Consider the following 112,617-nt stretch of genomic DNA (forward strand, 5'->3'; position numbering starts at 1 on the left):
CTCGCCCCCGGCATGGTCACCCGCGCCTTCGACGAGGACGTGGCCCAGGGCAAGGTCCTCGCCACCGAGCCGGAGCGGGGCGCCACCCGCCGCGCGGGCTCGGCGATCGCGCTGACGGTCAGCCGGGGCGCCCCGGTCGAGGTGCCCGATGTCACCGGGGAGTCCGTGGCGGACGCCAAGGAGGAGCTGACCGAGGAGGGTCTCAAGGTCGAGATCGCCCCGAACCGCGTCAACTCCGCCTTCGACAAGGGCCAGGTCGCCGATCAGAATCCGCCCTCCGGCAAGGAGGCGGCCACCGGGGACACCATCACCCTGACCGTCTCCAGGGGCCCGGTGATGGTGCGGGTGCCGGACGTCGAGGGCATGAAGGTCGGTGCCGCCCGGGAGAAGCTCTCCGGCCTCGGCTTCGTGGTCCATGTCGACCGCGGCATCCTCGGCATCTTCAAGGACAAGGTCAGCGACCAGTCGGTGGACCCGGGCGAACAGGCCCCGAAGGGCAGCGAGATCACCATCGAGGTGGGCTGAGGGGTCCGGGCCGGAGCGGCCGAGGGGCTCGCTTCGCGAGGGCCGGTCGCACGGGGGAGGGCGGTGGCGCCACCCTCCCGGCCCGGAAGGCGCCCGTACGGAGGCTGGTCGTACGAAAGCCGTCGTACGGAAACCGGTCGCACGAGGCCCCGCGCAACCGGCGGCGGTTACCGCCCGCCGAGCCGCCCGTGCCACCCTGGACGCCGTGACCTCACCTCTTCCCAGCCGCCCGGTCGGCGGACACGTCCCCGTGGCGGGCGGGCTCGCCAAGCGGGGCCTCGGCTACGCGCGCGAGATCGGTGCCGAGACCGTGCAGGTCTTCGTCGCCAATCCGCGGGGGTGGGCGACGCCGCCGGGCGACCCGCGGCAGGACGCCCTCTTCCGGGAGACCTGTGCCGAGCAGGGGATCCCCGCCTATGTCCACGCGCCCTATCTGATCAACTTCGGCTCCGCGACGGCGGAGACGGCGGAGCGCTCCGTCGCCTCCCTGCGGCACTCGCTGCGCCGGGGCCGGGCGATCGGCGCCCGCGGGGTGGTCGTGCACACCGGCTCGGCGACCGGCGGCCGGGACCGGGCCACCGCGCTGCGCCAGGTACGCGAGCGGCTGCTGCCGCTGCTCGACGAGCTGGACCACGAGGACGACCCGTACCTCCTGATCGAGTCGACCGCGGGACAGGGCGCCTCGCTCTGCTCCCGCGCCGAGGACTTCGGCCCCTACTTCGCGGCGCTGGACGCCCACCCGAAGCTCGGGGTCTGCCTGGACACCTGCCACTTCTTCGCGGCGGGCCACGACCTCGCGAGCGCGCGGGGCGCCCGGGAGTCACTGGACGCGCTGCTCGCCGTGACCGGTGCGGACCGGCTGAAGCTGATCCACGCCAACGACTCCAAGGACGTGGTCGGCGCCCACAAGGACCGGCACGAGAACATCGGGCGCGGCCATATCGGCGAGGACGGCTTCCGCGCCCTGCTCGCCCACCCCGCCACCGCACGGGTCCCGCTGATCATCGAGACGCCGGGCGGCACCCAGGGCCACGCCGCCGACGTGGAACTCCTGAAGAAGCTCCGCGAGGGCTGAGCGGGCCGGGCGTCCCGCTTCCCTACAACTCCGGCCCGTCGCCCGGCTCTTCCTGGTACGAGTAGCGCTGCTCCCGCCAGGGGTCGCCGAGGTTGTGGTAGCCGCGCTCCTCCCAGAAGCCGCGGCGGTCGGCGGTCATGTACTCGATGCCGCGGACCCACTTGGGGCCCTTCCAGGCGTAGCGGTGCGGCACGATCAGGCGCAGCGGGAAACCGTGTTCCGCGGTGAGCAGTTCGCCGTCCTTGTGGGTGGCGAAGACGGTCCGCGCGGAGGCGAGGTCCGCGAGCCGCAGATTGGCGCTGTAGCCGTACTCGGCCCAGACCATCACATGGCTCACCTCGGGCGCGGGCGGCGCGAGGTCGTACAGCGTCCGCGCGAGCACCCCGCCCCATTCGGCGCCGAGCATGCTGAACTTCGTGACGCAGTGCAGATCCGCCTCGACGGTCGCGTACGGCAGGGCGGTGAACTCCTCGTGCGTCCAGCGGTACTTCTCGCCGCTCTCCGTGGCGCCGAAGACGCCGAACTCCCAGCGTTCCGGGCGGAACTTGGGGACGGGGCCGTAGTGGGTGACCGGCCAGCCGCGCTGGAGCCGCTGTCCCGGCGGGAGCTCCGGCTGCCCTGCCTGCCGAGATTCGCCCTGCGCCGGATGCCCCATGTCTTCCATCCTGACAGACCTGCCGGGGTCACCGTGACCAGGTCTGTGGCGATTCGGGCAACTCAGACTAAGCCTGCACTTACTGGACGGCCCTCCCGCGCCGGTGCGAGGATGCCGCCACATCCGCCGAGCCATGGGAGAAGGAGCCTCACCGATGCAGGGCGACCCCGAGGTCATCGAGTTCCTCAACGAGCAGCTGACCGCCGAGCTGACCGCGATCAACCAGTATTTCCTGCACGCCAAGATGCAGGAGAACTTCGGCTGGACGAAGCTCGCCAAGTACACGCGGGCCGAATCCTTCGACGAGATGAAGCACGCGGAGATCCTGACCGACCGCATCCTCTTCCTCGAGGGCCTGCCCAACTACCAGCGGCTCTTCCACGTCCGGGTCGGCCAGACGGTCACCGAGATGTTCCAGGCCGACCGCGAGGTCGAGGTGGAGGCGATCGACCGGCTGCGCCGCGGCATCGAGGTCATGCGCACCAAGGGCGACATCACCTCGGCCAATATCTTCGAGGACATCCTCAAGGACGAGGAACACCACATCGACTACCTCGACACCCAGCTCGAACTGATCGAGAAGCTCGGCGAGGCCCTCTACATCGCCCAGCTGATCGAGCAGCCGGACAGCTGAGGGATCGTTTCGGGGACTGCTCCCGGCGGATCGGAAGCGGGGTTCCCACGGCGGCCGTGGCGGCTCAGGCGGCCTCGTCCAAAGCCTTCGCGAGCACGGGCTCGGCGGCCAGGACGGCGGCGGTGTCCCTCCGCTCCCGCACCTCACCGCGCGGCTGGGCCGTCCGGCCGAGGAGTGCCTGGATGCGGCGGACGCAGGAACCGCAGTCGGTGCCGGCCTTGCAGGCGGAGGCGATCTGGCGGGGAGTGCAGGCGCCGTCCTGCGCGTGCTGCTTCACCTGCGCTTCGGTCACCCCGAAGCAGTTGCAGACGAACACGCGGCTCACCTCCCCGGGAACGCACGGGAACCCTCGGACCAATGGATACGCCGTCCCGACAGGTGCGGCTTATCGGTGAGGCTAACCTAACCTTACCCACGGGTCCACCGGGGCGAACAGTCCCCCCGACGACGATGGGGCGCGGATCACAGATCCGCGCCCCATCCGTCTGCCGACCGCCGTCTGCCGACCGCGGGAACCGGCGAGCGCCGGCCCCGCACCGCCCTCAGTGGTCCCGGTACATCTCCGCGACCAGGAAGGCCAGGTCCAGCGACTGGCGCCGGTTCAGGCGCGGGTCGCAGGCCGTCTCGTACCGCTGGTGGAGGTCGTCGACGAAGATCTCGTCGCCGCCGCCCACGCACTCGGTGACGTCGTCGCCGGTCAGCTCGACATGGATGCCGCCCGGGTGGGTGCCCAGCTCCTTGTGGACCTGGAAGAAGCCCTTGACCTCGTCGAGGACGTCGTCGAAGCGGCGGGTCTTGTGGCCGGAGGCCGCCTCGAAGGTGTTGCCGTGCATCGGGTCGGTCACCCAGGCGACGACCGCGCCGGAGGCGGTGACCTTCTCCACCAGCTCGGGCAGCCGGTCGCGCACCTTGTCGGCGCCCATCCGCACGATGAAGGTCAGCCGCCCCGGCTCGCGGTCCGGGTCGAGGCGCTCGACGTACTGCAGCGCCTCCTCGGTGGTGGTGGTCGGGCCGAGCTTGATGCCGATCGGGTTGCGGACCTTGGAGGCGAACTCGATGTGCGCCCCGTCCAGCTGGCGGGTGCGCTCGCCGATCCAGACCATGTGGCCGGAGACGTCGTAGAGCTGCCCGGTGCGGGAGTCGACACGGGTGAGGGCGGACTCGTAGTCGAGCAGCAGGGCCTCGTGGGAGGCGTAGAACTCGACCGTCTTGAACTCCTCTGGCTCCGCGCCGCAGGCCCGCATGAAGTTGAGCGCCTGGTCGATCTCCCGGGCCAGCTGCTCGTACCGCTGGCCGGAGGGCGAGGACTTCACGAAGTCCTGGTTCCAGGCGTGCACCTGGCGCAGGTCGGCGTACCCGCCGGTGGTGAAGGCGCGCACCAGGTTCAGCGTGGAGGCCGAGGCGTGGTACATCCGCTTGAGGCGCTCGGGGTCGGGGACCCGCGCCTGTTCGGTGAAGTCGAAGCCGTTGACCGAGTCGCCCCGGTAGGTGGGCAGGGTGACCCCGTCCCGGGTCTCGGTCGACTTTGAGCGCGGCTTCGAGTACTGGCCGGCGATACGGCCGACCTTCACGACCGGCACCGAGGCGGCGTACGTCAGCACGGCGCCCATCTGCAGCAGCGTCTTCAGCTTGTTGCGGATGTGGTCCGCCGAGACGGCGTTGAAGGCCTCGGCGCAGTCGCCGCCCTGGAGCAGGAACGCCTCGCCCCTGGCGACGGCCCCGAGCCGGGCGCGCAGCTGGTCGCACTCGCCCGCGAAGACGAGCGGCGGATACGATTCGAGGTCCGCGACGGCATCGCGCAGAGCCTCGGCATCGGGGTACTCGGGCTGCTGCGCCGCGGGCAGGTCACGCCAGGTGTTGCCACCGGTTGCGGTGGTCTTAGCATTCACGGTCACCTCCCCCACATTACGGGGTCGCGGGCCCGGGTCCGGCCGCTGCTCACCTGTTGAGAAATACGGCGGACACCTCCCCTTCACCGGCGCCCGCCACCACCCGCCGCCGCACGCGCTCCGCCGCCCCCGGAGCGGAGCGGGCCGTCCCGCGGTGTTCGCGGCGCGGCACGGTCCGGGCCAGGACGGGGCGGGCGCGCGAGAGCGGGGCCGGAGGCGAACCGTCCGGCGAGGCTCTCGCCCCGGACGACCGTGGCGAGGTTCACACGGCGTGCCTCGCGGTCCACGTACCGCGAGGCGCGGGCGGACAGGCCCCGGCGGCCGACCAGCTCGCCGCCGGTGCGGTCGAGGACCGGGAAGCGCCCGCGCGGCACCCACTGCCCCGCCGGGCCGATCCGTCGGGGCCCGGACCGGCAGGGCGGTACGCGGGGATCGGCCGGGCCGTCGCGAAGGAGCCGCCCCGCCTCCGCGCCCGTCGGGTAAGGTGCCGCCCATGTTCGCGCACTCGACCCGCTCCTGGTGGTGGACCGCTCATCCGGCGGCCCGCTGACTGCGCGTACCCAGCGAACGAAGGCCGCCCCGAGGGGCGGCCTTCGGTGTTTCCCGGGCCGTTCCCTCTCCCCGTGCGTACGCCGCGCACCGAACGGAAGAGACGACCGTGGAACCCTCCCGCACCCCCTTCGCCCTGTCCCGGCTCGCCCTCGGCGGCGAGCCCTTCGCGCTGCTGCACCGGCGCACCCCGGGCCGCCCCGCCGACACCGTGGAGGTGCTGCGCGGCCCGGTGCACGAGGCGGAACGCCTGGCCGAGCTGCCGGTGGGAGAGCTGCCCACGCTGGCCCTGGTCCCCTTCCGCCAGCTCCGCGAACGCGGCTTCGCGGTGCGCGACGACGGCACCCCGCTGGCCGTGCTCACCGCCGAGGAGTACACGCAACTGCCGCTCGACGAGGCGCTGCGGCAGCTGCCCGGGCATCAAGTGCGGCTTGAGGGCGGGGAGTTCGACGTACCGGACGAGGAGTACGCGCGCCTGGTCGGGGAAGTCCTGGAGCGGGAGATCGGCAGCGGCGAGGGCGCCGACTTCGTCATCCGGCGCACCTTCCGGGGGCAGATCCCCGGCTTCGGCCCGGCCGACGCACTCGCCCTCTTCCGGCGGCTCCTGGCGGGCGAGCGCGGCGCGTACTGGACATACGTGGTGTACACCGGCGCCCGGCACGGCGGGCGGACCCTGGTCGGCGCCAGCCCCGAGGCGCATGTGCGGATGTCCGGCGGCACCGTCACCATGAACCCGATCAGCGGCACCTACCGCTACCCGGCGGACGGCCCGAGCGCCGAGGGCCTGCTCGCCTTCCTCGCGGACGGCAAGGAGCGGGAGGAGCTGTCGATGGTGGTCGACGAGGAGCTGAAGATGATGTGCGCGGTCGGCGACCGCGGCGGCGTGGTGATCGGCCCCCGGCTCAAGGAGATGGCCCATCTCGCGCACACCGAGTACGAGTTGCGCGGGCGCAGCACGCTGGATGTGCGCGAGGTGCTGCGCGAGACGATGTTCGCGGCCACCGTCACCGGCTCCCCCGTGCAGAACGCCTGCCGGGTCATCGAGCGCTACGAGCCGCTGGACGCCGACGGCACCGGACGCGGCTACTACGCGGGCGCGCTCGCCCTGCTCGGCCGGGACGCGGGCGGCGCCCAGACCCTGGACTCCCCCATCCTGATCCGCACCGCCGACATCGACGCCGCGGGCCGGGTGCGGGTACCGGTCGGCGCCACCCTGGTACGGGGCTCCGATCCGCTGGGCGAGGCGGCCGAGACCCGGGCCAAAGCGGCCGGGGTGCTCGCCGCCCTCGGGGTGGGCCCGCGCCGGGCGGCGAGGCGCGGCGCCCCCGCGCTCGCCGAGGACCCGCGGGTGCGGGCCGCCCTGGACGCCCGCCGGGAGCAGCTCGCGCCGTTCTGGCTGCGGATGCAGGAGCCCGGCACCGCGCTCGGCGGCCACGCCCTGGTCGTCGACGCCGAGGACACCTTCACCGCGATGCTCGCCCACCTGCTGCGCTCCTCGGGCCTGCAGGTCACCGTGCGCCGCCACGACGAGCCGGGGCTGCGCGAGGCGGCGCTGGCCCACCCGGGGCCGCTGGTGCTCGGCCCGGGTCCCGGCGACCCCGCCGACCCGCGGGATCCGAGGATGCGCTTCCTGCGGGCGCTGACCGCCGAGGCGCTGGCGGAGCACCGGGGGCACGGGGTGCTCGGGGTCTGCCTCGGCCACGAGCTGATCGCGGCGGAACTCGGCCTGGACCTGGTCCGCAAGGAGGTGCCGTACCAGGGCGCGCAGACCGTGATCGGCCTCTTCGGGCGGCGGCGGACCGTCGGCTTCTACAACAGCTTCACCGCCCGCTGCGACGACGCCGCCGCGGCGGAGCTGGCCGCGCACGGCGTCGAGGTGAGCCGCGAGCCGGGCAGCGGCGAGGTGCACGCGCTGCGCGGCCCGGGCTTCGCCTCGGTGCAGTTCCATCCGGAGTCGGTGCTCACCCTGGAAGGACCGCTCCTGGTACGGGAGTTGCTCGCCGGTCTCGGCACTCAGCCGAAGAAGACCCCGGCCTCGGCGTAGCGGGCCGGGTCGACGGTCTTCAGGGTGGCGACCGCCTCCGCGAGGGGGACCCGCACGATGTCGGTGCCGCGCAGGGCGACCATCTTCCCGAAGTCGCCCTCGCGGACCGCGTCCACCGCGTGCAGCCCGAAGCGGGTGGCCAGCCAGCGGTCGAAGGCGCTCGGGGTGCCGCCGCGCTGGACGTGCCCGAGGACCGTGGTGCGGGCCTCGTGCCCGGTGCGCCGCTCGATCTCGTGCGCCAGCCAGTCGCCGACCCCGGAGAGCCGCACATGCCCGAAGGAGTCCCGCGAGGAGTCCTTGAGGACCACCTCGCCGTCCCTGGGCACCGCGCCCTCGGCGGTGACCACGATCGGCGCGTAGGAGGCCTCGAAGCGGGAGGTCACCCAGGCGCAGACCTGGTCGACGTCGAAGGGCTGCTCGGGGACGAGGATGACGTTGGCGCCGCCCGCGAGGCCCGAGTGCAGGGCGATCCAGCCCGCGTGGCGGCCCATCACCTCGACCACCAGGACCCGCATATGGGACTCGGCGGTGGTGTGCAGCCGGTCGATGGCCTCGGTGGCGATCTGCACCGCGGTGTCGAAGCCGAAGGTGTAGTCGGTGGCGGAGAGATCGTTGTCGATGGTCTTGGGCACGCCGACGCAGGGGATGCCGTACTCCTCGTGCAGCCGGGCCGCGACGCCGAGGGTGTCCTCGCCGCCGATCGCGATCAGCGGGCCCACCTCGTGCTCGGCGAGGGTCTCCTTGATCCGCCGGACGCCGTCGGGCTCCTTGAGGGGGTTGGTGCGCGAGGAGCCGAGGATGGTGCCGCCGCGCGGCAGGATGCCCCGGACCGCGGGGATGTCCAGCTTCACGGTGCGTCCGTCGAGGGTGCCCCGCCAGCCGTCGCGGAACCCCGTGAACTCGTAGCCGTGGCTCTGCACGCCCTTGCGGACGACGGCCCGGATGACGGCGTTGAGGCCGGGGCAGTCGCCGCCCCCGGTGAGCACTCCGATGCGTGTGACCGACATGGCCCACGTCCTTTCGCCCTGGTGGTCTCCCTGGTTGCGCCTGCGCGGTACCGGTCCTGACCGGTCCTGCTGTCTCGCTGCTCCTCGGTACGGGGCTGCTGTTCCCCGGTACGGGTCCGCTGTTCCCCGGCGCGGGTCCGGCCCGCCTGCCGGTGCCCGTCGAGCCGTGCGGCCCGGCGGCCGGCGGTCCGGACCGCCGCGTGTGTCTTCTTCCCCGTCCCGGGCCCGGTAGCGACACTCCGGGCGGGACCGGCATCACCCGTTCGGGCCAGCCCCGCGTGCCCCCGCCGCCGTCGCCCGTACCCCCGGGACAAGGGCGTGAGCGGCGCAAACGCACCGTGACCGGGGTGCCGCGGGCCGAATCCCGATTCGCTGGGAACCCCGAGGGGGCGCGCAATAGGAGTTGTGCGCGCCTCTCCTGCCGGCGCGTGCGGAAGGAGAGAGACGCCATGAATGCACCTCTGGGTGACAGCCCTCAGGATCTGGCCGGCCTGAACGTCGTCGACGCGGACGGCGGCAAGGTCGGATCTGTCCAGCAGGTCTACCGGGACGACGCCACCAATGCCCCGGAGTGGATCACCGTGCGCACCGGCCTGTTCGGGATGAAGGAGACCTTCGTGCCGCTGGCGGGCGCCCGCCGCGCGGACGACGCCCTCCAGGTCCCGTACACCAAGGACCAGATCAAGGACGCGCCGCGGATGGACGCCGACGGGCACCTCGACCCCGCCGAGGAGGAGGAGCTCTATGCCCACTACGGGCTGACCAGGCGCGGCAACGCGGGCATGGGCCGCGGGGAGAGCGCCGCCGCGGCCGGTGGCGCCGCGGGCGCGGCCGGTACGGCGGCCGCGGCGGGCGGTGGCCGGCACGCCCGCCATGAGGAGACCACGACGGAGAAGCCGATGGCCGGTACGGGCACCGGTCAGCGCGACATGGCCATGTCGCGTGGCGCCCAGGATCCCTCCCGCGAGAGCCGCACGCAGAGCGAGCAGGTGCCGGACATCGTCCTCAACGAGGAGCGGGTCAACATCGGCACCGAGGAGCACGAGAGCGGCCGCGCGCACCTGCGCAAGACCGTGGTCACCGAGAACGTCAGCCGCACCGTGCCGATCAGCCACGAGGAGGTGCGGATGACGCGCGAGAAGATCAGCGACGAGGACCGCGCCCGGATGGGCCGCGGCGAATCGCAGATCGGTGAGGCGGGCAAGGACTACGAGATCGTGCTGCACGAGGAGCGCGCCGTCGTCAGCAAGGAGACGGTGCCGGTGGAGCGCGTGCACCTGGAGACCCGGCGGGTGACCGAGCAGCAGGAGGTCAACGCCGAGGTCCGCAAGGAGCAGCTGGAGTTCGACGACGGCACCGGCGAGCGCAAGGGCCGTCGCAAGGGCGCACCCGGGCCGGACAGTGGCGCCGGGTCCGGTCGGTGAGCCGGGGGCCCGAGGCCCGTTGACGGAGCGCGACGTCTGCCCGCGGGGATTCCGCGGGCGGACGTCGCGCTCGTCTGCGGGGGGGGCATGGTCGCGGGTGGGGGCGGGGCGCGAGCGGGCGCGCAGTCCCGGGCGCGAGTGAGGGGCTGCGGGCGAGCGCACGGTCGCGGGCGCGGGCGGGTGCGCACCCGCCAGCGGCCGGGCAGACGGTCGCCGGGCCCTCAGGCCCTCAGTCCGTGTGCGTGAGCCCTGAGTCCCTGACCAGGCCCGGCTCAGTCCCTGTCGAGCCCCTGCTCGATCGCGTACCGCACGAGTTCCACCCGGTTGTGCAGCTGGAGCTTGCCGAGGGTGTTCTGGACGTGGTTCTGCACGGTGCGGTGCGAGATCACCAGGCGTTCGGCGATCTGCTTGTAGCCGAGGCCCTTGGCGACCAGGCGCAGCACCTCCGTCTCGCGCTCGGTCAGCCGGGGCGCGGCGGGCTCGTCCGGGGCGGCGGGCGCGGGCTCGGCGGCCAGCCTGCGGTACTCGCCGAGGACCAGGCCGGCGAGCCCGGGGGTGAAGACGGGATCGCCCACCGCCGTCCTGCGCACCGCGTCCACCAGTTCCTCGGTGGAGGCCGACTTCAGCAGATAGCCGGTGGCGCCGGACTTCACCGCCTCCAGTACGTCCGCGTGCTCCCCGCTGGCGGACAGCACCAGGACCCGCAGCCGGGGGTCCGCGCCGACCACCTCGCGGCAGACCTGGGCCCCGGGCTTGGCGGGCAGATTGAGGTCGAGGACGAGCACCTCGGGCCGCGCGGCACGGGCCCGGCGTACCGCCTGCTCCCCGTCGCCCGCGGTGGCGACCACCTCGAAACCGGCCTCCCCGAGGTCCCGGGCGACGGCGTCCCGCCACATCGGGTGGTCGTCCACCACCATCACCCGCACCGGCCCCCGGCCGCCCGCCTGCCCCTCGGCGGCCCCGGCCGCCTCCTGCTCGCTCATCTGCGTCCCTTCCCCCGGTCCGCGCGCGGGACCCGTAGTTCCACTTCCGTGCCCTGGCCGGGTACGGAGACCAGTTCGGCGGTGCCGCCGAGGTCCCGCAGCCGGCCCTTGATCGACTGCGCCACGCCGAGGCGCCCCTCGCCCTCTGCCTGGGCGAGGCGGCCCTCCGGGATGCCGGGGCCGTCGTCGCGGACGGTGACGAGCACCGCCTCGCCCTCGTCCTCGACCAGGATCCAGGCCCGGGCCTCCTCGCCCGCGTGCCGCCGCACATTGTCCAGGGCGGCGCCGACGGCCGCGGCGAGTTCCCGGGCGGCGACCGGGGGCAGCGGCACCGGGGCGCCGGGTTCCGAGAGGGTGACCCGGGCGCCGGCGTGCGGGGCGAGCAGCGGGCGCAGATCGCGCGGCTCCCCGGGGTCCGCGTCCCGGCCGGGCTCGTCCGGCTCCTCGACCAGGCGGACCAGGGCGCCCTCGGCGGCGTCCTCGCTGACCCGGGAGGCGGGCACCAGGCCGCCCGCGACCAGGGAGCGCAGCGCCACCTCCTGCTCGCCGGCCATCCGGCCGAGCTCCGCGGCCTCGCCGCCGAGCGCGTTGCCGCGCCGCTGCACCATCGCGAGGACCTGGAGCACACCGTCGTGGATGTCCCGGGCGAGGCGCTCCCGCTCCCGGGTGGCGGCCTCGATCTCCAGCGCCCTGGCGAGGGTGCGCTCGGAGGCGCGGGCGACCTCGACCACGTAGCCGATGGCGATCGCGGCCACGAAGACGAGCAGGACGTTGTGCAGGGTGTCCTGTTTGAGGGCGCCGCGCTGGATCACATTGGCGATGCCGACCAGGGCCGCGGCGCCCGCGGCCCAGCGCCAGCCGCCCTTGAGCGCGAAGGCGAGGACGGCGCCCGCGGTCCAGATCGAGGGCAGGGTGGGCCCGCCCTCGACGATGCGGTCGTGGGCGACGGCGAGCGGGGTCAGCAGGATGCCGGTGAGCGCGACGGCGAGGTCGCAGAGGAGGAAGCGGCCGGTGCAGGCGGCCGCGCCGGAGACCTTGCGCAGGGTGGCGAAGGTCCACAGGGCCAGCACCGCGTAGTAGGCGACGGCGACGCCGGGCCGGATGTACCGGTCGTAGTCGCTGACGAAGAGGCCGACGGCGTACGCCATGGTGAGCGGCCGGTAGAAGGTCAGGGCACGCCACAGCGGCAGCTCGACCGACATCCGCATGACTCTCTCGCGCCGCGCCATCCGCTCTCCCCGCTTCTCGCCCGTGGCCCGCCGGGCTCAGGAACCGCCCTTGCGCGCCTTGGCCTCCTCGGCAAGGCGGCGCTTCGCGGCGGTCGCGTACATGTCCACGTACTCCTGGCCGGAGAGCTTCATGATCTCGTACATCACCTCGTCGGTCACCGCGCGCAGGACGAAGCGGTCCTGCTCCATGCCCTGGTAGCGGCTGAAGTCGAGGGGCGTGCCGATCCGGATGCCCGGGCGCATCAGCTTGGGGACGACCTTGCCCGGGGGCTGGATCTTCTCCGTGTCGATCATCGCGACCGGGATCACCGGCACCCCGGCGGCCAGCGCGAGGCGGGCGAGGCCGCCGGTCTTGCCGCGGTAGAGGCGGCCGTCGGGCGAGCGGGTGCCCTCCGGGTAGATCCCGAACAGCTCCCCGCGCTCCAGTACGTCGAGTCCGCTGCGGATGGCGGCCTGGCCCGCGCCGCGCGCCCCGGAGCGGTCCACCGGCAGCTGGCCCGCGCCCTTGAAGAAGGCGGCCGTCATCCGGCCCTTGAGCCCGGGGGTGGTGAAGTACTCGGCCTTCGCGATGAAGGTGACCTTGCGGTCGAGCACCGCGGGCAGGAAGAAGGAGTCGGAGAAGGAGAGGTGGTTGCTGGCGAGGATCGCCGGGCCCGTCTCGGGGATGTGCTCCAAACCCTCGGCCCAGGGGCGGAAGGCAAGCTTCAGCGGACCTCCGACGGTGAACTTCATCGCGCCGTACATCAACGTCCGCTGCCTCCTGGTGTGTGGTCGCACCGACATTACTGACATTCGCTCCACCGTGTCGCGCGGGGTCCTCCCGGCCCGCCCCGCGGCGGCTCCGGGCCGCCCGCGGCCGCCGGGGGCTCTGCGGATCTGGTCGGGTGTCGGTCCGCTCGCGTACGGTGAAGTACGCCGTGTCCACGGGACCCGCCGCCGGACGCGAAAGCCGTGCCTCAGCAAGTGCCTTCCGACAGCCGGGCGCCCCGACCGCCCGCTCCCGACACTCCCGTACGCCCTGATCCCGCAGTCGACGATCACCTACACGAAGTGGAGAGCCGCCGTGCCGGTGCTTCCCGGAGCCGAGCCCTACCGCCACGACGGCGGCGAGACCGGAGTGCTGGTCTGCCACGGATTCACCGGCACCCCGCAGTCGATGCGCCCCTGGGCCGAGTATCTCGCGGCCCAGGGACTGACCGTCTCGCTGCCGCTGCTGCCCGGGCACGGCACCCGCTGGGAGGACATGGCGGTCACCGGCTGGCAGGACTGGTACGCCGAGGTGGACCGGGAGCTGACCGCCCTCACCGAGCGCTGTGCGCGGGTCTTCGTCTGCGGGCTCTCCATGGGCGGCGCGCTGGCGCTGCGGCTCGCCGCGCTGCACGGCGAGGCGGTCAGCGGCGTCGCGGTGGTCAACCCGCTGAACCGCATCCACGGGCTCGCCGCGCAGGCGCTGCCGGTGCTGCGGCATCTGGTGCCCACCACCAAGGGCCTGGTCGGCGACATCGTCAAACCGGGCGCCACCGAGGTCGGCTACGACCGGGTCCCGCTGCACGCCGCGTACTCCCTGCGCCGTTTCACCCAGCGCCTGGACGGGGAACTCCCGCAGGTGACCCAGCCGTTGCTGCTGATGCACAGCACCGTCGACCACGTGGTGTCACCCGCCGACTCGGCGCGCATCCTCAGCCGGGTCTCCTCCACCGATGTCACCGAGATCCTGCTGGAACACAGCTACCACGTGGCGACGTTGGACCATGACGCGGACCGGATCTTCGAGGAGAGCTACGCCTTCTTCGCCCGGCTCGCTCCCAGTCTCGGCAAGGAAGGGACGGCCACCGGTGGCTGAGCACGAGGCGGACCGCGGCGAGGGACGCGAGCCCGAGGACGGCGCGGAGCAGGCGGCGCCCGCCCCGGACGCGGTGCCCGCCTTCGACGAGGACGCCGTCTGGGCGCAGATCGTCGCGGGCTACGGGGAGGAGCCGCCGGACCCGCCGGGCACCAAGCCCTTCCGTTCGGTGGAGGACCTGGCCCTGCTCGAACCCCCGGGCGGCGAGGACGAGGACGGCGGCACCCGGACCGCGCCCCGCACCGCCGAGGGCGGCGAGCCGGGCGGCGCCGCGGAGGGCACCGGCGCGGCCGACGGCCCGGAGAAGCCGGACAAGTTCAGCAAGCCGCCGGGCGGCCAGGGCCCGGCGGACCGCCCGCTCGGCAGCTCGGTCGTCTTCCCCCCGGCCGCGGGCCCGCGCGACCACAGCCCCCCGGAGCCCGGCGGGAAGGAACTCGACGACGACGAGGGCCACTTCGTCCCGCCGGAGCCGCCGCCGCTGCCGGACGCCGACCCCACCGCCAAGTTCGCCTGGCTGGGCGCGCTCGGCGGACCGCTGCTCCTCCTGCTCGCGGTGCTGCTCGGCTGGGAGATGACCTGGTGGCTGACGGCCCTGTCCGTCGGCGGCTTCCTCGGCGGCATCGCCACCCTGGTCGTCCGGATGAAGGACGGCGACGAGGACGACGAGGACCCGGGGCGCGGGGCGGTCGTCTGAGCTCGGTGGTCGTGTGAGCTCGGTGGTCGTCTGAGCCGGACGGTCGCGTGATCCGGGCGGTCGTCCGAGCCGTCCGGCGCGCGAACCGAGCGGTCCGGCGTGAACCGAGCGGTCCGGCGCGAACCGAGCGCGCGCTCCGTCCGGCATGTGAACCGAGCGGTCCGCCGCGACCCGGGCGGCGCGTGAACCGACCGGCCCTCCGATCCAGGCGGCGCGCGAACCGGCCGGGCGCCGATCCGGCCGGGCGCGATCCTCAGATGCGCGCCCGGCGTCCGCCGCCCGGCCGCTCCGCCGGGATCCGGAGTGCCGCGAGCACCGGCAGATGGTCCGTCGCCGCGCGCAGATCCGCCTCGCTGACCCCGGGGTGCCCGAGCGGTACCCCGCAGCCGAGCACCTCGACGCCCTCGCTGACGAAGAGCGCGTCGATACGGCGCCGGGGCGCACCGGCGGAGAAGGTGTGCTCCCCGCCCCAGGGCCGTTCCGCCCGGCAGTCGCGCAGCGCGGAGGCGAGCAGGCCGAAAGTCCGGCCGTCGGGGCGGTCGTTGAGGTCACCGCCCGCGAGCAGGTGCGGGGCGCCGAGGCGGTCCAGCTGGGCGAGGAGCCGGCCGCCCTGGCGGTACCGCTCCTCCTCGTCCAGGGAGAGATGGCAGCTCAGCACGCCGAGGCGGGCGCCGCCGAAGCGCACCACCGCGGTGGCGAAGCCGCGCCGGTGCAGCCCGGGGGTGAGTTCGAGGAGGACGTCCTCGGTGCGTTCGACGGTCGCGCGCAGCGAGCAGAGCAGCGCGGGCCCGGCCGCGGGACCGCCGCCGCCGAGGATCACCAGGTCGGTGGCGGCGGCGAGCCGGGCCAGCTTCTTGCGCCAGCGGAAGAAGCGCGGGGACTCCTGGAGCAGTACCAGGTCCGGGGCGCAGGCCCGGATGACCCGGGTGAGCGCCTCGAAGTCGTCGTAGAGCGAACGGACGTTGTAGCTGAGCACCCGGACGACGGCCGAACCGTCCTTCTCGGTACGGGAGTCGGGCAGCGTACTGGTCGGCATGCCGATCAAGATAACGCCGCCGGGCGGGCGGTGGGCGGCGCCTCGCGCTCGGGGCCCGGGCTCCGCCCGCCGCCGGTGCTCAGCCCTGGCGCGCGAGGTCCGCGGCGCCCACCAGGCCCGCCTTGCCGCCGAGTTGGGCGGCGACGACCTTGGCGTGCGGGCGCCACTGGGCGCCGATCAGCCAGCGCCGGAAGGACTTGCGGATCGGGTCGAGCACCAGGTCGCCCTCGTCGGAGACGCCGCCGCCGATGATGAAGGCCGAGGGGTCGAAGAGCGAGGCGAGGTCGGCGAGTCCGGCCCCGGCCCAGCGGGCCAGCTCGCGGAAGGAGTCGACGGCGACCGGATCGCCCTCCCGGGCGGCGGCGCTGACGTGCTTGCCCTCGATGCCCTCGGCGGTGCCGTCGCCGAGGGCGAGCAGGACCTCGGCGTTCTCGGGGGTGGCCAGGGCACGCTGGCGGGCGTAGCGGACCAGGGCGCGCCCGGAGGCGTACTGCTCCCAGCAGCCCTGGCTGCCGCAGCCGCACAGGAGTCCGTCGGGGACGACCCGGATGTGGCCGAACTCGGCGGCGACCCCGAAGCGTCCGCGGCGGAGCTTGTTGCCGATGATGATGCCGCCGCCGAGGCCGGTGCCGAGGGTGATGCAGATGACGTCCTCGTGGCCCTGGCCCGCGCCGAAGCGGTACTCGCCCCAGGCGGCGGCGTTGGCGTCGTTCTCCACGACCACCGGCAGGCCCACCCGCTGCTCGATCTTGTCCTTGAGCGGTTCGTGCCGCCAGTGGATGTTCGGCGCGAAGAGGACGGTGGCCCGCTTGTCGTCCACGTATCCGGCGGCCCCGATGCCCACGGCCTCGATCTGGTGGCCCTTGCCCGCGCCGGTCACCGCGGCGCTGATCGCCTCGACGATGCCCTCGGCGGTGGGCGGGGTGGGAACCGTGTGCGTTTCGAGGATCTTCCCCGACTCGTCGACCACACCGGCCGCGATCTTCGTGCCGCCGATGTCCACGCCGATGGTGAGTCCCATGTGTCCCTCAGTCAGATTGAGCCGCGTGACCGCGCGCTCCCGATGGCCGTCCGGCGCTTCGGGGGAGGCGGCCGGCACGGGGAGAGCCTGCTCGCCCGCGCGCGCCCTGAGCCCGGTACGGCGTCGGACCGGTGTCGTCGGGGCAAACGCTACCCCACACCCGGCTCAGTCCAGATCGATGTGCTCGCCCGGTCCGGCATCCTCGGGCCCGGTGCCCTTGTCCCGGGGCGCTTCGCCCGTGTCCGGGGACGCTTCGCCCTCCTCGCCGAGCCCGGTGCTCTTCTCCCGGGTCCAGCGGCCCTCCTGCCCGACGACGGCGGAGCGGTAGGCGGCGAGCAGTTCGGAACCGGCGGCGGCGAGATGGTCGAAGACCTGCGGATTGCGCTCGACCACCGGCCGGGCGGCGGCCTTGGCCTGCTCCACCATCTGCCGCAGGGCCTGTCCGGCGGCCTGCTCGGCCGCGCCCTGGCCGACCGCGCCGAGCAGCGGCCCGCGCAGCTCGGACAGCTTCTCGCCCACCGCGTCGACCAGTTTGAAGAGCTCCTCGGAGGCCGAGCCGGGGGCCTGCCCCGCGCGGGTACGCCGACGGGCCTTCTCGGCGGCGAGGTCCTCGGCGCAGGCGGTGGCCCAGGCGTCCGTGTCGGTCGCCGTCGCCGGTTCCTCCGCGGACTCGGATGCGGGGCGTTCGGTGGGATCACTCATGGCGGGCAGGCTCTTCCCTCGTCCACCCGGACCCTCATGGCGGGCCCCGGGTTCGTACCTTCGACGGTACCTGACCGCGGGGCCCGGATCACCGGCCGGAACGGGCCGCGCACCGGGCGCGCACGGCCCTCGGCACCAGGAGCACCACCGGCATCGGCGACCGGGGCGCGGCTCCCGGAGTACGTCTCCGGTGGCGCGGGTCCCCGCCCGGCCGCCCCCGCGTACCCGGCTGCCTCACTGCTCCTGCGGCCACAGCGCCGGGTCGGGCGCGAAGCGCAGTTCGAGGACCGAGTCCCGCAGGGCCGCGCCCGCCACCCGGCAGCGCCGCAGGGCCGAGGGCAGCGGCACGATCCGCCGGAACGGGCCCGCGGTGAGCACGAGTTCGGCGCCCCGGCGCACCAGGTCCAGCTCCTCGCGGGCGGCGCCGGGCAGCGGGATGCGCCAGAGCAGCAGCCCGTCCGCGGCGAGGCGGTCCACCACCGGCCACTCCGGTACGGGGCCGCCCCCGGCGGGCGGTACCTGCCCGAGCGCGGCGAGGTCGTCGGTGCCCTGCGGATCCCGGCCCAGGTGCGGCACCTCGCTCAGCGGCACCTGCGCAGCCCCGGCCCCGGCGGAACGCGTACCGGCTCCGGGGGCTGCCGAGCCCGCCCCGGCTCCGGCGTCGGCGGAGGCCGGCCCGGCCTCGGCCGAGGCCGCCCCCAGCCCGGCGTCAGCGGAGCCCGCCCCGGTCCCCGCGGCCCCCACCTCGACACGGGCCGCGCGCAGCCCCCCGCCCCGCCACTCGGCGAGGGTCTTGCGCTGCTGTGCCGCCAGTTCCTGCGCCCAGTGCCCTTCGGCGTTCTCGGGCAGTACGCGGTTGGCGGCGAGGCCCGCGAGGTCGAGCCGGTGCAGGGCGAGTCCGGTCAGGGCGGTGCGCACCGCCTCGGCTCCGGCCGGACCGGGCTCCGCGACCAGCAGGACCCGGCTGTCGGCGCTCTCCACCAGGCCCTGGACGGCGGCGAGTTCGGCGTCCCAGCGGGCGGCGGCCTCGTACAGCGCCTCGGTCGGCACGGGCACCCCCGCGAGCCTGCCGAGCACCGGCCGCAGCGCCCGCGCCGCCTGCCGCTCGGGCGGCAGCAGCCTGGCCAGGTACCGGCGCAGCTGCCCCGGAAGCGCGAGCAGCCCGATCGCCTCGGTCACCGGAGGGAGGTCGACGACCAGGAGGTCGTACGGGAGGGCGGAACCCGTCACGGATTCGGATACGGGACCGGCCCCCTCACCGGGGGTCCCCGCCTCGGCGGGAGCCGTACCGGTGGGAGCCGTACCGCCGGGAGCCATGCCGGCCGGAGCCCCGCCCCGTGGCCGGGGGCCGACCGCCGCCGTGTGCAGGGCCCTGAGCAGGGAGAGTTCGCGGGCGCCGGGGAGCGGGAGGAGTTCCTCGGCCTCCAGTCGGCCCGCGCCGAGCAGGTCGAGGGCGCCGGTGAACCGGTCCTGGAGGGCGAGCAGTTCGCGGCGGAAGTCCTCGGCGGGGTCGGCCCGCAGCGCGCTGAGGTTCGCCTCGGCCTCGGTCGCCACGGCGCCGGTGCGGATGCCGAGCGCGGTGCCGAGGCTGTCCACCGGGTCCGCGGAGAGCACCAGGGTGCGGCTCCCCCGCCGGGCCGCGGCGAGGGCGGTGGCCGCGGCGAGGGTGGTCCGCCCGCTGCCGCCGGGGCCGGTGACGAAGAGGGTGCGCATGGGGCCAAACGGTACGTCAGGGGCGCCGGGCCCCGACGCCGGGAGCGGCTCGCCCCGGCCGCAAGGTGGCTCAACTCCCTTGCCGTACGCGGCGGATGAGCGACCGGCGGAGGCCGCGGAGCCAAGCGGGGGGCGGGCCGGCCATGCTTCCGGGGCCCCGGTGTCCCGGCCCGGGAGTGGCGCGAAGTGATCGCCGCCGTTCACCCGCGGATCGTCACCGCTCCGGCGCGGATCGTCATCGCCTCGGCGCGGAGCACCGGCGCGGATCGCCGCCGCCCCGCCGCGGATCCCGCCGCCGGGCAGCCGTCCGCCGCGAGGCAGCCTTCCGCCGCCGGCCGGCCGCGGACCGCGGCCGCCGTCCCGCGCGGGACCGCGGCTACTTGCCCGCGCCGGACTCCACGCGCTTCTTCAGCCCGGCGAGCGCGCGGTCGGTGATGACCTTCTCGGCCTTGCGCTTGATCATGCCGAGCATGGGGATCTTGACGTCCACGGTCAGCTGGTAGGTGACCTCGGTGCCGGATCCGGCGGGCTCCAGCAGGTAGGAGCCGTCCAGCGAGCGCAGCATCTGCGACTTGACCAGGGTCCAGCTGACCTGGTGCTCACCGGTCCAGGTGTAGGCGAGGGTCTGGTCGTCCTTGATGGCGCCGGCGTCCATGACGAGGCGGACCTGCTCCGCGCGGCCCGCGTCGTCGGTGGCGAGGACCTCGGCCTCCTTGACCTCGCCGGTCCAGTCCGGATAGCGGGCGAAGTCGGCGATCACTCCCATCACGTCGGCAGGTGCCGCCTCGATCGTGATGCTCGAGCTGGTGTGTTCCGCCATCTCCGTGGCTCCTTGGGGTGCTCCGCTGCGGGGTCATTGCATGCAGCCGAAGGCTACCCCCCGCGAGGAGCTCACCATTCCAGGGCCCAGGGCCTGCCGGAACGCGCGAAGTGCCCGACGTTCACGCACTCGGTGGCGCCGATGCGCATCCGCTGGGCGAGCGGCTGGTGGACATGGCCGAAGAGCGCGTACCGCGGGCGGGTGCGGTGGATGGCGTCGAGCAGGGCGCCGCTGCCCCGCTCGAAGCGGCGGGCGACCGTGTCGTAGAGGAGTTCGGGGACGTCCGGCGGGATGTGGGTGCAGAGCACGTCGACCTCGCCGACCGCCTCGATCTTGGCGGCGTACTCCTCGTCGCTGATCTCGTAGGGCGTACGCATCGGGCTGCGCAGTCCGCCGCCGACGAAGCCGAAGACCCGCCCGCCGATCTCGACCCGCTCGCCGTCCAGGACCCGGGTGCCCTCGCCCGCGTACTCGGGCCAGAGGCCGGGGATGTCGACATTGCCGTAGGTGGCGTACGTCGGATCGGGGAAGGCGGCGAAGAGTTCGGTGTACTGCTTGCGGACGGCCTCCTCGATGGCGGCGGCCCGGTCGGCGCCGAGCCGGCCCCAGAGCCCGGCGCCGAATTCGCGGGCCTCCGCGAAGCGGCGGGCGGTGCGCAGTTCGACGATGCGGTCGGCGTTCTCCTCGCCGAAGAGGTCGGGGAAGATGCCGCGCGAGTGGTCGGCGTAGTCGAGGAAGAGCACCAGGTCCCCGAGGCAGACCAGCGCGTCGGCGCCCTCTCCGGCGCGGGCGAGGTCGCGCGCGTTGCCGTGCACGTCGCTGACCACATGGACGCGTGTGCGTGCGGGGCGCGCGCGCTCGGCCGGTGCGCCCTGGGGATCCGCCGTGGTGCCTGCCATGCCGGTCAGCCTAAGCCGCCCGCCCGCCGACTGGGTAGGGGCGCCCGACCTGCGGTTCCTTCCTGCCTCACCACGCCGTGGACTACCCTTCCGATGGCACCGTCATGCCGTGTGATGCACCGAACATCTGGCCTGGGGCTCTACCCGCGGGTCCATACCGGTGGGTAACGTCCGGGCAGTCCAGCAGTGCCCGGTTTCCGCCGAGGATTCCGGGTGCGCCCGAGCCCATGGACGGCACCGTCGCATCACACAACGTCGTGGCGCCGGCGCTTGTGAGGAGCAGCAGTCTTGCGCGAGTTCAGCCTTCCGGCCCTGTACGAGGTCCCCTCGGACGGGAATCTGACCGACATCGTCCGCCGCAATGCGACGCGGCACCCGGATGTCGCCGTGATCGCGCGCAAGACCGCGGGGAACTGGCAGGACGTCACGGCCGCCGACTTCCTGCGCGAGGTCAACACCGCGGCCAAGGGCCTGATCGCGGCGGGCGTGCAGCCCGGCGACCGGGTGGGCCTGATGTCCCGCACCCGCTACGAGTGGACCCTCCTGGACTTCGCGATCTGGAGCGCGGGCGCGGTCACCGTGCCGGTGTACGAGACCAGTTCGCCGGAGCAGGTGCAGTGGGTGCTCGGCGACTCCGGGGTGGTGGCCTGCCTGGTCGAGCTGGAGGTGCACGCGGCGGCCGTGGAGTCGGTGCGCGAGCGGCTGCCGGAGCTCAAGCACGTCTGGGGGATCGAGAACGGCGCCCTGGAGGAGCTGGCCCGGCTCGGCGCGGACGTGGACGACTCCGTGGTCGAGGAGCGCGGCTCGCTCGCCAAGGCCGACGACCCGGCCACCCTCGTCTACACCTCGGGCACCACCGGGCGCCCGAAGGGCTGTGTGCTGACCCACCGCAACTTCTTCGCGGAGTGCGGCAACATCGTGGAGCGGCTGCGGCCCCTCTTCCGTACCGGCGAGTGCTCGGTGCTGCTCTTCCTGCCGCTGGCCCATGTCTTCGGCCGGATGGTGCAGATGGCGCCGATGATGGCGCCGATCAAGCTGGGCTGCGTACCGGACATCAAGAACCTCACCGAGGAACTGGCCGCCTTCCGGCCGACGTTGATCCTCGGGGTGCCGCGGGTCTTCGAGAAGGTCTACAACTCGGCCCGGGCCAAGGCGCAGGCCGAGGGCAAGGGCCGGATCTTCGACCGGGCCGCGGACACCGCGATCGCCTACTCCAGGGCGCTCGACACCCCCTCGGGGCCCGCCCTCGGGCTGCGCCTGAAGCACCGGCTCTTCGACCGGCTCGTCTACAGCAAGCTGCGGGCGGTGCTCGGCGGCCGCGGCGAGTACGCGATCTCCGGCGGCGCCCCGCTGGGCGAGCGGCTCGGGCACTTCTTCCGCGGCATCGGCTTCACCGTCCTGGAGGGCTACGGCCTGACCGAGTCCTGCGCCGCGACCGCCTTCAACCCCTGGGACCGGCAGAAGATCGGCACGGTCGGGCAGCCGCTGCCGGGCTCGGTGGTGCGGATCGCGGACGACGGCGAGGTGCTGCTGCACGGCGAGCACCTCTTCCGGGAGTACTGGAACAACGAGTCCGCGAGCGCCGAGGCGCTGGCCGATGGCTGGTTCCACACCGGAGACGTGGGCACCCTCGACGAGGACGGCTATCTGCGGATCACCGGCCGCAAGAAGGAGATCATCGTCACCGCGGGCGGCAAGAACGTCGCCCCCGCCGTGATCGAGGACCGCATCCGCGCCCACGCCCTGGTCGCCGAGTGCATGGTGGTCGGCGACGGCCGCCCCTTCGTGGGCGCGCTGGTCACCCTCGACGAGGAGTTCCTCGCCCGCTGGGCCGCCGACCACGGCAGACCCGCGGACGCGAGCCCCGCGTCGCTGCGCGAGGACCCGGAGCTGCTGCTCGCCGTGCAGAGCGCGATCGACGACGGCAACGCGGCGGTCTCCAAGGCCGAGTCGGTACGCAAATTCCGGATCCTCGGCGTGCAGTTCACCGAGGAGAGCGGCCATCTGACGCCCTCGCTCAAGCTCAAGCGCAATGTGGTGGCCAAGGACTACGCGGGCGAGATCGACGCGCTGTACGAGCGCTGAGGCGACTCCGTACGAGCGCTGAGCCGAAGCGGTACGGGGACTGAGCCGACCCGGTACGAACGCCGAGCCGACCCGGTACGGGCCCTGAGGGGAGCGGCGCCCGCCTCCGTACGCGGGGGCGGACCGGTCTCAGAGCAGCTGCCGGAGCCGGTCCGCGAGCAGGTCCCAGCGCCACTTCTCCTCGACCCACTCCCGGCCGCGGCGCCCCATCCGCTCCCGCAGCTCGGGATCGGCGAGCAGCATGCCCACCCGCTCGGCGGTCTCCTCGACGCTGCCGCCGCGGACCACCCAGCCGGTCTCCCCGTCGAGTACGGCGTCGGGGGCGCCGCCCGAGTCGCCCGCGACGACCGGCAGTCCGGTCGCGGAGGCCTCCAGGTAGACGATGCCGAGCCCCTCGACGTCGAGTCCGCCGCGGCGGGTGCGGCAGGGCATCGCGAAGACATCGCCCGCGCCGTAGTGGGCGGGCAGTTCGGCCCAGGGCACCGCGCCGGTGAAGTGCACCGAGGCAGCCACCCCCGTCCGCTCGGCGAGCCGCCGCAGCTCCTTCTCGTAGGGGCCGCCGCCGACCACGAGCAGCACGGCCCCGGGGTGTCCGGCCAGGACCCGGGGCATCGCGCGGATCAGGGTGTCCTGCCCCTTGCGGGGGACCAGGCGGGAGACGCAGACCACCACCGGACGCTCGCTGAGCCCGAGCCGGGCCCGCACCTCCGCGCCGCCGGAGCCCGGGTGGAAGGTCTTCTCGTCGACGCCCGGCGGCAGATGCGCCATCCGCGCCGCAGCCTCGGGGCCGAGGGCCCCCGCGATCCGGGAGCGGGTGTACTCGCCGAGGTAGGTGAGGGTGTCGGTGCCCGCCCCGATACGGCGCAGAAGGCCGCGGGAGACGGGGAGTTGGGCCCAGGCGGCCTCGTGCCCGTGGGTGGTGGCGACCAGCCGCCGGGCACCGGCCCGCCGCAGCGCGGGCGCCATCAGGCCGAGCGGTGCCGCCGCGCCGAACCAGACCGAGGTGCAGCCGTGCGCCCGCAGCAGCTCGGTGGCCCGCCGGGTCACCCGCGGGGTCGGCAGCAGCATGGTGGTGCGGTCCCGGATCACCTCGAAGGGCTGCTCGGCGTCGAAGGCGGCGGTGGCCTCGGCCCCCTGACGGCCGCGCTTCCAGGTCGAGGCGTAGACGACCAGCCGCTCCGGGTCCAGGCGCAGCGCCATGTTGTGCAGGAAGGCTTGGATTCCGCCAGGGCGGGGAGGGAAGTCGTTGGTCACGATCAGCGTCTTGTGCATCGCGGCCGACAGTACCGAAGAGTCCGCCACGCGGGCACCCGGTGGCCGTCGTCCCGCCGCGCCCTGCATGATGGCTGCTCAGAGCCGTGCGAGGGCTGACCTCCCGCCCGGCGCGGACCGTACGGCCGCACAGCACGGAACCGGGCGAGGGTGCCCGGCGGACGACGGCCGGTTGGCCGGAACGGAACGGGGAGGCACATGCGCGGCGCGCCGCCGAGCGGAATCCGCACCCACACGGCGATGGCCCTCTGCTGGGCGGGGACCCGGACCCTGCTCCTGCTCTGGGTGTTCAAGGTCGTGGTGATGCCGGGCCCCGATGTGACCAGCGATGTCTCGGTGATCTACCAGGGCTGGTACGAGACGCTGGGCGACGGGCGCTTCCCCGAGGGCGATGTGGCTTGGCAGTACCCCCCGGCCGCCGCCCTCGCCATCGTCTCCCCCGCGCTGCTGCCCTTCCTCGGCTACGCCGAGGCCTTCTTCGTCCTCGCCCTGCTGACCGACGCCGTGGTCACCGCGCTCCTGGTGCGCGCCGGCCGCGGGCCCGGCCGAAGCCCGCGCGGCGCCTGGGTCTGGATCGCCGGAGTACCGCTGCTCGGCCCGACCGCGTACGCCCGCTACGACCTGATGGTGACCGCGCTCGCGGTGGCGGCGCTGCTGGCGGGCGCCCGGCGTCCGGCCGCGCTCGGGGTCTTCGCCGCGCTCGGCGCCCTGGTGAAGGTCTGGCCCGCGCTGACGCTGCTCGGCACCGAGCGGGGCCGGGTGACCCGTACCTCCTGGCTGAGCGCCGCCGCCACCGGGCTCGGGCTGCTGCTGGCCTTCGCGCTCGCCATGCCCGGCTCTCTGGACTTCCTCGGCGCGCAGCGCGAGCGGGGCACCGAGGTGGAGTCGCTGGGCGCCCTGGTCTTCCATGTGGCCCGGCACCACGGCTGGTCCGGGCGGATCGAACTGCACTACGGGTCCATGGAGTTCCTCGGCCCGCACGTCGGCCTGGTCAGCACGCTGGCGCAGGTGCTCTCGCTGCTCGCCCTCGGCTGGCTGGTGCTGTGGCGGGTGCGGGCGCGGCACTGGTCGGCGACGACCCTGCCGGACGCGGCCTTCGTCGCCGTGCTGCTCTTCACCACCACGAGCCGGGTGATCAGCCCCCAGTACATGATCTGGCTGGTCGGCCTGGCCGCGGTCTGCCTGCTGCACCGGGCGAGCCGGATGGGGGTGCCCGCGCTGCTCGTGCTCGCGGCGACCCTGGTGACGATGCTGGAGTTCCCGATGTGGTTCGTCCACGTGGTGAGCAGCGACACCCGCGGGCTCACCCTGATGTTCCTCCGCAACGGCCTGCTCGTGCTCGCCTCGGTGCTCGCGGCCCGGGTGCTGTGGCGGCAGACGGTGACCGGACCCCGGGCCGGCGGGCACCGCGACCTGCCCCGGCAGCCGGCACACGGCACGGAACACACCGCGCGCTCCTGACCCGGGCACCGGCACCCGACATCCCGGATGCTTCACGAACCGGCGGACCACGAACCGCCGGACCTCGACTGAGCAGCGCGGGCCTGCGTCTCCGCGCACGACTCCACCGCCCGGCGGCCCACCGCGGTCGCCGCCCTCGCCCTCCACGACAGCGGCGCCCGCCCTACTCCCCGCCCAGCTCCGCACGCAGATAGCTCTGCCACTGCCGGGTGAACTCCCCCTCCCGGAGGCCGAGTACGGAGTCCAGGGCCGCGGCGACGGCCCCCTCGCGTCCGTCGTGGGCGCCCACCGCCCGGTAGAACTCCCGCAGTTGGGCCAGGCCCCAGCGTTCGGCGATCAGCCGGCAGGCGAGCCAGCCGCCCTCGTAGGCCTCGGCGAGCGCGCCCGCCTCCCGGCCGAAGCCGAAGTCCGCGTCGGCGGGCAGCGCCCGGGGCAGGCGGCCCTCGCGTACCGCGCGGGTGAGTTCGGGGGCGGCCTCCGGGGCGGAGCGGCCGGTGCCGCGGTAGCCCGCCCAGTCGGCGAAGCCCTCGGAGAGCCAGAGCGGGGTCGAGGCGGTGGTCCGGGTGCGGGTGGCCACATGGGTGGTCTCGTGCGTCATCACCACCTGCCTGCCCGTCTCGCCGAGCAGTCCGAAGGCCTCCGGATTGACGATCACCCGGTCCGCGGGCGCCCGCCCGGTGCCGCCGACCTCCCCGGTGGTCACCGCCGCGATGCCCCGGTACACCGAGGGTTCCGCGCCGAGCAGCCCGGCCATGTCCGCCGGCGAACGCGGCACCAGGACCACCACCCGCTGCCGCCAGTCGTCACCCCAGGCCCGGGTCGCCCGGGGCACCGCCGCGTCCGCGAGCCGGGCGAACTCCCGCAGCCGCGCCCCGGACTGGCCCACCCCGAGCACCAGCGAGCGCGCGCCCCGCACCGCGTCCACCGCGCCCTGCTCCCAGAACTGCCGGGCCGGACCGGCGGAGCGCTCCCCGGTGACGTACCAGCGTCCCCCGTGCCGCCGCAGGTCCAGGGTGCGGGTGGCGGTCAGCGGGGCCCGGTCGTAGCCGCGCAGCCGGTAGCCGAGCTCGGCGCGGGCGCGGGCCCGTCCCGAGCCGGTGCTCTCCAGGCGGGTGAGGCGGTACGTCCAGGAGGTCAGCGGGACCTCGGCGAGGTTGCCGAACTCGGGGTCCTCGCGGGCGGGGCCCTCCTCGGTGCCGCGGTAGGCCCGCTCGTCGCGGTCGAGCACCGCCCGGGCGCGTACGTCGAGCAGCCGCTGCACCGCGCGCTCCTCGGAGCCGCCCCGCGCCGGGCCCCCGCACCCCGCGAGCAGCGCCAGGCACAGCGCCGCGACGCCCGCACCGTACCGTCGACCAGCCATTCTCCAGATCGTACGGGGCAGTGGGGGCCGCCTCAGACCCGTGTGACCGAGGAGACGGGCATCATGCCGACCGGGTCGTAGCGGACCGGGGCGCCCGGGTACGGGGCGTGGATGACCCGGCCGCCGCCCGCGTAGAGGCCGATGTGGCTGGCGTCGGCGCGGTAGACGACGAGGTCGCCGGGGCGGGCCTCGGACAGCGGGATCCGGCGCCCGGCGCCCGCCTGGGCCTGGGAGGTGCGCGGCAGGCCCACCCCGGCGCGCGCGTAGGACCACTGGATCAGGCCCGAACAGTCGAAGCGGGAGGGGCCGTTGGCGCCCCAGACGTAGGGGCTGCCGAGCGCGGTGCGGGCGGTGGCGAGCGCGGCCGCCGCGTGCGGGGAGGCAGCGGCGCCGGTCGGCGGCAGTCCCGCGTCCGGGCGGCCGGAGCGGGAGGCCCGGGCGTCGAGGGCGCGTTCGCCCTCGGGCAGCGCGGCGAGCAGGGCCTTGGCACGGGCCAGCCGCTGCCGCACGGTGTCCTTGTGCCGGGCCAGGGTGCGGCGGCTGCGCTCCAGTTCGCCGAGGAGGGCGTCCGCCTCGCGCCGCTCCTGGTCGAGGGTGCGCCGGGCGTCGCGCAGTCCGCGCAGCCGCTGCTCGCCGACCACGCCCATCCGCTCCAGGGTGGTGGCCTGGTCGAGATAGCCGTCCGGGTCGGCGCTGAGCAGCAGCATCAGCGCGGGGTCGAGGCCGCCGGAGCGGTACTGGGCCCCGGCGACCGGGGCGAGCGCCTCGCGCAGCGCGTTGACCCGGTCCTGGGTGCGGGCCATCCGGTCCTGGGTGCGCGAGAGCGCGGTACGCAGCGTCCGGGCCTTCTCCCCGGCGCCGTTGTACGCCTGGGTGGCGCGCTCGGCCTCCGTGTAGAGCCGCCGCACCTCGGCCCGGGCCCGCTCGGGGCGCTCCGGCGGCGCGGCGCCCGCGGGCGCGGCGGCCAGCGTGGTGGCGGCCGTCGCGAAGGCGGCGGACAGGACGGTGACGCGGGCGCCCTGCCCGGTGAGGGCGCGGGGGGAAACGGGGGAACGGCGATGTGAGCCCATGGTGCCGGCTCTCCCTTCCGTGAGGTCCCCGGTGCTGCCGGGTGCGGTGCGGTGCGAGGAACGCGGCCGAACAGTAACCGCGGCACAGCGTGACGACCAACGCCCTTACCGGGTACGGAGGGTGAGATTCCGGCGCCGCCGCAGGTCACGGGAGGGGCGCCCGCGGCGGGCGGTCCGCGCGATTCGCTCATTCGGGCGCCCGGCGAGGGGGCGCGGCACCGGGGCGCGGACGCACGTACCCCGGAAAGCACGAAGTCCGGCCGCGGGGGCCGGACTCGGGCGGTCGCCCGGCGGGTACCCGCCGGGCGGTGGAGCGGAAATTCAGATGCGCACGCCGAACTGGTACGGCATGTTGTTGATCGACTCGTAGCGCACATTGGCGCCGGTGCGCGGGGCGTGCAGCACTTGGCCATTGCCCGCGTAGAAGCCGACGTGGTGCAGGTCGCTGTAGAAGATGACCAGGTCGCCGACCTGGAGATCGCTCTGCGAGGAGATCCGGGTGCCCGCGTTGGCCTGCGCCTGCGAGGTGCGCGGGATGGAGACACCGGCCTGGCTGAAGGCCCAGGAGGTGAGGCCCGAGCAGTCGAAGGAGCTGGGGCCGGTGGCGCCGTAGACGTACGGCGAGCCGATCTTGCTCTGCGCGGCGGAGAAGGCCTGGCCCGCGAAGCCGGACGGCGGCTTGCCGGGGTTGCCGATGACGTCGCGGGCGCTGTCGCGGTTGGCGCGCGCCTCCTCGGCGGCGAGGGACGCCTTCTCCTTCGCCGTCAGCGTGTTGAGCAGCTTCTGGGCGTCACCGAGCTTCTTCTGGACCTCTTTCTTCTTCTTGCCGAGCTGCTCACGCGTCTCGGCGAGGTCCTTGAGCTTGTCGGAGGCCTCCTTGCGCTGCTGGGCCAGCGAGCGCTGCTTCTCCTGGATCTTCTTCAGGGAGTCCACCTGCTGACCGCTGAGCTGGTCGAGGGTGGAGGCCTTGTCGAGGTAGCTGTCCGGGTCGGAGGCGAGGAACAGCTGCACGGAGGGGTCGATGCCGCCCGAGCGGTACTGGGCGCTGGCCATCGAACCGAGGCCGTCCCGCAGGTCGTTCAGCTCGTCCTGGCCGCGCGCGACCTTGTCCTGGAGATTGTCGATCTCCTTGTTGAGCTTCTGCTGCTTCTCCTTGGCACCGTTGTACTTCTCGGTGGCCTGCTCGGCCTCCTCGTACAACTTGTCGACCTTCTGCTTGACCTGGTCCTTATTGGACTTCGGCGCGGCCTGCGCGCCGCCCTGGGAGGTCAGCGCCACGGCTGCGGCGGCGGTCGCGGTGAGCACGGTCACACGGGTGCGGCTCGTCTGCTTCGGTCGACGGTGGGACGCCACGGAGGCGAGCTCCTTCTTCCTCGAGCCGCCTACCGGGGACGGTCGGCGGTGCCCCCTCGCCAAATCACCCCTTGTGAGTGATCACCCGAGCGAAGGTTCGGCCCGACCCTAGTGACCTTCCTGTGATCAGTTCAAATCCTCACGGGAAAAAAATCGGTCACAGACAGCATTCTTTGCCCACAACTCACCAGCAGTGAGGTCCGATTGACTTTACGTCGCGCCGAGAAGCCGCCAATCGGGGCATCAGGCCCAGAGGTTGCGCTTGGGACAGATGTTTCCTAGGGGCGTCGGAGGGTACGCGGCGCAGACCCTCCGCAAGGGGTGCGAACCGGGCGTGCGCCCCAGCCGCAACAGCGCGCGACGCGGTCCGGCGGAACGGCTCGGGGGCGGGAAGTCCGGCCGCGCGAAAGGGAGTTGCGGACGCCAACGGGGGGACGTTCGCGGCCGGGGGCCGAGGCGGCGCCCCGGGCCCGCCGCTCAGGCCCGTGAGAGGCGCTTCAGGAGCACCGCGGAGGCGACCGGCCGCGCCCCCGCCTTGGCCACCCCGTCGGCCACCTCGCGGTCGGTGGAGACCACCACCACGGGGCGGCCCGGCGGTTCGGCGCGCACCAGCTGGCGGATCAGCTCGTCGGCCGTGACCCCGGGCTTCGAGAAAAGGACGCGGACCCCGCGCGGCGGTGCGAGCAGGACCGGGGCGGCCAGTTCGGCCCCGTCGAAGACGCAGGTGACCTCGGCGCCGGTCTGGGCGGCGAGCTGCGAGAGGGTGCCGAGCAGGCGCAGCCGCTGCTTGTCGAGGGGCATCTGCGGATAGCCGGTCTTGGTGACGTTGTAGCCGTCGACCACCAGATGGGCCTGCGGCAGCGCCAGCAACTGGTCCAGGATCGCCGGGTCGTTCTCGGACAGGGCCCGGGCGGCGATGTCCTTCGGCGTCATCCGGCCGGGCTCGACGGCATCCACGGTCTCCGCGGGCCGCACCGACACCGGGGGCAGGGCGAGTTCACGCCGGAGGCCCTGCGCGGCGTCGAGCACGGTGTCCAGGAGCAGGCGCATCCGCATGTCCTCCATGCTGCGGCCCTCGCGCGCCGCCCGCCGCGCGGCCTCCAGGGCGGCCTCCGCCTCGCCGAGCCGGGACTTGAGCCGCCGGGACTCGCTCTCCGCGGCGGTCAGCTGGGCCTGCCCCTCGGCGCGCTCCGTCTCGAACTCCGCCTCGGCCTTGCGCAGCGCCGCCTCGCCCCGCTTCACATCGCTGAGCGCGGCCCGCAGCTTGCGGTGCAGCGACTCCGACTCCCGCCGGGCGCTGTCGAGTTCGGCGCGCAGCCGCTCGGTCTCGGCCTTGGTCTGGCCGCGGGCGGCGGCCAGCTCCGCGCGCAGCCGCTCGGCCTCGGCCCTGGACTGCTCGTCGGCGCGCTCGGCGTCCGCGCGCTGGGCCTCCTCGCCCGCGGCGGCGACCAGCTTGGCCCAGTCGTCGGGCCGCAGCACATAGGCGGCCGCCGCGACGTCGAGCGGATCGGCGGCGGGCGGCGGGGTCCCGGAGTCCAGGGCGGCGGCCAGCTCCGGTTCGGCGGCGCGCAGCCGCTCGGCGATCCGCTGCCGGAAGACGGTGTCGCCCTCCACGGCGGCGGCCATCGCGTTGCCCGCGAACCTGGCCCGCCGGTTCGGCGTGAAACGCGCGTACTGCCGCAGCTGCGCGGGCAGTTCGGCGGGCGTCAGGGCCCCGAAGCCGTCCGAGACGAGCTGCACCACCCGGCGCCGCACCCCTTCGGGCAGCGGGCGGTCGAGCATCTCAGCGGCGCCGTCGGCCGGCTCCCCGCCTGCGCTCTCCACCATGCGTCACCCCAAAGGTGCGGGGGCGCGGCCCCGTCAGGAGCCGGCGCCCGGCCTGTCCACGAGTTCGATCCGGTCCACCGCGTTGCACCAGCGGCAGCGGACCGACTCGATGGTCTCACTGACCACCTCGCGCTCCTCCACCGTGGGCTCACCGGCCAGGTCGAGATGCACGTACTCCACCACCTTCGAGGACCGCGTGACATCGAAGCGCGTGAGGTTGCCGCACATCGTGCAGCGCCAGCGGGTGGTGGCGGTGGCCAGGGGGACCGTCATCGTGCCTGTCGCTTCCTACGAGTCTTTCCGGACGGCGCGGTCTTCTCCATGGTGCCCCTGCCCGGTGGTGCGTGGCCCCCAAGCCTACGGCCTGCGGCTCCACCGGCGCCCTGCCGTCCACGGCGGCGAGGCGCTCCGCACGCTTCCCGCCCGGTACGTCATGATCTGTCCATGATCGATCGAGGCAGCGGCCGCGGAGACACGGACGACGGGAACAGGGGCCGAGGGGTGAGCCGCCTCCGCCGGGCCGTGCCGCACGGCGATGCCCCGGTGACCCACGGGCTCATCGCCCTGTGCTGCCTGGCCTTCCTGTGCAGCCCGATCGCGGGCCTGTACCCCGGCTACGGCACCGGCGAGCGCCTCGCCACCGCGCAGGAGTCCTTCTTCGCCCGCTGGGGCGTGATCCCCGCGGAGCTCTTCGCCCCCACCGCCCGGGCCCTGGTCACCCCCGTGACGGCGCTCTTCGTGCACGGCAGCTGGCTGCACCTGCTGGGCAACATGCTCTTCCTGTACGTCTTCGGCGCAATGACCGAGGCGCGGCTGGGCAGGCTGCACTTCCTCGGCTTCTACCTCGGCTCGGGCGCGCTCGCCCTCTTCGGCTACGCGCTCGCCCACTCGGGTTCCGGGCAGCCCCTGGTCGGCGCCTCCGGGGCGATCTCCGCCGTACTCGGCGCCTTCCTCTACCTCTTCCCCCGGGCCCGGGTCACCAGCCTCTTCCCCTTCCTCCTCTTCCTGCCGCTGCGCTTCCCGGCCTGGGTGGTGCTGCCCTTCTGGGTCACCCTCCAGTGGCTGGCGCTCGGCCGGGGCGGCCAGGGCCCCGGGGTCGCCTATCTGGCCCATCTGATCGGCTTCTCGGTCGGCTTCGCCTACGCCTGGCTGCGCTGCCACGGCCGCCCCGCACCCGAGGCGGAGGCAGCGGCGAAGGGGCGGCTGCCCGGTGCCGCTCCTCTAGAGTGAGAGCCGCCCCCGCCCGGTCACCCCAGGGAGAACTGCCACCGTGATCACCGCGATCGTGCTCATCAAGACCAGCGTGGACCGGATCCCGGAGATCGCCGAGTCGATCGCCGCGCTGGACAGCGTCAGCGAGGTCTTCTCGGTCACCGGCACCTACGACCTGATCGCCATGGTCCGCGTCAACTCGCACGACGACCTCGCGGACGTCATCCCCGGCCGGATCAGCAAGATCCCCGGCGTCGAGGGCACCGACACCCACGTCGCCTTCCGCACCTACTCCCAGCACGACCTGGAAGCGGCCTTCGCCATCGGCCTGGACTCCTGAGCCCGGCCTCCTGAGCCCGGCCGCCGCCGTACGGTTCCGCCCGCGCCCTCAGGCCTCCGCCGTCGCCGCCGCCGCCGCGTCCCGGTCCGGCACGCAACGGCCGTCCTCCGTGCGGTAGTTCCAGCGGGCGCCGTCGCGGACCAGTTCCCGTACCGCGGCCACGAAGCGGTCCACGTGCTCGTCGGGGGTGCCCGCGCCGAAGCTCACCCGGACCGCGTTCAGGGCGCGTTCGCCGGGGGCCGCCTCGGGGGCGCCGCACTCGCCGGGGGCCTCGTCCTCGGCGCCGAGCAGGGTGCGCAGCAGGGGGTGGGCGCAGAAGAGGCCGTCGCGTACGCCGATGCCGTACTCGGCGGAGAGCGCGGCGGCGAAGTGGGAGCTGTTCCAGCCCTCGACGACGAAGGAGAGCACGCCCACCCGGGGTGCCGCCTCGCCGAAGAGGGACAGCACCCGCACCTCGGGGACGTCCGCGAGGCCGGCGCGGACCTTGTCGATCAGATGGTTCTCGCGGGCCACCAGGGTCGCGAAGCCCGCCTCGGTGAGCGCCTTGCAGGCGGAGGCGATGGCGTAGGCGCCGATGACATTGGGCGAGCCCGCCTCGTGCCGGGCCGCGGTCCGGTGCCACTCCACCTCGACGCCGCCGTCGGCGCGGCGGGCGACCTTGCGGGAGGCGCCGCCGCCCGCGAGGTAGGGCTCGGCCTCGCGCAGCCAGTCGGCGCGGCCGGCGAGCACCCCGGAGCCGAGGGGGGCGTACAGTTTGTGCCCGGAGAAGGCCACCCAGTCGACGTCCAGGGCGGCCACGTCCACCGGGTGGTGCGGGGCGAGCTGGGCGGCGTCGAGGACGATGCGGGCGCCGGACTCGTGGGCGGCGGCGGCCAGTTCGCGTACCGGCCACAGCTCGCCGGTGACATTGGAGGCGCCGGTGACGCAGACCAGGGCCGGGGCCTGGGCGGGCCGGGCGGCGAGGGCCTCGCGCAGGGTGGCGACGGCCTGCTCCGGGGAGCGCGGGGCGTCGAGGTAGTGGACGGTGTGCGCGGTCCAGGGCAGCAGCGAGGCGTGGTGCTCGGTCTCGAAGACGTAGACGTGGCAGCCCTCGGGCAGGGCGGCGGCCAGCAGGTTGAGCGAGTCGGTGGTGGAGCGGGTGAAGACCAGCTGGTCGTCCGGGCGGCAGCCGAGGAACTCGGTGACGGTGGCCCGCGCCTGCTCGAAGAGCTCGGTGGACAGCTGGGAGAGGTACCCGGCACCGCGGTGCACGCTGCCGTAGTACGGGGCGTAGGCGGCCACATCGTCCCAGACGCGCTGGAGGGCGGGGGCGCTGGCGGCGTAGTCGAGGGCCGCGTAGCCGACGTTTCCGCCGGTGACCAGCGGGACGGTGACCTCGCTGCCGAGGACCGGCAGGGGCTCTCCGACGGAGGTGACCGGGGCGGCGGTGTCGGCGGCGTCGAAGGCGGGGCAGGCGGCGGTGGCGGTGTCGGCGGACATGGCGAACTCCCTTGTGAGGCAGGCGAGATCACCGCGCGGGCGAAGATCGCGGCGGCGCGGTGCGAAGGCAGAAGGAGGAGGGGCTGGCCGGGCCGCGGCGGGCACGGGGCCTGATTCCTGGATCTGGGAAAAGGGGGTGTGCACCCGGAGGGAATCCGGACGACCCCTAGATCATTCGCTTGCTCACGAGAAGCTCTCCTCGACGACCAGGACCCCTGGAAGCGAGGGGTCCGCGCTTGCCGCAGACCTTGCTGTCTGCTGCCTGGTCTTCACCCGGGGCACCCCGCCACGGACGGAGGGTTGCCGGACAGCGGGCCGGGGCCTGTTCGCTGTCACTCATGACCTGGCCAAAAGTATGGTCATCGCCCAGAAGGAACGCAAGTCCGTCCGGATCGCGGGCTCCTGAGACCTCGACCACACCGGTACGGGGCGGGCCCGCGCAGGCGCGGGCACGGGGGCGGGTCCCCGCGGGCGCGCGTGGGGGCAGGTGGAAGCGGGCGCGCGTACGGAAACGGGCGGAGGCAGGCGCGCGTACGGAAGCGGGCGCGACCCGGGGAGAACCCGTCCGCGCCCGCCGCCGTACCGTTCGCCGCTCAGGCGTTGCTGACCCGCACCCAGCGCTCCAGGACCCGGCGGGCCGCGCCGGAGTCGATGGACTCGGCGGCGCGGTCGAGGCCGCCGCGGATCTGCTCGGTCAGCGGCGCCGTGCTCGGTGAGAGGGCCGCGAGGGCCGCCGCCGAGTTGAGCAGGACGGCATCGCGGACCGGGCCGCGCTCGCCGTCCATCAGGCGCCGGGCCACCTCGGCGTTGTAGGAGGCGTCGGCCCCGCGCAGCGCCTCGACCGGCACCAGCGCGATACCGACCTCGCGCGGGTCGAAGGACTCCTCGGCGACCGCGCCGTCCCGGACCACCCAGACCCGGGAGGTCGCCGTGGTGGTGAGCTCGTCGAGGCCGTCGTCGCCGCGGAAGACCAGGGCGGAGGAGCCCCGCGCGGCCAGCACCCCGGCCATGATCGGCGCCATCCGCGCGTCCGCGACGCCGGTGGCCTGCGCCTTCACCCGGGCCGGATTGGTCAGCGGGCCGAGGAAGTTGAAGGTGGTGCGGATGCCGAGCTCCTTGCGGGCCGCGCCCGCGTGCCGCAGACCGGGGTGGAATCTGACCGCGAAACAGAAGGTGATCCCGGCCTCCTCGGCGACCTCGGCGACCCGCTCGGGGCTCAGCTCCAGATTGACCCCGAGCTTCTCCAGTACGTCGGAGGCGCCGCTCGCCGAGGAGGAGGCGCGGTTGCCGTGCTTGACGACCTTCGCCCCGGTGCCCGCCACCACGATCGAGGACATGGTGGAGATGTTGACGGTGTTGGAGCCGTCGCCGCCGGTGCCGACGATGTCCACGGTGGGCCCGGGCACCTCGATGGTCCTGGCGTGCTCGTACATGCCGCGGACCATGCCGGAGAGTTCCTCCACGGTCTCGCCCTTGGCCCGCAGCGCGACGGAGAAGCCGGCGATCTGCGCGTCACTGGCCTCGCCGCGCATGATCCGGTCCATCGCCCAGGCGGTGGCGTCCGCGCTCTGGTCCTGCCCGTAGAGCAGGGAGTTCAGTACCTCGGGCCAGGAGCGGCCCGCCGTGTCGGTGCCTCCAGCGGGGGTCACAGCGCTCATCTGCCGCTCCTGGGTGTGGGTGGGACCGCGAGATCCGGACGGAGAAGGTCCGGGTCCCACCCTATCCAGCCCCGGGTACGCCGAAGGGCCCCGTCCGTGTCCTGGACGGGGCCCTTCGGGCGTGGCGGGAGGGGATCAGTGGTGGCCGTGGCCGCTGGTGATCTCCTCGTACTCCTGCACGGTCGGCTTGGGGATCTGGTTGCCTTCCGCGTAGTAGCCGCGGGAGAGCTTGGCCCGCAGCTTCTCGCCCCGGGTGAGCTTCTTCGCGACGCCGTTGTCGTCGGTCGGCGGGGCGATCGCGGCCGGCTCGTACTGCTCGTGCGCCGTGAGCTTGTGCAGCGCCTCCTGGGCGAGGGGCTCGTGCACCTCGATGAACTCACCGTGCGGCAGGCGCTTGATGATGCCGGACTCGCGTCCGTGCAGCACCTTGTCCCGGTCCCGGCGCTGGAGGCCGAGGCAGATCCGCTTGGTGACCAGGAAGGCGATGACCGGGGCCGCGAAGAACCCGACCCGCACGAACCAGGTGATCGCGTTGATCGACAGATGCAGATGGGTGGCGAAGAGGTCGTTGCCGCCGCCCACGAGCAGCACCATGTAGAGCGTGATCCAGGCGACGCCGAGACCGGTACGGGTCGGGGCGTTGCGCGGGCGGTCCAGGATGTGGTGCTCGCGCTTGTCGCCGGTGATCCAGGCCTCGATGAAGGGATAGACACCGATCGAGACGAGGACCAGCGGGAAGATCAGCAGCGGGATCAGCACGCCCAGGACGAGCGTGTGGCCCCAGAAGTTGACCTCCCAGCCGGGCATCACCCGGATCAGTCCCTCGGAGAAGCCCATGTACCAGTCGGGCTGGGCACCGGTGGACACCTGGTCGGGGCGGTACGGGCCGATCGCCCAGATCGGGTTGATCGTGGCGATCGCGGCGACGACGGAGATGACGCCGAAGACCAGGAAGAAGAAGCCGCCCGCCTTGGCGGTGTACACCGGCAGGAACGGCATACCGACCACGTTCTTGTTGGTCCGTCCGGGACCGGCCCACTGGGTGTGCTTGTGGTAGAAGACCAGGAACAGGTGGGCCGCGAGCAGGCCCAGCATGATGCCCGGCAGCAGCAGGATGTGGACCGAGTAGAACCGCGCCACGAAGTCCCCGCCGGGGAACTCCCCGCCGAAGAGGAAGAACGACAGGTACGTGCCGACGACCGGCACGGCCAGGATCGCGCCCTCCATGAAGCGGACACCGGTACCCGAGAGCAGGTCGTCCGGCAGCGAGTAGCCGGTGAAGCCGGTGAACATGCCGAGGATGAACAGCAGCCAGCCGAACAGCCAGTTGACCTCGCGCGGCTTGCGGAAGGCGCCGGTGAAGAACACCCGCATCATGTGCACGAACATGCCCGCGAGGAAGACCAGGGCCGCCCAGTGGTGGATCTGCCGGATGAGCAGACCGCCGCGGACGTCGAAGCTGATGTGCATCGTCGAGTTGAAGGCCTCGGACATCAGCTGGCCCTGCATCGGGACGTAGCTGCCGGTGTACTCCACCTCGTTCATCGAGGGGTGGAAGAACAGCGTCAGGTACACACCCGTGAGGATGATGATGACGAAGCTGTACAGGACGATCTCGCCCAGCATGAAGGACCAGTGGTCCGGGAAGATCTTGCGCATATTGGCGCGGGCGAGGCTGTAGATGCCCAGCCGTCCGTCCGTCCAGTCGGCGAAGCGCTCGCCTCCGGAGGCCTTGCCGCGGCTCTTGCCGCCGCTCGGCTCCGGCTTCTCGGTCGTATCAATACTCATCCGCGCTCCCAGAATGCAGGACCGACAGGCTCCGCGAAGTCGCCAAGGGCCTCGAGGTACCCCTCATCATTCACGCCGATCCGCAGTTGCGGAAGAGCGTGTCCGGCCGGGCCGAAGATGACGCGGGCTCCGTCGGCAAGGTCGAAGGTGGACTGGTGGCACGGGCAGAGCGCGTGGTGCGTCTGCTGTTCGTACAGGGAGATCGGGCATCCCACGTGGGTGCAGATCTTCGAGTAGGCCACGATTCCCTCGTGTGACCAGTCCAGTTCGCGCTTGTCCTTGATGTTTTCCGGCTGGAGCCGGACGATCATCAGCGCCGCCTTGGCGATCTCCTTCTGGAAATCGTGGTCGTGCTCCTCCAGGCCCTCGGGCTTGGCGAAGGTCAGCGACCCGACGACGACGTCGGAGGGGCGCAGCGGCTCGTTGGTGTTCATGTTGACGAGCAGCTTGCCCTTTTTCCAGGCGGTGTGCCGGAGGCTGGTCCCGGGCAGCGGACCGAGGTCGCGCAGCAGGACGACGCCGCTCAGCGGCACCAGGGTCAGCGCGCCGAGCATGGTGTTCCGGATGAGCTTGCGGCGGCCGAGCCCCGACTCCTTGGCGCCCTGCACCCAGTCCGCCTTGACCTTGGCGGTGACCTCCGGGGAGGCGCCGATCTCATGGCGGTCGTCCGGGATCTCCACGTCCGACATCAGCGTCCGGGCCCAGTGCACGGCCCCGGCCCCGATGCAGAACAGCGCGATGCCGAGCGTCATGCCCAGCGAGAAGTTCATCGCGCTGATGTGGCCGAGCGGCCAGACGTAGATGCTCTTGTCCTGCGGCACGGACACATAGGCGGCGATGAAGCCGACCGTGGCGACCATGGAGAGGGCGAAGAGGAAGGCCACCGCGCGCTCGGACCGCTTGGCGGCGGCCTCGTCGATGTCCTGGACGCGGTGCTCGTGCGGCGGCAGGCCCGGGTCCGCGAACGGGTTCTCCGGGCGTTTGACCGCTTCCGCACCGTGCTCGCGCTGTTCGCTCGGCAGGTGCTCTTCTGGGGTCTCTTCGTGGGTACTCATGACTTCTTGGCCTTTGCGGTCCGGGCGGCGATCCAGACGGCGACGGCGATCAGGGTGCCGAGGCCGAAGACCCAGCCGAACAGTCCCTCGCTGACCGGCCCGAGGCCGCCCAGTTCCAGACCGCCGGGGTGCTCGGTGTCGTCACCGTTGACCGCGTTGACGTACGCGATGATGTCCTTCTTGTTCTTCTCCGGCATCGTCGAGTCCGGGAAGGACGGCATGTTCTGCGGGCCCGTCTGCATGGCCTCGTAGAGGTGCTTGGGCGAGACGCCGTTCAGGTCGGGGGCGTACTTGCCGTGGGTGAGGGCGCCACCCTTGCCGGTGAAGTTGTGGCACTGCGCGCAGTTGGTGCGGAACAGCTCACCGCCCTTGCCGATGTCGGCGCCGGACGGGTCGTACTGCTTCTTCGTCGGCACGGCCGGGCCGGCGCCGAGCGAGGACACGTAGGCCGCGAGCTGGTCGATCTCGGCCTGCGAGTAGATGTTCTTCTTCTTGGGCACCTGGGCGCCCGGCTGCTGGGCGGGCATCCGGCCGGTGCCGACCTGGAAGTCGACCGCCGCGGCGCCCACGCCGACCAGGCTCGGCCCGTCGGTGGTCCCCTGTCCGCCGGTGCCGTGGCAGCTTGCGCAGCCCACCGAGTAGAGCTTCTTGCCCTCCTCGATGGTCAGGGACTGCGCGGACTCTTCGGCCTTGGCCTTGTCCGCGGGCGCGAACGCGGCGTACAGCCCCCCGGTGGCCGCCAGCGCGAGAAGTAGGACGACGACCGCCGCCAGCGGATGGCGTCGTCGTGCGGAGAGCTTTTTCACGGATTACCCCGGTGTCAGGATCTTCTGCGTCGATGCTTCTGGAATGGGCCGGTTCGTCGGGAACGACCCGGTTACTTGATCAGGTAGATCGTGGCGAAGAGGCCGATCCAGACCACATCGACGAAGTGCCAGTAGTAGGACACGACAATGGCCGCGGTCGCCTGATCGTGGGTGAACCTCCTGGCCGCGTACGTCCGGCCCAGGACCAGCAGGAAGGCGATGAGTCCGCCCGTCACGTGCAGTCCGTGGAAGCCGGTGGTCAGGTAGAACACCGAGCCGTAGGCGTCGGAGGACAGCGAGATGCCGTCCTTCTTGACCAGCTCGGTGTACTCGAAGATCTGCCCGCCGATGAAGATCGCGCCCATCACGAAGGTGACGACGAACCACATCCGCAGCTTCTTCACGTCACCGCGCTCGGCGGCGAAGACGCCGAGCTGGCAGGTGAGCGAGGAGAGCACCAGGATGGTGGTGTTCGTCGCGGAGAACGGCACATTCAGTGCATGCGCCATCTCCTTCCAGTGATCCGGCCCGGTGACCGATCGGGAGGTGAAGTACATCGCGAAGAGGGCCGCGAAGAACATCAGCTCGGAACTCAGCCAGATGATGGTTCCGACGCTGGTGAGGTTCGGCCGGTTGACCGACGGGTGCGCGTGCCCGGTATCTACTGTCGTTGCTGTCGCCACGCCGACATTATGTCGGTCGCTTATCCCGCCCTCACCCCCGGGGGTGCCGTTCGGAGTGTTGGGGCCCCCTGCCGGGGCCGGACCGGTGCTCACGCGGTGTGCGGGACCGCTGTTGACGGGGTGTCGGAAGGGGTAGCATCCGCGCCAGCGGCTCTGACCGTCGCCGGCTCGACGGAGAGCAGGGCGCAGCCGAAACGCGTGGAGGAACACATGCAGCAGACCGCCACGGTGCTGGTCTACAGCGACAACTCGACCACCCGCGAGCAGATCCGCCTGGCGACCGGCCGCAGGCCCGCGGCGGACGTCCCGCAGGTCGAGTTCGTCGAGTGCGCCACCCTCCCCGCCGTCCTGGCCGAGCTGGAGCGCGGCGGCATCGACGTCTGCGTCCTGGACGGCGAGGCGGTGCCCGCCGGAGGCATGGGCGTCTGCCGCCAGATCAAGGACGAGGTGTACGACTGCCCGCCGGTGCTGCTGACCATCGGCCGCCCGCAGGACGCCTGGCTCGCCACCTGGAGCCGGGCCGAGGCCGCGGTGACGCTGCCGGTGGAGCCGGTGGAGTTCGCCGCCGCCCTCGCGGGCCTGCTGCGCACCCGGCTCTCCGTGGGCACCTGAGCCGCACCCCCGGGTACGCCGGTACGCCTTGAGGGCCCGCACACCGGTGCGGGCCCTCAAGCATGTCCGGGGGCGCCCCGGACGCCCCCGTACGGGCCGCTCAGACCTGCGGGCGCAGCCGGGAGGCGGCGACCCGCTCCGGTCCGGCCTGCTCGCCGCTGTCAGCCTTCAGGGCCGTTCCCTGCCGCCACTTGGCCCAGCTGAGGTTCCAGTCGCCGTAGCCGTTGTCGAAGGGCGCCATCATCTCGCCGCCGCTGTTGACCACCTTGACGAGGTCTCCCTCGCGCACGGTGTTGAAGAACCACTCGGCGTTCTCGGTGCTCATGCCGGTGCAGCCGTGGCTGACGTTGGCCGCGCCCTGCGAGCCGACCGACCAGGGGGCGGCGTGCACGTACTCGCCGCTGAGGGTGACCCGGGTCGCCCAGTGCACCGGCAGGTCGTAGGAGTCGGCGCTGCCCGCGGCTATGCCCACGGTGCTGCTGCGCATACGTACGAAGGCTTCCTTGGCGAGCACGACCTTGATCCCGTTGCGGGTGTCGAAGCCGGGCTTGCCGGTGGTGACCGGCAGCTCCTTGACGACCCGGCCGTTGCGGAGGACCTTCATGGTGTGCGTCGCGGCGTCCGTGATCGCCTCCACCCGGTCCCCGGTGGTGAGTTTGAGGCCCTTGGCCGCGCCGCCCCAGACGCCGTCCTGGATCTTCACCCCGGCCAGCGTGGAGTGCACATTCACGGTGGCGTGGGCGGGCCAGTAGTTCTGCGGCCGGTAGTGCAGGGTCTTGCTGTCGACCCAGTACCAGGAGCCGCTGACCGAGGGGCTGGAGTCCACCCGCAGCCCGCGTTCGACCTTGGCGCGGGCCTCGCGGCTCTTGACCGGGCGGCTGAGTTCGGCGGTGACCGGCTGCCCGACGCCGTACTGGCCGGACTTGGGGCCGAAGGCGACCTTCAGGCGCCCCCGGCTCTTGTCGGCCTTCGCGGCGCGGAAGCTGAGCACCTTGCGGCCGGGCTCGCCGTCGCCGTTCTCGGTGCGGACGTGGACGGTGTACCGGTCGCCGGGGCTGAGCGCCGCGGAGCTGTGCCAGCGGTGGCCGTCCTCGGACAGCTCCCCCGCGACCTGGCGGCCCCTCGCGTCGGTGGCGGTCACATCGGTGATCCGGCCGCCGTCCTTGGCGCTGATCTCCAGCGGCTTGTCGGGGTCCGCCTTCTCGCCCGTGGGACCGCCGAAGGAGATCTGGTCCCCGGCGTCGTAGGGGTTGCCCGAGAGCGCGGAGTCGTCGGTACCGCCGCAGGCGGTGAGGCCGGCGCCGAGGGCGGCCACCAGCAGGGTGCTGCTCAATACCGTGGGTATGTGCGCTGTGTGCCTCATGGCGGTCACGCTAGGCAGGACCGGGCCGCTCGGCGCGGCCGGTGATCCGTCCGGGTGGTCCTGCTGCGGCATACGAAGGAGCCCGGACCTCCTCGCGGAGTGTCCGGGCCCGTTCGCGTACCTCGGTGCTACTGCGTCTGGTTCTCGCCGCGGTAGTACTCGAACACCCAGCCCCAGATGCCGACCAGGATGATCGGGGCGGAGAAGTACATGATCCACCAGCCGACGGCCACGCCCATGAAGGCGAGGGCGCCGCCGATGCCGAGCGCCAGCGGCTGCCAGCTGTGCGGGCTGAAGAAGCCCACCTCGCCGGCCTCGTCCGCGACATCGGCCTCGTCGTTGTCCTGCGCCATCGCGTCCACCCGGCGGGCGGTGAAGGCCAGGTAGTACCCGACCATCACGCACAGGCCGAAGGCGAGGAAGAGCGCCGTGGTGCCGGCCGGCTCCTTCGACCACACGCCGTAGACCACGGCCATGATCAGGACGAAGAGGCTGAGCCAGAGGAACATCTTGCCCTGGATCTTCACTTGCCGGCCTCCTTGCCACCGGTGACCGCACCGGCGGCCACTCCGGCGTTCTCCAGCTGGTCCTGCGCGGCGACCTCCGGGTGGTGCAGGTCGAAGGCCGGGGATTCACTGCGGATCCGGGGCAGGGTGAGGAAGTTGTGCCGCGGGGGCGGGCACGAGGTGGCCCACTCCAGGGAGCGGCCGTAGCCCCAGGGGTCGTCGACCTCGATCTTCTTGCCGTACTTGGCGGTCTTCCAGACGTTGTAGAGGAACGGCAGGATCGACAGGCCGAGGACGAAGGAGCTGATCGTCGAGATCGTGTTGAGGGCGGTGAAGCCGTCGGCCGCGAGGTAGTCCGCGTACCGGCGGGGCATGCCCTCCGCGCCGAGCCAGTGCTGCACCAGGAAGGTGCCGTGGAAGCCCACGAACAGCGTCCAGAAGGTGATCTTGCCGAGGCGCTCGTCGAGCATCTTGCCGGTCCACTTGGGCCACCAGAAGTGGAAGCCGGAGAACATGGCGAAGACGACGGTTCCGAAGACCACGTAGTGGAAGTGCGCCACCACGAAGTACGAGTCGGAGACGTGGAAGTCCATCGGGGGCGAGGCCAGGATGACGCCGGTCAGACCACCGAAGGTGAAGGTGATCAGGAAGCCGACGGCCCAGAGCATCGGTGTCTCGAAGGACAGTGAGCCCTTCCACATGGTGCCGATCCAGTTGAAGAACTTCACACCGGTCGGTACCGCGATCAGGAAGGTCATGAAGGAGAAGAACGGCAGCAGCACACCGCCGGTGACGTACATGTGGTGCGCCCACACCGTCACGGACAGGCCCGCGATGGCGATGGTCGCGCCGATCAGGCCGCCGTAGCCGAACATCGGCTTGCGGCTGAAGACCGGGATCACCTCGGAGATGATCCCGAAGAACGGCAAGGCGATGATGTACACCTCTGGATGGCCGAAGAACCAGAAGAGGTGTTGCCAGAGCAGGGCCCCGCCGTTGGCCGCGTCGAAGACATGCGCCCCGAACTTGCGGTCCGCCTCCAGGGCGAAGAGCGCGGCGGCGAGCACCGGGAAGGCGAGCAGCACGAGCACACCGGTCAGCAGCACGTTCCACACGAAGATCGGCATGCGGAACATGGTCATGCCCGGGGCGCGCATGCAGATGATCGTGGTGATGAAGTTGACCGAGCCGAGGATGGTGCCGAAGCCGGAGAGGGCCAGGCCCATGATCCACATGTCGGCGCCCACACCCGGCGAGCGGACCGCGTCGGAGAGCGGCGAGTACGCGAACCAGCCGAAGTCGGCCGCGCCCTGCGGGGTGAGGAAGCCGCCCACCGCGATGAGCGAGCCGAAGAGGTAGAGCCAGTAGGCGAACATGTTCAGCCGCGGGAAGGCCACGTCGGGCGCGCCGATCTGCAGCGGCATGATCCAGTTGGCGAACCCGGCGAAGAGCGGCGTCGCGAACATCAGCAGCATGATCGTGCCGTGCATCGTGAACGCCTGGTTGAACTGCTCGTTCGACATGATCTGCGTACCCGGGCGGGCGAGTTCGGCGCGCATGAAGAGCGCCATGACGCCGCCGATGCAGAAGAAGGCGAACGAGGTGACCAGGTAGAGCGTACCGATGGTCTTGTGGTCCGTCGTGGTCAGCCACTTGATCACGACGTTGCCGGGCTGTTTGCGCCGGACGGGCAGCTCGTTCTCGTACGAGTCCTCGGCTGCGTCGGCACCCTGGGGTTCGTTGAGGATGCTCACAGGTTGTTCGTCTCCCGGTTCTTCTCATGACCCGTCTGCTCGATGCCGGCCGGGACGAACCCGCGCTTGCCCGACTCCTGCAGCTCCTTGAGGTGCTGCTGGTAGCGCTCGGGAGAGACGACCTTCACGTTGAAGAGCATGCGGGAGTGGTCGACGCCGCAGAGTTCGGCGCACTTGCCGAGGAAGGTGCCCTCCTTGTTGGGGGTCACCTCGAAGGAGTTGGTGTGGCCCGGGATGACGTCCTGCTTCATCAGGAAGGGCACCACCCAGAAGGAGTGGATGACGTCCCGCGAGGTGAGGACGAAGCGGACCTTCTCGCCCTTGGGGAGCCACAGCGTCGGACCCGGGTTGTTCGTCTGCGGGTTCCGGTCGCCGGGGACGCCGATGTCGTAGACGCCCTCCGCCCCGGCCGGGAAGTCCTCGGCGAAGCGGTCCGGCACGGCGGCGAGTTCGCCGGCCTTGCGGGCGTCGCCGGTGGCCTTGTTGCCGTCCACGTCCTCCACGTAGTTGAAGCCCCAGCTCCACTGGAAGCCGACCACGTTGACCGTGTGGGCGGGCTTGTCGTCCAGTTCGAGGAGCTTGGACTCGTCACGCGCGGTGAAGTAGAAGAGCACCGAGACGATGATGATGGGGACCACGGTGTACATCGCCTCGAGCGGCACGTTGTACCGGGTCTGCGGTGGCACCTCGACCTTGGTACGGCTGCGCCGGTGGAAGACGACGCTCCACAGGATCAGGCCCCACACCAGGACACCGGTGGCGAGCGCGGCCGCCCAGGAGCCCTGCCACAGGGACAGGATCCGCGGCGCCTCTTCGGTGACCGGGGTCGGCATACCGAGGCGAGGGAAGTCCTCCCAGTTGTACGAGCAACCGGAGGCTGTGGCCAGGATCAGCCCCGCAGTCAGGCCCTGCAGCAGCTTCCGCCGCATCGGGCGCCGCGACATGGGGGTACCGCCCACGCCCTTCAGGCGATGGGGGAGGTCGGAGCCGTTGGGACTCACGTAGCGCCTTCCCGAGAGTCTCGCCCGCGCGTGCTGCGGCCTTCGCTCTGGTCGGTCGCCGTCCCGCCGCGGGCAGGGGTTTGGATGTTTATGCGGACCAAACCCTACTGGACGCAATTTGGGGTCGCGCGGGGAGGGTGCCCAACGCGCCGCCGCACTCCCCGAAGGGGTGGAATGCCCCACTCCAGCCCCCATCTGACGGGCCCTCGGGGCCTCGCGCCCGCCCCGGGAGCCCTCGCGCGCCCGCCCGCGCACCCCCGGAGTTAGCGTGTGGGCGTGTCCTACTTCGACGCCGCCTCCTCGGCCCCGCTGCACCCCGTCGCCCGCCAGGCCCTGCACGCCTCCCTGGACGAGGGCTGGGCGGACCCGGCCCGCCTCTACCGGGAGGGCCGCCGGGCCCGGCTGCTGCTCGACGCGGCGCGCGAGGCGGCGGCCGAGGCGGTGGGCTGCCGCCCCGACGAGCTGTCCTTCACCACCTCGGGCACCCGGGCCGTGCACACCGGGATCGCGGGGGCGCTCGCCGGACGCAGGCGCACCGGAAGCCACCTGATCGTGTCGGCGGTCGAACACTCTTCGGTGCTGCACGGCGCCGAGGCGCACGAGCGCGCGGGCCACCCGGTGACCGAGGTCCCGGTCGGGCGCGGCGGCGCGGTCGACCCCGGGGAGTACGCCCGCACGCTGCGCCCGGACACCGCGCTCGCCTGCCTGCAGTCGGCCAACCACGAGGTGGGGACCGTCCAGCCGGTCGCCGAGGTGGCCGGGGTCTGCCATCAGGCCGGGGTGCCGCTCCTGGTGGACGCGGCCCAGTCGCTGCCCTGGGGTCCGCTGGTCCCCGAGGTGCCCGACTGGTCGCTCTTCACGGCCAGTTCGCACAAGTGGGGCGGGCCGGCCGGGGTCGGTCTGCTCGCGGTCCGCAAGGGGGTGCGCTTCGCGCCGCCGGGCCCGGTGGACGAGCGGGAGTCGGGGCGCGCCGCGGGCTTCGAGAACATCCCGGCGATCGTGGCGGCGGCGGCCTCGCTGCGGGCCGTGCACGCCGAGGCGGCGGCCGAGGCGGCCCGGCTGCGGGAGCTGACCGCGCTGATCCGGGCGCGGGTGCCGGAGCTGGTCCCGGATGTGGAGGTGACCGGCGACCCCGAGCTGCGGCTGCCGCACCTGGTCACCTTCTCCTGCCTCTACGCGGACGGCGAGAGCCTGCTGCACGCCCTGGACCGGGCGGGCTTCTCGGTCTCCTCCGGCTCCTCCTGTACGAGTTCGACGCTCACCCCGAGCCATGTGCTGACGGCGATGGGCGTACTGAGCGAGGGCAATGTCCGCGTCTCGCTCCCGGCGGGCACCGCGCGCGAGGAGGTGGAGTCCTTCCTCGGCGTGCTGCCCGGGGCGGTGGCCGGGGTCCGCCGGAAGCTGGACGCCCCCGCCGCCGGGGCACCCGCGGCGGCGCCTCCCGCCGAGGGCCTGGTGGTCGACTCCCTCGGCAAGCGCTGCCCGCTGCCGGTGATCGAGCTGGCCAAGGCGATCGGCGGGGTCCCGGTGGGCGGCACGGTCACGGTGCTCGCCGACGACGAGGCGGCCCGTCTGGACATCCCCGCCTGGTGCGCGATGCGCGGCCAGGAGTACGTGGGCGAGGAGCCGGCCGGGCGCGGCAGCGCGTACACGGTGCGCCGGCTCTCCTGAGGCGCGGTGCCGTACGCCTCCGGCCGCCGTCCCGTACGCGACGGGGCGGCGGCCGGAGGTGTGCGCGGCGGGGCTCAGACCAGGTGGGCCCGGACCTCGGCGGCGGCCTCGTGGCCGTAGGCCTTGGTGAAGCGGTCCATGAAGTGGGCGCGGCGCAGCTGGTACTCCTGGGTGCCCAGGGTCTCGATGACCAGGGTGGCCAGCATGCAGCCGATCTGGGCGGCGCGCTCCAGGCCGACGCCCCAGGAGAGGCCGGAGAGGAACCCGGCGCGGAAGGCGTCGCCGACGCCGGTGGGGTCGACCTTGGCCTCCTCCTCGGGGACGCCGATCTCCAGGGAGGGCTCGCCGACCCGGTCGATGCGCACGCCCGCCGCGCCGAGGGTGGTGACCCGGTGCCCGACGCGGCCGAGGATCTCCGCCTCGGTCCAGCCGGTCTTGTTCTCGATGAGGCCCTTCTCGTACTCGTTGGAGAAGAGGTAGGCGGCGCCGTCGAGGAGGGTGCGGATCTCCTCGCCGTTCATCCGGGCGATCTGCTGGGAGAAGTCGGCCGCGAAGGGGATGGCGCGGGTGCGGCACTCCTCGGTGTGCCGGAGCATCGCCTCCGGGTCGTCGGCGCCGATCAGGACGAGGTCGAGGCCGCCCACCCGGTCGGCGACGGCCTTCAGCTCGATCAGGCGGGCCTCGCTCATCGCCCCCGTGTAGAAGGAGCCGATCTGGTTGTGGTCGGTGTCCGTGGTGCACACGAAGCGGGCGGTGTGCAGCACCTCGGAGATCCGTACGGAAGCGGTGTCCACCCCGTGCCGGTCCAGCCACGCGCGGTACTCGTCGAAGTCGGAGCCGGCCGCGCCCACAAGAACCGGGGCGGTGCCGAGCTGGCCCATGCCGAAGGCGATGTTGGCGCCGACACCTCCCCGGCGCACCTCCAGGTTGTCGACGAGGAAGGAGAGGGAGACCGTGTGCAGCTGATCGGCGACGAGCTGGTCGCTGAATCGGCCGGGGAAGGTCATCAGGTGGTCGGTGGCGATGGAGCCGGTGACTGCAATACGCACGGCTGGAACGCTCCTGGGCGAAGAGGAAGGGTCCCCTTACGCTACCGGTTCCACCCCGCACCGGCCGACCAGCCGAAACTACCCGATAGTAGGGCTTTCTTCGCCTGTGATCCCACGCTTACCGTTCGGATATGACGAACCTCGATTCCCGTGAATCCGCCCCGCAGGACCTGGAGTGCGGCTTCGACGTCCTGCGCGGGGACTGCGCCAGCATGGCATCCCGCTGGTCCTCCCCCACCCTCGCGTACACCGAGCAGAAGCCGGGCCCGGAGGCGAAGGCGGGCATCCGCGCCATCGTGGTACCCGAGCGCTCCGCGCACCTGGTCGACGGCATGTCCCAGTACGGCGACTGAGGGACCGGGGCGCGGACATCCGGAGTTTTCTCCGTCCCGCCCGGAAACGGAGGGAACCGCTCGCGGACCTCTCACGTCACACTGCTGTCCGCCACGGAGGAACGTGGTGGTGAACGCAGGCGATAGGAGCGATGCGGTGAACACCGAGGAGAACCGGAACGAAGCGACGAGCGCGCCGAAGCGACGCACGGGGCTGGTTGCCGCTTCGGTGGCAGCGGCCGTCCTCCTGGCCGGCGGCGGCGGGGTCTACCTCGCCTCCGCCGCCTCCGACGACGACAGCAAGAGCTCGGCCGGCAAGGAGAGCACCGACAAGCTGCCGCCGCTGGCGCTGAGCGGCCAGGCGAAGGCACCGGGCGACAAGGACCGTGACGGCGGCCCCGGCATCGCGCCGGGCGAGCCGAACCCGAACGGCACCGTCTACCGCGCTTCCGGCGAGCTGCCCGAGGGCCCCGACTCCGCACCCGTCTACCGCACCGAGGGCAAGGTCAGCGCCGAGGACGTGACGCGGCTCGGGAAGGCTCTCGGCCTGAAGGGCACCCCGCACCTGGCGGGCAGCACCTGGCGTATCGGCGGCAACGACGGCGGCAGCCCGCGGCTGCAGGTCGCGGTCGAGGCCCCCGGCAGCTGGACCTTCCAGAAGTACGCGCCTCCCGGTGGCGACAACTGCCCCAAGGGCAAGATGTGCGCGAGCAACACCGAGCCCGAGGGCGATGTGGTGCCCAACGAGGAGCTGGCGAAGAAGAAGGCCGCGCCCGTACTGAAGGCGATCGGGGTGGACGACGCCAAGCTGGAGGCCAGCCAGCTGGTCGGCAACTCCCGTGTGGTGAAGGCGAATCCGGAGATCGGCGGACTGCCCACCGAGGGCTGGACCACCTCCGTGAACATCGCCTTCGACGGCACGGTGACCGCGGGCGGCGGCTTCCTGAAGTCCCCCGAGAAGGGCGACTCGTACCCGGTCCTGAGCGCGAAGCGGACCCTGGACGAGCTGAACCGGACCGGCGGCACGCTGCGCTCGGCCCCCGGCTGCGCGGACCCGGTCCCGCTGGGCAAGGACACGAAGGACGCCAAGCCCGCGCCCACCGGGAGCAAGGACTGCGACAAGCCCTCGAAGCCGGAGCCCGCGACCGTGAAGAGTGCCGTCTTCGGCCTCTCCGCCCAGCAGGAGAAGGGCCGCCAGATCCTCGTACCGTCCTGGCTCTACCAGGTCCGTCCGGCCGGGGCGACCAGTGAGCAGCGGGTGGTGCACCCGGCGGTCGACCCGCGGTTCGTGACGCAGCCGAAGAACGAGGGTCCGGCCCAGCCGGGCCATGACTCCTCGGGTCCGGTCGCGCCGCTGAAGGAGGCCAAGGTGGACACGTTCTCCACCGACGGCAAGGAGCTGACCCTGCACTTCTACGGCAGCGTCTGCAAGAAGTACTCCGCCACCGCGAAGGAGACCGGCGGCAAGGTGACCGTGAAGGTGACCGAGCCGGCCGCCAAGCCCGGCAAGGTGTGCGTGCAGATGGCCAAGAAGACCGACGTCAGCGTGCAGCTCGACAAGCCGCTCGGCGACCGTGAGGTGGTCACCCAGCACGGTTCCCTGGTGAAGGAGAAGTAGGACCTCGGGACGCGCGCGCTCTGTGGGGGAGCGCCAGGGTCCCGCGATCTCCGGCCGCCCTTGTGGGGAGGGCATCCGGAGACACAGAAGGCGGCGGCTCCCGCGAGGGGGCCGCCGCCTTCTGTCATGTCCCGTCGGGGCGGGCCGCTCGGGCCCGCCCCCGGGGCGTCAGCTGAAGGAGTCGCCGCAGGCGCAGGAGCCGGTGGCGTTGGGGTTGTCGATGGTGAAGCCCTGCTTCTCGATGGTGTCGACGAAGTCGACCGAGGCGCCGCCGAGGTAGGGGGCGCTCATCCGGTCGGTGACGACCTTGACGCCGCCGAAGTCCTTCACGACATCGCCGTCCAGCGAGCGCTCGTCGAAGAAGAGCTGGTACCGCAGGCCGGAGCAGCCACCGGGCTGGACAGCGACGCGCAGCGCCAGGTCCTCGCGGCCTTCCTGGTCGAGCAGGGCCTTGACCTTGGCCGCGGCGGCGTCGGTCAGGACGATGCCGTCGGTGACGGTGGTGGTCTCGTCCGATACGGACATCTACATCTCTCCCGGGTTGGTACGGAGACTGCTTGCCGACGGTGACAACCGCCGGGGTCGCGGATTCATTCCGCGCCGAGCGTGTACGCCAGGTCTCCCTGGTCCACCCATGCTCGCACACCGGCCGGGCGGGGTCACGGGACCGCGGTCGGGGGCCCGGGGAACGCCCCGGGCCGGCCGCGGGCCCGGCGCCCGGGAACAGCCGCCGCGGATTGCGTCACATTGACACGACCGCCATCGTCAAACTGACGTGAAGCGGGTTATGATAGATAACGTCAATTCGACGAAAAGACTCCTTCGTGCAGCCGCACGAGCCGGAAACGGCCTCGCAGGAGAGCCGCTGAGTCCGCGAGAAGATTCCCGCGAGAAGAAAGGGTGCGTGCCGTGACCACCGCCCCAACCCGCCAGGAGCTCGACGTCCAGCCGACCCCCCTCGCCCTGCTGCTGCTCGGCCGCGAGGCCGACGCGAGGAGCGAGCGCGGTGTCGACTGCCCCGGCGACCTGCCCGCCCCCTCCGACCCGGATCTCGTGGCCCGCGCCCGCGCCGCCAAGGAGAAGCTCGGCGACAAGGTCTTCGTGCTCGGCCACCACTACCAGCGCGACGAGGTCATCCAGTTCGCCGACGTGACCGGCGACTCCTTCAAGCTGGCCCGGGACGCCGCGGCCAAGCCGGAGGCCGAGTACATCGTCTTCTGCGGTGTCCACTTCATGGCGGAGTCCGCGGACATCCTCACCAGCGACGAGCAGCGGGTCGTCCTGCCCGACCTCGCGGCGGGCTGCTCGATGGCCGACATGGCCACGGCCGAGCAGGTCGCCGAGTGCTGGGACGTGCTCACCGAGGCCGGGATCGCCGAACAGGTCGTCCCCGTCTCGTACATGAACTCCTCCGCCGACATCAAGGCCTTCACCGGCAAGCACGGCGGCACCATCTGCACCTCCTCCAACGCCGAACGCGCCCTGGACTGGGCCTTCCAGCAGGGTGAGAAGGTCCTCTTCCTGCCCGACCAGCACCTCGGCCGCAACACCGCGGTACGCGACATGGGCATGTCCCTGGACGACTGCGTGGTCTACAACCCGCACAAGCCGGGCGGCGGCCTCACCACCGAGCAGCTGCGCGCCGCGAAGATGATCCTCTGGCGCGGCCACTGCTCGGTGCACGGCCGCTTCTCGCTGGACTCGGTCGAGGACGTCCGCGCGCGCATACCCGGCGTCAACGTCCTGGTGCACCCCGAGTGCAAACACGAGGTCGTGTCCGCCGCCGACCACGTGGGCTCGACCGAGTACATCATCAAGACCCTGGAGGCCGCCCCCGCCGGTTCGAAGTGGGCGATCGGCACCGAACTCAACCTGGTCCGCCGCCTGGCGAACCGTTTCGCACCCGAGGGCAAGGAGGTCGTCTTCCTCGACAAGACGGTCTGCTTCTGCTCCACCATGAACCGCATCGACCTCCCCCACCTGGTCTGGACCCTGGAATCCCTCGCCGAGGGCACCCTCGTCAACCGCATCCAGGTCGACAAGGAGACAGAGAGCTTCGCCAAGCTGGCCCTGGAACGGATGCTGGCACTGCCGTAGGACGCGAAGCAGGGGCAGACGGAGGGGCGTCCGAGCGGGTGGGACGCCCCTCCGGCGTGGGTACGGGTGCTTCACCCGGGGCCGGCGGCCACGGCCGGACAGGGCAGTTCGGGGGCCGCCCGGTTCGGGGAGCACGTGACCACGGCCACCGAGTGGAAGACCGCGCCCCGCAGATAGTGGCCCAGCGATACGTCCCCGCCCCACCGCAGACGCTCGACGGCGGCCTGCACCAGGAGCACCAGCCGGGTCGCCTCCCGGTCCTGATCGGAGGCGAACCGAGGGGCGAACTCGGTCAGTTGGCGGCCCAGCCACTCCCCCGCTTCTCCGGGGTTTTCCCATGTCCCCCGGATCAGCGAGGGCGGCTTCATGAGCCAGTGTGCCGTCTGGATCGGAGGCACCTCGGAGGCCGGGAAGACGGCCACGGCCTCTCGGTACCGCTCATGGATGTCCCTCTCACTGGTCGCCGAAGGCGCTTGGCCAGGAGGCCTTCGAATGCTCTCCCGATCGAACTCCCTCTTCTCCCCCAGCCATGCGTAACCGTGATGATGCTGCCGCACATGCCGCTCCGTTCCGGAAAGCGCGACGGCCCCGCCCAACGCGTAGGGCAGGGCCGTCAGTTGAGGTGGAGCGGTGAGTCAGGCCGAGAGACCGAAGCGGGCCGGGTCGATACCGGCGGCGGCCAGCTCCGCCGTGGTGAAGCGCAGCGACAGCGCATCGGGGCGCTTGCTGTCACCCACGGCCCAGGCGTCCGGACCGATCTTCGCGAGGGTCACACACGATTCACCGTCGGGATGCGTGTTGCCGCCGCAGGCCTTCGAGAACTCGATTCCCTCGACGGGGAGTTCGTACAGGTCGACCATTGCCCTGCCCTTCCTTGTCACGGAGGCTTGTGCGGCAATCATCGACAGAAAAGGAACCCGACTCTAGCCGGTTTCCTGTTCGCGCAAATAGCCATCCCGAATGGATTCGACCAGGGCACGCATGGCGTCGCCGGAAACAGCGGATTCCCGGAAGCGCTCGAACTTCGATACGTAGAGGGCGACATCCCTCGGGTCGGTCACCACTATTTCGGCATGAACCGTTTCGACGGTGACCGTGCGATCATCGAAGAGGCAGAACGAGTGACCGGCGAAGTCCTTCTGGGGCACAGAAAGGGCAACTACGCGAATATCCACGTTGGGCAGACGCGAGAGAGACAGCAATCGATCCAGCTGCCCCACCATGACCAAAGGTGGAACAACAAGCCATCTCAGCACAGACTCCGTGATCAAGAACTGGAAGTCCTTGCCCTGCGCATAGAGAACGGATTGCCGAGCAAGTCTCGCACTGATGGTACTTTCCAGTTGACCGTCGGTCAGATCCTTCGGTTCGAAAACCGCTCTCACGTACTCAGGCGTCTGAAGCAGGCCTGGGATGAGCGAGGGCTGGAATAGGCGCAACAGGGCCGTCCGGGCCTCCAGACTCTGCACCTGCTGCTGTTTCCTGCTGTAGCCCAGGCGTCGGAAGAGGCGCCACGCCGTGACCTCGGTGGCAGCCTCCCTGGCCGCCGCCATGTACTCGGCCTTGACCTCTTCCGATACCCCTATGACGGTGAGGACGGAGTCCACATCGGTGAGACTCGGAGCCACGTTCCCATTCTCGATCTTGGAGAGCTTGGAACGAGACATGGCAGCGCCGCGGGCGACCGCCTTGGCCTCCAGCCCCGAGGAGACCCGCAGTGCCCGCAGCGCGGAGCCCAGAGCCGACTTGTTCACTCGCCGTACTCTGCCCACCATTCAGCGAACGGCACAGCCTTGGCCAGGGCCTTGTCCCAGTATGCGAGGAAGGTCGAGACCTTCTCCTCACTCAGGAGGTCAGCACCGAGGAACTTGCCCTTGCCGTCGTAGTTCATGGCGGCGATGACCTGCTCGTCGAAGAGCCAGAAGTCCGGAGCATCAGGGATCGGGTTGGCCTGCTCCGTGGTGTCGAGGATGAAGAACTCTTCCCCCGCCTTCACGTTCCGCAGATATCCCCAGCCCAGCTCGAACCGCAGATAGTCATTGAGCGGGCGGCTCAGGATGTGCACGCGGTACATGCGCTTGCCCGAACGAACCGCGTCCCCGACGGTCGTGACCCAGTTCGCAGTCTTGAAGTCTTCCGGCTGCGGCTTCCCTTCGAGGAACGCCTCAAAGGCACCCAGGCCACCCGACTTACTGTAGTCGTCCAATGTTTCGAGCCGGAAAGCTTCCCGCTCGAATTCATTGAAGCAAGCGTCCAGCGTTTTAGGCGATGTGGTCACGTGCGGCCTTTCGGATGAGCTCTACGGAAATCTCTACCAGAGTTTCGTGCGACGGGATCTCCAGCCCATGGGAAGAAATCCGGCTGCCCTGAACGGCCAGCGCGCCTCGATCTGTGGCGTAGATGGTCGGGCATGAGCCGTCTTGGCATTCGCCTACCAGTCTGGTCAGCTTCACAGCGCCGCCCCTCTCGTGAGTGTCGTGATCAATACTTCCGGATGGAGACCGAGAGTGACAAGAGCATCTCGTTTCCGTTACTGGAAACCGCCCCGCCGTCCGGAAAACCCCAGCCCCGCCGTCGGAACGAGGAGGGGCAGGAGGGTGGAGCTGATGAGGCCGCCGAAGACGACGACGGCGGCCTGGAGCCGCCCAAGACACCGCGCGTCGGCGCGCTTTATGCGACTTCGTGACTGAGGTGCATCCGGCCTTGCCGTCCGGAACACACTTTCCGTAACGTCCCGCTCACACCAGGAGAGAAGGTTCGGTGAACGGATTGCAGATCATCGCCGGTGGCCCGTGCAGGAGCGATGAGGACGACAAGTGCGGAAACGGCGACTGCCCCACCGTGTACATGACGCCCGAGCCGGGCATGATCGCCGTCCAGGGCTACGAGGCGGCGCACCCGACGCCCGAGGGCGAGTCGGTGGTACTGATTCCGGAGGACGTACTGAGGGAGGCGGCCCGTGCCCGTGGATGGTACTGACCCGGTGTACCTGGACGGTGAGGAATGGCAGGCGTACTTCCGGGACTTCAGGAGGTCGGCCTTCCGCCTTGAGATGCACCAGACGTACACCATGCCCGCCGAGACACCCACCGTTCGCGCCTTCCTGGCCGGTGAGCCGAAGCCCCGGCAGTTCAACTCCCCGTGGCATCGCACCATTCAGGACCACGCGGCGGCGGGCCGGACGATGACCCGGGCCAAGATCGTGGTCCGGCCGCTCACGCCGTACAACCGGTACCTCTTCGACTGGTGCATCCCCGGGAATGTGGCGGCGGGTGAGGACTACCGGATCGTCGATCTCACCGACCGGCCGGACCCCGGGCTCCCGCGGCAGGACTTCTGGCTGTTCGACGAGGAGACCGTCGTGCACCTCAACTACCGCGACGACGGGACCCAGATCAACCGGGAGCTGATCCGGAATCCTGATATCCCCTCGTATCTCGCGTGGCGGGATCTTGCACTGGAGAACGCCGTAGCATTCCGTGCCTATCGAACCTGAAGAACAGGAACGGGAGCGGAGGAACCTGGCGGAGGCGCTGCGGAGCCTCCGCCTCGCTTCCGGTCTCAGCGGCGAACGCCTCGCGGTCCGCTGCAACATGAGCCAGACGAAGATCAGCCGAATCGAAACGGGCAGGGCACTCCCGTCGGTGATCGATGTCGAGCGCATTCTGAAAGCCCTCGCAGTGCCCGACGGGGTTTCGCAGGATCTGCTCGACCTGGCTCGGCAGGCGAACGTCGACTACGCCTCCTGGCGTACGTATGCCCGCATCGGCCTTTATCGCAAGCAAGCAGAGCTCAAGGCACTCGAGTCCTCCTCGCACGCCATACGGCATTTCCTCCCGGCGATCCCCACGGGGCTGCTGCACGTCCGTGAGTACGCCGCCGCCACTCTCTCCCCTGCGGTGGCGGGCGAACCGGCAAGAGATGTGCGCCGCACGGTCGAGGCCCGTATGGAACGCCAAGCGATCCTGGACGACCGTGCCCGCTCGTTCTGGTTCCTGATGACCGAGCAGGCAGTGCGGTGGCAGCGCGCCGCCACGGGGACCATGGCCGCGCAGTGCGCCCATATGGCCGAGATCAACGGGAAGCCCAATGTCGAGATCGGCGTACTCCCGCAGGGAATTCACGTTCCCGGCACCCCGATGAATATCTTCGTCGTCTACGACGACCGTCTCGTGACAGTGGAACTGTTCTCCGGGGAAGTCGTACTGCGTGACCCGCGAGATGTGACGCAGCATCTGAATCTCTTCGAGCTGTTCTGGTCACACGCACTCACAGGAGACCGCGCCACCCGTTTCCTGGAAGAAGCCTCGCAGGCATTCATGCGTCAACGTGACTAGCGCTTCCGAAGCTCCGATGGAAGCGCCACGATGAATGCACGGCGAGTGAGCGCGCGTTCAGCACGGCTGGCACACCTCCGGCAGTGAAAGCAAGGGCGGATTTTCCGTCGCCTCGCACTCCTCACCTGAAATCCCGCTCCTGAAAAGGGCGGTGGCGGTCACGTGACGGCCACCTTCCATTGTCCAGGCAGAAAGGTGCAGAGACGTGCAGAACGGAATCGACCTCTACTCACTCGACATCGACAGCGCCTCCTTCGTGAAGGCCTGCGGGGGACCGTGCACCGAAGGGTGCGTGACGCTGGCCCGGATCGGCGACCAGGCCTGGGCCCTGGGCGACAGCAAGCGCCCGGAGGCGCAGCCGCTCCGCTTCACGACGGAGGAACTGGACCAGGCGGGTATCGACCCGGCCCGGTTCGGCCTGAACTCCTGACCCACCGCACTGCCGACCGGGGCAGGGCTGCTGCTTCTCCGGCCCGGTCGGCCCCTTTCTCCGCCCGAACGGAATGACTGGTGCACCACCACGGCTACCTCTGGGCAGGTCCAAAAGAGCGCTTCGACCAGGAGGCACTGCGGCGGCCTCCCCATCCGGAGCCGCCCGGCCCACCGCACGACGCAGCGACCGAGAAGCTCTTGGGGCGCTATCGCGAGGTCTCGGCGGAATTTCCGGCCATCGACCTTCCTCCGCTCGAAACGGCCTACTGGCTCGTGAAACCACGCTCACTGGTACGCGGCACATGGACCGAGACGGAGGAAGCGACAGCGTGGCTGGAGGAACAACTACGCGTCCACGCGCACCGGTTCCTCACGGAACGGGACCGCGACCTCGTCCACCTGACCGCTCGCGTCGCCTCAGCGGCTCAACAGCTGGGCTGCGGAGGGGACATCTCTCTCGGGCACTACCTCGAACGTCCCTGGTACCTGTCCCTGGCGATCGTGACGTGCTCCCCGAATCGCACGAGACCCGAACTGCCTTGCCCTACGGGTGCTCAGAGCCCGGGAACCGCCTCACCTCAGGTCAGTCCCCCCTCGGCCGCACCAACCCGGACTCGTAAGCGATGACGACGAGTCCCGCGCGGTCCCGGGCGCCGAGCTTGGCCATCGCGCGGTTGACGTGGGTCTTGACGGTGAGCGGGCTGACCTGGAGGCGCTCGGCGATCTCGTCGTTGGAGTGGCCGCCCGCGACCTGGACGAGGACCTCGCGCTCGCGGCCGGTCAGGGCGGCGAGGCGTTCGGCGTGCACCCGCTCGCCGCCCGGTGAACTCTCGCTCTGCGCAAGGAACTTGGCGATCAGGCCCTTGGTGGCCGCCGGGGAGAGCAGCGCGTCCCCGGCGGCCGCGACGCGGATCGCGCTCAGCAGTTCCTCCGGTTCGGAGCCCTTGCCGAGGAAGCCCGCGGCGCCGGCCCGCAGCGACTGCACCACGTACTCGTCGACCTCGAAGGTCGTCAGCATCACCACCCGTACTCCGGTGAGCGCCGGGTCGGCGCTGATGGCGCGGGTGGCGGCGAGGCCGTCGGTGCCGGGCATCCGGATGTCCATCAGGACGACGTCGGCCGCGGCGGAGCGGGCGAGGGCGACCGCCTCGGCGCCGTCCGAGGCCTCGCCGACGACCTCCATGTCCGCCTCGGAGTCGACGAGCACCTTGAACGCGCTGCGCAGCAGCGCCTGGTCGTCGGCGAGGACCACCCTGATCGTCACGCGCCGCCTCCCGCGGGTGCCGGTGCCGGATGCGCCCCGGCCGTGACCGGCAGGATGGCATGGACCCGGAAGCCGCCGCCGTAGCGGGGCCCGGCGGTGCAGCTGCCGCCGAGGGCGGAGACCCGCTCGCGCATGCCGAGCAGCCCGTGTCCGCCGCCCTCGCCGGAGCCGGTCGGCTCCCCGTGGTCCGGGGCCCCGCCGGGACCGGTGCCGTTGTCCAGGACGGTGACCTCCAGACGGGTGCCGACCTGTATCACGCTGACCTCGGCGGCGGCCCCGGGTCCGGCGTGCTTCCGCACATTGGTCAGGGCCTCCTGGATGATCCGGTACGCGGCCAGGTCCGCCGCGGCGGGCAGCCGGGCGGCCCCGGGCTCCTCGCCGCCGAGCGGCCCGGCCCCGCCGGCCTCGGGTGAGCGGAGCACGGCCACCGGCAGCCCGGCGTGCCGGAAGGTGTCGGCGAGTTCGTCGAGCCGGTCCAGGCCCGGCGCCGGTTCGGTGGGGGCCTCCGGGTCCCCGGACTGGCGCAACAGGCCGACGGTGGCGCGGAGTTCGTTCAGCGCCGAGCGGCTCGCCTCGCGTACGTGGGCCAGCGCCTCCTTGGCCTGGTCCGGGCGGCGGTCCATCACATGGGCGGCCACCCCCGCCTGCACATTGACCAGGGCGATGTGGTGGGCGACCACGTCGTGCAGATCGCGGGCGATGCGCAGCCGCTCCTCGGCGACCCGGCGGCGGGCCTCCTCCTCGCGGGTGCGCTCGGCCCGTTCGGCACGCTCGCGCATCGCGTCCACGAAGGCGCGGCGGCTGCGCACCGCGTCCCCGGCGGCGGCCGCCATGCCGGTCCAGCCGAAGATGCCGATGTTCTCCTGCGCGTACCAGGGCAGCGGACCGGAGAGCATCGCGGCGGCGGTGAGCACGGTCATGGTGAACAGACCCACCCGCCAGGTGGTCGGCCGGTCGGTGCTGGCGGCGACCGTGTACAGGGCGACCACCGCGCACATCGCGACGGGGGCGCGCGGGTCGCCGGTGACCAGTTCGACGGTGGCGACGAGGCCGGTGGCGCCGAGCACCACCATCGGGGCGCGCCGCCGGAAGACCAGGGCGAGACCGCCGATGGAGGTGAGGACCAGGCTGGAGACGTGCGGGACCCGGGTGAACCACTCGGGACCGTGCGGTCCGTGCGGGTCGGTGAAGGAGGCCACCACCACACAGGCGAGGACGGCGGCGGCCAGAGCCGCGTCGAGGGCCAGCGGATGCGCCTGGAGCCAGTGCCGGGCTCGCTGGAAAGTGCTCACCAGCCAACGGTACGGGGCACGGCGACCGCGCGGAACGGAACCGGGGGGTGAGCCGGGCCGCCCGGGAGCACCCGGCGGCGCGCGCCCCTACCGGAAATCCGGTGGCCGCCGGCCCGGCGCGGCGGGCATGCTCGTCCGGTGCCGGAAGAACCCAAGTACCGCATCCGCGCGGCCCGTTCGGATACGACCGTGACCGTCTACCAGGCCTATCCCCCGGCCCTCGGGCTGCCCGCGGCGCGCGCGGGGCGCTTTCCCGCGGCCTGGAAGCGGGACCGGATGACATGGATCAAGCCCTCGTTCCTGTGGATGGCCTACCGCTGCGGCTGGGGCACCAAGGAGGGCCAGGAGACGGTGCTGGCCGTGGAGATCACCCGGGAGGGCTTCGAGTGGGCCCTGCGGCACGCCTGCCTCTCCCACTACGAGCCCGCCGTCCACGCCGGCCAGGCCGACTGGAAGCGGCGGTTGAACTCCGCGCCGGCGCGCGTCCAGTGGGATCCGGAGCGCGATCTGCACTTGCGCCCGCTGCCCTACCGCTCGCTCCAGCTGGGCCTCGCCGGGGAGGCCGCGCGGCGCTACGCCGACGAGTGGATCACCGGCATCCGGGACGTCACCGCGCTCCAGCGGCGGGTCCACGCGCATGTACGCGCGGGCGAGCCGGAGCGGGCGCGGGCGCTGCTGCCCGAGGAGCCGCCGTATCCGGTGCCGGACGGGCTGCTCTCGGGACTGGTCGCGGGTGCCTGAGCGGGCTGGCAGACCTGGGGGGACCTGGGGGCGGACAGAAGCGAGCGGGGGAACATGGGCGGGCGCGGGCGGCTCGCGCCCGGGCCAGGCGCCGGAGTGCGCGCCCGACCGCACGCCCGGTTGCGCGCCCCCGGGGCCCTGCTCAGCCGGGCAGCAGCCCGTCGTCGCTGAGCATCGCCCGGACCTCCTCCAGGGTGGCCTCCGGCGAGGGCAGGATCAGCTCCGAGGGTTCCAGGGAGTCGTCGGGCAGGGGCTCGCCGAGCGCCCGTACCTCGTCCAGGAGCGCCTGGAGGGTGCGCCGGAAGCCCGGGCCGTCGCCCTGCTGCATCTCCGCGGCGAGTTCCTCGTCCAGCGTGTTGAGTTCGGCGAGGTGGCTGTCGGCCAGCCTCACCTGCCCCTCCCCCATGATCCGTACGATCATGTCGCCCTCCTCGGAGCCGAGCGGTGCCTACTGCTTGTCGAAGCGCGGGGTGTCCTGCGGCTGCTGCTGGGGCTGCTCGCTCTGACCGCCGCCCTCGATGGCCTGCTGCGGGGCGGGGCCGCCCGCGAGCTCGGCCTTCATCCGCTGCAGTTCCAGCTCCACATCCGTACCACCGGAGAGCCGGTCCAGCTCGGCCTGGATGTCGTCCTTGGCCATCCCGGACTGGTCGTCGAGGGCTCCGGAGGCGAGCAGTTCGTCGATGGCGCCGGCCCGGGCCTGGAGCTGCGCGGTCTTGTCCTCGGCGCGCTCGATGGCCATGCCGACGTCGCCCATCTCCTCGGAGATGCCGGAGAAGGCCTCGCCGATCCGGGTCTGGGCCTGGGCCGCGGTGTAGGTGGCCTTGATGGTCTCCTTCTTCGTACGGAAGGCGTCCACCTTGGCCTGGAGGCGCTGGGCCGCGAGGGTGAGCTTCTCCTCCTCGCCCTGGAGGGTCTCGTGCTGCGTCTCCAGGTCGGTCACCTGCTGCTGGAGCGCGGCCCGGCGGGACAGCGCCTCGCGGGCCAGGTCCTCGCGGCCGAGGGCGAGCGCCTTGCGGCCCTGGTCCTCCAGCTTCCCGGACTGCTTCTGCAACTGGCTGAGCTGGAGTTCGAGCCGCTTGCGCGAGGTGGCGACGTCGGCGACGCCGCGGCGCACCTTCTGCAGCAGTTCGAGCTGCTTGTTGTACGAGTAGTCGAGGGTCTCGCGCGGGTCCTCGGCCCGGTCAAGGGCCTTGTTCGCCTTCGCGCGGAAGATCATTCCCATACGCTTCATGACACCGCTCATGGGCTTCGCGCGCCCCCTTCTGACGGACTCCGGCCTACAGCACCCAACAGAACCCACAGTACGGGTCCTGCTTCCATTACCGCACTGTTCAGGGACGGATGGACTCCTCCCCAAGGACGACTGCCCGGCCCGGCGCTCCGGCCCAGGGAGTAGGCGGCCCCCTGTACGCACCGCGCCGGGGCACTCCGGCCCGCGCCTCTCACCGGCACGGCTCGCGCGCTCGCACGCCGTCACGGGCCGGACACCGGGAGAAGCCCTGCGGTTTGTCCGGCTCGTACGGGCATGCCGTTCTCGTGCCCGGGTATCGCTGCCGGATTGTTCCCCACCGGGCGCCGGTCCATGCTCCGGCTACCCGTACCCTTGGGTTTTGTGTTCCGTAGCCGTTCCAAGGAAGAGAAGGCCCCCGCCGCCAAGGCGCCCGTGGCCGACTCCACTCAGCCCCGCGATCCGCAGGCCCCCAAGGGCAGGCCCACGCCCAAGCGCGCCGTGGCCCAGTCCCAGCGCCGCAGCGTGACCACTCCGACGACGCGCAAGGAGGCAGCGAAGCGTCAGCGCGAGGAGCGCCGTACGCAGATGGAGAAGCAGCGCCAGGCGCTCGCCACCGGCGACGAGCGGTATCTGCCCACCCGGGACAAGGGACCGGTGCGCCGGTTCGCCCGCGACTTCGTCGACTCCCGCTTCTGCGTCGCCGAGTTCTTCCTGCCGATGGCGGTGGTCATCCTCGTCCTGAGCATGATCCGCGTCCCGCAGCTGCAGAACTCTGCGCTGCTGCTGTGGCTCGCCGTCATCGTGCTGATCATCGTCGACTCGGTCGTCCTGGTGTTCCGGCTGCGCAAGCAGCTCGCGGAGCGCTTCCCGGACAAGCCGCGCCGCGGCGCCGTGCCCTACGCCCTGATGCGTACCCTCCAGATGCGCCGGCTGCGGATGCCCAAGCCGCAGGTCAAGCGCGGAGAGCGGCCCTGAGCCAGGAGCCGGATCCGCCGGGCCCCGGCCCGCGAGCCGCCTGGCCGCCCGGCTCCGGCGGACTGCCGCGGGTGGTGCGCAGGGAACTGGTCGCCCGGCAGGTCGAGGAGCAGATAGGCCAGCGCTTCCCGCTCGGGCAGCGGCTGCGGGTCCTCGACGTCGGAATGGGCCAGGGCAGCCAGGCGCTGCGGCTGGCCCGCGCCGGGCACGCGGTCACCGGTGTGGAGACCGACTCCGGGCTGCTCACGGCCGCCCGGGAGGTCCTCGCCCGGGAGCCGGAGGGCATCCGGGACCGGGTCCGGATGCTCCAGGGGGACGGTCGGGACACCGGCGCGCACTTCCTGCCGGGCGCCTTCGACGTGGTGCTCTGCCACGGGGTGCTGATGTACGTCGAGGAGCCCGATCCGCTGCTGGCGGGCCTGGCCCGGGTCCTCGCCCCGGGCGGGCTGCTCTCGCTGGTGGTCCGCAACGCCGACGCGCTCGCCCTGCGCCCCGGGCTCACCGGCGACTGGCGGGGCGCGCTCGCCGCCTTCGACTCCGTGCACTGGACCGACCCGCTCGGGGTCACGGCCCGCGCCGACCGGCTCGCCTCCCTGACCGAGAACCTCGCGGGCATCGGCGCGCCGCTGAGCACCTGGTACGGCATCCGCGTCTTCACCGGCCGGGCCTCGGCGGCGGACACCGCACCGCCGGAGGACCTGGAGACCCTGCTCGCCGCCGAGGAGCGCGCGGGCCGCACCGACCCCTACCGGCAGGTGGCCGAGCTGCTGCATCTGTGCGGCGTACGGGGCTGAGGGGCGCACCGGAGCACGGGACCCGCGCGCCGGGGCGCGACCGCCACGGGAGCACGCGGCCGGCAGCGCACGCGGCCAGGAGCACGCATGGCCGGAAGCACACGGTGCCGGGAACACACGCGGCCGGGGGCGGCCACCGCGCTGCTGCGCGGCGACCGCCCCCGGCCGGTGACGTCCCGCGGCCCTCGCGGGCCTCGGGGCGCTCAGGACTCGCTCTCGTCCTCCGCCTCCGGGTCGCCCTGGTGCAGGCTCATCGGGCCGTAGACCTTGGCACCGTCCTCGAAAAGGGTGACCTGGTCCGCGCCCCCCTCGGCCAGCTCCTTGAAGAACTCGCCGATCCACGACTCCGCGTCGCCCTGAGTGGTGAACTCCTCGGGCTCCACGGCCGGCTCGACCTCTGCCCCGTCGGACTTCTCGAACCGCCATGTCCACGCCGCCATGTCGCCTCCCGGGCCTCACACGCTGCTTCAGATCGTCCCGAAGCCTATCCGGGCGAGCACGCGCGGCGCGGACGCGGGAGGATCTTCGTGTGGAAGTGACTCTGCTCGGCACCGGCGGCCCCTCGGGACTGCCCCGCCCCGGCTGCCCCTGCGCCGCCTGCGCGAGCGCGCTCGGCCCCTGGGTACGGGCGGCGACCTCGCTGCTCGTGGACGAGGTGCTGCTGCTCGACCTGACCCCCGGGGCGGCACTGGCCGCCGCCCGCGCCGGACATTCGCTCGGCGGGGTGCGCCAGGTGCTGCTCTCGCATCCGCACGACGGCCCCGCGGTCGAGATCCCGGCGGGGCTGCCCCGGCCGGTACGGGTGCCGGACGGCCGCGAGCTGACCCTGCTGAGCGGCCACCGGGTGCGCGCCCTCGCCCTCGACTCCCCCGGCACCGGCTACGCCGTCACCGGTCCCGACGGCCTCCGGCTGCTCTATCTGCCGCCGGGCGCCGCCCCCGCGGGCACCCTGGACGGCGGGCCCTACGCCATGGTGTGCGCCGATGTGACGGGGCGCCCGGACGCGCTGGCCCGGCTCCGCGCCGCGGGCACCCTGGGGCCCGCCACCGAGGTGATCGCCGTGCACCTGGACCACGGGCTGCCGCCGGGCCCGGAGACCACCCGGCGCCTCGCGGCGGCGGGCGCGCGCGCCGTACCGGACGGCACCACCCTGGAGGTCGGCGCCTACGAGGAGGTGCCCGACCTGCCGCGCCGGACCCTGGTCCTCGGCGGGGCGCGCTCCGGCAAGTCGGTGGAGGCCGAGCGGCGCCTGGAGGCCTTCCCGGAGGTGGTGTACGTGGCGACCGGCGGCACCCGCGAGGGGGACACCGAGTGGGCGAGCCGGGTCGGCGCCCACCGCGAACGCCGCCCCGGCTCCTGGCGTACCGAGGAGACCTGCGAACTGCCGCCCCTGCTCGCCGAGACGGGCCCCCCGCTGCTCATCGACTGCCTCTCGCTCTGGCTCACCCACGCCATGGACGAGGCCGACGCCTGGGACGAGGCCGCCTGGGCGGGCGGCGGCGAGCGCCAACTCCAGGAGAAGGTGAGGGAGTTGGTCAAGGCGGTACGGGAGACCCGGCGCACCGTGGTGGCGGTCTCCAACGAGGTCGGCTCGGGCATCGTCCCCGCCACCGCCTCCGGCCGCCGCTACCGCGACGCCCTCGGCCGCCTCAACGCCGCCTTCGCCGCGGAGTGCGAGCACGTGCTGCTCGTGGTGGCGGGGCAGGCGGTGGTGCTGCGGGGGTGAGGGCCGACTCCCCCTCAGAGAGCGGAAGTCGGCGGCTCCGGTGAGTCCAGCGGGTCCGCCGCCGTATCGGGTTCGCGGCGGGCCACGATCCGGTAGCTGTTGGCGAGGCGGGGGCCGCGCAGGGCCAGGGCCAGCAGCTGGTCGAGCAGGCGGGCGGCGGCGAGCAGGGGCAGGCGGAGCGCGCCGGGCAGCGCGGGCACCCGGCGCCCCGGCGCACCCGGACCGCGGCCGCCCGGCAGCAACCGGGCGACCAGGGCGGTGAGTTCACAGGGGACGTGAACGCCGCCCCGATGCCCGGTGCCGAGCACCATGAAGCCCAGCCGGGTCAACTCCCCTTCCAGCGCGGCGGAGGTGAGCAGGAGCGGGCGAACTGCCCGCGGGTCGCGCCCGGTTGCGGCGGCCGCTCTGCGGGCGAGCAGCCGCCCGGACCAGGACGCCGGGTTGGCGCAGTCGAGGACCAGATGCCCGCCGGGGCGCAACACGGTGCGGGCGGCGCGGAGTTCGGCGCCCGGCTCGGCGGAGTGCTGGAGCCGGTGGAACATGCTCAGCGCGTCGTAGTGGCCCGCGATACGCGGGGCGAGGGCGCGCAGGGTGCCGGGCAGTCCGGCGTCGATCCGGCCCGCGGCGAGCGCCTCCGCGACGCCGGTGGCGCCCAGCGCGTCGAAGGCGGTGTACGGGAGCAGTTCACGCGCCGCGCGGGGGAAGCGGGCCGCCCCCGACTCGATGTCGAGCCAGGACTCCGGTTCGGCGTACGGCAGCAGGGCGCGGGCCCGGGAGCGCAGCACGCGGCCCGGCTCCAGGGCGCCGCTCACGCCCGCCGCGGCGGGCGGCCCTCCGGACCCGCGGACGGCGCCGAATCCGCGGGCGGCCCCGGATCCGCTGCCGGCTCCCACTCGCGCTCCCGCTCCCGCGACGGCACCGGCACCGGCACCGGCACCGGCACTGGCAGCGGCTTCGGAGCTCCTCGGCTCCGGCTGCCCGAAGGGCGGCGGAAGGCTGCCGAAGCGGTACGTGCACGCCGGGCACCCGGCGGCCCCGGGGCGCCGCCCGAGCAGGTCCGCCACACGGCGCCGGACGGGGGTGCCGCACCAGGCGCAGCCGGTGTACCACCGGGTGGGCAACACCCCGCCGCGGAAAGGGAGTCGGGGGTGGAAGAGACTTCGGGCGCCCGGAGCCGCGGGTCCCGGCTCGGGAACGGGCGGGTTCGGCGGCATGGTTCCTCCGGGGTGCCGGGCGGCGGCCGGGCGCCGGGTGCCCGGCGGGGCCGTACCGGCCGCCGGACCCCTCCGCGCCCGAGCACCGCGAGAATTCGCCACGAAACGGAACGTATGGGATAGCCGAGAGGCACGCAATCACGCCATGCGGTGAACTCTTCACTCCAGGTGAACGGCGTCCTCGGCGGACCCGGGACCGTGAGTGAGCCCGCTCACGGCTGCCGGTAACGTTCCGCCAATGAGCACGCTGAATCTCGACGACTTCTCCGATCTGATCGAGCGGCCGGACGGCGGCGTGCGCCGCGACGCCGAGGAACGCCGGGCCCGGCTCGTCGTTCCGCAGGGCTCGCTCGGACGCCTCGACGAGCTGGGCGAGTGGCTGGCCCCCGCCCAGGCAGCGGTCCCCGTACGCCCCCTCACCCGGCCCCGGTTGCTGCTGTTCGCGGGCGACCACGGGGTGGCCTCGCTCGGCGTCTCGCGGCGGCCCGCGGGCGGCGCCGAACAGCTCGTACGGGCGGTCCTGGACGGCGAGAGCCCGGCGGCGGTGCTCGCCGCGCGGCTGGGCGTCCCGGTACGGATCGTCGACCTGGCGCTGGACTGCGAGCCGGAGTCGCTGCCCGCCGAGGTGGTGAGCCACCGGATCCGGCGCGGCAGCGGGCGGATCGACATCGAGGACGCGCTCACCGCCGAGGAGGCCGAGGCCGCCTTCCGCGCCGGGATGGCGCTGGCCGACGAGGAGGCCGACTCCGGCACCGACCTGGTCGTCCTCGGCGACATCAGCGTGGGCGGCACCACCGCCGCCGCGGTCCTCATCGCCGCCCTGTGCGGCACCGACGCCTCGGTGGTCACCGGGCGCGGCGGCGAACCGATCGACGACCTGGCCTGGATGCGCAAGTGCGCGGCGGTGCGCGACGCGCTGCGCCGGGCCCGCCCCGTCCTCGGCGACCAGCTCGAACTGCTCGCGGCCGTCGGCGGCGCCGACCTCACCGCGATGACCGGCTTCCTGCTGCAGAGCGCGGTACGGCACACCCCGGTACTCCTCGACGGCGTGGTCTCCGCGGCCTGCGCCCTGGTCGCGCAGCGGGTGGCCTTCCGCGCCCCCGACTGGTGGCTGGCCGGCCACGACAGCGGCGAGCCCGGGCAGGCCAAGGCCTTCGACCGGATGGCGGTCGAGCCCCTGGTCGACCACGGCGTCCGGGTCGGCGAGGGCGCCGGCGCCCTGCTCGCCCTCCCGCTGGTCCAGGCCGCCGCCGCCCTGCTCGGCGAACTCCCGGAGCGCCCCCGGCCGACCCACGCGGAGCCGGAAGCCTGAGGAGCGGCAAGGCGGCGGGCGGTCGGCCGGGAGTGACCGGGTGCGCGCGCCCGCCGCCCCTCTTCCCCGTCGACCGCCGTCGCGTCTGCCCCTGAGCACTGCCGTGTCCGCCCCTGAGCGCCACGGCGCCTCTCCCCTGTCGGTCTGCGCGCCTGCCCCTGAGCGCTACGGCGCCTCCGCCCCGTCGGCCTGCGCGCCTGTCCTCCCCATGGACCGGCGCCCTCGCCCCTCCGGCCCGCCGCCGGATCCCCCCGCCCCGCCACTGCTCAGCGCGGCCGTCGGGCGATAGCCTCGGCCGATGGCCGAAAGTGCACCGCCGTCCGGTTCCCCGGACGAACCAGAGGGCCCCGGGGCCCGTCCCGCCTCCCCGCGTCCGCGGGATTCCGGTTCGGTACCGCGGAGCGGCCCGGCACCCGGCAAAGAAGACCACCGGAGGCAGCGGACCGGCACCGGCGAGGATTCCGCTCACCCGCCGTCCGGCCCGGCACCGCGGGACGCGGCCGAGCGGACCGGCACCGGCCGGGACATCCCGGCGGCCCAGGACACCGGCCCCGCCGCCGCCAACACTCCTGCCCCCGGCCCGAGTTCACCGGCGGAAGGCACCGAGGGCCTCGCGGACGAGCCACGGCCCGCGCCCCCCGGCGGGGCCGCGCCGCCCCCGGGACCCGGCGCCGCCGACCCGGGCGGCGCCTCCGCTTCCCCTCCCCCCGAGGACGCCCCCGTCGGCTCCGGCAGCTCCGCGGAGGCCGCCGTCAGCGTCGAGGACAGCCTCCGCTTCGCCTTCGGGACGCTGACCGTGCTGCCGGTCGGGGCGGTGCGCTGGGACCGGGCGGCGGCGCGCGGCGGGATGCTCTGGGCGCCGCTGGTCGGGCTCGCCGTGGGGGTGGCCGCCGCCCTGGTGGGCGGGCTGCTGCTCCTGCTCGGCACGGGGGCCCTGCTCGCCGCCGTCGCGAGCGTGGCCGTACCGGCGGTGCTCACCCGGGGACTGCACCTCGACGGGCTCGCCGACACCGCCGACGGACTCGGCAGCGCCAAGCCCGCCCCCGCCGCCCTGCGCCTCATGAAGCAGTCGGACATCGGCCCCTTCGGGGTGCTCACCCTCGTACTCGTCCTCCTCGCCCAAGTCGCCGTCCTGGCACGGCTGTACGGGGACTCCTGGGCGCAGGGCGCGCTCGCCGCGGCGGTCTCCGGGACGGTGGCGCGGCTGGCCATGACGCTGGCCGCGCGGGAGGGGGTGCCCGCGGCCCGGGCGGAGGGTCTGGGCGCCGTGGTGGCCTCGGTGGCGCCCGCGCGTACCGCGCTCTTCGTCGCCGGGGGTGTCTTCGTGGCCGCGGCCGGGGCCGGGGTGCTCTCCGGCGGGGGCGGTGCGCTGCGCTGCGCGCTGGCCGTGGTGGTGGGCTGCGCCGCCGCCGAACTCCTGCTGCGCCGCTGCCTGGTGCGCTTCGGCGGGGTGACCGGGGACGTCTTCGGCGGCCTCGCCGAGACCGCCGGGACCGCCTCGCTCGTGGTGCTCGCGCTGGGCTCCGGCTGAGCCCGACGGGCCGGGGCGTGATCCGCCGGGCGCCTCCCGGGGCCGGGGCGGTGCCCGGCGGCCCCGGCCACCGGCGAACACCGGCCACTTCACGGAGCGTAGGCTCCTTACCGGCACCCTTCCGGTCAGACCGGATGAGTGCGCGCGAGAACCCGACCGCAGCGACGCGGCGGGGTGCCGCGGGCACTCATCCGTCCTCCGTGCCCGGTCCCCTGTCAGGGCGGCCCGCGCACGGGCCTCGGCTCCCCGGCGGCTCCGGCCCCGGAGCCCCACCCGGGGACGCTCTAGGCTTCCGGACGGGTCCGGCCGACCCCACAGCCTCGGCCAGGAACTTCACAAGGGAGATCTCACTACCGTGACTGCTCTGACTCTCAGTACCGCCGCCGCAGCAGGGCTGCGCGCGGACGCCCTCGTGGTCGGCGTCGCCAAGGGTCCCAAGGGCCCCGTGCTCGCGACCGGCGCCGAGGCCGTCGACAAGGCCTACGACGGCAGGCTCGCCGCCACCCTGGAGACCCTCGGGGCGAGCGGCGCCGAGGGCGAGGTGACCAAACTGCCCGCCCCCTCCGGCTTCAAGGCCCCGGTGGTCCTGGCGGTCGGGCTCGGCGCGGTGCCCGAGAAGGACGAGGACCACAGCCTGGAGTCGCTGCGCCGCGCCGCCGGGGTGGCCGCCCGGGCGCTCGCCGGGGCGAAGAAGGCCGCCTTCGCGCTGCCGCTGACCGGCGCCGAGGACATCGTCGCGGTGGGCGAGGGCGCCCTGCTCGGCGCGTACTCCTTCGACACGTACAAGGCCAGCGCCAAGGACCCGAAGACCGCGAAGGCCCCGCTCGGCGAGGTCACCCTGCTCGGCGCCAAGCCGCGCGACAAGGCGCACAAGGCGGCCGTCGAGCGCGCGCTGGCCGTCAGCGAGGAGCTGAACCGGGCCCGCGACCTGATCAACACCCCGCCGAACGACCTGAATCCGGAGGCCTTCGCCGCGCTCGCCGCCACGGCCGCCAAGGAGCACGGGCTCAAGATCCAGGTGCTCGACGAGAAGGCGCTGACCAAGGGCGGCTACGGCGGCATCCTCGGCGTCGGCGCGGGCTCCGCCTCCCCGCCCCGCCTGGTGAAGCTGTCGTACACGCACGGCAAGGCCAAGAAGCACCTCGCCTTCGTCGGCAAGGGCATCACGTACGACTCGGGCGGCATCTCACTGAAGCCGGCCGGGCACAACGAGACGATGAAGTGCGACATGAGCGGCGCCGCCGCGGTGTTCGCCGCGGTCGTCGCCGCCGCCCGCCTCGGCCTGGAGGTCAACATCACCGGCTGGCTCGCCCTGGCCGAGAACATGCCCTCCGGCAGCGCCACCCGCCCCGGCGACGTGCTGCGGATGTACAGCGGCAAGACCGTCGAGGTCCTCAACACCGATGCCGAGGGCCGCCTGGTGCTCGCCGACGCGATCGCCAAGGCCAGCGAGGACAAGCCGGACGCGATCGTCGACGTGGCGACCCTGACCGGCGCCATGATGCTCGCGCTCGGCCTGCGCACCTTCGGGATCATGGCCAACGACGAGGCGCTGCGCACCACCGTGCACGAGCTGGCCGAGGAGGCGGGCGAGCCCTCCTGGCCGATGCCGCTGCCCGGGCACCTGCGCAAGGGCATGGACACCCAGACCGCGGACATCGCGAACATGGGCGAGCGGGCGGGCGGCGGCCTGGTCGCCGGTCTGTTCCTGCAGGAGTTCGTCGGCGAGGGCATCAGCTGGGCGCACCTGGACATCGCGGGCCCGGCCTTCAACGAGTCGGCGCCCTTCGGCTACACCCCCAAGGGCGGCACCGGCACCGCGGTGCGCACCCTGGTGGCGCTCGCCGAGCACACCGCCGCCGGCGACCTGGGCTGAGGCGCCGCCCGCTCCGGGGCCGGACCACCGCGTCCGGCCCCGGCGGGCGGGCACCCGGCAGCGATCCTGACGGCCACCCCGGCAGTGATCCGGCACACACCCCGCGCACGACGAGGGGATTAAGCCCTGGACGAAATCCGCTCTGGCACGCACGCCGATGACCCGGCGGGACACCGTACGTACCGTGTCCCGGGCCGGGCCCGCCGTCCCGGCAGTCGGCGACAAGTGCAAAGATGGGTTCTCGGCAGGACAGGGCCCCACCACAGGGCCGAAGAAGAGCGGCCGAACACCAGCCGAGCGCCCGGCACCACCCCGCGCAGTCGGGGCCCGGGACTACGGCGCACATGCATGGAGGACGTGACGTGGCGAACGACGCCGGCACCGTTTTCGACCTAGTGATCCTCGGCGGTGGCAGCGGCGGGTACGCCGCGGCCCTGCGTGGCGCCCAGCTCGGGCTCGACGTCGCCCTCATCGAGAAGGGCAAGGTCGGCGGCACCTGCCTGCACAACGGATGCATCCCCACCAAGGCCCTGCTGCACGCCGGTGAGATCGCCGACCAGGCGCGCGAGGCGGACCAGTTCGGTGTCAAGGCCACCTTCGAGGGCATCGACATCAAGGCCGTCCACAAGTACAAGGACGATGTCATCGCGGGCCTGTACAAGGGCCTGCAGGGACTCATCGCCTCCCGCAAGGTCCACTACATCGAGGGCGAGGGACGCCTGTCCTCGCCGACCTCGGTGGACGTGAACGGCCAGCGCATACAGGGCCGCCACGTGCTGCTCGCCACCGGCTCGGTCCCGAAGTCCCTGCCGGGCCTGGAGATCGACGGCAACCGGATCATCTCCTCGGACCACGCGCTGACCCTGGACCGGGTGCCGCAGTCCGCGATCATCCTCGGCGGCGGCGTCATCGGCGTCGAGTTCGCCTCGGCGTGGAAGTCCTTCGGCACCGAGGTCACCGTGATCGAGGGCCTCAAGCACCTGGTGCCCGCCGAGGACGAGAACAGCTCCAAGCTCCTGGAGCGCGCCTTCCGCAAGCGCGGCATCAAGTTCAACCTGGGCACCTTCTTCGAGAAGGCCGAGTACACCGAGGACGGCGTCCGCGTCACCCTCGCCGACGGCAAGACCTTCGAGGCGGAGGTGCTGCTCGTCGCCATCGGCCGCGGCCCCGTCTCCCAGGGCCTCGGCTACGAGGAGGCCGGTGTCGCCCTGGACCGCGGCTACGTCGTGGTCGACGAGTACATGCGCACCAACGTCCCGACCGTCTCGGCGGTGGGCGACCTGGTCCCCACCCTCCAGCTGGCCCACGTCGGCTTCGCCGAGGGCATCCTGGTCGCCGAGCGCCTCGCGGGCCTCACCCCGGTCCCGATCGACTACGACGGCGTGCCCCGGGTGACGTACTGCCACCCCGAGGTCGCCTCCGTCGGCATCACCGAGGCCAAGGCCAAGGAGGTCTACGGCGCGGACAAGGTCGTCGCGCTCAAGTACAGCCTCGCGGGCAACGGCCGCAGCAAGATCCTGAAGACCGCGGGCGAGATCAAGCTCGTCCAGGTCAAGGACGGCGCCGTGGTCGGCGTCCACATGGTGGGCGACCGCATGGGCGAGCAGGTCGGCGAGGCCCAGCTGATCTACAACTGGGAGGCCCTGCCCACCGAGGTGGCGCAGCTGATCCACGCCCACCCGACGCAGAATGAAGCCCTCGGCGAGGCGCACCTCGCGCTGGCCGGGAAGCCGCTGCACGCGCACGACTGATCCGGCGGCCCGGACGGCCGGCGCCGCCAGGGCCGGTCCGGACCGGACACGACGACCACAGACTTCCGCACTGAAAGAGGAGCAACCGAAACCATGGCGGTTTCCGTAACCCTTCCGGCGCTCGGCGAGAGCGTCACCGAGGGCACAGTCACCCGCTGGCTGAAGGCCGAGGGCGAGCGCGTCGAGCAGGACGAGCCGTTGCTGGAGGTCTCGACCGACAAGGTCGACACCGAGATCCCCTCGCCGGCCGCGGGCACCCTGTCCTCCATCAAGGTCGCCGAGGACGAGACCGTCGAGGTCGGCGCCGAACTGGCCCTCATCGACGACGGCTCCGGCGCGCCCGCCGAGGACTCCGCCCCGGCCGCCGAACAGGCCCCGGCCGAGGAACCCGAGCAGCCCGCCGAGGCCCCGCAGGCCGAGCAGTCGGAGCCCGCCGAGGAGGCCCCGCGGCAGGAGGCCTCCGGCGGCGGCTCCGCCGAGGGCACCGACGTGACCCTGCCGGCGCTCGGCGAGTCCGTCACCGAGGGCACCGTGACCCGCTGGCTCAAGCAGGTCGGCGACAGCGTCGAGGCGGACGAGCCGCTGCTGGAGGTGTCCACCGACAAGGTCGACACCGAGATCCCGGCCCCGGTCGCTGGCACCCTCCTCGAGATCACCGTGAACGAGGACGAGACCGCCGAGGTCGGCGCCAAGCTCGCGGTGATCGGTGCCGAGGGCGCCGCCCCGGCCGCCCCGAAGCAGGAGGCTCCCAAGCAGGAGGCGGCTCCCGCCCCCGCGCAGGAGGCCCCGGCCGAGGAGAAGCCCGCCCCGGCTCCGGCCGCCGAGAAGCCGGCTCCGGCTCCCGAGAAGCCCGCTCCCGCCCCGGCCCGGCCCGCGGCCCCGGCACCCGCCCCGGCCGCGCAGGCTCCGGCGGCTCCGGCCCCGGCGCGCTCCGCCGGTGACGAGGGCGCGTACGTCACCCCGCTGGTGCGCAAGCTCGCCGCCGAGAACGGTGTCGACCTGGGCGCGGTCAAGGGCACCGGCGTCGGTGGCCGCATCCGCAAGCAGGACGTGCTCGCCGCGGCCGAGGCCGCCAGGAGCGCCGCTCCGGCTCCGGCCGCCGCCGCCCCGTCCGCGCCGAGGACCCCGGCCCTGGAGACCTCTCCGCTGCGCGGCCAGACGGTCAAGATGACCCGGATGCGCAAGGTCATCGGCGACAACATGATGAAGGCGCTGCACGAGCAGGCCCAGCTGACCTCGGTCGTCGAGGTCGACATCACCAAGCTGATGAAGCTGCGCGGCCGGGCCAAGGACTCCTTCGCCGCCCGCGAGGGCGTCAAGCTGTCCCCGATGCCCTTCTTCGTGAAGGCCGCCGCCCAGGCGCTGAAGGCCTACCCGGTCGTCAACGCCCGGATCAACGAGTCCGAGGGCACCGTCACCTACTTCGACTCCGAGAACATCGGGATCGCGGTGGACTCCGAGAAGGGCCTGATGACCCCGGTCATCAAGCGGGCCGGCGACCTCAACCTCGCCGGTATCGCCAAGGCCACCGCGGAGCTGGCGGGCAAGGTCCGCGGCAGCAAGATCACCCCGGACGAGCTCTCCGGGGCGACCTTCACCATCTCCAACACCGGTTCGCGCGGCGCCCTGTTCGACACGATCATCGTGCCGCCGGGCCAGGTGGCGATCCTGGGCATCGGCGCCACCGTGCGCCGCCCGGTCGTGGTGGACCACCCCGACCTCGGCGAGACCATCGCGATCCGCGACATGACCTACGTCGCGCTCTCCTACGACCACCGTCTGGTGGACGGCGCCGACGCCGCCCGCTACCTGACGGCCGTCAAGGCGATCCTGGAAGCAGGAGAGTTCGAGGTCGAGCTGGGGCTCTGAGCCCACGGCAGCGGTGACGGGCGTGTAAGGCTCGTCTCACCTGCGCAAAGCGCCCCCGTCCGGAGTCTTCCGTACGGGGGCGCCGCCGTATTGTCTAGGAGTCACCGCAAGCATTCACCGCTCCCGGCGGCCGCCCGTCCGGGAGCGCCACTCCGAGCCGCAGCCGCGGCAGAAGGAGCAGCCGTCATGACCGCGACTGTCGTCACCTCCCTGCGCGAACAGATCCGCGAGCACATCGTCGACGGCATCGTCAGCGGGCGCTGGAAGCCGGGCGAGCGGATCGTGGAGCGCCGTATCGCGACCGAGCTGGAGGTCAGCCAGACGCCCGTACGCGAGGCGCTGCGGGAGCTGGAGTCGCTGCGGCTGATCGAGTCGGCGCCGAACAAGGGCGTACGGGTGCGCAATCTGACCGCGGCCGACCTGGAGGAGAGCTATCCGGTGCGGGCGGGCCTGGAGCAGATCGCGGCCGAGCTGGCCGCCCCGCGGCTCGCCGAGGACTGCTCCGTACTGGAACCGCATGTGGACGCCCTCTACCGCGCCGACCGGGAGAACGACGGCACCGCGCAGGTGCGGCACACCGTCGCCTTCCACCGGGAACTGGTGCGCGCGGCCCGCAACAGCGTCCTGCTGCACACCTGGGAGGGGCTGGGCATCGAGGTGTTCACGGCCCTGTCGATCCGCTGGCTGGGCACCGTGCAGCAGTCCTACGCCGAGGAGCACGAGGCCTTGGTGGACGCCTTCCGCGGCCGGGATCCGCGGATAGCCGAGCTGGTGAAGGCCCATGTCCTGGGGTGCGCTCCGCGCAGCGCCTGAGGCGCCGGGCGGGTCCCGCTCACTCCCCCGCGGCCCCGCTCATCCGTGCTCCGACCTGCGAGAACACCCGTATTTTCTGGCACTCGGTGCCCTCTTTCGCGACACTCCATGCCGACTTTCGCCGGTGGCGGCAGATTTTGCCCGGGAAACTTTGATCGATCATCGATCGGATGCTTAGAGTCGGATCCGGCTGTCCCCGACCGGGGCGCCTTCGCCCTGTCCTGCCAAAGACCTGGGCACCCCCACCCCCTTTCGACCGGAAGGCGGCGTCGTGACCGACACCATCCGCATCCCGCGCAGCGAGCTGGACCAGCTCCCGGACCGCGACCCGGAGGAGACCGCCGAGTGGCAGGCCTCCCTGGACGCCGTCACCGAGGCGGCAGGGCCGCACCGCGCCGCGTACCTGATGCGCCGCACGCTGGAGCGTGCCGAGGGCGCCGGTCTCGCGCTGCCGAAGCTCCTGGAGACGGAGTACGTCAACACCATCCCGACCGGCGCCGAGCCCGCGATCGAGGGCGACGAGGCGCTGGAGCGCCGGATCACCGCCTGGAACCGCTGGAACGCGGCGGCCATGGTCACCCGCGGCGCGCAGTACGGCGTCGGCGGCCACATCGCCACCTTCGCCTCGGCGGCCTGGCTCTACGAGACCGGCTTCAACCACTTCTTCAAGGGCAAGGAGGGCGGCAACGGCTCCGGCGACCAGCTCTACATCCAGGGCCACGCCTCCCCCGGCATCTACGCCCGCGCCTTCCTGGACGGCCGCCTCACCGAGACCCACCTCGACAACTTCCGCCGGGAGGCGGGCGGCGAGGGCCTGCCCTCCTACCCGCACCCGCGGCGGCTGCCCTGGCTGTGGGAGTTCCCCACGGTCTCCATGGGCCTCGGCCCGCTCTCCGCGATCTACCAGGCGCGCTTCAACCGCTATCTGACCAGCCGCGGCATCAAGGACGTCGCCGACTCGCACGTCTGGGCCTTCCTCGGCGACGGCGAGATGGACGAGCCGGAGTCGACCGCGGCCCTCGCGCTCGCCGCCCGCGAGGGTCTGGACAACCTGACCTTCGTGATCAACTGCAACCTCCAGCGCCTCGACGGCCCGGTGCGCGCCAACTTCAAGATCGTGCAGGAGCTGGAGGCCCAGTTCCGCGGCGCGGGCTGGAATGTCGTCAAATCGCTCTGGGGATCCGCCTGGGACGAGCTGCTGCGCCTGGACACCACCGGCGCCCTGGTCCGCCGCCTGCGCGAGGTGCCGGACGCCCAGGTGCAGACGTACCAGACCCGGGACGCCGCCTATATCCGGCAGGACTTCTTCGGCGCCGAGCCCGCGCTCGCCGAGCTGGCGAAGCTGCTGAGCGACGACAAGATCCTGGAGTGCTTCCACTTCTCCCGCGGCGGCCACGAGCCCCGCAAGGTCTACGCGGCCTACCGCGCGGCGCTCGCCCACCAGGGCGCGCCGACCGTGATCCTCGCCCAGACGGTCAAGGGCCACACCCTCGGCACCGGCTTCGCCTCGAAGAACGCCAACCACCAGATGAAGAAGCTGACGGTGGACGAGTTCAAGACGATGCGGGACGTCCTCGAACTCCCCATCCCGGACAGCGCCTTCGCCGACGGCCGGGTCCCCTACGGCCACCCGGGCACCGAGGCGCCGGAGGTCCGCTACCTCCAGGAGCGCCGCGCCGCGCTCGGCGGCCCGGCCCCGGCCCGCCGCACCCACCCCGTGCCCGCGCTGCCCGCCCCCGCCGAGAAGACCTTCGCCGCCTTCGACAAGGGCTCCGGCAGCCAGTCGGTGGCGACCACGATGGCCCTCGTACGGCTGCTCAAGGACCTGGTCCGCGACAAGGAGTCCGGCCGCCGCTGGGTGCCGATCGTCCCGGACGAGGCCCGCACCTTCGGCATGGAGTCGCTCTTCCCCTCGCTCGGCATCTACTCGCCCAAGGGGCAGACGTACGAGCCGGTCGACCGCGACCAGCTGATGTACTACCGCGAGGCCACCGAGGGGCAGATCCTCAACGAGGGCATCACCGAGGCCGGTTCGATGGCGGACTTCATCGCCGCCTCGACCTCGTACGCCACGCACGGCGAGCCGATGATCCCCTTCTACATCTTCTACTCGATGTTCGGCTGGCAGCGGACCGCCGACCAGATGTGGCAGCTCGGCGACCAGCTCGGCCGCGGCTTCCTCGTCGGCGCCACCGCGGGCCGCACCACCCTGACCGGCGAGGGCCTCCAGCACGCCGACGGCCACTCCCCGGTGATCGCGGCCACCAACCCGGCGGCGCTCAGCTACGACCCGGCCTTCGCCTACGAGGTCGCCGCGATCGTCAAGGACGGACTGCGCCGGATGTACGGCGAGGCCGCCCCCGGCGAGGACAGGGACGTCTTCTACTACCTCACCGTCTACAACGAGCCGCTGCCCCAGCCGGCCCGCCCCGAGGGCGTGGGCGAGGGCATCCTGCGCGGCCTGTACCGCTTCAACACCGCCCAGTCGGCGGGCCTGATGGTCCCGGAGAACGCGCCCCGCATCCAGCTGCTCGGCTCGGGCACCGCGATCCACTGGGCCCTGACGGCGCAGCGGCTGCTCGCCGAGGAGTGGGGCGTGGCCGCGGACGTCTGGTCGGCGACCTCCTGGAGCGAGCTGCGCCGCGACGCCCTGGAGGCCGACGAGGCCCTGCTGCGCGGCGAGGTCCGGGTGCCCTACGTCCGGCAGGCCCTGGAGGGCGCGCCCGGTCCGGTGCTCGCGGTCAGCGACTACATGCGGCAGGTGCCGGACCAGATCGCGCAGTGGGTCGAGCAGGACTACAGCTCGCTCGGCGCGGACGGCTTCGGCCTCTCCGACACCCGGGAGGCGGCCCGCCGCCACTTCGGCGTGGACGCGGAGTCGATCGTCGCGGCGGCGCTGGCGCAGCTGGCCCGCGGCGGCGAGGTCCGCGCGAGCGCGGTGAAGGAAGCCCGCGAGCGGTACGGCCTGTAACCGCACGCCCGCGCCGGAGGGGCCGTCCCGTAGGGGGGCGGCCCCTCCGCCTGCGCGCGGCCCGGTCGGGGCCGCGGCTCAGGCGTGCTCGGGGACCTCGTCCTTGAGGGAGGAGCGGATCTGCTGCCGCAGGTCGAGGCTGTCGGCGTGCTGGTGCACGGAGACGGCGTGCTCGGTGGCGGCGCGGACCACTTCCTCCTCCTCACCGGAGATGGTGAGCGTGCATCCCGATTCACTGGGGAAGTCCCGGCAGTCCACTACTTTCCGCATGACACACCTCTTCGGCTCGACTGGCCTTCCTCCCTTTTCAGGCTATACCTGCCTGATTCACGCAAAGGGTGCCGCCGTGTACTCCCGCCGCACCGGGCAGCTCACATGACTAGCGCGGTTCCGAGTGCGCCGCCCCTCGCCAGGCACGATGCTGGACCCGTGATGGACGAGACGGAGTTCTGGGAGATCGTGGACCGCACGCGCGAGGCCGCGGGGGGCGATCCCGAGGAGCACGCCGACCTCCTCGTCGACCGGCTGCTCGGCCTGGACCCGGACGCCGTCCTCGACTTCGCCCGCCACTTCGAGTCCCGCTACCACCGCGCCTACCGCTGGGATCTGTGGGGCGCGGCCTGGGTGCTGCTCGACGGGGTGAGCGACGACGCCTTCGACTTCTTCCGCTGCTGGCTCATCGGCCAGGGCCGGGAGGTCTTCGAGGGCGCCCTGCACGACCCGGACTCCCTCGCCGACCTCCTCGACACCTTCGACGAGGAGACCGACGGCGACGGCGAGGACCTCGGCTACGCCGCCGACGAGGCCTACGAGCAGCTCACCGGCACCGTCGCCCCCGACCTCGGACTCCCGGCCGCCCCCGAGGAGCCGGAGGGCACCGCCCTCGACTTCGAGGACGACGCGGTGCTCGCCGCCCGCTACCCGCGCCTGTGGGAGCGCTTCAGTGGCTGAGGCCTCCGGGCCCGGTCGGCGGGGCCGGGCGCAGGCCCCGTCCCGCGACGGCGAGGCTCAGGCCCCCGGGCCCCCTCCCGCCCCCGTCTCCGCATCGGTGTCATAGGCGTAGAACCGGGTGTGGTCCAGCATGTCCGCGGGGGTCACATCGCCCCAGGGCCGCATCGGCTCCTCCAGGCTGACGACATCCCGGGTGGGCCGCCGCGGCAGATAGCCGGAGTCGGGGTGCAGGCGCTGCCAGTCGGCCCAGAGCTTGTCGACGAAGCAGTGGTGCAGCCAGAAGACCGGGTCGTTCGGCGAGGCACCGGTCGCCATGTGCCCGTCCACCCACTGGTGGACCCGGTTGTGCAGATTGACCCCGCGCCAGCCCTCCAGCTGGTTGCGGAAGCCCTCCGCGCGGCTGTGCCAGGGGGACTGGTCGTAGGTGGACAGGGCCAGTACGGAGTCCAGCTCGGCCCGGGTCGGCAGCCGTACGCCGCCGCCGGCCCCGAGCGAGCGGCGCAGGAAGTCCCGCGAGTCGACCCGGACGCTGATCCGCCATCGGCCGCCGCCGCGCGCGAAGGGGCCCGTCGTCACCTGGCCGTCGGCGGCCCGCCCGGTGCCGCCGAGGAAGTCCCCGGTCCACGGCGCCGCCTCGGGGTCCTGGTCCATCGTCCAGTCCCAGTAGGGGAGTTCGACCGTGTCGTCGATGCCCCGCAGCTCCTCCTCGAAGTCCAGGAGGAAGCGGCGGTGCCAGGGCAGGAAGGACGGGCCGCGGTGCGCCACGCGCGGCCCGTCGTCGGTGTCGCTCATCACGAACTCCTGGTGCGTGCGCACGAAACGGTCGTAGCGGCCACGGCGTTTGAGGGCGAGTACGGCCTCGACGAAGTTCTGCTTCTCGGCGTCGGTCAGCGTCGCCTGGTTCTTGCGCATGGTGCGTCTTTCCTGTCCTCGGCGGGGGTCAAGGGAGCGGTATGAGGGCGGCGCCGTCGAGCGCGTCGACGGCACCGCGGGCGAGGGCGCGGAGGTCGTCGTAGGTCTGGTAGTGGTTGACGACGCTGATCCAGCTGCCGTCGGCGTTCCGCATGAGGTGCAGGTCCCTGCCGTCGACGAGGACCCGCGCGCCGCCGCCGTGCCGGTCGTGGCCGTGGCCGCCGGAGCGGTGGTGCCCGTCGCCGCCGGGCCCGTGGTGGGTCACCGGTTCCGTCCAGCCCTGGATGCGGCGGCCCCGGTACACCTCGTCGAAGCGCATCGGCCCGTCGGGCGCCGCCCGCCCGGCCGGTCCGTTCTCCGGCAGCGCGGCCAGGGCCGGCGGGGTCGCGGCGGCCAGACCGGCGAGGGCGAGGCCCGAACCGATCAGCATCCGGCGCCTGTTGGGGTGGGCGGCGTGCCGTCCCGCGTGATGTCCGTCCATGTGGTGGTTCCTCATCCCTTTCGCAGACACGTCGTCAGCGATGCCATGATCGAAAGGGGAACCTGAGGCTTTGATGAGGAGACGGCCCCCGCGCCCGTGGGACCCGCCACCCGCCCGGCCCGTGACACCGGTCACCCGCCCCGCCGGTGGCGGCGAGGGCTCGCTCCCCGCCCGCCCCGACCGGGAAAGGGGCGGGAACTCGCCGTACGCGACGGCCTGTTAGTCGGCCCCCGCGCGGCCCGGATGCGCGAGGATGCCCTCATGCGCATCGCGGTCGCCGGCTCGTCCGGACTCATCGGCACGGCACTCGTACGTTCCCTGAACAGCGAAGGACACGAGGTGGTCCGGCTGGTCAGGCGGGACCCCAGAGCGGGCAACGAGGTCCGCTGGGACCCCGCGGCCGGACGGCTCGAAGCGGCCGGACTGGCGGGCTGCGAGGCGGTGGTGAACCTCGCCGGTGCCGGGGTGGGCGACCACCGCTGGACGCCGGAGTACAAGCAGCGGATCCACGACAGCCGGGTGGACAGCACCGCCACCCTGGCCACGGCCCTCGCCGCGCTCTCCCCCGGCGAACGCCCCCGGGTCCTCGTCAACGGCAGCGCCATCGGCTACTACGGGGACACCGGCGCCCGCATCGTCAACGAGGACTCCCCGGCGGGCGAGGGCTTCCTGCCGGAGCTGTGCGTGGAGTGGGAGGGCGCCGCGGCACCGGCCGCGGAGGCGGGCGTACGGACCGTGTTCGCCCGCACCGGCCTGGTGGTCTCGCGCGAGGGCGGCGCCTGGCAGCGGCTGATCCCGCTCTTCCGCGCCGGGCTCGGCGGCCGGATGGGCAACGGCCGCCAGTTCTGGAGCTTCATCTCCCTGCACGACGAGGTCGCGGCCCTGCGCCACCTCATCGACGAGGAGAGCCTCACGGGCCCGGTGAACCTCACCGCCCCGCACCCGGTGACCAACGCCGAGGCCACCCGGGCGATGAGCCGGGTCCTGCGGCGGCCCGCGCTCCTTCCCGCCCCGGCCCCGGCCCTGCGACTCGTCCTCGGCGAGATGGCCGGCGACGTCCTCGGCGGCTCCCGCGTCCTGCCCACCCGGCTCAACGACTCCGGCTTCCGCTTCGCCTTCCCGCACATCGAGGAGGCGATCCGGGCGGCGCTGGACTGAGGATTGAGGGTCGCGGGATCAGGCCGGCCCCGCCCTGGACTGTCGGCCTTCGGCCTTCGCCCTGGACCGAGGGTCCCGGGGCCGGACCGGTCGGCCGCCACCCCCGCTCCGGGCGACGCGCACAACGGCCCCCGCCGGAAGGCAGGGGCCTCGCGCTTGTCCGGGAGCGGCTACCGCTCCAGCTCCTCCTGCTTCAGGGCGAGGCCCAGACCGAAGAACGTCGGCGCCCACTCCCCTACGAAGATGCCCCACCGGTCGGCGCGGTCCACTCCGGCGGACTCGCCCTTCATGGACCCCGCCCACGACAGGAACGACAGACCGACGGACACCACCGCCGCCGTGTAGGCGTGCTCGCTGCGCAGGCCCAGCTCGTACAGTTTCTTGATCATGCGGACTCCTCGGCTGCTGCCGGAGACGTGCAGGACCCTCCCCACACTCCGCCCCGTCCGGCGGCACGACCAGGCAGTCCCCGCCGAACGAGTGAGCGGCTTCCGGGCGGGGCACCTCTCGCACGGGCGGGGTCGTCCACCGCGCCAGAGGCGCCGCGAGCGGGAACCTCGCGAGGAGCGACCGGGGTCGAGTGCGTCGCCCCCTGGCCGGACCCGGTGCGCCTCGCCACAGCCCGAGTCCGACGCCGCAGCCCGCAGTCGGACCGCCACGGCCCGACGCCCCGTCGCCACCGGCCGGATTTCGGCGGTACCGGCTCGGAGCCCCGCCCCCACAGGGGGGCGCGCAGCAGGATTGACACGCCCCCGCGCACCTCAGTGCGAGCCCCCTGTGCCACCGTGCCCGGTCGGTGCGCGACCCCCGGTGCGGGGCGGCTGTCCTTACCCTCATGGCCGGACCCGGGTATCGGGCTGACCCGTTGGGGGCATGAGGTTCCCACCAGCCGCCCGGCGTCAGGGAGGGGCACGTGCGAGAGCCGTCGGATCGTGCGGATGTCGTCGTCGTGGGAGCCGGGATGGCCGGACTCAGCGCCGCCCACCGGCTGACCTCCGCGGGCTTACGGGTCCGGGTCCTGGAGGCCGCTCCCGAGGTGGGCGGGCGGATGTCCACCGAACTCCTCGACGGCTTCCGGCTCGACCGGCTCGGGCAGCTGCTGTGCGCCTCGTACCCGGAGCTGCACCGTAACCCGGCGCTCGCGGAACTCATGCTGCGCCCCTTCGCGCCGGGGGTCCTGCTGCACAGCGGCGGCCGCCACCACCGGGCCGGGGACTTCGCGGGGGTGCGCGGCGGGCGGGGCGCGCTGTCCACCGCGCGCGCCCTCGCGCCCCGGGTGCCGCGCCCGCGGCTGCCGGGGGCGGCCTTCTCGCCCGCGGGCGGGCCGCTCGGGCAGGCCCGGCTCGGCGCCGCCCTCGCCCGGCTCGCGGCGACCGGGGTCCCGGAGCTGCTCGCCCGGCCGGAGGCACCCGCCGCCGAGGCGCTGCGGGCACGCGGACTGCCGCCGAAGACCATCGAGGGCTTCGTCCGCCCGCTGCTCGCCGCGCTCCTCGGCGACCCGGACCTCGGCACCTCCAGCCGGGCGGCCGACCTCGCCCTGTACGCCTTCGCGCGCGGCCCGCTCTGCCTGCCCGAGGGGGGCGCCGCCGAACTGCCCCGGCTGCTCGCCGCCGCCCTGCCGCCCGGCACCGTACGGACCTCGGTACGGGTCACCTCGGTCTCGGCGGACCGGGTCGGCACCGCCGAACACGGGCGGCTGCGCTGTCGCGGCGTCCTGGTGGCCACCGGCGCGCGCAGCGCCGCCGCGCTCCTGCCGGGGCTGCGCACGCCCGGCTTCCATCCGCTGACGGTGGTCCACCACACCGCCGATACGGCCCCGCCGACCGGGCCCGCGCTGCTGCTCGACGCGGACCGGCGGGGCCCCGTGGCGCACACCGCGGTGGTCAGCGAGGTCGACCCCAGCCGCGCCCCGGCGGGCCGCCCGCTGATCTCCTCGACCGTGCTCGGCACCCCGCCGGACCGCACCTCGAAGGACCTCGACGCCGCGGTACGCAGGCATCTCGCCCTGCTGTACGGCACCTCCACCGCCCGCTGGGAACTCCTCGCCGTGCACCACACCCCCGACGCCGTCCCCGCGATGCCGCCGCCGCACGACCTGCGCCGGGCGGTACGGCTGCTCGCGGGGCTCTACGTCTGCGGCGACCACCGCGACACCGGCACCGTGCAGGGCGCGCTGCACTCCGGCCGCCGCGCGGCCCGGGCGATCCTTGGCGACCTGGGCGTCCAGCCGGTCGCCGCCGAGGAGCCGATGCCCGCGATCGCCTGAACCGCCCGCGGGCACCGGGCAGTTCGGCCGCGCCACCACGGCGGCCCGGCGCCGCGGCGGGCCTCAACCCGGCGCCGTGGCCGCTTCCGGGGCCGCCTCAGCCCGGTGCCGTGGTGCTGTCCCAACCGGTGCCGTGGGGCCACGTCTGCCCGGCACCGCGGCCACTTCAGCCCGGCACCTCGGCCACCTGAGCCCGGCACCGCAGCCGCCTCGGCCCGGCGCCTCCGCCCGCGTCGACGCAGCACCTCCGCCCGCCTCAGCCCAGCGCCGCCACCCGGTCCCGGTATCCCCGTACCGGAGGAGCGTCGCGGAAGGGCTCCAGCCTGCGTTCGAACTCCCGGACGTACTCCACTGCGCGGACCGAGCGCATGTCGGCGGCCTGGTGGGCGGCCTCCGCGCCGAGGGCGCAGGCCTGGTCCAGCTCGCCGAGGCCGAGCCGGGCGGAGGCGAGGACGACCCGGCAGAAGAGGCGGCTGCGGGCGAAGCCGGGGGCGTGCAGGTCCAGGGAGCGTTCCGCGTGCAGCGCGGAGGTGCGGAACTGCTGGAGGTCCCGGTGGCAGTGCGCGAACTCGTCAGCCAGCTGGCCCTCGTCGAACATCCGCGCCCAGTACGGGACTTCGTCGCCCTGCTTGGCCGAGGACAGCGCGTGCTCGGCGCGCACCAGGCTCGCCGCGCAGGCCCGGCTCTCGCCGAGCACCCCGTGCGCCCGGGCCTCCGCCGCGTGCAGCAGGGCCTGGACCAGCGGCGGCACCGAGGACCCGATGCCCTGCTGCGCGACCCGGGCGAGCTGCACGGCCTCCCGCCCGTGGCCGAGGTAGACCGCCTGCCTGCTCATGGTGACGAGTACGTAGGCGCCGTACGCCCGGTCGCCCGCCGCCTGGGCGAGCCGCAGGGCCTGGACGAAGTACCGCTGGGCGAGGCCGTGGGCGGCGATGTCGTAGGAGGTCCAGCCCGCGAGGCGGGTGAGGTCGGCGACGGCGCCGAAGAGCCGGCGGCCGGTCTGCTCGCCGTAGCTGCCGCGCAGCATCGGCTCCGCCTCGTGCTCCAGGTAGCGCACCAGGGCCTGCCGCGCGTGGCCGCCGCCGTAGGCGTGGTCGAGGGTGCGGAAGAGCTCGCCGACGGAGCGCAGGGCGGCCACGTCGCCGCTGGTGACCCGCTGGCCCGGGCCGCGCTCGGGACCGCCGCGGGGCCGGGGCACGGGAGCTCTGCTGCCCTGCGCCGGGACCCGGGGGGTCTGCTCGCCGCGGGCCACCCGGTCGTCGGGGCGGCCGATCAGCCAGTCCCGGCTGGGCACCACGAGGCCTGCCGGGGAGAAGGCGATCTTGCGCAGCTCGGCATGGCTGCCGGAGTCCTTGCGCCACAGACCGCCGACGATCTCCACGGCCTCCTCGGGGGTGCCCGCGAACTCCAGGCCCGCGTAGACGGGGGAGCCCGCGTCCAGGCCGAGGTCCTGGGCGGTGAGCCGGCGGCCGAGGCGGCGGGTGAACACCTCGGCGATCAGGGCCGGGGTGGTGCCGCGGGGCTGCTGTCCGCGCAGCCAGCGGGTGACCGAGGTCTTGTCGTACCGCAGGTCGAGTCCGTGCTCCAGGCCGAGCTGGGCGACCCGGCGGGCCAGGCCCGCGTTGGAGAATCCGGCCTCGGCGATGAGCGCGGCGAGCCGTCGGTTCTGCGGTCGCTGCGGGGGTTGTTCCGTCATCAGCTGTGCGGTCTCCTGCCTTCCGGGCCGGGGGGTGTCACGAGTAGGGCCTGCCCGGCGGGACCGGGTCGATCCGTGGGAGGCGCGCGGCGCGACCACCGGGCCGGGAGCGGCCGCGGCACGGTCGGCACCGCGGCCTCGCGAACGGCGCGAATGTAACGCTGCGCAATTTCCGCCCCGCCACTTTCGCCCCTTCTTCATCCGTTCGTGTGAGGAATGCCCCGAGTTCTGACGCGGCGGCCCGGGTCGTACAGTGGCGGGGGCGCTCCTTCGTACACCGGGGCGGGCGAGGTTTCGAGGAAGAGGACACTGCGGTGAACGAACTGCGATTCGTCCGGATGGGCTTCGGTGCCGAGTCCGTCGGCTACCCCGAGGCGCTCGCCGAGCAGCGGCGGGTGCACGCCCTGCGGGCGGCCGACGAGATACCGGACACCTGCCTCCTCCTCGAGCACCCGGCCGTCTACACGGCGGGCAGGCTCACCAAGGACGACGAGCGGCCCTTCGACGGCACCCCGGTCATCGACGTGGACCGCGGCGGCAAGATCACCTGGCACGGCCCCGGCCAGCTGGTGGGCTATCCGATCACCAGGCTGCCGAACACCCGCGACGTCATCGGCCATGTGCGCCGCCTGGAGGAGGCGCTCATCCGCACCTGCACCGAGCTGGGGCTTCAGACCAGCCGGGTGGAGGGCCGCAGCGGGGTGTGGGTGCTCGGCGAGACCCGGCCCGCCCCGGCGCCCGGACCCGGCACCGGCGGCCTCGCCCTGGACCTCGCGCCCGGCCTCGACCGGCCGGTCCGCGCCACCTCCGAGTACAACCCGCGGCTCAACGGCCCGGAGTACGCCCCCTCCAACGCGGGCCAGCGCGGCGAGGACCGCAAGGTGGCCGCCATCGGGATCCGGGTGGCGCGGGGCGTGACCATGCACGGCTTCGCGCTGAACGTGAACCCGGACAACACCTTCTTCGACCGGATCGTGCCCTGCGGCATCCGCGACGCGGGCGTCACCTCGCTGGCGAACGAACTCGGCCGCGACATCACCCTGGCCGAGGTCCTGCCACTGGTGGAGAAGCACCTGGCCGAGGTACTCGACCCCGCCGCGCTGCGGGCCGCCGCCGGAGCGGATCCGGTGGCCACCACCGCCCCCTGAGCCACGGGCGGCGGAATGAACCCGCGCTGGCAGAGGTTGGCCGGGTGAGAAGACCGCATAATCACGGGCGTACCCTTGGGGTGCACCGAGGAATCCAAGCCACATCAGGCCGAGCAAGGCGCCGGGAACCGGCGTGGAAGCCCACGAAGCTACAGGGAGCCGCAGTGTCCGCAGTCTCACCCGACGGACGCAAGATGCTGCGCCTGGAGGTCCGCAACAGCCAGACCCCCATCGAGCGCAAGCCCGAGTGGATCAAGACACGGGCGAAGATGGGCCCCGAGTACACCGCGATGCAGAAACTCGTGAAGAGCGAGGGCCTGCACACGGTCTGCCAGGAGGCGGGCTGCCCCAATATCTACGAGTGCTGGGAAGACCGCGAGGCGACCTTCCTGATCGGCGGCGACCAGTGCACCCGGCGCTGCGACTTCTGCCAGATCGACACCGGCAGGCCCGAGGCCCTGGACCGCGACGAACCGCGCCGGGTGGGCGAGTCCGTGGTCACCATGGACCTGAACTACGCCACCATCACCGGCGTCGCCCGCGACGACCTCGAGGACGGCGGCGCCTGGCTGTACGCGGAGACGGTGCGCCAGATCCACGCCCAGACCGCGGAGCGCGCGAGCGGCCGCACCAAGGTGGAGCTGCTGGCCCCCGACTTCAACGCGGTGCCCGAGCAGCTGGCCGAGGTCTTCTCCTCCCGCCCCGAGGTCTTCGCCCACAATGTCGAGACCGTCCCGCGCATCTTCAAGCGCATCCGCCCCGGCTTCCGCTACGAGCGCTCCCTCGACGTGATCACCAAGGCCCGCGAGTACGGCCTGGTCACCAAGTCGAACCTGATCCTCGGCATGGGCGAGGAGCGCGCCGAGATCAGCGAGGCGCTGCGCCAGCTGCACGAGGCCGGCTGCGAGCTGATCACCATCACCCAGTACCTGCGCCCGAGCGTGCGGCACCACCCCGTCGAGCGCTGGGTGAAGCCCGCGGAGTTCGTCGAGCTGAAGGACGAGGCCGAGCAGATCGGCTTCTCCGGCGTCATGTCGGGCCCGCTGGTCCGCTCCTCGTACCGCGCGGGCCGCCTCTACCAGATGGCCGTGGAGAAGCGGGGCTCGTACGTGGCCTCGCAGGCGGTCTGACCGAGAGCCGATCGCAGGGTCGGACCGAGGGGCGCAGCGCGCGGAAGCGACCGGCGCCCCGACTCCGCCCTCAGGACCAATTGCCGTGCCCGGCGCGCCCGTTGAGGCCGCCGGGCACGCGTCTGTCCGGGCCTCGGCTCGTGTGAAACCGAGCACAAGAAGCTACCGCTCAGTAGTCACGCCACCCGACCGGCCGCGCGCATCGCCGCAGCTGGGACGACCACCGCCCGCTCCCCCACCCCTCCACCTGGGCGAACCGCCCGCTTTTCAGGCTTCATTGGCGTTTGACCGCCGGGTCACACACTGGTAACAACAATGAGTGACTCTGCTTCTACGTCGCGTGCACCCTCCGTCACCGCCGCGTCGGCTCATCGCCGTGTCACCCACCGCCACCACCGAGGGGATCCCCGACATGCAGGCCGCGCCCGTCCGCGCCCACGCCATCCCGACCGTCACCGACGCGCTGCGCGCCGTCGAATCGCTCCTGATGGGGGGCGGCCAGCGCACCGCCCGCCGCAACGCCTGGACCTCCGTACTGGAGGACCGCCGCCGCGCCAAGGACCGCGTCGAGGCCCAGCGCGTCCTGGACGCCGCGGTCTCCGCCCGCACCTCCTGAGAAGCCCCGTACGGGACCCTTCGGGACCGCCCGGCCCGGTGCGGGCCGCCCGAGTGTCGTCGGCCTCTCCGGGGCCACGTAGACTCCGAGGTATGGCGAGGAAGGAACCCGCAGCGGAGGCTGCGACCCCCGGGCGGCTCAAGCAGATCGCCCAGACGTACAAGATGACCCGGAGGGCCGACTCCAAGATCGGCCTGGTCCTCGGGGCCGTGGGAATCGGCACCTTGGGTGTCTTCCTCGCGATCGGATTCCTGATCGGGCATCCCGTCTACCTGGGCATCGCGGGCCTGCTCGTGGCCCTGCTCGCGACGGCCGTGGTCTTCGGCCGCCGCGCCGAGCGCGCCGCCTTCGGGCAGATGGAGGGCCAGCCCGGCGCCGCCGCCGCGGTCCTGGACAACGTCGGCCGCGGCTGGACCACCACCCCCGCGGTGGCGATGAACCGCAGCCAGGACGTCGTGCACCGCGCGGTCGGCAAGGCGGGCATCGTGCTGGTCGCCGAGGGCAACCCCAACCGCCTCAAGGGCCTCCTCGCCGCCGAGAAGAAGCGGATGGCCCGCATCGTCGCGGATGTGCCGGTGCACGACATCGTGGTCGGCGAGGGCGAGGGCCAGGTCCCCCTCAAGAAGGTCCGCACCACCATGCTCAAGCTCCCGCGCACCCTCACCGGCCCCCAGGTCACCGCGACCAACGACCGCCTGCGCGCCCTCGGCGATTTGATGAGCAACATGCCACTCCCGAAGGGCCCGATGCCCAAGGGCATGCGGATGCCCCGCGGCGGAAAGATGCGCTGAGCGGAACACAGTCGGCAGCACCGCCGGGCACCCCGCCCGCGGCCCGTCAGCCACCCGCACCCGTACCGCCCCTCAGGCACCCCTGAGAGAACCCGAAGACCCGAAGAGCGGCCCGGAACCCCCGGGCCGCTCTCGTCTTTCCCGTTTCCCGCACTGCATCCCGTGCGTGTGGTCTCGCGTACGCGGACGTACGTACCCGTAGGCCGTACCCGTAGGCGCGCGCGTCGCATTCGCCGACACGCACGCCGCATCGAGCTCGTCGGACCGCCAGACCGCCAGACCGTCAAGAGGCTGGCTGCCCCGTCGCGTACGTCAGTGCGTCAGCCGACCGCTGCGACCGCCGTGCCGCGCGACGGCCGCCGCACTGCGCCAGGCAGGCTCCTCAGACGCTCAGATCCGCACCTGAACCGCCCGCGCCAACCTGTCGTGCAGCCCGCGGCTGTCCCGGTCCCAGATCAGGGCCGGGACCGCGAGGCAGAGCAGGACGCTGCGGACGAGTACGCGGCCGAAGCCGAGGCGCTCGCCGTGTTCGGAGATCACGCGGAGGCGGAAGAGCCGCTTGCCGGGGGTGGAGCCGATGGTGCCGACGGTCGCCAGGCTCAGGAGGAGGAAGACGGCCAGCGCCCAGTTGCTCGTGGCCCGCTGATCACCACCCGCCAGCAGACCGTATGCGATCAGCGTGCACAGGCCCCAGTCCACCAGGAGGGCACCGAAGCGGCGCCCGAGCGGCGCCACCGAGCCCGGTCCCTCCTCGGGGAGTCCGAGCTGCTGGCCGCGGTAGCCGAAGTCGACACCCATGTCCTCGGCCGCCGCGCGGGGGCCGGACAGCCACGATCCGATCGCATGCCTCTTGTCCACCCGTCCACGGTACTGCCTCCGGTTTCGGGTGGAACCGGACGGGTGGAGAACTCCGCCCCCGCCTCCACCCGGCCCCCGCGCCGGACCCTCACCCTCCATTCCCCTTTGCCACGATCTGTCGCCTTCGCACCCCTCAGGCTGGTTAACTTGGACGAAACAAATGGGTCATGCTCGAGAAATCCCGCCTCCTTATGGTCGGGTCCCAGCGTGTGCCACCGCACTGGCCGCACCACCGAGCTACAACGCCCGCCCCGGGATTCGGGCGCGGGGTAGGAGGAGCTGGATGTTCCAGAACGCCGACGAGGCCAAGAAGTTCATCGCGGACGAGGACGTCAAGTTCGTCGACGTCCGCTTCTGCGACCTGCCGGGTGTGATGCAGCACTTCACGGTGCCCGCCGAGGCGTTCGACCCGGCCGACGAGCTGGCGTTCGACGGCTCGTCGATCCGCGGCTTCCAGGCCATCCACGAGTCCGACATGGCGCTGCGCGCGGACCTGTCGACCGCCCGGGTCGACCCCTTCCGCCGCGACAAGACGCTCAACATCAACTTCTTCATCCACGACCCGATCACGGGCGAGCAGTACAGCCGCGACCCGCGCAACATCGCCAAGAAGGCCGAGGCCTACCTCGCCTCCACCGGCATCGCCGACACCGCGTACTTCGGTCCCGAGGCCGAGTTCTACGTCTTCGACTCGGTCCGCTTCCAGACCGCGGCGAACGAGAGCTTCTACCACATCGACTCCGAGGCGGGCGCCTGGAACACCGGTGCGCTCGAGGACAACCGCGGCTACAAGGTCCGCTACAAGGGCGGGTACTTCCCGGCTCCCCCGGTCGACCACTTCGCCGACCTGCGCGCCGAGATCTCCCTGGAGCTGGACAGGTCCGGCCTGAAGGTCGAGCGCCAGCACCACGAGGTCGGCACCGCGGGCCAGGCCGAGATCAACTACAAGTTCAACACCCTGCTCGCCGCCGCCGACGACCTGATGCTCTTCAAGTACATCGTGAAGAACGTCGCCTGGCGCAACGGCAAGACCGCCACCTTCATGCCGAAGCCGATCTTCGGCGACAACGGCTCGGGCATGCACGTCCACCAGTCCCTGTGGCAGGGCGGCTCCCCGCTCTTCTACGACGAGCAGGGCTACGCGGGCCTCTCGGACACCGCCCGCTTCTACATCGGCGGCATCCTCAAGCACGCCCCCTCGCTGCTCGCCTTCACCAACCCGACGGTGAACTCGTACCACCGCCTGGTCCCGGGCTTCGAGGCGCCGGTCAACCTGGTCTACTCGCAGCGCAACCGCTCGGCCGCGATGCGCATCCCGATCACCGGCTCGAACCCGAAGGCCAAGCGCGTCGAGTTCCGCGCCCCGGACCCGTCCTCCAACCCGTACCTGGCCTTCTCGGCGCTGCTGCTGGCGGGCCTGGACGGCGTGAAGAACAAGATCGAGCCCGCTGAGCCGATCGACAAGGACCTCTACGAGCTCGCCCCCGAGGAGCACGCGGGCGTCCCCCAGGTCCCGACCTCCCTCCCGGCGGTCCTCGACGCCCTCGAAGCGGACAACGAGTACCTCCAGGCCGGCGGCGTCTTCACCTCCGACCTCATCGAGACCTGGATCGACTACAAGCGCACCAACGAAATCGCCCCGATCCAACTCCGCCCGCACCCGCACGAGTTCGAGCTTTATTTCGACATCTAAAGAGCGGGGCCGGGCGAGCAGGGTGAATATCTGAGAATAGCCTGTGACCTGCGAGAATGGTTCTCATCGGATCTCACTGGTGCAGCCTGCTTTCCACTGCCTTGTGCACCAAGTGTGCACCGCTTGACCGGTTCGCTGACGTAACGTCAGCAGCGTTCACGAGGGCCGCTACCCCTTTTTACGGGGTAGCGGCCCTCGTTTGCGCGTGACCGCGCTCTCGTCGTGTCCAGTGCGCCCTGTCTCCACATCGCGGATGGGGCAGCAGCGCGACCCGTAGACTTCGAGGCAGCGACTCCATACCCACCTCGTGAGGCAGGAAAGACGCAGCGAGTAACACTCGCGCGGACGGCCGGAAGGAACCAGGCCCAAATGAACGCATCGGCCGGCGCGAGTCCGTACTCGACAGGTGGGGGTGGGACTGTGTTCGAGCACCACTTCGGGGCCGTCCTACTCTCGTACCTTCTCACCGGCGCCCCAGTCCCCGGCTTGGGCGACCATGTCACGCCGGTCGAAGTCCGGTTTCAGGCCCGTGCTGTCGCTGCGGTGGACGACTACTTGGTCACCGGACTCACCGACAGGGGCACCCCCCATCGCATGTCGATTGCCGTGCGGCGGCGCCCGAAGCTCACTCCGGGGGACTTACTCTCGGTCGAGTTGATGAAGTCGTTTCTGCTTACCCTGCAGCAACGCTGGGCACTTCTAGCTGCAGGGCGGTGGCAGCTGGCCCTAGCAGTGGCCGCTCCTTATCCGCGGGCAGCATCGCTACAGGCTCTGACGACCGCTGCTGTCGCCGCCGGGAGCCCCAGTGTGTTCCATAGCCGCGTGGCCGAGCCGGGGCGACTGAACAAGTCAGATCGCGACACTCTTGCGAATCTCAAGGGGCTGGTTGCGGCGGCCGTGAGCTCTGGCGGCCCTGATGCAGGGTGCACGCCTGACACTCTTACCTGGCGGCTTCTGGCCCATCTGTCAGTGCTGGACCTTCGCTTGGAGGGAGTTCGCCCTCTGGACCGTACGGCAGCCGTGGAGCGTCTTCTGCCGATGGCCACCCGGGTGGAAGCAGCTGACGGCGATGCCCTCTTCTCGCGGCTGAGGGAGTTTGCGAGCGACTGCGCGCCCGCTGGTGCGACCGTGACCCGTGAGTCCCTACTACGAGCTCTGCGTGGCCTGTCATTTGTTCCCGACAAGGCAACGCCCCCTCCGCCCAAGCCGCCGCGCCCCCGCCGCGGGCGGGCCGCAGGTCGGAGTCTTCCCCATCCTCTGTGGTCGCGTCCGAATCGTTTGCGGCCAGGGGCCTGTCAACCCCGGCTTCACGGCGACACACTGCTGGTCGTGGACGGCCACACCCTCCACGCTTTCGATGCCACCTCGGGCGAACCTTTGTGGGGGCCGAAGCCGATGGGGCACAACAACCAGCCGCCCGTGGACGGCACCACCGTCTTCACTTCAGGGATGGGGAACACTCTCCGCCCCCGGAACATCCGCTCCGGAACGGAGACCGGCCCCCGTGTGAACCGCTGCGCCGCGGCACAGGCTGTGTGCGATCGCGGCACGCTCTATGTGCCGGATCTGCAGGGCTCCCTGCACGCGTACGACACGGACTCGGGGCGACATTTGTGGAATTGGCGTCCTGAGCCGACAGCACCGGGCTTCCTCGAAGCCCCTTGCGTCGTTGATGACAGCGTGTTCGTTGCCTGGACCGAATCCGGTTCGTCCCAACCCTGGGCACTTCAGGCCCTCCATGCCGACACGGGTTACCCACGCTGGCCCGAGCCTCTCCGCCTGCCCTCTCCGGAGCACTGGATGGTCTCCGACGACAAACTCTTCGCGATAACCTCCGGAGTCGGCACAGGGGCGCCTTGGTTGGCCATGCACGACGTGTACAGCGGGACCTTGCTATGGCAGAAACAACTGAGCGACCGAGTCGTCGGCAAGCCGATGGCGTCCGAGAAGTCACTCCATTTAGCCCACTCTGATGGCCACGTCTCGTCATTTGATGCGCTTACCGGTGAGAATCGATGGACAGTCAAGGTTGCTAAGTCTCTCCGCACCCACCCCGTAGCGACGGGTGAGCAGGTGCTGATCACGTCTTGGGATCCCGGCCGACTCTTCGCCTTGGACAACACCCAGGGGACGATCGCGTGGCAGGGCAGGCCGCGGCGAGCAGCCTCGCTTATGACCCCCGCGTACCTCACGGACAGCTCAGCTTGGGCGGTGAGCCGAGCAGGGGTGCTCCAGGGTTGGAGTCTTGACACCCGGCGACGTCTCCCAGGTGAGTGTGAGGACTTGCCCTGGAATCCTGCCGATCAGGGAATTCCCCAGGTATGGGACGGTGTCCTGTACGTCGTCACCGGAAACGGCAACCTTCAAGCGATCCGCCTCGATGACACCGTATGACCACGGCGGTCCCCGAAGCCTGCGGCACATGTCTCGCACCGGCTATTCCGCCTCGCGGACGCCCCTTCTGATCTCGATGGCAAGAGCGCCGAGCGCTTCCTTCTCCAAGCCGTAGATGGAGCGAATGTTGACCAATTGTTCGTCGCGAGTCGCGCTGGGGTTGACGTTGGCAGGCCCTTCGCCGTCCAGGAGTGCCTCGAAGGACCCGTACTCGGTGACCCGCAGGACGCGGACGTCGCACATCTCGTCGCTGCCCTTGATGCGGAAGCGGATGGTGTCGCCTGCGGCGAGGTCTTCGAGATGCGGGTACTTCACTCGCACCTCGATGGTCTTGGTGCCCGCGGCCACGAGGTCGAAGTACTTGCGGTAGAGGTTGAGTTCGCGGTCGAGAAGGCCCAGAAGGCGATCGGCCGGCGCTACCGGCTGGCCGCGCGAACGAGGGGCACGCGCGTCACTCGGCCTCGAACAGGTCGGGCCGCCACTCCTGGATCTCCGTGTCGAGTCTGCCTCGGCGCACGTCCTGGAGGGCCGCCGCGTAACCGATCTCGATGGCCCGCGAGAACGCCTCAAGGACCTCCACCGGTGCGTTGAGGTAGCCGCTCCCTGAGTGCTTCGGACGCTAAACGGGCGTCCTCGGCAGGCACGGTGGCTATGTGAAGGTCGTTGATGGCCCGCATGAAACCGTCGAGCTGTTCCTGTGGTGTGTCGGTCATGGGGGACTACATCCGCTACCGACGAGCGCTCGAAACACCAGTCTGCCGCCACTCCCCCGCGATGTGCACCGGTTGTGCACCAGCCTCCTCGTAGAGCGCGCGTCGTAGCAGGTCAGAAGCGTTTCCAAGCTCTACTTCGACATCTAAAGAGCGGGGCCGGGCGGATGTCCGAGAGCCCTGTTCCGGCGAGCGAGGGCCGCCACTCCGGTTTCGGAGTGGCGGCCCTCGTCGCGTGTCGGGTGGCCCGGCCCGTACGGACGACGGGCGGCGAGCGCCGAGGCGCCTGCCATGATCCCCGTCATGGGAACACACATCGCACCGGCCCAAGTGGCGGACTTCCATCAGGTTCTGGCGGATCACTCCCGCTACTGGGGTGAGCGCGATCTTCGCTCGCTGCATCTGCTGGCCCTGGTGCAGGAGTTCGGTGCCACCTGTCTGGTCGCCCGGGGTGAGGACGGGATCCGCGGGTACGTCTTCGGGTTCGTCACCCCGGACGGCACCGGGTACGTGCATCTGATCGCCACGCGGGACGACGCCCGCGGGACCGGGCTGGGGCGTCGTCTGTACAGGGCGTTCGCCGAAGCGGCGGCGGGGCAGGGTGCGCGGAGGCTGAAGGCGGTCACCTCGGTCGAGAACGCCGGCTCCCTCGCCTTCCATCGAGGCCTCGGCTTCGACGCCGAGATCGTCGACGACTACAACGGTCCCGGTCGGGCCATGACCGTCTTCCACCGCGCTCTGCCGCTCGACGTCCCGCGCACCTGATCTGACCTGACCGCCCCACCCCTGACCTGGCCTGACCGCCCCGCCCCTGACCCGACCGCCTCGCTCTCCGCGCGACAGGGCCGGACCGCCATCGATGCCCGGGCCTCCCTTGTGCACGCTCCGTGCCACTCCTATCCTGAACGGTTCTCCGCTCGCCGTGGATCACCGGATCACCGGATCACCGGATCACCGGACCGCGCGAGCCGTTGCCGAGGAGAGGAAACGGAGGTCTCGTCATGCGCTGGCGAAGCCGGCCGTCCGTCCGGAGGGTCCGGGCTGCGGGCGGCGGGTTCCGGGAGGAACGAGATGTCCCGTACGGACAGGACGAAGCCGTTGTGGGTGCGCTATGCGGAGCATGACCCCCGGCCGGTCCACGATCACCGGGAGGGCGGCTGCGACCTGCCGCCCGCTCCGGGGCGGGAGGTGGCGGACACCCGGTGCCGGTGGGAGCACCCCGGGGTGCTGGTGTTCGGGCACAGCTGCTGTTCCGGGTGCGGGGAGCGCTCCTGCACCGCGGAGTGGCAGGGGATGAGGAAGAGCGCCAACCGCAAGGAGCGTTACGCGGGTCGGCGGGAGGCCCGGCGCCAGGCCTCCGGGGAGAGCAGGGACTGACCCGAGTCGATCGCCCGCAGGGCCGCCGCGCTCTCCGCGGCGCGGTCGACCACGTACAGGTGTCCGCCGGGCACCAGGCCGCAGGAGTCCGCGCCGACCTGCTCGGCCAGGGCGGTCAGGGTGCCCGGCGGGCAGGCCTCGTCCTCGGTGCCGCCGAGGAGGGCGAGGGAGGCCGGTACGGGGGCCGGGTGCCAGCCGTCGCGGAGTACCGCGAGGTCGCGGCGGAAGTCGGGGAGCAGCATGCGGACGACGAAGTCGTCGGAGACGGGGAGTTCGGGAAGGATGCCGCGTTGCCGTGCGGTGTACAGGAGTTGATGGTCCGTCAGTTCGTGCAGGCTGCCGCCGGCCCCCATGGCGGGGGGCGCGCTCAGCACCACCCGGAGGTCCAACGGCCAGTCCGCGCCGCGCAGTCGGGCCATCTCGTGCGCCACGGCGGCGCCGAGGCTGTGGCCGAGCAGCAGGCCCGGGCCGTGCAAGTCCCCGTCGAGGACCCGGAGATAGTCCTCGGCGAGGGCGGTGAGGGCGAGCGGCTCCGGGTCGCCGGGGCGGGGCGGTCTGCCGTGGCCGCCGGGCGGCGGGGGCGGCTGGACGGCCACCACGCTCCAGTCCTCGCCGAGTTCGCGGGCGAGGCGGGTGAACGACCGGGCCGAGCCTCCGGCGAAGGGGACGCAGATCAGGCGGCGGGGACCGGAGTCGCGCAGGACGAGGCGTTGCGTGCGGCCCCTCATCGCGCGCGCTCCGACTCGGTCCGGCGGATGAGGTGCCGGGAGGTCTTGCCGGTGGAGGTGGTGGGGAGTTCGGGGACGGTACGGACGGTGCCGGGGCGCTTGAAGGCGGGGAGCCCGGCGCGAGCCGCCGCGAAGACCCGTTCCGGCAGGGCGAGTTCGTCCTCCGGGGAGTCGGCGACCAGGTAGGCGACGATCCGGGTCAGTTCGTGGGCGTCGGGGACGCCGACGACGGCGCAGGCGCGGACGCCGGGGACCTTCAGGAGGACCTCCTCGATCTCGGCGGTGATGATCTTCATGCCGCCGACGTTGAGGACGCTGTCGGTGCGGCCCAGGTGGTGCCAACTCCCGTCGGGGTCGCGGCGCATGACGTCCTCGGTGTACACCCAGCCGTCCCGGAAGGTCTCCGCGGTGCGCTCGGGGCGGTTCCAGTAGCGGGTGGCGACTCCGGGGCCGCGTACCCGCAGCCGTCCCCACTCGCCCGGTGGCAGCGGCCGTTCGTCCTCGTCGAGGATCTCGGCCTGGAAGCCGGGGACGGGGGCGCCGCTCGCGCCGGGGCGGTAGGCGCCGGGGGCGGTGGCCAGGAAGGAGTGCAGGCACTCGGTGGAGCCGAGGGCGTTCATCAGGGGGAGGCCCAGTTCCTCGGTGAGGCGGGTGCCGAGCGCCTCGCCCAGGTGCTCGCCGGAGGAGACGGCGATCCGTACGGAGGAGAGCTGGAGGCGGTCGGCCGCGTCGGGCAGGGCGAGCAGGGCGGCGTACAGGGTCGGTACGGAGAACAGCAGGCTCGGGCGGAAGCGGGTGAGCAGCCGGGAGACGGTGAAGGGGTCGGTGCGGCCCGGGTGGAGCACGGCGCTCGCGCCCGCGGAGAGGGGGAGCAGTACGGAGTTGCCGAAGCCGTAGCCGAAGGGGAGCTTGGCGGTGGACAGGATCCGGTCGGCGGCGGTGAGGCGCAGATGCCGCGCGAAGCCCTCGGGCAGGGCGAGCAGCGCGCCGTGCAGATGGACCACGCCCTTGGGGCGGCCGGTGCTGCCGGAGGTGTACTGCATCAGGGCCGGGTCCTGTGCCGTACGGGGCGTGATCTGTGCCAACTCCTCGGCATGCGCGGCGAGTTCGGGGAGGGCGGGGACGGTGGGGGTGCCGCCGGTGCGGCTCCACAGGGCGGTGCCGGGGAAGCGGGAGGCGGCCTCGGCGGCGAGGGCTCCCCGGCCCTCGTCGAGGAGGACGGCACGGGCGCCGGAGTCCTCGATCACGTAGCACTGCTCGTCGAGGGTGAGCAGCGGGCTCATCGGTACGGGGACGGCGCCGATCCGCATCGCGGCCAGGATGGCGGCGACCGAGGTGACGCAGTCCGGCAGGACCACGACGAGGCGGTCGCCGGGCGCCACTCCCCCGTCGGTCAGGACGCGGGCGGTGCGGCACACCAGCGCGTGCAGGGCGCGGTAGTCGAGCTCCTCCCGCTCGGTCAGCAGGCAGGGGGCGTCGGCGCCGGGCCCGTCCAGGTGGCGGTCGAGGTACCAGCGGACGGCGTTGTGGTCGGCGGCGCTCATGTGCCGGACTCCTGGTGTGCGGGGCGGCCGAGGAGGAGGGCGGTGGCGGTGCCCGCCGGGTCGGCGCCGACGCAGAGGGCGGTTCCGTCCAGGGGCGCGGCGCCGGGGGCGGGTGCGGCGCCGCGGCGCAGTGCCTCCACGGCCAAGGCGGCGGCCAGCGTCCCGTCGCCGCCGCCGGTGCGTCCGGTCACCCGGGCGACCTCGCTCAACGGGACGGTGGGGGAGGTGAGTTGGCGCAGGGCGGCCTCGACCGCCCGGTCGGCCGGAGTGTCGCCGCTGCCGACGAGGACGATCAGGCCGATCTCCGCCGCGGGGCGCCCGGCCTCCCGCAGCGCGGCCTGAACCGCCTCGGTGGCCGCGCGGCCCAGTGCGTCCGGGGTGGGGATGTCCTCGGCGGGGGCGATGGCCTCGCCGGTGCCGAGGACCTGGGCGAGCGCGCGGGCGCCGGCCGTCGGGGCGGGCTCCAGGACGAGCAGGGCCGCGCCCTCGCCCTCGGGGAGGCCGTCCTCGCCCGCGCGGGTTCCGGCGGCGGCGCACAGGGTGTCCGCGCCCGCCGCGAGGACCGTGTCGCAGACGCCGTCCCGCAGCTGGCGCACCCCGGTCGCGACGGCGTCCAGTCCGGCGGTCGTCCCGGCGCAGAGGGTGAGGCAGGGGCCCTCCGCGCCCAGGGCGAGGGAGAGTTGGGCCGCCGCCGCGTTGTAACCGGAGTGCGGTCCCCACACCGGGTTGACCCGGTGGCCCGGGCTGCCCGCGGCGTCGTGGATGGCGAAGTACTCGTTGCGCCCGGCCCGGATGGTGCCGAGGACCACGCCGGTGCGCTCGCCCGCGGTGCGCTCGGCCGCGGGTCCGGTGCCCGCGGTGGCGGCGGCGTGGATCAGCAGGCGGCTGTCCCGGCTCAGGGTGCGGTCGGTGCGGGCGCCGAGGAAGTCGGTCAGCGGCAGCGGCCCGGGCACATGTCCGGCGCGTACCGGGGCCGGGGCCTCGGCGGGGGCACTGCCGGGCCCGGGCGGGAGGGCGTTGGCCACGGGGGCGGGGGCGGCGGTGGTGAAGCGCTCCCGCCCGTGCCGCAGGTCGTCGTAGAGGGCGGCGACGGTGGTGCCGGAGGCGGTCACCACGCCGAGGCCGGTGACCGCGGTGCGGGCGGCGGGCGGCCGGGAGTCGGCTGTGTGCACGTCAGTTCCTCAAGGGGTCGGGGTGCCGGTGGGCCCTGGGCAAGCGAGTGCGGAGGTCCGTCCCGCGGCCGAAGGGTGGGCCGAACGCCGTTCGGCAGGCGCACGTCGGGGTCGGCCGGAGGCTGTCCGGCCCTGCGCGTGGTCGTCGCCCGGGGGGCCGGCTGGATGGCGTCCGGCGCGTGGTCTCGCGGTGCCGGGGGCGGTTCCTGGTGGGGGGTCGGTGGGGGGTGCCGTCCTGGGTACGGGTTTGGGCCGGGCACGGCGCCGCGTATGGGATGTGGGCCGAGCACAGCCTCGGGTACGGGACCCGGGCCGGGCGGGGTCCCGCGTACGGGATGTGGGCCGGACACGGCACCGGGTACGGGATCCGGGCCGGACACAGCCCCGCGAACGAGACCCGCACCAGACACAGCCCCACGTACGAACCACACCCCGAACCGCACCCCGAAGAACCGCACCCCGAACCCCGCCCAGTGCGACGGAAGCGGATGCGGGGCGGCGGGCGGCGGTGGGCGTGCATGGTCGGGGATGCCTAGCAGGTGCTGAAGACGACGGTGGAGGTGTTGCCGCCGAAGCCGAAGGCGTTGCTGAGGGCGGTGTGTACCGGCTGTTCGCGGTGGGTGCCGGGGATCAGGTCGAGGTCCGCGCACTTGCCGTCGGGCTCGCGCATGGTCGGGTTGCCGGGGACCACTCCGGTACGGACGGCCTGGACGCAGACCACGGCTTCGAGAGCGCTGGCGCCGCCCTGGGCGTGGCCGAGCATGCCCTTGACGGAGGAGACGCCAGGGCGGCCCCCGTGGGTGCCGAAGTACTCGGCCAGGCAGAGCGCTTCGAGGCCGTCGCTGGCCGGGGTGCCGGTGCCGTGGGCGCTGACGTGGTCCACCTGCCGCGGGGTCAACTCGGCCCGGGCCAGGCTCTGTTCCATGCAGCGGCGGATGCCGCGGCCCTCGGGGTGCGGGGCGGTCATGTGGTAGGCCTCGGCCGCGACCGACCAGCCGCGCAGTTCGGCGAGCGGGGTCGCGCCCCGGCGCCGGGCGTGGTCGAGGGATTCCAGGACGAGGACGGCGGCGCCCTCGGAGGGCAGCATGCCGCGGCGGTCCCGGTCGAAGGGGCGGGCCCGGTCGGGGGCGACCGCGCGCAGGGTGGTGAACAACTGGAAGACGGCCTCGGAGAGTTCGTCGACCCCGCCGGCCACCATCACCTCGGCCCGGCCGGAGCGGATCAGATCGGCGGCCAGCGAGAGCGCGGTGTTCCCGGCCGCGCAGCCGGCGCCGACCACCTGCCGGGGGCCGTGCAGGGCGAATCTGCGGGCCGGTGAGGCGGCCAGTAGCTGCGGTGTGTCCCAGCTGGGGTCCTCGCCCAAGTCCCGTCCCCGGCGGCGGAGTTCCTCCAGGTGCGGGCGGGTGCCCATGACCGTGCCGAGCACGATTCCGGCCCGCCGCGGATCGGCCGCCCCGGCTGCTTCCGGGCCCGTGAGCCCCGCCTCGGCGAGGGCGCGGGCGGTGGCGTGGTGGGCGTAGCGGACCGAGCGGGGCAGGGCGGCGGCGCCGTCGAGCCCGTCCTCGTCGAGGCCCGCCGGGTCGACCTCGGCGGCCTGGTCGGTCGGGTACCCGGCGGTGGAGAAGCGGGTGACCGGTGCGGTGGCGACCACCCCGGAGGTCACCTTGGCCCAGAACTCGGGGACTTCGCAGCCGAGCGGCGAGGCCACCCCCATCCCGGTCACCACGACCCGCGGGGGCCCCTTGCTCTCAGCCGACATGGGTGAGCACCTCGCGGGCCAGCGCCTCGGCGGTGTCGCTCTCGGCGGCCTGGCCGTCGGTCAGGGAGCAGCCGAACCGGGCCTCGATGTGCGCGATGACCTCCAGCTTCTGCAGGGAGTCGCCGCCGAGTTCCTCGTAGAAGTCCGCGGTGGGCGTGACCTGGTCCAGGGGCACCGTGAGGACCTGCGCGACGATCTCGCTGACCCCGTTCAGGACGTCCGGGCGGTTCATGAGAACTCCTTGCTTCGGTGGGAGGGGGCGACCAGGGCGGTCCAGCGCCGCATGCGCTCCGGGGTGAGTCCGTCGGACCAGTGCAGAGTGCGGGAGGCGGCCAGCCAGTGGCAGACGGCGGCGGCGACGGCCCAGACGGTCGGCGCCCCGGGCACGGCCACCAGCAGGACCAGGAGGAGGAAGTAGAAGGTGTACTGGTGCATGACCTCGCGGGCGGCCTCCCGGTCCGCGGTCCGCACCGCGCGTCCGGCGACCGAGACCACGAGGACCGAGACCACCACCGCGGGGAGCAGGGTCAGCGCGGTCATCGGCAGCGCGCCGGTCAGCGCGAAGACGGTGAGCAGGGCGAAGGGCGCGCCGGTCAGTACGTAGACGGCGGTGCCGCGCCACAGGCGCATCAGGCTGAGCCAGAGGCTGGAGTAGCCGAGCCTGCGGTCGCCCTCGACGTCGGTGATGTCCTTGATGCCGGACAGGCCGAGGGTGAAGGCGGCGAGCACGGCCGCGGCCGGGAGCACCGGGGACCACAGGGTGTCCGGGTCGGCCTCGGTGGCCCAGCCGGTGAGCATCGGGTTGACCAGCGGGGTGATCAGCATCAGCGGGGCGAGGACCGGGTGGCGCTTGAGCGCGGGGCCGATGGAGTAGCCGACGGCGAGCGCGACGTCGACGAGCAGCATCACCGGCAGGGCGGTGGTGGGCCCCGTGAGGAAGAGCACCAGGCCCATGAGGAGGAAGCAGGCCCAGCTCAGCCAGGCGACCACGGCCAGCCGCCGCCAGCCGAACTCCTCGCACAGCGCGGTGCGTTCGGGGCGGTTGAGGACATCCGCCTCGCGGTCGGCGAGCCGGTTCACCGACTCCGTACCGAGGCAGCAGGCCAGCCACATCGGCACCCCGAGCAGGGCGGTGGCGGGGGTCAGGCGCTCCACGGCGGCCATGCCGACCGCGTAGCCGACCCAGTAGTACGCGGCGAAGCGGATGCTGCAACTCCGCAGCAGCAGGAGGGCGCTTCTGCGCAGGGGCAGGGGGGCGCCTCGGGCGATCTCGCTCATTGCAGCCGAACCGTTCTCGAACTGTGCAGCCGGAGGGCGGGGCCGGGTACGCCGAAGTGCTCGGCGTCCTGGCCTCGTTCTCCGCCGTCGGGCAGGCACTCAGTGGGCAGGGACAGGGGGCGGGCCGGTGCTCCCGGCGCGGAACCGGTCCGCCCCGGAGTACGGGGCGGCGGCCGGACCGGCCGGCGAGGGCGGCTCGCTCAGGCGGCCGCGGGGAGTCTCAGGGGCGCCGGGCCGGACAGTGGTCCGTGCTCACGCGGCGCGGTACGCAGGCGTGCCCTCGGGCCGGGCCGCGGGCCGGGAGCGCGGTGACCGGCCGCGGCAGGGCGCCGCACCGGCCACCGGGTTCTCCTCCCGGCTGGGAGGCGGCATCCTTGCCCGCCTCGCGCGCCTTCGTGCATGAGTGCCGATCCTCCCCGTACGTGCTCGGCCGACACGTGACAACGGGCCGATGGTACAAACCGATCCGACCGGTCGCCCAACGATTGTCCGGTTGTGGACAGGGCGGTCAGGGATACGGCCGAGTAGGGCTCATATGGCCGGTCGGGGCGCGTGCGGCGGGCGGCCGGAGCGGGCCGGCCGGGGGCCGGGGCCGTTCACCGCCGGGCGGCGGCGGGCACGGCGGCGGAGCCGTAGTCCTTGTCGGGCGGGTCGTCGCCGCCGGTCAGCGAGGAGGTGGCGCCCGAGACGAGGCCCAGGGCGAGGAAGAGCACGACGAGCACCTTGGCCGCGCCGCCGAGCACCAGCGGCCGGGTCCCGGAACGGGCGGTGCCGCCGGGCGCGGCCGGTTCCGCCGTCCCGCCGGGCACGGGCGCGCGCTCCTCGCCGAAGAGGCCCTTGGGGTAGGCGGGCGTGAGCATCATGACGTACGCGCTGAAGCGCATCGCGTAGCGCAGGACCGCGGCGGTGGACTGGTACAACGGTTCCGGAAGGCGGCCGAGGACCAGGGTGATGAGCCAGAAGATCCAGCCGACCGCGTACCAGCCGGACATCAGCAGCCCGTTGACGACGGCCGCGGGGATCATGAGGATCAGCCGGAAGAACACCGCGAGCCGGTTGAGCTTGGTCGGGTGGATCTCGATCCGTACGGGATGCTCCGGCCCCCGCCAGGAGAACGGCGGATAGCGGTCGACGAGCAGCATCCCGTAGGCGCGCACCCGGGTCTCGTAGCGGAGGTAGCCGAAGAGGAAGCGCGCGATCGGGCCGGGCAGGTGCCCGAGGAAGAGGGCGCCGAACCAGCCGGCCACGGTCATCACGAAGGCGGCGATCCCGAGCACCGCGAGGACCAGGAACTGCGGGATCAGCAGCAGCCAGCGCAGCAGCACGGTCCAGCGGCGCTGCCTGCCCGGGGCGGGGACGTCCAGTTCGGGCAGGACTTCGGCGCCGCCGGGGGCCGCCTCGGGGGTGTGCCAGGTGGTGTGTGCCATGGTGCCGCTCCGATGCCGGGCGGGGCTCCCGCGCCCCGCTCCCCCACTGGGTCCGCTCCCTTTCCGTCCTCTCCACCGTGCCCCAGGATCCGTGCGGGCGCGCGTCCGCACGGATCGCCCGCGCCGCCGGCGTCGTCGTGCGGGCGGCCGCGCCCGGTGTCAGGGTGGAGAGGTGGCCGACTGGTACACGCGGACCATCCTGGACTCCGGCAAGCAGCCGCTGCTGATCCTGCTGGTGGCCTTCGTCGTCGCGTTCCTCTTCATCCGGCTCAGTGTGCGCATGATCCGGGCCGAGGTCTCGTGGTGGCCGGGGAACATCGAGGGCGAGGGCTTCCACCTGCACCATGTGGTCTTCGGCATCGTCTTCATGGTGATCGCCGGTTTCGGCCTGGTCTCGCCCGCGGGCACCCATCGGCCCTGGACCGAGATCCTGGCCGGGCTCTTCGGGGTCGGCACCGCCCTGGTACTGGACGAGTTCGCGCTCGTCCTGCATCTGAAGGACGTGTACTGGACCGGCGAGGGGCGGCTCTCGGTGGACGCCGTGGTGGTGGGGGCCGCGCTCGGCGGGCTGCTGCTGATCGGCTCGGCGCCCTTCGGCGTGAACGACGACACCGTGGACGGCTCGGCGGTGGTCGGCTGGGACGCGGTGACCACGGTCCTGGTCAACGGCACCCTCGCGCTCATCGCGCTCTCCAAGGGCAAGGTCTTCACCGGCATCATCGGCCTGTTCGTGCCGGTGCTCGCCCTGGTCGGGGCGCTGCGCCTGGCCCGCCCCGGCTCCCCGTGGGCCCGCCGCCGCTACCCGCCCGGCAGCCGCAAGGCGGCCCGCGCCCTGAAGCGCGAGACCCGCGAGAACTGGATGCGGGTGCTGCGCGTGCGGACCTACGACCTGATCGCGGGCAAGCCCTCACCGGACCCGGCGCAGGACTCGGCGGACCCGGCGCAGGATGTACGGAAGGGCTGATCCGTGGCGGTACGTGGGGACCGGGCGGGAGGTGGCGGCCACCGCCGACCGTGCGCGTCCGCTCTCGGGCAGGAGGTGGCAGGCAACCGCCCGCCTGACCTGCGCGTCCGCCCTCGGACGGGCGGGAGATGGCAGGCCGCCGACCTGGCGTCGCGGTGAGCCCGGGATGCGTGAACCGGGGGTGCGGTGAGCCCAGGATGCGGTGAGCCCGGGTCGCGGTGAACCGTGCTCAGACGGCCCCGGCGCTGTGCCCCTTCGCCTTCGGCGGGCACGCCCTGTGAGGGCGGCAGCGGCGGATCCGGCCTCAGCGCCGAATCGCCGCCGCTGCCGCTCCCGCCGCTGCGACCGCCAGCCCGGCCCGGGAGAGGCTCAGGCCGCCGTCCTCAGTTCGGCCTGGCCGAACAGCAGGGCGTGTCCTGCGGGGAGTTGGGCGAGTATCCGGGTGAGCAGCCCGGGGCCCGCGAGCACGGCCACGGTGCCGAGCACGGCGCCGACGTCCCAGCGCACGGTGGCGGGCGAGGCGCCGGTCCGCGCCGCGAGGTCCGTCACGAAGGCCCCGCCGGTACGCGGCTCGGGGTCCGGGACCTCGGCGGTCAGAACGCGGGCGGCCTCCACGGGCAGCCGGGCCGCGAGGTCGACGCGCTCCTCACCGGTCAACTGCCGTCCCAGGCCCGCGAGTACGAGGCGGGTGACCTCCTCGGCGCGCTCCCGGGTGGGGTAGACCCCTTCGTAGCGGACTTTCTCCAGCATCTGCTCGAAGGTCATCGCGGGTATCCGGCGGACCGGTTCGGCCTGACCCTGCATCGCGGTCTCGGGGTGGCGGTACATCGCGCTCGCAGTCACCTTTCGCCCTCTGCCTCTTCTCTTGTCTCTGCTGTTCTTGTGCTTCTGTCTCTAGCTGTTCTCGTGCTTCTTGATCTCTGCGCGGCTCTGGTGTCCGGTGTCCTCGAACTCGCTTCCGGCCGAAGGGAATTGGTCTTCCTCTTGGCCGGGAGCCCGCCTCGCGGGCCTCGGCGCGCACCGGCGTCCTGCTGCCCTGACTCCGTTTGTCCACTGCGCGCCGGTGTATGCGTCCCTCTTCCGCTTTCCTCTTCCGTTTTCGTCCCCGACCGCGGAGGGGACCGCCGCGGCGGCCCGGCGCCGGAGACCCGCGCCGGGCCGCGCGCGGGATCCCGGGATCAGCCGGAGATCTCCTTGCGCTCCCCGCCGATGACGACCTTGCGGGGCTTGGCGCGCTCGGCGATCGGGATGCGCAGGGTCAGCACGCCCGCGGCGTAGTCGGCCTCGATGTGTTCCGTGTCCAGGGTGTCGGCGAGCGCGATCTGCCGCGAGAAGACGCCGAGGGGCCGCTCGGACAGCTCCAGCTGGACGTTCTCCGCCTTGGCCGCCGGGCGCCGCTCGGCCTTCACGGTCAGCATGTTGCGCTCGACGTCGATGTCGATCGCCTCGGGTGTCACCCCGGGCAGATCGAAGGCGACCACGTACTCATCGCCCTCGCGGTAGGCGTCCATCGGCATCGCGGAAGGCCGGGACCAGGTGCCGGGGCCGAGCAGCTGCTGAGTGAGACGGTCCAGCTCGCGGAAGGGATCGGTGCGCATCAACATCGCGAAAACACCTCCGAAAGTTCAGGCAGAAACTGCCAATGCGCTTTCACCTGGCACTGTTGTAGCATGTCGTCCAATGGATGACAAGCAGGGGGTCATCACATGGACGACGACCCCGCGCACCGCTCCCCCCGCACCACTCACCGACACCCGCCAACGCCCGACACCACCGGAGAGGAGGCCCGCCGTGGCCCCCGCCGACCCCATCGACCCGCACCACCACGTCGATCCGCACCACCCCGGCCAAGGACATCCGGCCTCCTTCCTCGCCGCCGCGGCGGCCCTGGAGGCGATCGACGCGGCGGTGCGCGGCGCGCAGGCGGACCAGCCCGACGGGGCCTCCGACCCGCTCACCGGCCCCGAACAGGCCCTGGCCTCGCTCCTGTTGCTGCGCGAGGTACGCGAGAAGCTGGCGGGCTGGGAGGCCGGGCTGATCGAGACCGCCCGCTCCTCCGGGGCCAGTTGGGCCGATCTCGCCCACCCCCTGGGCGTCGCCAGCCGCCAGGCCGCCGAGCGCCGCTATCTGCGCCAGCGCCCCGGGCCCGCCGGATCAACCGGCGAGCAGCGGGTGCGGGCCACCCGCGACCGCCGCGCCGCCGAGCGCACCGTCAGCGTCTGGGCGCGCGACCACGCGGCCGAACTGCGGCGCCTGGCCGGGCAGATCACCGCGCTCACCGGACTTCCGGCGGCCTCCCGCACCTCGCTCGGCGCGCTGGACGCGGCCCTCGCCCACGACGACCCCGCCGCCCTGATCGCCCCGCTGGCCGCCGCCCGGCCGCATCTCGCCGCCGGGCACCCCGAGTTGGCGGACCGCGTCGACACCCTGACCCGGCACACCGACCGGCTCCGCAAGGACAGCGAACAGCGGCGCGGTCCGGTGCGGACAACCCTGCCGGACATGCCGTAGGATCGCGCCCCCTCCCACCGAAACCGGGTGCCCCGGCACAACAGCCGCAGCCGCCCCGGACCGCCGGTCCGGCAGGGGCCGGGAGAGGGCGGCGATATCGGGCGGCGCATGGGCTTCAGAGGGCTTCCCCGCAGCTCAGGGCGATGATAGTCCGAAGCTATACCCGTTCGGCATTGGGCAAGAGCGCCGCCATCCACAACGGTGTACTCATGGCTGACGGGCGGACCCCACCAAGGTTCTCGCCGGGTACTGAGCCGGGGGGCGGAAACGGCCCGCTCCTGGACTCAGGGCACGGCTGCCCGTCATGCGCCGTTCCGAGCGGTGAGAGTGCGCGGCTGGTGACAGCGGCCGAGTTGCTCGAACAGGCGGCGCACGTGCTGCGTGAACGTCGTTGGACTTCCGGTGAACTGCACCTTCTGGCAGTCCAGTTGACGGAATCGTTGCGCGAGGTCCACCGGATCGCGGAGAGCCGGGTGTCCCCATCCCGTGCCCCCTGCGTCCGGCCGCACGAGGCCGGTTGCGGCCCGGGCGGCGAGACCGGAGACGGTCCGCTGCTCGCGGACGCCTGCGGCTGAGTGCGGCAACGGCGAGCGGTTGCGTGAACCACCCCTCATGGACCGCCACCCCCCACAAGGCCCGGGCGGGCATTCCAGGTCTCCCCCAACTCCTGGAATGCCCGCCCGGCACCGCTTTCTCTGCTTTCTCTGCTTCCTTCTGGTTTCTTCCGTTTTCTTCCGGAGACCGCCGCGCCCTTCGACGCGGCGGCCCCGCCTCAGCGGCTGTACCGCATCAGCGCCCGCACCATGTGGCAGGTGGTGGCCGACGGCGGATGGATGCCGATGTGCTCGGCGGTGGTGCGGATCCTCGTGTCCGGCGCCTGGTTCGGCAGGTGCACCCCGGAGTCGAGCAGCGCGATGGCCAGGCGCATCGCCTTCAGGCGCCGGTTGTGGGTGATGTACCAGTCCCGGGGGCGGCCCGGCGGGAGCGGCTTCTTCGCGAGCGGACGGTACGGGAGGTCGATCGGCAGGGGCATCTGGTCGAGAACGGCAGCCGGCACAGGCATCCTCCTGTCGTGGTCGGCAGGGCCCGGGAAACCCCGTACCCTCCCTCGAACACTGCCCCTATTCTACCGCCGCGCACTGACAGTCCGGCAGTCCGCGAGGGCATCAAAAGCCCAGTACAGCAACGGATTTGGCGCCCTGTGACACCTGCTCGGGAAGCGACGGGCGAGGCCCCGGGATATTCGAACAGAGAGCGGGGCGGACGGACGCTCGGAGCACCGGGACGACGTTCGGAGCACCGGGATCCCCCAACTCCCCCGCGGCGCCGGCGCCTTGCCGCTCTGCCGAGACGCGGTGATCATCGCCGCGTACCGTGACCTCATGGAGATCTGGATCAACCCCGCCTGTTCGAAGTGCCGCAGCGCCGTCAAGCTCCTGGACGAGGAGGGCGCCTCGTACACGGTGCGGCGCTATCTGGAGGACGTGCCGAGCGAGGCGGAGATCCGGGCGGTGCTCGAACGGCTCGGGCTGGAACCCTGGGACCTGCTGCGCACCCAGGAGGACGAGGCCCGGCAGCTCAACCTCAAGGACCGCACCGCCTGGCCCCGGGACGCCTCCGGCCGGGACCGCTGGATCGCCGCCCTGGCCGCCCACCCCCGCCTGATCCAGCGCCCGATCCTCACCGCCGACGACGGCAGCGCGGTGGTCGCCCGCTCACCGGAGGCGGTACGGGCGGCACTGGGCCGCAAGTAGGGCCCCGGGCAGGGCAGTTGGGCGCGGGAGCCGGACCGGGGCGCACTCGGCGGGCGGGGTAACACGGGGTTCATCCTCGGGCAACGGCCGGGAAACCGTCTGTTGACACCCTGCGGGCGTCTGCGCAGCGCCACGAGGGCTGCGGCACAGAAACCCGCGACGGAGGATGGGGCCCCGTGACGTTCAAGGCTGAGTACATCTGGATCGACGGCACCGAGCCCACGGCCAAGCTGCGCTCGAAGACGAAGATCCTCGCCGACGGGGACAGCCGCACCGAGCTGCCGGTCTGGGGCTTCGACGGCTCCAGCACCAACCAGGCCGAGGGGCACGCCTCCGACCGGGTGCTCAAGCCGGTCTTCGTCTGCCCCGACCCGATCCGCGGCGGTGCGGACCTGCTCGTGCTGTGCGAGGTCCTGAACACCGACCTGACCCCGCACTCCTCCAACACCCGGGCCGCCCTCGCCGAGGTGGCCGAGCGCTTCGCGGGGCAGGAGCCGGTGTTCGGCATCGAGCAGGAGTACACCTTCTTCGAGGGCGAGCGGCCGCTCGGCTTCCCGGTCGGCGGCTTCCCGGCGCCGCAGGGCGGCTACTACTGCGGGGTCGGCGCGGACGAGATCCACGGCCGCGCGGTCGTCGAGGCGCACCTGGAGAACTGCCTGACCGCCGGGCTCGGCATCTCCGGCATCAACGCCGAGGTCATGCCCGGCCAGTGGGAGTTCCAGGTGGGCCCGCTGGCCCCGCTGGAGGTCTCCGACCAGCTGTGGGTCGCCCGCTGGCTGCTCTACCGCACCGCCGAGGACTTCAAGGTCTCGGCCACCCTGGACCCGAAGCCGGTCAAGGGCGACTGGAACGGCGCCGGCGCGCACACCAATTTCTCCACCCGGGCGATGCGCGAGGGCTACGAGGCCATCGTCACCGCCTGCGAGTCGCTCGGCGAGGGCTCCAAGCCGCTGGACCACGTGAAGCACTACGGCGCCGGCATCGACGACCGCCTCACCGGCCTGCACGAGACCGCCCCCTGGAACGAGTACAGCTACGGGGTCTCCGACCGCGGCGCCTCGGTCCGCATCCCCTGGCAGGTCGAGCAGGACGGCAAGGGCTACATCGAGGACCGCCGCCCCAACGCCAACGTCGACCCGTACGTGGTCACCCGCCTCCTGGTGGACACCTGCTGCACGGCCCTGGAGAAGGCCGGACAGGTCTGAACCGGCCGCCGCCCAGGGCCACTTGCCCCGTCCCCCGGCCGCCGTCCAGGCCGAACCGCCCGTCCACGGGGGCGTCCGCGCGGGCACCGCGCGGACGCTCTCCGGCATGCCCGCCGACCGGGCCCGGGTACGTATCCGGGCCGAGCCGGGCCGCCCTCCGGCGCCCGTGCAATGGGGCCCAGCACCCATACTCTGCCCCGGCACCGCGTGCCAGGGTGGAACACATGCTCGACATCACTGCGGAGACGGAGAACTGGGCCTCGCCCGGGAGGGTTTCCGCGGCGCGCCTCCGCGAGATCGTCCGGTCGCTCGGCGGCGCGGACCGGTTCCTCGTCGTCCGCCGCCGCACGGACGGCTTCGGCGCCTTCCTCCAGGTCTGGCACCAGCACGGCGCCCCCTTCGAGCTGGAGCACCGCACCGCCGCCGGGGCCCACCTGGGCGCCGATCTGCACGAGGCGGGGCGGGTGGCCGAGACCGTGGTGGGCTGGGCACGCGCCGAGGCGGACTGGGACGCGGGACTGCTCTGGGAGCCGATGGCGGTCGGCCCCGGGGTGGACGTCTCCGAGCTGCCGAAGGACGTACGGGCCGAAATCGAGGAGTACGTACGGGAGTTGCTGCGGGTTGGGTACGCCTCGCGCGATCAGCTCGCGGAGGCGGCCGAGCGGTGGCTCAGCGACGAGGACGAGCAGCCGGTCTCGGCGGCGCAGGCCCGGCAGCTGGTGGAGGCGCTCTGGCAGGAGCGCCACGCGCAGACCCGGCGCTGGCCCGAGGTGACCGATCCGGACCGGGTGAGCCGGGCCTTCGCGGAGCTGGACGCCGGGGGCCTGACCGCCCGGGAGAACTTCGCCTGCTGCCGCGACTGCGGACTCGGCGCCCTCGCGGAGGGGGGCGGCCCGGACCGCGGCTTCGTCTTCTTCGACCAGCAGTCGGCCGAGCACGCGGCGGCCGGAGGCGGACTCACCCTGTACTACGGGGCGTTCCGGCCGGGCTGGGCGCCGCGTGAGATAGGCCACGAGGTGGTGGCGGCGCTGGAGCGCGCGGGGCTGCGGGCGCAGTGGGACGGCGAGCTGGCCGACACCCTGCGCGTACCGGAACTGCACTGGCGGAAGCGGCCTCCGCGCTGAGCGGAGCGGGGGGCGGCGCCGGGCGGTCGGCGGGCCCGGTTCCGTATCACCTGGCGAGACCGTATGTGAGAAGTCTGCTGCGAACACGTGTCGTCTGCTTCAATGGGCGCATGGCCAGCTATCAGATCACCGCGACGGGTCGCCACGACCTCGAGCCGTTCTGGCCTTCCCGTCAGCACCATGACTTCGACCGGGTGTGTTGCCGCGCGAGGAACGCGCAGGCCCTCTAAACCCGGTATCCCGGCGAACCCGGTCCCCCGGCCTTCGGCCAGCGCGCACGACACGTCCTTCGACGAATCCGGCGAATCCGACGCATACGTCGATGACCCCGACGAATCCGACGACTTCCGCGCGAAGAGAGCACATCATGGCTGACAGCCGCACTCTGTCCACCGCCGCCCGTCCCTCCGCCGCCACGGCCGCACCGCCCCGGCACCGCCTGCGTGCCGTGGACCGCGACGAGGTGGTCGACGTCTCCGAGTTCCTGCCGCCCGGCGCCACCTGGCTGCCCGCGCCGCCGCACACGCTGCCCACCCTGCCGGGCCGCCCGCCGATGGTGGGCTATCTGCTGCTCGTCCCGGCCGACCAGCAGCAGCAGTTGCTGTCCGGGCAGCTCGCCGAGGCGGGTCTCCCGCAGCCCGCGCCGG

110 protein-coding genes, 1 pseudogene and 1 riboswitch (2 of these 112 cut by a window edge) are annotated in these 112,617 nt (G+C 72.6%); of the genes and pseudogenes, 51 read left to right on the forward strand and 60 right to left on the reverse strand.

What is annotated here, in order from left to right; genetic code table 11:
- Positions 1-525, forward strand: the final stretch of a protein-coding gene (gene pknB, locus HFV08_RS09305) for a Stk1 family PASTA domain-containing Ser/Thr kinase (protein WP_168537729.1). It extends 1,410 nt beyond the left edge of the window; the window shows 525 of its 1,935 coding nt (coding positions 1,411-1,935); its start codon lies beyond the left edge, outside the window; it ends in the stop codon at positions 523-525.
- 196 nt (positions 526-721) lie between these two features.
- On the forward strand, positions 722-1,600 hold the full coding sequence (locus HFV08_RS09310) for a deoxyribonuclease IV (protein ID WP_168537925.1): 879 nt from the start codon (positions 722-724) through the stop codon (positions 1,598-1,600).
- A gap of 22 nt (positions 1,601-1,622) precedes the next feature.
- On the opposite strand, the gene HFV08_RS09315 is transcribed toward HFV08_RS09310, so the two are convergent.
- Positions 1,623-2,255 (reverse strand): sulfite oxidase-like oxidoreductase, encoded by a 633-nt coding sequence (locus tag HFV08_RS09315; protein WP_168537731.1) that lies wholly within the window; start codon positions 2,253-2,255, stop codon positions 1,623-1,625.
- Positions 2,256-2,409: 154 nt separating this feature from the next.
- Here HFV08_RS09315 and bfr point away from each other — a divergent pair, with 154 nt between their 5' ends.
- Positions 2,410-2,889: a bacterioferritin gene (gene bfr, locus HFV08_RS09320; protein WP_040254342.1), complete on the forward strand. Its 480-nt coding sequence runs from the start codon at positions 2,410-2,412 to the stop codon at positions 2,887-2,889.
- 64 nt (positions 2,890-2,953) lie between these two features.
- Here bfr and HFV08_RS09325 read toward each other — a convergent pair whose 3' ends face one another.
- Positions 2,954-3,214, reverse strand: a complete 261-nt coding sequence (locus HFV08_RS09325) for a (2Fe-2S)-binding protein (RefSeq protein ID WP_168537733.1) — start codon at positions 3,212-3,214, stop codon at positions 2,954-2,956.
- A 217-nt stretch (positions 3,215-3,431) separates the two neighbouring features.
- Positions 3,432-4,784, reverse strand: coding sequence for a class II 3-deoxy-7-phosphoheptulonate synthase (locus tag HFV08_RS09330; protein ID WP_168537735.1), 1,353 nt, complete (start codon positions 4,782-4,784; stop codon positions 3,432-3,434).
- A 487-nt stretch (positions 4,785-5,271) separates the two neighbouring features.
- Between HFV08_RS09330 and HFV08_RS32500 the strand changes: the two genes are divergently transcribed.
- Together HFV08_RS32500 and HFV08_RS09340 are read left to right on the forward strand one after the other, a co-directional pair.
- Positions 5,272-5,328 carry a trp operon leader peptide gene (locus HFV08_RS32500; RefSeq protein WP_359709449.1) on the forward strand — a complete coding sequence of 19 codons (57 nt, stop codon included), beginning with the start codon at positions 5,272-5,274 and terminating at the stop codon, positions 5,326-5,328.
- Between the two features lie 108 nt (positions 5,329-5,436).
- Complete coding sequence (locus HFV08_RS09340; RefSeq protein WP_312885485.1) at positions 5,437-7,371, forward strand: anthranilate synthase family protein; 1,935 nt, start codon at positions 5,437-5,439, stop codon at positions 7,369-7,371.
- Here HFV08_RS09340 and HFV08_RS09345 read toward each other — a convergent pair.
- Positions 7,341-8,378, reverse strand: a complete 1,038-nt coding sequence (locus tag HFV08_RS09345) for a 6-phosphofructokinase (RefSeq protein WP_168537739.1) — start codon at positions 8,376-8,378, stop codon at positions 7,341-7,343. The genes HFV08_RS09340 and HFV08_RS09345 overlap by 31 nt on opposite strands.
- A 449-nt stretch (positions 8,379-8,827) precedes the next feature.
- On the opposite strand from HFV08_RS09345, the gene HFV08_RS09350 reads away from it, so the two are divergent.
- Positions 8,828-9,802, forward strand: coding sequence for a PRC and DUF2382 domain-containing protein (locus tag HFV08_RS09350; protein WP_168537741.1), 975 nt, complete (start codon positions 8,828-8,830; stop codon positions 9,800-9,802).
- A gap of 272 nt (positions 9,803-10,074) precedes the next feature.
- Here the strand turns inward: HFV08_RS09350 and HFV08_RS09355 are convergent, their stop codons facing one another.
- From HFV08_RS09355 to HFV08_RS09365, 3 genes are read right to left on the reverse strand one after another with little or no spacing between them, the layout of a single operon-like run.
- A complete protein-coding gene (locus HFV08_RS09355; protein ID WP_168537743.1) occupies positions 10,075-10,785 on the reverse strand; it encodes a response regulator in 711 nt (236 codons plus the stop codon).
- The gene (gene macS / locus HFV08_RS09360) at positions 10,782-12,014 is read right to left on the reverse strand and encodes a MacS family sensor histidine kinase (RefSeq protein WP_168537745.1); all 1,233 of its coding nucleotides are present in this window, start codon (positions 12,012-12,014) and stop codon (positions 10,782-10,784) included. The genes HFV08_RS09355 and macS overlap by 4 nt, the downstream gene beginning before the upstream one ends.
- 36 nt (positions 12,015-12,050) lie before the next feature.
- Positions 12,051-12,758 carry a lysophospholipid acyltransferase family protein gene (locus tag HFV08_RS09365; protein WP_168537929.1) on the reverse strand — a complete coding sequence of 236 codons (708 nt, stop codon included), beginning with the start codon at positions 12,756-12,758 and terminating at the stop codon, positions 12,051-12,053.
- 319 nt (positions 12,759-13,077) lie between these two features.
- On the opposite strand from HFV08_RS09365, the gene HFV08_RS09370 reads away from it, so the two are divergent.
- Positions 13,078-13,857: an alpha/beta hydrolase gene (locus HFV08_RS09370; RefSeq protein ID WP_168537747.1), complete on the forward strand. Its 780-nt coding sequence runs from the start codon at positions 13,078-13,080 to the stop codon at positions 13,855-13,857.
- Positions 13,850-14,551 (forward strand): hypothetical protein, encoded by a 702-nt coding sequence (locus tag HFV08_RS09375; protein WP_168537749.1) that lies wholly within the window; start codon positions 13,850-13,852, stop codon positions 14,549-14,551. The genes HFV08_RS09370 and HFV08_RS09375 overlap by 8 nt, the downstream gene beginning before the upstream one ends.
- A 253-nt stretch (positions 14,552-14,804) precedes the next feature.
- On the opposite strand, the gene HFV08_RS09380 is transcribed toward HFV08_RS09375, so the two are convergent.
- The 6 genes from HFV08_RS09380 to HFV08_RS09405 all read right to left on the reverse strand — a co-directional run bounded on the left by HFV08_RS09380 (position 14,805) and on the right by HFV08_RS09405 (position 20,670).
- Positions 14,805-15,587: an endonuclease/exonuclease/phosphatase family protein gene (locus tag HFV08_RS09380; RefSeq protein WP_168537751.1), complete on the reverse strand. Its 783-nt coding sequence runs from the start codon at positions 15,585-15,587 to the stop codon at positions 14,805-14,807.
- 79 nt (positions 15,588-15,666) lie between these two features.
- Entirely contained in the window at positions 15,667-16,608 is a 942-nt protein-coding gene (locus HFV08_RS09385; RefSeq protein WP_040254323.1) for an ROK family glucokinase, read from the reverse strand.
- 165 nt (positions 16,609-16,773) lie between these two features.
- The gene (locus HFV08_RS09390) at positions 16,774-17,310 is read right to left on the reverse strand and encodes a DUF5304 domain-containing protein (protein ID WP_168537753.1); all 537 of its coding nucleotides are present in this window, start codon (positions 17,308-17,310) and stop codon (positions 16,774-16,776) included.
- Positions 17,311-17,544: 234 nt separating this feature from the next.
- Positions 17,545-19,023 carry an ArsA family ATPase gene (locus HFV08_RS09395; RefSeq protein WP_168537755.1) on the reverse strand — a complete coding sequence of 493 codons (1,479 nt, stop codon included), beginning with the start codon at positions 19,021-19,023 and terminating at the stop codon, positions 17,545-17,547.
- 376 nt (positions 19,024-19,399) lie between these two features.
- On the reverse strand, positions 19,400-19,843 hold the full coding sequence (locus HFV08_RS09400) for an SRPBCC family protein (RefSeq protein ID WP_040254317.1): 444 nt from the start codon (positions 19,841-19,843) through the stop codon (positions 19,400-19,402).
- Positions 19,844-19,914: 71 nt separating this feature from the next.
- Positions 19,915-20,670 (reverse strand): metallophosphoesterase family protein, encoded by a 756-nt coding sequence (locus tag HFV08_RS09405; RefSeq protein ID WP_040258335.1) that lies wholly within the window; start codon positions 20,668-20,670, stop codon positions 19,915-19,917.
- Between the two features lie 360 nt (positions 20,671-21,030).
- On the opposite strand from HFV08_RS09405, the gene HFV08_RS09410 reads away from it, so the two are divergent.
- Positions 21,031-22,827 (forward strand): AMP-dependent synthetase/ligase, encoded by a 1,797-nt coding sequence (locus tag HFV08_RS09410; RefSeq protein WP_168537757.1) that lies wholly within the window; start codon positions 21,031-21,033, stop codon positions 22,825-22,827.
- 129 nt (positions 22,828-22,956) lie between these two features.
- Here HFV08_RS09410 and HFV08_RS09415 read toward each other — a convergent pair whose 3' ends face one another.
- On the reverse strand, positions 22,957-24,099 hold the full coding sequence (locus HFV08_RS09415; protein WP_168537759.1) for a glycosyltransferase family 4 protein: 1,143 nt from the start codon (positions 24,097-24,099) through the stop codon (positions 22,957-22,959).
- A gap of 198 nt (positions 24,100-24,297) precedes the next feature.
- On the opposite strand from HFV08_RS09415, the gene HFV08_RS09420 reads away from it, so the two are divergent.
- Entirely contained in the window at positions 24,298-25,560 is a 1,263-nt protein-coding gene (locus HFV08_RS09420) for a glycosyltransferase 87 family protein (RefSeq protein ID WP_168537761.1), read from the forward strand.
- Positions 25,561-25,723: 163 nt separating this feature from the next.
- Here HFV08_RS09420 and HFV08_RS09425 read toward each other — a convergent pair whose 3' ends face one another.
- From HFV08_RS09425 to HFV08_RS09445, 5 genes are all read right to left on the reverse strand, one after another.
- Positions 25,724-26,920 carry a hypothetical protein gene (locus HFV08_RS09425; RefSeq protein ID WP_168537763.1) on the reverse strand — a complete coding sequence of 399 codons (1,197 nt, stop codon included), beginning with the start codon at positions 26,918-26,920 and terminating at the stop codon, positions 25,724-25,726.
- Positions 26,921-26,952: 32 nt separating this feature from the next.
- Positions 26,953-27,990 carry a C40 family peptidase gene (locus HFV08_RS09430; protein WP_168537765.1) on the reverse strand — a complete coding sequence of 346 codons (1,038 nt, stop codon included), beginning with the start codon at positions 27,988-27,990 and terminating at the stop codon, positions 26,953-26,955.
- Between the two features lie 321 nt (positions 27,991-28,311).
- Positions 28,312-29,343 carry a C40 family peptidase gene (locus HFV08_RS09435; RefSeq protein WP_040254307.1) on the reverse strand — a complete coding sequence of 344 codons (1,032 nt, stop codon included), beginning with the start codon at positions 29,341-29,343 and terminating at the stop codon, positions 28,312-28,314.
- A gap of 477 nt (positions 29,344-29,820) precedes the next feature.
- Positions 29,821-31,170, reverse strand: coding sequence for an NYN domain-containing protein (locus HFV08_RS09440; protein WP_168537767.1), 1,350 nt, complete (start codon positions 31,168-31,170; stop codon positions 29,821-29,823).
- A 33-nt stretch (positions 31,171-31,203) separates the two neighbouring features.
- Positions 31,204-31,443, reverse strand: coding sequence for a hypothetical protein (locus HFV08_RS09445; protein ID WP_168537769.1), 240 nt, complete (start codon positions 31,441-31,443; stop codon positions 31,204-31,206).
- 171 nt (positions 31,444-31,614) lie between these two features.
- Between HFV08_RS09445 and HFV08_RS09450 the strand changes: the two genes are divergently transcribed.
- A complete protein-coding gene (locus HFV08_RS09450) occupies positions 31,615-32,400 on the forward strand; it encodes a rhomboid family intramembrane serine protease (protein ID WP_168537771.1) in 786 nt (261 codons plus the stop codon).
- 40 nt (positions 32,401-32,440) lie between these two features.
- Positions 32,441-32,722 (forward strand): Lrp/AsnC family transcriptional regulator, encoded by a 282-nt coding sequence (locus HFV08_RS09455; protein ID WP_168537773.1) that lies wholly within the window; start codon positions 32,441-32,443, stop codon positions 32,720-32,722.
- 48 nt (positions 32,723-32,770) lie between these two features.
- Here HFV08_RS09455 and HFV08_RS09460 read toward each other — a convergent pair whose 3' ends face one another.
- From HFV08_RS09460 to ctaE, 6 genes are all read right to left on the reverse strand, one after another.
- Positions 32,771-34,201 (reverse strand): aminotransferase class V-fold PLP-dependent enzyme, encoded by a 1,431-nt coding sequence (locus HFV08_RS09460; RefSeq protein WP_168537775.1) that lies wholly within the window; start codon positions 34,199-34,201, stop codon positions 32,771-32,773.
- Between the two features lie 227 nt (positions 34,202-34,428).
- Positions 34,429-34,545, reverse strand: a riboswitch (SAM riboswitch).
- A 249-nt stretch (positions 34,546-34,794) separates the two neighbouring features.
- Positions 34,795-35,859, reverse strand: coding sequence for an anthranilate phosphoribosyltransferase (gene trpD / locus HFV08_RS09465; protein WP_168537777.1), 1,065 nt, complete (start codon positions 35,857-35,859; stop codon positions 34,795-34,797).
- A 135-nt stretch (positions 35,860-35,994) separates the two neighbouring features.
- On the reverse strand, positions 35,995-37,647 hold the full coding sequence (gene qcrB / locus HFV08_RS09470; protein ID WP_168537779.1) for a cytochrome bc1 complex cytochrome b subunit: 1,653 nt from the start codon (positions 37,645-37,647) through the stop codon (positions 35,995-35,997).
- On the reverse strand, positions 37,644-38,702 hold the full coding sequence (qcrA, locus tag HFV08_RS09475) for a cytochrome bc1 complex Rieske iron-sulfur subunit (RefSeq protein ID WP_168537781.1): 1,059 nt from the start codon (positions 38,700-38,702) through the stop codon (positions 37,644-37,646). Before qcrA ends, qcrB begins: the two co-directional genes overlap by 4 nt.
- Positions 38,699-39,508, reverse strand: coding sequence for a cytochrome bc1 complex diheme cytochrome c subunit (qcrC, locus tag HFV08_RS09480; protein WP_040254293.1), 810 nt, complete (start codon positions 39,506-39,508; stop codon positions 38,699-38,701). Before qcrC ends, qcrA begins: the two co-directional genes overlap by 4 nt.
- Before the next feature lie 71 nt (positions 39,509-39,579).
- The gene (gene ctaE / locus HFV08_RS09485) at positions 39,580-40,191 is read right to left on the reverse strand and encodes an aa3-type cytochrome oxidase subunit III (RefSeq protein ID WP_040254291.1); all 612 of its coding nucleotides are present in this window, start codon (positions 40,189-40,191) and stop codon (positions 39,580-39,582) included.
- Between the two features lie 210 nt (positions 40,192-40,401).
- Between ctaE and HFV08_RS09490 the strand changes: the two genes are divergently transcribed.
- Entirely contained in the window at positions 40,402-40,803 is a 402-nt protein-coding gene (locus tag HFV08_RS09490) for a hypothetical protein (RefSeq protein WP_168537783.1), read from the forward strand.
- 100 nt (positions 40,804-40,903) lie between these two features.
- Here HFV08_RS09490 and HFV08_RS09495 read toward each other — a convergent pair whose 3' ends face one another.
- From HFV08_RS09495 to ctaC, 4 genes are all read right to left on the reverse strand, one after another.
- Positions 40,904-42,166: a L,D-transpeptidase gene (locus HFV08_RS09495; protein WP_168537785.1), complete on the reverse strand. Its 1,263-nt coding sequence runs from the start codon at positions 42,164-42,166 to the stop codon at positions 40,904-40,906.
- Between the two features lie 128 nt (positions 42,167-42,294).
- The gene (locus tag HFV08_RS09500; RefSeq protein ID WP_040254285.1) at positions 42,295-42,693 is read right to left on the reverse strand and encodes a cytochrome c oxidase subunit 4; all 399 of its coding nucleotides are present in this window, start codon (positions 42,691-42,693) and stop codon (positions 42,295-42,297) included.
- On the reverse strand, positions 42,690-44,426 hold the full coding sequence (ctaD, locus tag HFV08_RS09505; RefSeq protein WP_040254282.1) for an aa3-type cytochrome oxidase subunit I: 1,737 nt from the start codon (positions 44,424-44,426) through the stop codon (positions 42,690-42,692). Before ctaD ends, HFV08_RS09500 begins: the two co-directional genes overlap by 4 nt.
- Positions 44,423-45,427, reverse strand: a complete 1,005-nt coding sequence (gene ctaC, locus HFV08_RS09510; RefSeq protein ID WP_040254280.1) for an aa3-type cytochrome oxidase subunit II — start codon at positions 45,425-45,427, stop codon at positions 44,423-44,425. Before ctaC ends, ctaD begins: the two co-directional genes overlap by 4 nt.
- Positions 45,428-45,703: 276 nt before the next feature.
- Between ctaC and HFV08_RS09515 the strand changes: the two genes are divergently transcribed.
- A complete protein-coding gene (locus HFV08_RS09515) occupies positions 45,704-47,098 on the forward strand; it encodes a cysteine desulfurase/sulfurtransferase TusA family protein (protein WP_168537787.1) in 1,395 nt (464 codons plus the stop codon).
- Positions 47,099-47,172: 74 nt separating this feature from the next.
- On the opposite strand, the gene HFV08_RS09520 is transcribed toward HFV08_RS09515, so the two are convergent.
- Complete coding sequence (locus HFV08_RS09520; protein WP_168537789.1) at positions 47,173-48,147, reverse strand: carbohydrate kinase family protein; 975 nt, start codon at positions 48,145-48,147, stop codon at positions 47,173-47,175.
- A 131-nt stretch (positions 48,148-48,278) separates the two neighbouring features.
- Between HFV08_RS09520 and HFV08_RS09525 the strand changes: the two genes are divergently transcribed.
- The gene (locus HFV08_RS09525; protein ID WP_168537791.1) at positions 48,279-48,500 is read left to right on the forward strand and encodes a hypothetical protein; all 222 of its coding nucleotides are present in this window, start codon (positions 48,279-48,281) and stop codon (positions 48,498-48,500) included.
- 208 nt (positions 48,501-48,708) lie between these two features.
- Entirely contained in the window at positions 48,709-50,097 is a 1,389-nt protein-coding gene (locus HFV08_RS09530) for a hypothetical protein (RefSeq protein WP_312885492.1), read from the forward strand.
- Between the two features lie 168 nt (positions 50,098-50,265).
- Here the strand turns inward: HFV08_RS09530 and erpA are convergent, their stop codons facing one another.
- Positions 50,266-50,622 carry an iron-sulfur cluster insertion protein ErpA gene (gene erpA, locus HFV08_RS09535; protein WP_168537795.1) on the reverse strand — a complete coding sequence of 119 codons (357 nt, stop codon included), beginning with the start codon at positions 50,620-50,622 and terminating at the stop codon, positions 50,266-50,268.
- 384 nt (positions 50,623-51,006) lie between these two features.
- Here erpA and nadA point away from each other — a divergent pair, with 384 nt between their 5' ends.
- The gene (nadA, locus tag HFV08_RS09540; protein WP_168537797.1) at positions 51,007-52,194 is read left to right on the forward strand and encodes a quinolinate synthase NadA; all 1,188 of its coding nucleotides are present in this window, start codon (positions 51,007-51,009) and stop codon (positions 52,192-52,194) included.
- Between the two features lie 71 nt (positions 52,195-52,265).
- Here nadA and HFV08_RS09545 read toward each other — a convergent pair whose 3' ends face one another.
- The 5 genes from HFV08_RS09545 to HFV08_RS31500 form a co-directional block, all read right to left on the reverse strand.
- Positions 52,266-52,751, reverse strand: coding sequence for a hypothetical protein (locus tag HFV08_RS09545; RefSeq protein WP_168537799.1), 486 nt, complete (start codon positions 52,749-52,751; stop codon positions 52,266-52,268).
- A 78-nt stretch (positions 52,752-52,829) separates the two neighbouring features.
- On the reverse strand, positions 52,830-53,054 hold the full coding sequence (locus tag HFV08_RS09550; protein ID WP_168537801.1) for a DUF397 domain-containing protein: 225 nt from the start codon (positions 53,052-53,054) through the stop codon (positions 52,830-52,832).
- 63 nt (positions 53,055-53,117) lie between these two features.
- The gene (locus tag HFV08_RS09555; RefSeq protein ID WP_168537803.1) at positions 53,118-53,948 is read right to left on the reverse strand and encodes a helix-turn-helix domain-containing protein; all 831 of its coding nucleotides are present in this window, start codon (positions 53,946-53,948) and stop codon (positions 53,118-53,120) included.
- Entirely contained in the window at positions 53,945-54,472 is a 528-nt protein-coding gene (locus HFV08_RS09560) for a DUF6879 family protein (RefSeq protein WP_168537805.1), read from the reverse strand. Before HFV08_RS09560 ends, HFV08_RS09555 begins: the two co-directional genes overlap by 4 nt.
- Positions 54,456-54,647, reverse strand: a complete 192-nt coding sequence (locus HFV08_RS31500; protein WP_168537807.1) for a hypothetical protein — start codon at positions 54,645-54,647, stop codon at positions 54,456-54,458. Before HFV08_RS31500 ends, HFV08_RS09560 begins: the two co-directional genes overlap by 17 nt.
- Before the next feature lie 41 nt (positions 54,648-54,688).
- Between HFV08_RS31500 and HFV08_RS09570 the strand changes: the two genes are divergently transcribed.
- From HFV08_RS09570 to HFV08_RS31505, 6 genes and pseudogenes are all read left to right on the forward strand, one after another.
- Positions 54,689-54,880, forward strand: a complete 192-nt coding sequence (locus tag HFV08_RS09570) for a hypothetical protein (RefSeq protein ID WP_168537809.1) — start codon at positions 54,689-54,691, stop codon at positions 54,878-54,880.
- Positions 54,881-54,954: 74 nt separating this feature from the next.
- Positions 54,955-55,173, forward strand: a complete 219-nt coding sequence (locus HFV08_RS09575) for a hypothetical protein (RefSeq protein WP_312885493.1) — start codon at positions 54,955-54,957, stop codon at positions 55,171-55,173.
- The gene (locus HFV08_RS09580; protein WP_312885494.1) at positions 55,160-55,690 is read left to right on the forward strand and encodes a DUF6879 family protein; all 531 of its coding nucleotides are present in this window, start codon (positions 55,160-55,162) and stop codon (positions 55,688-55,690) included. Before HFV08_RS09575 ends, HFV08_RS09580 begins: the two co-directional genes overlap by 14 nt.
- The gene (locus HFV08_RS09585) at positions 55,674-56,531 is read left to right on the forward strand and encodes a helix-turn-helix domain-containing protein (RefSeq protein ID WP_312885495.1); all 858 of its coding nucleotides are present in this window, start codon (positions 55,674-55,676) and stop codon (positions 56,529-56,531) included. The genes HFV08_RS09580 and HFV08_RS09585 overlap by 17 nt, the downstream gene beginning before the upstream one ends.
- Before the next feature lie 205 nt (positions 56,532-56,736).
- Entirely contained in the window at positions 56,737-56,961 is a 225-nt protein-coding gene (locus tag HFV08_RS09590; RefSeq protein WP_168537811.1) for a DUF397 domain-containing protein, read from the forward strand.
- A gap of 80 nt (positions 56,962-57,041) precedes the next feature.
- Positions 57,042-57,509: pseudogene (locus HFV08_RS31505) on the forward strand (hypothetical protein); the annotation flags it as partial.
- A gap of 37 nt (positions 57,510-57,546) precedes the next feature.
- Here the strand turns inward: HFV08_RS31505 and HFV08_RS09600 are convergent.
- Together HFV08_RS09600 and HFV08_RS09605 are read right to left on the reverse strand one after the other, a co-directional pair.
- Positions 57,547-58,227, reverse strand: a complete 681-nt coding sequence (locus HFV08_RS09600) for a response regulator (RefSeq protein WP_168537813.1) — start codon at positions 58,225-58,227, stop codon at positions 57,547-57,549.
- Positions 58,224-59,519 (reverse strand): sensor histidine kinase, encoded by a 1,296-nt coding sequence (locus HFV08_RS09605; protein WP_168537815.1) that lies wholly within the window; start codon positions 59,517-59,519, stop codon positions 58,224-58,226. Before HFV08_RS09605 ends, HFV08_RS09600 begins: the two co-directional genes overlap by 4 nt.
- A 138-nt stretch (positions 59,520-59,657) precedes the next feature.
- On the opposite strand from HFV08_RS09605, the gene HFV08_RS09610 reads away from it, so the two are divergent.
- On the forward strand, positions 59,658-60,260 hold the full coding sequence (locus HFV08_RS09610) for a DUF4291 domain-containing protein (protein ID WP_168537817.1): 603 nt from the start codon (positions 59,658-59,660) through the stop codon (positions 60,258-60,260).
- 142 nt (positions 60,261-60,402) lie between these two features.
- Here the strand turns inward: HFV08_RS09610 and pspAA are convergent, their stop codons facing one another.
- A complete protein-coding gene (gene pspAA / locus HFV08_RS09615; protein WP_040254258.1) occupies positions 60,403-60,681 on the reverse strand; it encodes a PspA-associated protein PspAA in 279 nt (92 codons plus the stop codon).
- A 27-nt stretch (positions 60,682-60,708) separates the two neighbouring features.
- Positions 60,709-61,503 carry a PspA/IM30 family protein gene (locus tag HFV08_RS09620; RefSeq protein WP_168537819.1) on the reverse strand — a complete coding sequence of 265 codons (795 nt, stop codon included), beginning with the start codon at positions 61,501-61,503 and terminating at the stop codon, positions 60,709-60,711.
- Between the two features lie 339 nt (positions 61,504-61,842).
- Here HFV08_RS09620 and HFV08_RS09625 point away from each other — a divergent pair, with 339 nt between their 5' ends.
- Together HFV08_RS09625 and HFV08_RS09630 are read left to right on the forward strand one after the other, a co-directional pair.
- Positions 61,843-62,466 carry a DUF3043 domain-containing protein gene (locus tag HFV08_RS09625; protein WP_168537821.1) on the forward strand — a complete coding sequence of 208 codons (624 nt, stop codon included), beginning with the start codon at positions 61,843-61,845 and terminating at the stop codon, positions 62,464-62,466.
- Positions 62,467-62,552: 86 nt separating this feature from the next.
- Complete coding sequence (locus tag HFV08_RS09630; protein ID WP_168537937.1) at positions 62,553-63,260, forward strand: class I SAM-dependent methyltransferase; 708 nt, start codon at positions 62,553-62,555, stop codon at positions 63,258-63,260.
- A 203-nt stretch (positions 63,261-63,463) separates the two neighbouring features.
- Here the strand turns inward: HFV08_RS09630 and HFV08_RS09635 are convergent, their stop codons facing one another.
- The gene (locus HFV08_RS09635; RefSeq protein WP_040254254.1) at positions 63,464-63,700 is read right to left on the reverse strand and encodes a hypothetical protein; all 237 of its coding nucleotides are present in this window, start codon (positions 63,698-63,700) and stop codon (positions 63,464-63,466) included.
- A gap of 89 nt (positions 63,701-63,789) precedes the next feature.
- On the opposite strand from HFV08_RS09635, the gene HFV08_RS09640 reads away from it, so the two are divergent.
- Positions 63,790-64,986, forward strand: a complete 1,197-nt coding sequence (locus HFV08_RS09640) for a bifunctional adenosylcobinamide kinase/adenosylcobinamide-phosphate guanylyltransferase (RefSeq protein WP_168537823.1) — start codon at positions 63,790-63,792, stop codon at positions 64,984-64,986.
- A gap of 14 nt (positions 64,987-65,000) precedes the next feature.
- On the opposite strand, the gene HFV08_RS09645 is transcribed toward HFV08_RS09640, so the two are convergent.
- Positions 65,001-65,879, reverse strand: coding sequence for a methyltransferase domain-containing protein (locus HFV08_RS09645; RefSeq protein WP_168537825.1), 879 nt, complete (start codon positions 65,877-65,879; stop codon positions 65,001-65,003).
- Between the two features lie 559 nt (positions 65,880-66,438).
- Between HFV08_RS09645 and cobT the strand changes: the two genes are divergently transcribed.
- The 7 genes from cobT (at position 66,439) to aceE (ending at position 78,323) form a co-directional block, all read left to right on the forward strand.
- Entirely contained in the window at positions 66,439-67,512 is a 1,074-nt protein-coding gene (gene cobT, locus HFV08_RS09650; RefSeq protein ID WP_168537827.1) for a nicotinate-nucleotide--dimethylbenzimidazole phosphoribosyltransferase, read from the forward strand.
- Between the two features lie 790 nt (positions 67,513-68,302).
- Complete coding sequence (locus HFV08_RS31510; protein WP_246341641.1) at positions 68,303-69,043, forward strand: adenosylcobinamide-GDP ribazoletransferase; 741 nt, start codon at positions 68,303-68,305, stop codon at positions 69,041-69,043.
- Between the two features lie 355 nt (positions 69,044-69,398).
- Positions 69,399-70,919, forward strand: coding sequence for a leucyl aminopeptidase (locus tag HFV08_RS09660; RefSeq protein ID WP_168537831.1), 1,521 nt, complete (start codon positions 69,399-69,401; stop codon positions 70,917-70,919).
- Positions 70,920-71,281: 362 nt separating this feature from the next.
- Positions 71,282-72,670 (forward strand): dihydrolipoyl dehydrogenase, encoded by a 1,389-nt coding sequence (gene lpdA, locus HFV08_RS09665; RefSeq protein ID WP_168537833.1) that lies wholly within the window; start codon positions 71,282-71,284, stop codon positions 72,668-72,670.
- A 93-nt stretch (positions 72,671-72,763) separates the two neighbouring features.
- Positions 72,764-74,539, forward strand: a complete 1,776-nt coding sequence (gene sucB, locus HFV08_RS09670; RefSeq protein WP_168537835.1) for a 2-oxoglutarate dehydrogenase, E2 component, dihydrolipoamide succinyltransferase — start codon at positions 72,764-72,766, stop codon at positions 74,537-74,539.
- 186 nt (positions 74,540-74,725) lie between these two features.
- Positions 74,726-75,352, forward strand: coding sequence for a GntR family transcriptional regulator (locus HFV08_RS09675; RefSeq protein WP_168537837.1), 627 nt, complete (start codon positions 74,726-74,728; stop codon positions 75,350-75,352).
- 271 nt (positions 75,353-75,623) lie between these two features.
- Entirely contained in the window at positions 75,624-78,323 is a 2,700-nt protein-coding gene (gene aceE / locus HFV08_RS09680) for a pyruvate dehydrogenase (acetyl-transferring), homodimeric type (RefSeq protein WP_168537839.1), read from the forward strand.
- A 78-nt stretch (positions 78,324-78,401) separates the two neighbouring features.
- On the opposite strand, the gene HFV08_RS09685 is transcribed toward aceE, so the two are convergent.
- Positions 78,402-78,593: a DUF1059 domain-containing protein gene (locus tag HFV08_RS09685; RefSeq protein WP_040254241.1), complete on the reverse strand. Its 192-nt coding sequence runs from the start codon at positions 78,591-78,593 to the stop codon at positions 78,402-78,404.
- Positions 78,594-78,755: 162 nt separating this feature from the next.
- Between HFV08_RS09685 and HFV08_RS09690 the strand changes: the two genes are divergently transcribed.
- Positions 78,756-79,274: a DUF4240 domain-containing protein gene (locus HFV08_RS09690; protein WP_168537939.1), complete on the forward strand. Its 519-nt coding sequence runs from the start codon at positions 78,756-78,758 to the stop codon at positions 79,272-79,274.
- 57 nt (positions 79,275-79,331) lie between these two features.
- Here the strand turns inward: HFV08_RS09690 and melC2 are convergent, their stop codons facing one another.
- Positions 79,332-80,186, reverse strand: a complete 855-nt coding sequence (gene melC2 / locus HFV08_RS09695; protein ID WP_168537841.1) for a tyrosinase MelC2 — start codon at positions 80,184-80,186, stop codon at positions 79,332-79,334.
- Between the two features lie 28 nt (positions 80,187-80,214).
- A complete protein-coding gene (locus tag HFV08_RS09700) occupies positions 80,215-80,667 on the reverse strand; it encodes a tyrosinase family oxidase copper chaperone (protein ID WP_168537843.1) in 453 nt (150 codons plus the stop codon).
- Between the two features lie 261 nt (positions 80,668-80,928).
- Here HFV08_RS09700 and HFV08_RS09705 point away from each other — a divergent pair, with 261 nt between their 5' ends.
- Entirely contained in the window at positions 80,929-81,825 is an 897-nt protein-coding gene (locus HFV08_RS09705; protein ID WP_246341608.1) for a TIGR01777 family oxidoreductase, read from the forward strand.
- 170 nt (positions 81,826-81,995) lie between these two features.
- On the opposite strand, the gene HFV08_RS09710 is transcribed toward HFV08_RS09705, so the two are convergent.
- On the reverse strand, positions 81,996-82,214 hold the full coding sequence (locus HFV08_RS09710) for a hypothetical protein (RefSeq protein ID WP_040254237.1): 219 nt from the start codon (positions 82,212-82,214) through the stop codon (positions 81,996-81,998).
- Between the two features lie 524 nt (positions 82,215-82,738).
- Between HFV08_RS09710 and HFV08_RS09715 the strand changes: the two genes are divergently transcribed.
- Positions 82,739-84,091 (forward strand): NAD(P)/FAD-dependent oxidoreductase, encoded by a 1,353-nt coding sequence (locus tag HFV08_RS09715; RefSeq protein ID WP_168537847.1) that lies wholly within the window; start codon positions 82,739-82,741, stop codon positions 84,089-84,091.
- 256 nt (positions 84,092-84,347) lie between these two features.
- On the opposite strand, the gene HFV08_RS09720 is transcribed toward HFV08_RS09715, so the two are convergent.
- On the reverse strand, positions 84,348-85,787 hold the full coding sequence (locus HFV08_RS09720; protein WP_040254233.1) for an NsdA family TPR-like regulatory protein: 1,440 nt from the start codon (positions 85,785-85,787) through the stop codon (positions 84,348-84,350).
- A 314-nt stretch (positions 85,788-86,101) separates the two neighbouring features.
- Here HFV08_RS09720 and lipB point away from each other — a divergent pair, with 314 nt between their 5' ends.
- From lipB to HFV08_RS09740, 4 genes are all read left to right on the forward strand, one after another.
- Positions 86,102-86,935 (forward strand): lipoyl(octanoyl) transferase LipB, encoded by an 834-nt coding sequence (gene lipB, locus HFV08_RS09725; RefSeq protein ID WP_168537849.1) that lies wholly within the window; start codon positions 86,102-86,104, stop codon positions 86,933-86,935.
- A gap of 164 nt (positions 86,936-87,099) precedes the next feature.
- Positions 87,100-88,065, forward strand: a complete 966-nt coding sequence (lipA, locus tag HFV08_RS09730) for a lipoyl synthase (protein WP_168537851.1) — start codon at positions 87,100-87,102, stop codon at positions 88,063-88,065.
- Between the two features lie 412 nt (positions 88,066-88,477).
- Positions 88,478-88,681, forward strand: a complete 204-nt coding sequence (locus HFV08_RS09735; RefSeq protein WP_168537941.1) for an SCO2195 family GlnR-regulated protein — start codon at positions 88,478-88,480, stop codon at positions 88,679-88,681.
- A 92-nt stretch (positions 88,682-88,773) separates the two neighbouring features.
- On the forward strand, positions 88,774-89,472 hold the full coding sequence (locus tag HFV08_RS09740) for a DUF4191 domain-containing protein (RefSeq protein ID WP_168537853.1): 699 nt from the start codon (positions 88,774-88,776) through the stop codon (positions 89,470-89,472).
- A gap of 390 nt (positions 89,473-89,862) precedes the next feature.
- On the opposite strand, the gene HFV08_RS09745 is transcribed toward HFV08_RS09740, so the two are convergent.
- Positions 89,863-90,330: an RDD family protein gene (locus HFV08_RS09745; RefSeq protein WP_040254223.1), complete on the reverse strand. Its 468-nt coding sequence runs from the start codon at positions 90,328-90,330 to the stop codon at positions 89,863-89,865.
- Positions 90,331-90,613: 283 nt separating this feature from the next.
- Between HFV08_RS09745 and glnA the strand changes: the two genes are divergently transcribed.
- Together glnA and HFV08_RS09755 are read left to right on the forward strand one after the other, a co-directional pair.
- Entirely contained in the window at positions 90,614-92,023 is a 1,410-nt protein-coding gene (gene glnA / locus HFV08_RS09750) for a type I glutamate--ammonia ligase (RefSeq protein ID WP_040254221.1), read from the forward strand.
- A 1,329-nt stretch (positions 92,024-93,352) separates the two neighbouring features.
- On the forward strand, positions 93,353-94,417 hold the full coding sequence (locus HFV08_RS09755; protein WP_168537855.1) for an outer membrane protein assembly factor BamB family protein: 1,065 nt from the start codon (positions 93,353-93,355) through the stop codon (positions 94,415-94,417).
- Positions 94,418-94,459: 42 nt separating this feature from the next.
- On the opposite strand, the gene HFV08_RS09760 is transcribed toward HFV08_RS09755, so the two are convergent.
- Positions 94,460-94,816 carry an ASCH domain-containing protein gene (locus tag HFV08_RS09760; protein WP_168537943.1) on the reverse strand — a complete coding sequence of 119 codons (357 nt, stop codon included), beginning with the start codon at positions 94,814-94,816 and terminating at the stop codon, positions 94,460-94,462.
- A gap of 52 nt (positions 94,817-94,868) precedes the next feature.
- Positions 94,869-94,997: a hypothetical protein gene (locus HFV08_RS32090; RefSeq protein ID WP_281373455.1), complete on the reverse strand. Its 129-nt coding sequence runs from the start codon at positions 94,995-94,997 to the stop codon at positions 94,869-94,871.
- 421 nt (positions 94,998-95,418) lie between these two features.
- Between HFV08_RS32090 and HFV08_RS09765 the strand changes: the two genes are divergently transcribed.
- Positions 95,419-95,892 carry a GNAT family N-acetyltransferase gene (locus tag HFV08_RS09765; protein WP_210430047.1) on the forward strand — a complete coding sequence of 158 codons (474 nt, stop codon included), beginning with the start codon at positions 95,419-95,421 and terminating at the stop codon, positions 95,890-95,892.
- Between the two features lie 557 nt (positions 95,893-96,449).
- Here the strand turns inward: HFV08_RS09765 and HFV08_RS09775 are convergent.
- The 7 genes from HFV08_RS09775 to HFV08_RS09805 all read right to left on the reverse strand — a co-directional run bounded on the left by HFV08_RS09775 (position 96,450) and on the right by HFV08_RS09805 (position 104,412).
- Positions 96,450-97,232 (reverse strand): thioesterase II family protein, encoded by a 783-nt coding sequence (locus HFV08_RS09775; protein ID WP_168537859.1) that lies wholly within the window; start codon positions 97,230-97,232, stop codon positions 96,450-96,452.
- Entirely contained in the window at positions 97,229-98,776 is a 1,548-nt protein-coding gene (locus tag HFV08_RS09780; RefSeq protein ID WP_168537861.1) for an acetate--CoA ligase, read from the reverse strand. Before HFV08_RS09780 ends, HFV08_RS09775 begins: the two co-directional genes overlap by 4 nt.
- Entirely contained in the window at positions 98,773-99,948 is a 1,176-nt protein-coding gene (locus tag HFV08_RS09785; protein WP_168537863.1) for a beta-ketoacyl synthase N-terminal-like domain-containing protein, read from the reverse strand. The genes HFV08_RS09780 and HFV08_RS09785 overlap by 4 nt, the downstream gene beginning before the upstream one ends.
- Positions 99,949-100,480: 532 nt before the next feature.
- The gene (locus HFV08_RS09790) at positions 100,481-101,707 is read right to left on the reverse strand and encodes a beta-ketoacyl-[acyl-carrier-protein] synthase family protein (protein WP_168537865.1); all 1,227 of its coding nucleotides are present in this window, start codon (positions 101,705-101,707) and stop codon (positions 100,481-100,483) included.
- Positions 101,697-101,939, reverse strand: a complete 243-nt coding sequence (locus HFV08_RS09795) for an acyl carrier protein (RefSeq protein ID WP_040254215.1) — start codon at positions 101,937-101,939, stop codon at positions 101,697-101,699. Before HFV08_RS09795 ends, HFV08_RS09790 begins: the two co-directional genes overlap by 11 nt.
- Positions 101,936-102,985 carry a UbiA family prenyltransferase gene (locus HFV08_RS09800; protein WP_168537867.1) on the reverse strand — a complete coding sequence of 350 codons (1,050 nt, stop codon included), beginning with the start codon at positions 102,983-102,985 and terminating at the stop codon, positions 101,936-101,938. The genes HFV08_RS09795 and HFV08_RS09800 overlap by 4 nt, the downstream gene beginning before the upstream one ends.
- Before the next feature lie 596 nt (positions 102,986-103,581).
- On the reverse strand, positions 103,582-104,412 hold the full coding sequence (locus HFV08_RS09805) for a DUF4389 domain-containing protein (protein WP_168537869.1): 831 nt from the start codon (positions 104,410-104,412) through the stop codon (positions 103,582-103,584).
- 172 nt (positions 104,413-104,584) lie between these two features.
- Between HFV08_RS09805 and HFV08_RS09810 the strand changes: the two genes are divergently transcribed.
- A complete protein-coding gene (locus tag HFV08_RS09810) occupies positions 104,585-105,376 on the forward strand; it encodes a hypothetical protein (protein WP_168537871.1) in 792 nt (263 codons plus the stop codon).
- A 369-nt stretch (positions 105,377-105,745) separates the two neighbouring features.
- Here the strand turns inward: HFV08_RS09810 and HFV08_RS09815 are convergent, their stop codons facing one another.
- Together HFV08_RS09815 and HFV08_RS09820 are read right to left on the reverse strand one after the other, a co-directional pair.
- Positions 105,746-106,180, reverse strand: a complete 435-nt coding sequence (locus tag HFV08_RS09815; RefSeq protein WP_040258317.1) for a DUF2267 domain-containing protein — start codon at positions 106,178-106,180, stop codon at positions 105,746-105,748.
- Positions 106,181-106,554: 374 nt separating this feature from the next.
- Positions 106,555-106,980, reverse strand: coding sequence for an Hsp20/alpha crystallin family protein (locus HFV08_RS09820; protein WP_168537873.1), 426 nt, complete (start codon positions 106,978-106,980; stop codon positions 106,555-106,557).
- A 187-nt stretch (positions 106,981-107,167) separates the two neighbouring features.
- Here HFV08_RS09820 and HFV08_RS09825 point away from each other — a divergent pair, with 187 nt between their 5' ends.
- Positions 107,168-107,887: a type III effector protein gene (locus HFV08_RS09825; RefSeq protein WP_376770589.1), complete on the forward strand. Its 720-nt coding sequence runs from the start codon at positions 107,168-107,170 to the stop codon at positions 107,885-107,887.
- A 338-nt stretch (positions 107,888-108,225) separates the two neighbouring features.
- Entirely contained in the window at positions 108,226-108,462 is a 237-nt protein-coding gene (locus HFV08_RS09830; RefSeq protein WP_145945174.1) for a hypothetical protein, read from the forward strand.
- A 197-nt stretch (positions 108,463-108,659) separates the two neighbouring features.
- Here HFV08_RS09830 and HFV08_RS09835 read toward each other — a convergent pair whose 3' ends face one another.
- A complete protein-coding gene (locus tag HFV08_RS09835) occupies positions 108,660-108,944 on the reverse strand; it encodes a hypothetical protein (RefSeq protein WP_376770590.1) in 285 nt (94 codons plus the stop codon).
- A 325-nt stretch (positions 108,945-109,269) separates the two neighbouring features.
- Here HFV08_RS09835 and HFV08_RS09840 point away from each other — a divergent pair, with 325 nt between their 5' ends.
- The 4 genes from HFV08_RS09840 to HFV08_RS09855 form a co-directional block, all read left to right on the forward strand.
- Positions 109,270-109,641, forward strand: a complete 372-nt coding sequence (locus HFV08_RS09840; protein WP_168537875.1) for an arsenate reductase family protein — start codon at positions 109,270-109,272, stop codon at positions 109,639-109,641.
- Between the two features lie 176 nt (positions 109,642-109,817).
- Positions 109,818-110,846, forward strand: coding sequence for a glutamine synthetase (gene glnII / locus HFV08_RS09845; protein ID WP_168537877.1), 1,029 nt, complete (start codon positions 109,818-109,820; stop codon positions 110,844-110,846).
- Between the two features lie 224 nt (positions 110,847-111,070).
- Entirely contained in the window at positions 111,071-111,970 is a 900-nt protein-coding gene (locus HFV08_RS09850; protein WP_168537879.1) for a DUF6891 domain-containing protein, read from the forward strand.
- Between the two features lie 367 nt (positions 111,971-112,337).
- Positions 112,338-112,617: the beginning of a winged helix-turn-helix domain-containing protein gene (locus HFV08_RS09855; RefSeq protein WP_168537881.1), read on the forward strand. It continues 368 nt past the right edge of the window; 280 of the gene's 648 nt are visible here — the first part of the coding sequence; the start codon lies at positions 112,338-112,340; its stop codon lies beyond the right edge, outside the window.

Source organism: Streptomyces physcomitrii, from assembly GCF_012273655.1.
Lineage (GTDB): Bacteria > Actinomycetota > Actinomycetes > Streptomycetales > Streptomycetaceae > Streptomyces > Streptomyces physcomitrii.

What these genes read in the sequence shown, in the direction of transcription:
- HFV08_RS09625 (WP_168537821.1), top strand. Translation starts at nt 61,843, where the DNA reads ATGCTCCGGCTACCCGTACCCTTGGGTTTTGTGTTCCGTAGCCGTTCC.
- HFV08_RS09805 (WP_168537869.1), bottom strand. Translation starts at nt 104,412, where the DNA reads ATGGCACACACCACCTGGCACACCCCCGAGGCGGCCCCCGGCGGCGCC.
- HFV08_RS09840 (WP_168537875.1), top strand. Translation starts at nt 109,270, where the DNA reads ATGGAGATCTGGATCAACCCCGCCTGTTCGAAGTGCCGCAGCGCCGTC.
- HFV08_RS09400 (WP_040254317.1), bottom strand. Translation starts at nt 19,843, where the DNA reads ATGGCGGAACACACCAGCTCGAGCATCACGATCGAGGCGGCACCTGCC.
- HFV08_RS09380 (WP_168537751.1), bottom strand. Translation starts at nt 15,587, where the DNA reads ATGCCGACCAGTACGCTGCCCGACTCCCGTACCGAGAAGGACGGTTCG.
- HFV08_RS09445 (WP_168537769.1), bottom strand. Translation starts at nt 31,443, where the DNA reads ATGACGGTCCCCCTGGCCACCGCCACCACCCGCTGGCGCTGCACGATG.
- HFV08_RS09450 (WP_168537771.1), top strand. Translation starts at nt 31,615, where the DNA reads ATGATCGATCGAGGCAGCGGCCGCGGAGACACGGACGACGGGAACAGG.
- HFV08_RS09850 (WP_168537879.1), top strand. Translation starts at nt 111,071, where the DNA reads ATGCTCGACATCACTGCGGAGACGGAGAACTGGGCCTCGCCCGGGAGG.
- HFV08_RS09365 (WP_168537929.1), bottom strand. Translation starts at nt 12,758, where the DNA reads ATGTACGGCGCGATGAAGTTCACCGTCGGAGGTCCGCTGAAGCTTGCC.
- HFV08_RS09350 (WP_168537741.1), top strand. Translation starts at nt 8,828, where the DNA reads ATGAATGCACCTCTGGGTGACAGCCCTCAGGATCTGGCCGGCCTGAAC.
- HFV08_RS09440 (WP_168537767.1), bottom strand. Translation starts at nt 31,170, where the DNA reads ATGGTGGAGAGCGCAGGCGGGGAGCCGGCCGACGGCGCCGCTGAGATG.
- HFV08_RS09740 (WP_168537853.1), top strand. Translation starts at nt 88,774, where the DNA reads ATGGCGAGGAAGGAACCCGCAGCGGAGGCTGCGACCCCCGGGCGGCTC.
- HFV08_RS09705 (WP_246341608.1), top strand. Translation starts at nt 80,929, where the DNA reads ATGCGCATCGCGGTCGCCGGCTCGTCCGGACTCATCGGCACGGCACTC.
- HFV08_RS09690 (WP_168537939.1), top strand. Translation starts at nt 78,756, where the DNA reads ATGGACGAGACGGAGTTCTGGGAGATCGTGGACCGCACGCGCGAGGCC.
- HFV08_RS09820 (WP_168537873.1), bottom strand. Translation starts at nt 106,980, where the DNA reads ATGTTGATGCGCACCGATCCCTTCCGCGAGCTGGACCGTCTCACTCAG.
- macS (WP_168537745.1), bottom strand. Translation starts at nt 12,014, where the DNA reads ATGGCGCGGCGCGAGAGAGTCATGCGGATGTCGGTCGAGCTGCCGCTG.
- HFV08_RS09815 (WP_040258317.1), bottom strand. Translation starts at nt 106,180, where the DNA reads ATGCAGGGTCAGGCCGAACCGGTCCGCCGGATACCCGCGATGACCTTC.
- HFV08_RS09315 (WP_168537731.1), bottom strand. Translation starts at nt 2,255, where the DNA reads ATGGGGCATCCGGCGCAGGGCGAATCTCGGCAGGCAGGGCAGCCGGAG.
- sucB (WP_168537835.1), top strand. Translation starts at nt 72,764, where the DNA reads ATGGCGGTTTCCGTAACCCTTCCGGCGCTCGGCGAGAGCGTCACCGAG.
- HFV08_RS09635 (WP_040254254.1), bottom strand. Translation starts at nt 63,700, where the DNA reads ATGGCGGCGTGGACATGGCGGTTCGAGAAGTCCGACGGGGCAGAGGTC.
- HFV08_RS09780 (WP_168537861.1), bottom strand. Translation starts at nt 98,776, where the DNA reads ATGAGCGCCGCCGACCACAACGCCGTCCGCTGGTACCTCGACCGCCAC.
- HFV08_RS09775 (WP_168537859.1), bottom strand. Translation starts at nt 97,232, where the DNA reads ATGAGGGGCCGCACGCAACGCCTCGTCCTGCGCGACTCCGGTCCCCGC.
- melC2 (WP_168537841.1), bottom strand. Translation starts at nt 80,186, where the DNA reads ATGCGCAAGAACCAGGCGACGCTGACCGACGCCGAGAAGCAGAACTTC.
- HFV08_RS09495 (WP_168537785.1), bottom strand. Translation starts at nt 42,166, where the DNA reads ATGAGGCACACAGCGCACATACCCACGGTATTGAGCAGCACCCTGCTG.
- qcrB (WP_168537779.1), bottom strand. Translation starts at nt 37,647, where the DNA reads ATGAGTATTGATACGACCGAGAAGCCGGAGCCGAGCGGCGGCAAGAGC.
- HFV08_RS09570 (WP_168537809.1), top strand. Translation starts at nt 54,689, where the DNA reads ATGGAGACCGAGAGTGACAAGAGCATCTCGTTTCCGTTACTGGAAACC.
- HFV08_RS09390 (WP_168537753.1), bottom strand. Translation starts at nt 17,310, where the DNA reads ATGAGTGATCCCACCGAACGCCCCGCATCCGAGTCCGCGGAGGAACCG.
- HFV08_RS09420 (WP_168537761.1), top strand. Translation starts at nt 24,298, where the DNA reads ATGCGCGGCGCGCCGCCGAGCGGAATCCGCACCCACACGGCGATGGCC.
- HFV08_RS09345 (WP_168537739.1), bottom strand. Translation starts at nt 8,378, where the DNA reads ATGTCGGTCACACGCATCGGAGTGCTCACCGGGGGCGGCGACTGCCCC.
- HFV08_RS09355 (WP_168537743.1), bottom strand. Translation starts at nt 10,785, where the DNA reads ATGAGCGAGCAGGAGGCGGCCGGGGCCGCCGAGGGGCAGGCGGGCGGC.
- HFV08_RS09385 (WP_040254323.1), bottom strand. Translation starts at nt 16,608, where the DNA reads ATGGGACTCACCATCGGCGTGGACATCGGCGGCACGAAGATCGCGGCC.
- HFV08_RS09525 (WP_168537791.1), top strand. Translation starts at nt 48,279, where the DNA reads ATGACGAACCTCGATTCCCGTGAATCCGCCCCGCAGGACCTGGAGTGC.
- HFV08_RS09790 (WP_168537865.1), bottom strand. Translation starts at nt 101,707, where the DNA reads ATGTCGGCTGAGAGCAAGGGGCCCCCGCGGGTCGTGGTGACCGGGATG.
- qcrA (WP_168537781.1), bottom strand. Translation starts at nt 38,702, where the DNA reads ATGAGTACCCACGAAGAGACCCCAGAAGAGCACCTGCCGAGCGAACAG.
- HFV08_RS09765 (WP_210430047.1), top strand. Translation starts at nt 95,419, where the DNA reads ATGATCCCCGTCATGGGAACACACATCGCACCGGCCCAAGTGGCGGAC.
- HFV08_RS09720 (WP_040254233.1), bottom strand. Translation starts at nt 85,787, where the DNA reads ATGACGGAACAACCCCCGCAGCGACCGCAGAACCGACGGCTCGCCGCG.
- erpA (WP_168537795.1), bottom strand. Translation starts at nt 50,622, where the DNA reads ATGTCCGTATCGGACGAGACCACCACCGTCACCGACGGCATCGTCCTG.
- HFV08_RS09675 (WP_168537837.1), top strand. Translation starts at nt 74,726, where the DNA reads ATGACCGCGACTGTCGTCACCTCCCTGCGCGAACAGATCCGCGAGCAC.
- HFV08_RS09490 (WP_168537783.1), top strand. Translation starts at nt 40,402, where the DNA reads ATGCAGCAGACCGCCACGGTGCTGGTCTACAGCGACAACTCGACCACC.
- bfr (WP_040254342.1), top strand. Translation starts at nt 2,410, where the DNA reads ATGCAGGGCGACCCCGAGGTCATCGAGTTCCTCAACGAGCAGCTGACC.
- HFV08_RS09415 (WP_168537759.1), bottom strand. Translation starts at nt 24,099, where the DNA reads ATGCACAAGACGCTGATCGTGACCAACGACTTCCCTCCCCGCCCTGGC.
- HFV08_RS09685 (WP_040254241.1), bottom strand. Translation starts at nt 78,593, where the DNA reads ATGCGGAAAGTAGTGGACTGCCGGGACTTCCCCAGTGAATCGGGATGC.
- HFV08_RS09800 (WP_168537867.1), bottom strand. Translation starts at nt 102,985, where the DNA reads ATGAGCGAGATCGCCCGAGGCGCCCCCCTGCCCCTGCGCAGAAGCGCC.
- glnA (WP_040254221.1), top strand. Translation starts at nt 90,614, where the DNA reads ATGTTCCAGAACGCCGACGAGGCCAAGAAGTTCATCGCGGACGAGGAC.
- HFV08_RS09735 (WP_168537941.1), top strand. Translation starts at nt 88,478, where the DNA reads ATGCAGGCCGCGCCCGTCCGCGCCCACGCCATCCCGACCGTCACCGAC.
- HFV08_RS09620 (WP_168537819.1), bottom strand. Translation starts at nt 61,503, where the DNA reads ATGAGCGGTGTCATGAAGCGTATGGGAATGATCTTCCGCGCGAAGGCG.
- cobT (WP_168537827.1), top strand. Translation starts at nt 66,439, where the DNA reads ATGAGCACGCTGAATCTCGACGACTTCTCCGATCTGATCGAGCGGCCG.
- HFV08_RS09710 (WP_040254237.1), bottom strand. Translation starts at nt 82,214, where the DNA reads ATGATCAAGAAACTGTACGAGCTGGGCCTGCGCAGCGAGCACGCCTAC.
- HFV08_RS09395 (WP_168537755.1), bottom strand. Translation starts at nt 19,023, where the DNA reads ATGCGCACCCTCTTCGTCACCGGCCCCGGCGGCAGCGGGCGGACCACC.
- HFV08_RS09550 (WP_168537801.1), bottom strand. Translation starts at nt 53,054, where the DNA reads ATGGTCGACCTGTACGAACTCCCCGTCGAGGGAATCGAGTTCTCGAAG.
- HFV08_RS09425 (WP_168537763.1), bottom strand. Translation starts at nt 26,920, where the DNA reads ATGGCTGGTCGACGGTACGGTGCGGGCGTCGCGGCGCTGTGCCTGGCG.
- HFV08_RS09795 (WP_040254215.1), bottom strand. Translation starts at nt 101,939, where the DNA reads ATGAACCGCCCGGACGTCCTGAACGGGGTCAGCGAGATCGTCGCGCAG.
- trpD (WP_168537777.1), bottom strand. Translation starts at nt 35,859, where the DNA reads ATGAGCGCTGTGACCCCCGCTGGAGGCACCGACACGGCGGGCCGCTCC.
- HFV08_RS09430 (WP_168537765.1), bottom strand. Translation starts at nt 27,990, where the DNA reads ATGGGCTCACATCGCCGTTCCCCCGTTTCCCCCCGCGCCCTCACCGGG.
- HFV08_RS09460 (WP_168537775.1), bottom strand. Translation starts at nt 34,201, where the DNA reads ATGTCCGCCGACACCGCCACCGCCGCCTGCCCCGCCTTCGACGCCGCC.
- pspAA (WP_040254258.1), bottom strand. Translation starts at nt 60,681, where the DNA reads ATGATCGTACGGATCATGGGGGAGGGGCAGGTGAGGCTGGCCGACAGC.
- HFV08_RS09700 (WP_168537843.1), bottom strand. Translation starts at nt 80,667, where the DNA reads ATGGACGGACATCACGCGGGACGGCACGCCGCCCACCCCAACAGGCGC.